This window comes from Streptomyces sp. NPDC058326 (assembly GCF_042879855.1).
In the GTDB taxonomy this organism is placed as follows: domain Bacteria; phylum Actinomycetota; class Actinomycetes; order Streptomycetales; family Streptomycetaceae; genus Streptomyces.
The window spans coordinates 276,882-387,248 of record NZ_JBHVZO010000003.1 but is presented as its reverse complement, the minus strand read 5'-3'; the positions used below and the strand labels follow the sequence as shown (position 1 = coordinate 387,248).

Below are 110,367 nucleotides of genomic sequence, written 5' to 3'. Positions count from 1 at the left end.
TGGGCACCGCTGATCAGCGTCGCCGACCTCGCAGGCGGATCCTGGCCCGTCCTGGCCCGCACCGCGTGCACGGCCATGACCGACTACGAGGCCGGGCGCGACGAGGACGGCGGGCTGAAGATCCGCATCCTCGCCGACATCCGCCGCGCCTTCGCCTCCGAGGGCGACCAGCCGGCGATCCGCACCGGCCGCCTCCTGGAGATCCTCAACGCCGACTCCGAGGCGCCCTGGGCCGAGCACAGCCCCAACGGCCTCACCCCGCGCGGCCTGCAGATCCTGCTCCAGGACTACGGCATCAAGTCGGCTAACCGCCGCTTCCCCGGCGGCTACCAGGCCAAGGGCTTCACCCGCGCCCAGTTCACCGACGCCTGGACCCGCTACTGCCCGCCCGAGGCAGCCGCCGCCCTCCCGTTCGAGCCCGGGGCCTGACCCTCCCCGACTCGTCCCACTCGTCCCCGCGCAGGTCAGCGCGGGGACGAGTCAGCAACCCGCAACGAGTCGACTCGACATCACCGTCCCACCCGTACCTGCCCTGACCAGCGACGGGACGAGTGGGACGAGTCCCAGCACCCATGGCCACCCACGCCCCGGCGGCCGTACCCATCCCCTGGAGCACACCGCTTGACCCCGCCCACCCCCGCCGTCTCCGTGTCGGCACCGCTGGCTCTCGCCATCCGCACCGGCGTAGCCCTCCTGGCCCTGGCAGCCTTCGCGCTCTCCTACGACGCCCTGCGCCAGATGGCCGCCGCCAGCCACATCCACTGGCTGCTCACCTACGCCTTCCCGCTCGTGATCGACGGCTTCATCGCCATCGGCATCGGCGCCCTCCTCGTCCTGCGCAGCGCGCCGCTGCAACCCCGCCTGTACGTCTCGGCCCTGGTCGGCATCGCCACCGTCACCAGCATCTGGGCCAATGTCCTGCACGCCATCCGCCTCAACCAGCAGACCCGCCCGGGCGGACTCGCCCTCGACGACATCACCGTCGGCGCCATCTCCGCCATCGCCCCACTCGCCCTCGCCGGCGCCGTCCACCTCTACCTCCTCGTCCAACGTCGCCCCGGCCACGCAGAGCCTTGCGACGAGGGCCGCCACATCAAGGCGGCCACCGATCCAGAAGGTGGCGCCGCATCAACCACCAAGGAGCCGCCGTCAGACAGCAACGTGGCCGAGGAGCCCAAGGAGGCGCCCGAGCAAGTGGCCCAGCCCGAGAAGCCGGCCGCCAAACGTGGCGATCAGCGACCGATGGCCACGTGGGACCAGTTGGTCGAGATAGGCCGTGCCGCTCCGCTAGGACGTGACGGCCGCGTCTCCCGCCGCCACATGGAAACGGCCATACGCGAGCAGGGCCTGAGGCCCGGCCGCCGTGAACGCCTGGAGAAGGCCAAGTCGCTGCTCCAGGCCGAGCGCGGCCAGTCCTCCACCGAGGCCGCCGCGTAGGCCAGAGCCCCTTGACGCACTGGACGCTCGTCCCGGAATTCCTCCGGGACGAGACCACTTCCGCAGTCACCGTCCCCACGATCAGAGAGTCCGCGCATGCACGAACAGCCCCTCCCCAGCCCCCCGTACGCCGCCCAACAGCCGACCACCCCCTCAGCCCCGGGCGGAGCAAGGTATGGCGTTGGACCGTCCAAAGGCCGGTCCAACGCAGAAGCCTCCGCCCCGGGGGTGGCGGAGGCGGACCCCCGGCGCGAGGGCGCACCGGGGGCAGGGGGTGTGCGTGCCGCCGACGAGGCCGCGCTGCACCGTGTCGCCCGCCGCCGCGCCCGCCAGGACGTGCAGCGCAAGGAGCGGGTCGACGTCCGCTACAGCACCGACGAGAAGACCGAGATCCTTGCCGAAGCCCGCCGACTCGGTCTGGCCGGCGCGCACCTCGTCGGCGCCATCGTCATGGCCCACCTGAACGGCAACCTCGCCCTGCCTGAGCAGCGCACCCCCGTCGATGACCTGATCGACGAGTACGCCGCCCTGCGCAAGCAGGTCTCCAGGGTCGGCACGAACGCGAACCAGATCGCCAAACGCCTCAACGAAGGCGGGACGACACACCCCATGGACGCCGCCGTGCTTGCCGAGGCCAGGCGGCTGGCGGCCTTGGTCCAGGAGGCGGTCACGGCTGTCGACGCCGCCGCCATCGTGGCCGCCACAAACCGCCGGGCGGCCTGATTGATCGCGAACATCGTCAAGCCCGGCCACAAAACCAGGGGCGTCCTCAACTACCTCTACGGGCCCGGCCGCGCCAACGAACACACCGACCCCCACCTCGTCGCCGCCTGGGACGAGTTCGTGCCCGACCCCGGCCGCAACCCCACCGCCACACTCGCCCAGCTCGCCGACGTCCTCGACCTGCGGGTCAAGCAGGCCGGCCACAAGGCGCCGAAGAACCACGTCTGGCACTGCTCGATCCGCGCCGCACCCGAAGACCGCCACCTGACCGACGACGAGTGGGCCACCATCGCCCGCCGCGTCCTCGACGCCACCGGCATCGCCCCCGCCGACGACCCCGACGCCTGCCGCTGGATCGCCGTCCGCCACGCCGACGACCACATCCACATCGTCGCCACCAAGGTCCGAGGCGACCTCCATCCGCCCCGCAACTGGAACGACTTCCTGCGCGCCGACAAGGAACTCGTCACCATCGAAAAGGAGTACGGGCTCCGCCAGGTCCCACGCGGCGACCGAACCGCCGCCAAGCGCCCCACCCGCGCCGAACAGGAGAAGACCCAGCGGACCGGCCGAGCCACCACCGCCCGCGAACGCCTGCGCACCACCGCCCGCACCCTCCTCGCAGCAGCCACCACACCAGAGGAGTACTTCCGCCTCCTCGAAGGCTCCGGGGCACTCGTGGAGATCCAACGATTCCCCTCCGGAGACATCCGCGGCTACAAGGTCGCCCTCGCCGGCGACACCAACGCCCAGGGCGAGCCCGTCTGGTTCTCCGGCTCCACCCTCGCCCCCGACCTCTCCTACCCCAAGATCAACGAGCGCCTCGCCGCCCCCGACACCAGTCCAGCGGCACCGCCGGAGTCCCGTGCCTGGCGTCGCCTCGCCCAGGCCACCGACCGGGTACCCGAGCTCCTCGACCACAGCGAGGACGAGGCCGGGCAGGCGCACATCACCGTCCTCGCCGAAACCCTCGACATCCTGCCCCTCGCCGCCCCTCCGGCGTTGCGGCCCGGGCTCCTCCAGGCAGCCACCGCTTTCGAGCGGGCCAGCCGCTCCCGCATCCGCGCCCAGCACCAGCAGGCGCTGGCCACACGCCGGGCGGTCAAGGCGATCCTGCGTGAGCCCGCTCCGAAGGACGGAGCCCTCCTCGCAGCCGTCATCGACGCCGTTCTGCTGGCGGTCGTTGCCGCGCAGCACTGGCACCGCACCCGCGGCCACAACCAGCAGGTGGAGGCCGCACGGCAGGCAGCCGAGCACCTCCGGACCACGTACCAGGCCGCGGCAGCCGAGCCGCTGGCCTTGATCCACAAGCGAGGAACCCAGCTGCCCGAGTGGCTTCGTCGCCAGCAGGCGGCCACCGTGCGCCGAGCGCTCCCGGAACAGGCCGAACAGATCCTCGCCGAACCCGGCTGGCCCGCCCTCGCAGCCACCCTCGCCCAAGCCGGCACCGCCGGCCACAACCCCGCCACCCTCCTCACCGAAGCCACCGCCACGCGAGAACTCGACACCGCCACCAGCATCAGCGAAGTCCTCACCTGGCGGCTGCACCGCCTCGCCGACCTGACGCAACGCACCACCAGCCGTGCCCCGGCTCCCCAGTCGGCTCCCCACCGTCCCGTCCACACCGACCAGCAGCGCCGCACGCGCTGAACCCCATCCCGTCATCCGACAAGGAGCACACCCTGAAGATCCACCCCATCGCCGACATCTTCCCGATGCTCAGCGAGGACGAGCTGCTCGACCTCGCCCGTTCCATCAAGGCCGAGGGCCAGCACGAGGACATCGTCCTCGATGCCGACGGCGTCCTCCTCGACGGCCGCAACCGTCTCGCCGCCTGCAAGCTCGCCGGTGTCGAGCCCCGTTTCACCACCTACACGGGCAACGACCCCATCCGTGTGATCTACAGCGGCAACGTGTATCGCCGGCACATCAGCAAAGGCCAGCAGGCGATGATCACCGCGATGGCTATGCGTTCCGTTTCGGGACACTCCCTGCGGGCCCATGCCAAGCTCCACGGGCTCAGTCGCACCCGTCTCTCCGCTGCCAACGTCGTCCTCACGCATGCCCCGGCCCTCGCCGAGAAGGTCCGCACCGGCACCCTCGGCCTCGACTCCGCTTACCAGACCGCCTGCGAGCTGAAGGCCAACGCCGAGGTTCTCCAGGAGCGTTATGACCGACTCCGCCGGCACGACCCCGACCTCGCCGAACAAGTGACTGCAGGCGTTCTCGCCCTCGACGACGCCATCGCCACAGTCGACCGCTGGGAGGAGGCCGTACACCACGCGCAGCAGAGCATCGAACAGATCACGGCGAACTGGCCCGCCGTCCAGGAGCTCGCCGCCCGACGTGACACCCGCTACGCCCAGGAGGTCATCGACGGCCTCACAGCCGAGGCAGGCGCCCTCATCGGCGAGCTGCTGAGCCGAGGCTGACGTTCCCGCGCTCTGGGGGCCGACGCGTACACGTCGGCTCCCAGGACTCCTGCCTTCTCGGTCGTGATGTCAGCCGGCGTCGTGGCGGAGAACGCCCGAGCGGGAATCCTCCACAAGGCTCTCGCGGTCCGCGTCCGTCTGGGTACCGTGCTAGGGACAAATTCTGCACGGACGCCCTGGTGATCAGCCGGGCCGCCCGGCAGCCTGGGAGGTGTCCTGATGCTGGAGGAAGCCGAGGAGATCGGCCGGCGCGTCCGCAGGGCGAGGCTGCGCCTCGGGATGCCGCAGGCGGATCTCGCAACAGCCCTGGGGAAGTCGCAGGGGTGGGTCTCGAAGATGGAGCGGGGCCTGATCGAGCTGGACCGGGTCGGACTGCTCAACCAGATCGCCGCCGAGCTGCACGTCCACCCGAACGACCTGATCGGGCGCCCGTACAGCAGCTCCCCGGAGGACAACCAGTGGCAGGTGGCCGCCTCGTCGATCCTGCGGGAGCTGCGCCGTTACGACCTCTCCCCGGTCTTCGACGGGACGCCGAGGCCGGCCTCGCAGCTGTGGCGTGAGGTGACCCGCCTGCACCGGCTTCGGGACACCGCTTCCAACGTGGCGATCCTCCGCGTCCTCCCGGATCTGTTCCGCGAGGCGCGGGCCCTGGCCGAGGTGTCGGAGGGGCACGAGCGGGAGGAGGCGTACGCGATCTACGCCGTGTGCTGCAAGTTCGCGCACACCGCCGCCCACTCCCTCGGCCACCCCGAGCTCGTGGCGATGGCATGCGAGCGGGCCGCGTGGTCGGCCCGCCTGTCCGGTGACCCGGTGCTGCCGGCGGTCGCGGATTGGATGCGGGTGTGGGACATGTGGGCGACGGCCGACTGGGCGGACGCGCTGGCGCTCTCGGACAAGGCGATCGGTTCGGTGCAGCAGGCGTACGAGCACGGCGAGCCACTGGCCGTACGGGCCTGGGGCACGCTCCAGCTCCGGGCGGCGGTCTCGGCCGCCCGCGCCGGCCGCGCCTCGGAGGCGAAGGACCGGATCGGGTACGCGAAGGACGCCGCCGAGCGGATGGACGCGTACGCCGGGGCGCCGGTGTACGACCGGCACTCGCTGACATTCTCCGCCGGGAACGTGCAGATCCACGCGATCAGCGTGGCCCTGGAGATGGGAGAGCAGGGCAGGGCCCTGGAGATCAACCGCCGCACCAGCCCTGAGCTGGTCGGCGCCCTGCCCAACTCCCGTCAGGGGCACCACCACATGGACATCGCCCGGGCCTGGCTGTGGGACGGCAACCGGGACAAGGCCCTCGGCGAGCTGGAGACAGCAGAGCGGATCGCCCCCCAACTCGTACGGAACCACCCCATCGCCCGCTCCACGCTCCGCAGCATCGTCTACGCCGAACGAGCAGCCACGCGAGAGAAGTTGCGGCGCATGTCCGACCGCTTCCACCTGGACGGATAGGAGTCGTATTCCTCCAGCTCATATTCGGGGTCGTGGCCGTCCCTAACTTCGGGGCATGACCGGACGACGCTCTGCCCATCTCCCCTCCCAGGGATCCGAGTTAGGAACAGCGGCTCCCTTCTTCCCCCAGCTCGGCGACCTCGCCGCCGACACCGCCCGCGAGGGCAGGGTCGGCGTCGTGGTGACCCTCCCCGGCGAGGACTCCGCCACCACCTACCACCTGCGCCCGCCCGGCGGCGGCCCCGCCTGGTCCGCGCCGGCGGACGGCACGACGCTCCGCCCGGTGCCGGTGCAGGCCACCCACGCCACACTGCTGCCCGGCCGGGACGCGGTCTACGACCGGCGCGCCCGCCAGGGCTCCGTGCCTGTGGAGTTCCACTTCGAGGACGGCTCGACCCACGAGGGAGCCCTCGTCCTCACGTCCGCCGAGCTGGAACGGCTGTACGCGCAGACCAGCCGCCTCCTCGACGAGCACGAGAACGCCCTCGGCGAGACCTCGTGACCAGGGCTCGTCACCGTTTCCCCCGCCCCACGCCCCGCGTGCGGGCGGACCGCAGCGGCCGGATAGCCCTGACGTTCCTCGCCTTCGCCGGCCTGGCCGGGCCCGCCTGGACACTGCGTACCCACGCCGGCCAGCTCCTCGATGGCACGGTCCACCGAGCAACCGCGGCCGCGCCGGACACCGTTTCGGACCCCCTCTCCACCAGCCCCTGACCGGCGAAGCGCGCGGATACCGGCCTCGCCGGCCGTACCGCCCTTGAAGTCACACCACCCCGCCCGCCTGCGACCAGGAGGTTCTGATGGGCCTTGCCCCCGCCTGCACGAGAGACATCGATGCCGTCACCGTCCGCCCCGGCCGCCCGCTCGCCGGGACGGTCCAGGTGGACGGCTCGAAGAACGCGGCGCTGCCGCTGCTGGCCGCCGCCGCGTCCCTGGGCCGCGGTGTACGCCTGTCCGGCGTCCCGGCCAGCGCCGACGTCCAGAGGATGCTCTGCCTACTGGAACAGACCGGCTACCGCGTCGCCCGCCCGGTCGCCGAGCCGGGAACCGTGATCGTGGCGCCCAAGGAGCATCCCGCCACCGCGCCCGACCTGACAGACGCCGCCCGAATCCGGGCCTCCTACTACCTGGTGGCACCACTCCTTGCCGCCTACGGGCAGGCGGCCCTTCCCTGGCCCGGCGGCTGCCAGATCGGTGACCGCGGGATGGAGCTCCACTTCACCGTCTACGAGGCGTTCGGCGACACCGTCCTTGTCGACGATTCCGGGTACCGCGTCCTGGCCGCCGATCAGGCCCGCGACATGGTCGTCCTGACGCTGCCGTTCCGCTCGCGGGGAGCGAGCATCGCCGCAATCTGCCGGACGGTCGTGGCCGGCAGCCGCCTGCAACTGGGCAACCCCAACCTGTCCCCGGAGACCACCGGCGTACTCGCCGCCTTACGGTCCGCCGGATGGACGACCCACGCCGACAGCGAGAAGATCACGCTGGCCCCGCCACCGGGCGTCCCGGCCGGAACCGTCGCCTGGACGGTCCCCGGCGACAAGATCGAAGCGGGCACACTGGCCTGCGCGATCGCTGCCACCGGCGGTGAAGGCCGTATCGAAGGCGTCACCGGATCGGACCTCAAGGTGCTGGCCGGCCTGCTGGACTGGGCCGGCATTCCCGTCACCCTCGCCCCCGACGCGATCACCGTCCACCGGGCCCGCAGCGTGAGTGGACGGCCCCTGCGGGCGATCGCATCCCTGACCCCGGACGGCCTGGACGCCGACTTCGAACCCGCGCTGATGGCCATGGCTCTCACCCTGCCCGGCACCCACCTCTTCGCCGACGACATCAACCCCGGCCGCCACGGCAACCTCCTCCCCCAGCTCGCGGGGCTCGGAGCGGTGATCGAGGAGCTCTCGCCCACCCGGTGCCGCCTGACCGGCCCTCAGCGCCTGACCGGCACCACCGTGAAGGCCACCGACATCCGCACCGGCTCCGCCCTCCTGATCGCCGGCCTCAGCGCCCGGGGCGCCACCACCGTCAGCGGCCTCGACCAGCTGCGCCGCGGCCACGCCGACCTGCCCGCCAAGCTCCGCACCCTCGGCGCCGACCTCACCGACGTACCGCGATGAGCAGGATGTACGGCCAGATCGTGGCCACCACCGACCTGCACTCCGCACTCGACCAGGCCAACAGGCTCCTGCCGCACCTGCACGACCTCAAGGCGACCTCGCTCATCGTCGACTGCGGCGACTTCTTCGAGGGCACCGGCTACTACCGGCTGGGCAGGGGAGCCATCGAGCGTGAGATCCTCACGACGCTGTACGACGTGCTGGCGCCCGGCAACCACGGTTGGCCCCACTACTTCGAACCCGGCCTGCGCGAGATGACGGTCTGCGCCAACGCCGTCGACGCCGCCACCGGGCAGCCGTTGTTCGACCGCCTCCGCGTCGTCGATGTGCACGGCCGCCGGGTCGCCGTCACCGCGGTCATCGGCGTGAGCGCGTTTCACACCATCCCGGCCAGCCAGCGATCCGGGCACCGCGTCACCGACCCCGTGACCGCGCTGCGCGAGCTGATGCTGGAGCACCACCACCATGTGGACTCCTGGATCGTGCTGTCGCACTCCGGCTTCGACGAGGACCTCAAGCTCGCCGGGGCCTGCCCGTTCGTGGACGTCGTCTTCGCCGGCCACTGCCACAGCGACACCTATGGGCCGGTGCACGTCGGCGACACCCTCGTGGTCAAGGGCCGCGAGCTGGCCGCCGGATACGCCGTCGCCGAACCCGTCGGCTCCGGCTGGGCCGCCCGCACCGCCACCTTCCCCACCTCTACGACGCTCCCGGACGACCTCTCCGCCCTGGACGAGAAGATCGCCTCCACCTGCCGGATGCTCGCCACCCGCCTCGGCACCATCAACGAGCCCTACCGCGACACCGTCCTCGACCGCCACCAGCTCCTGAAGGACATCGCCTCCCGGCTCCACACCGGCCTCGGCGCCGACGCCGTCATCCTCAACGACACCGCCCTGCGCCCCACCCACCTCGGCGACACCCTGACGCTCGGAGATCTGCTGGTCATCGAGCCGTTCGGCAACCAGCTCGTCCACGCGTTCCTCCCCGATAAGTACGCAGAGGCCCCGAACAGCCTGCTCGCGCACCTGACCGAGCAGGCCGGCGCGCTGGTCACCTCCTCCTTGCCGCTGCCGCAAGGCATCCGGTCCGTCCTGACCACCGACTACCTCGCCGACACCTACCTCGGCGGGCGCACCCACCAGGCCGGCCTCCGGCTCGGCGAGGCCGTCCGCCGCATCATCGCCGCCCCTCTGCCCGAGAAGGAGGACGGTGCCCGATGATCCTCACCGGCCCCGAGATCACCGCCGCCGCCCACGACGGCCGCCTGACGATCAACCCGTTCGAACCCGGGCAGGTCAACCCCAACAGCTACAACGTCCGCCTCGGTCGCACCCTCCTGACCTACACGAACCCGGTCATCGACGCCCACCGGGCGAACCCGACCACCACGGTCGAGATCAGCGAGGACGGATACGTCCTCCAGCCCGGCGAGCTCTACCTCGGCCACACCCTCGAACAGGTCGGCTCCGACACCTTCGTCCCGCTCCTGTTCGGCCGCTCCTCCGTCGGCAGACTCGGCCTCTTCGTCGAGATCACCGCCCCCATCGGCGACATCGGCTTCCACGGCCAGTGGACCCTGATGCTCTCTCCCATCCGCCCCCTACGCGTGTACGCCGGCATGAAGATCGGGCAGATCATGTTCTTCGTCTCCACCGGCGACATCGACCTCTACGCGGGCAAGTACCAAGCCGCCGACGGCCCCCAGCCCTCCCGCTACTGGCGAGACGCCGCCCGTCTCGGGGCGGTCGCCTCGTGATCCTCACCGGCCCCGCGATCAGTGCCGCCGTCCGCTCCGGCGAGATCACCATCGACCCGTACGACCCCGCCCGCGTCTCCCCGAACGCCTACGACTGGCGCCTCGGCAACACCCTCCGGGTCTGCGACGGCGACCTCGACGCCGCCGTCCCCACCACCTACACCGAGCAGACGATCCCCACCACCGGCCTGGTCCTCCAGCCCGGCCTGCTCTACCTCGGCGTCACTCACGAGCGCACCGGCTCGGAGGCGTACGCGCAGATGCTCAACGGCGACCGCACGATCGGCGCCCTCGGCGTCTGGGTCCACGTCTCCGCCCCGCTCGGGCACCAGGGTCATGCCATCCGCTGGACCCTGGAGATCCGCGCCGCCCGTCCCGTCCGCGTCTACGCCGGCATGACGTTCGGCAAGCTGGTCTTCCTCACCGCGCAAGGCACACCGGCCAGCTATCAGCAGCAGCTCGCGAAGTACGCGGCCACCGACGGGATCGATATTTCCCGCCTCTACGAGGAGATCGACGGAGGCCGCCGGTGAGCGCCCTCGACAGCACCACCCCAGGACCGATGCCCGCCACGTTCCTGGACCTGCCCGCCGACAGCCCCGGCGGCAGCGTCGAGCTCTTCCTCGACCTCTACACCGGCGAGAAACCCCTCCTCCCCGCGAGGGCCTTCATGCTCGCCCCCACCGGACCCCGCCCGCGGACGCCGGCCGGCCTCGACCTGCTCAGCGCGAGCGGCAAGTGCCTGGAGGGCCCTGCCTTCCACCGGTACGTCTCCAACCTGAGCCGAGCCCTGACAGCCACGATCTACCCCTCCCAGGTCGACGTCCTGCACCTGCACCACCTCGCCTTCGGCGCCACCCCCGCCCTCATCCGGGCCCTGCCCGCACACCCCCGCATCGCCCTGGTCCACGGCACCGACCTGCTCTTCGCCGAAGCCCACCGCGACCAGCTCCAGGTCCTACGGGCGACCGCCCGGGCCGCCGACGCCATCGTCGTCCCCACCGGCGCCATGGCCGACCACCTCCTCAAGCTCGCCCCGCAGACCGACCGCCGCAAAATCACCCACATCCCTTGGGGCATCCCCGACCGCCTCCTCACCGACCCGCCCGCCCGAACCACCCACACATCCAAGAACCACCTCCGCCTGCTGTACGCGGGCCGACTGACCGCCGAGAAGGGCGTCGAGGCCCTGATCCGGAGCGTGGCCCCGCTCCAAGGCGTCGAACTGTCGATCGCCGCCCCCAGCGCCCAGTTCCGCGCGCTGGCCCCACGGCTCCAACGGGCCGGGGTGAGGGCCCGTTATCTCGGCTGGCTCCGCCGTCCCCAGCTGTGGAAAACGTTCGCCGAGCACGATGCCCTCGTCATGCCCTCCACCACCCTGGAGGCGATGGGTCTGGTCGCCCTGGAAGCCCAAGCCTGCGGCCTGCCCGTCCTCTACCAGCCCGTGCCCGGCCTCAGCGAAGCCCTCGCCCGCTCCGGTGTCGCCACCGACTTCACGCACCCCACCGCCCTCGCCCGGGACGTGGGCCGCCTCCAATCCGAGCCCGGCTTCCTGCCCGCCCTGCGGCAGGCCGGATACGCCAACGCCGCCCGCTACCCGCTCTCGGAGACCGCCCAACAACTGGCGGACCTCGGCCGACAGCTCACCTGACGACCGGCTGGCCGGTACCACCCCCACGGCCACCGGCACGCCAATGCCCGGCCCGCCCGGTCCACGTCACTACGCTGGCCGGCGGGATGCCCACACGAAGAGGGAGACCATGTCGTACCGCACCGACCACATCGAGAACCTGCTGAGCGAAGGCGTCCGCGACAAGGTCTACCCCGGTGCGGTCTGGGCCGTCGGCGATGCCTCCGGCATCCGCGCCCAGGGCGTAACCGGGGTCCTCGACCCGAACGAGCCGGACGTACCGATGCGGCTCGACACAGTCTTCGACGCCGCCAGCCTCACCAAGATCCTCGCCGTGTGGTCCTCCATCGGCGCCCTGTGGGAGGACGGCGTCCTGAACCTGGATGCCCAGCTCGGGAGCTTCTGGCCCGAGGTCCACCACCGCCCGCTCGGTGCCGTCACCGCCCGACAACTGCTGACCCATACGGCCGGCGTCCCGCCCCGTGCCCAGCTGAAGAACCTCTACGGCATCCACGAGAGCGACGTCCGGCGAGGTGTCCTGCACGAAGAGCTCCACCGGTCCCCCAGCGAAGCCGTCGAGTACACCGACCGGGCCGCCCTCATCCTTGGCTACCTTGCCGAACACCTCTCCGGCCAACCCCTGGACCAGTTGGCGACAGCCCGCACCTGGCGCCCGCTGGGCATGACCTCCACCCGCTTCGGTCCCCTGCCCGCCGAGATCGCCGCACGCTGCGCTCCCACCGAGCTCGACCAGGACACCGACACCCACCTCAAGGGTGTCGCGCACGACTTCTCCGCCCGTCTCCTCGGCGGCGTCTGCGGCATCGCCGGTGCCTTCACCACCGCCGACGACCTCGCCGCATTCCTCCGCTACATGCTGGACACCACGACGGCTCCCGCCAAGGCGGGCTTCGCCACCGCGTGGACCACCCATTCCCTCACCACCCAGACCGGCGGCCTCCAGCCCGAGCGCGGCCTGTTCTGGCACCCCTCCCCCGGCACCACAGACGAGCAGGACGTCTGGGTCCACTACGGGTTCACCGGCACCGGCATGTGGATCTCACCCATCCAGGGCCGATGGGCGGCGCTCCTGACCAACAAGGTCTACTACACCCGCGACCGCCAGCCCCTGACCGACGTCCGCAACACCTTCCGCGCGCTCGCGTTCGGCTGAGCCGACGGCCCAGCCCTACCCGGAAGCGTCCTCGGGTTCAGGGCGGGAAGGGGGAGAACGGGACCCCTCGCTTCCCGAGGGCGTCGTCCGCCAACACCGCGGAAACAGAAGCGGGCGGATGCGTGTCGTCTCAGTACGATGAACCGCCTCACATGGGCGGATCGAGTCGACGGGAGGGCGGCGGAATGACGAAGGCCAAGCGGGAGGGCCACGACACGTCTCCCCGGCGGCGGGGCCAGGGCGAGCTCGAAGCGCAGGTGGTGGCCGCTTTGCGCCAGGCGCCGGGCGCACGCACCGCGGGATGGGTGCAGGAGCAGCTCGGCGGCGATCTCGCCTACACGACCGTCATCACGATCCTGACGCGCCTCCACACCAAGGGTGCGGTGAGCAGGGAGCGGGTGGGCCGGTCGTTCGAGTGGACGGCGGTCGCGGACGAGGCCGGGCTCGCGGCGCTGCGGATGCGGAAGGTCCTGGACGGCGAGGCGGACCGGGAGACGGTGCTGGCCAGGTTCGTGACGGGCCTCTCGCCTCATGACGAGCGTCTGCTGCGCGATCTGCTGGCACAGGAGCCCACGGAGGGGGAAGGCTGACGGCATGGGGGTCTTCGTCTTCCTGCCGCTGGTCCTGCCCTTGACGGCATGGCCGGTCGCGCGCCTGGCCGAACACCACTTGCACCCGCGGATGGCCACCTGGCTGCTGACCGGCATCTCCGGCGTTCTCGCCGTGTGCAGCACGCTGTCCCTGGCGCTGCTGATGGTGGTCGGCACCGCGCAGTTGCCCGGCAATCCCCTCCCGGACGGCTGGTCCGACCCCGAGGTCCGCGAGGCAGTCCCCTACGACGAAATCGCGGGGAAGGTCGCCATCCCCACGCTGATCCTCGTTCTCGCCTCCTGCGCCAGGGCCGCGTGGCGACACCATCGCGTACGCCGTCGTGCCGACCGTGCCCTGGAGGGCCTACCCGCGACGTCGGTCGTGGTGCTGCCCGACGCGAACCCGTACGCCTACGCCCTCCCGGGCCGGAAGGACCGCGTCGTGGTCACGACCGCGATGCTTGCCACGCTGGCCGGGCCAGAGCGCCGCGCACTGTTCGCCCATGAGCGTGCCCACCTGGCCGCCCGCCACCACAGGTTCCTGCTGACCGTGCAGCTCGCCGCGCGTGCCAACCCGTTCCTGCGGCCCCTACGCACAGCCGTCATGTACACCACCGAGCGGTGGGCGGACGAGGAGGCGGCCACCCGGATCGGCAGCCGCCGGATCGTGGCCCGGGCGGTCGGCAAGGCCGCGCTGATCTCCCAAGGCACGCCTTCGGTGACGCTCGCGGGATTCGCCTCGGCTGGTCCCGTACCCCGCCGTGTGGCCGCTCTGCTGGGCCCCGCTCCGGCCGCACGCCTGTGGCCGTCCCTGTTCACCAGCGCGGGCCTGGCCGCATGGGCGGCGGCAGCCGGCACCACGATCTCCGCACTGTCCTCGGCGAACTCGGCCGTCACGCTGTTCCTGATCCTGAAGGCAGCGACCCCGCTCTAGTGCTACTCGAACGACCTGATCGACCGCGGACGCCTCCGCGGTCTGCGGTGGTTGAATCCGCGGGTGGACTTCGATGACGAACTACTGGGCCAGGTCAGTCTCGCCAAGGGCGGCCAGGCCCGGATATCCCTCGACAAGAAAGACCGTGGTCTGACGGTCACCGCATCCCTGCAGTGGAACGGCGGCAGCGCGGAGCGCCGTGCGCGGGGCGCGGATCTTGATCTCTACGCGCTGTTCGTGCCGGCTGACGCGGCCGTGCGCAGCGCCGACCATGCACCTGGTCACGTGTTCCCGCAGATTCAGCGCGGTCTGTTCCGCAACAAGAACAGGGAGGAGGCCAAGGCCCTGCAAGCCGAGCTTGCCACCCGTGCCGATGCGGGCCGGGCCCTCTACTACAACAACCTCGGCAGCCTGTGGGAGCCGCCGTACATGCAGCTGAGCGGCGATGCGAAAGCGCCGGGTGAGGAGACGATCAGCATCGTCCGCCCGGACCAGCAGGGGTACGCGTTGATCTGCGCGTACAGCGCGGTGAGCAACGGCGCGGGGAGCTTCCGCAGTTACGGCGCTCAGGTCGTCGTGACGGACGGGCGCGGCTCGGTGGTGACGGTGCCTCTCTACGAGGACACGAGCACGTCGTACTGGGTGGCCATTGCCTTCGTCGACTTCACGGACCCGAGAGGGGTGTCCATCAACCATGTCGAGCGTTACAGCCGACGGTTCACGGAGAAGCGGCCGGTTCTGCACACCGACGGCACGGTACTGATGGATGCCGGGCCGACGGAGTTCAAGCGCCGTTGATCCCTAGCTCCCTACCAGGACCGTCGCCGGCGCAGTCATGGGGCCGCAGCCGTTGTCTCAGGTGTGCGCAGAGGAGCTGACGGACCGGGCCGAGGGAATGCAGGGGCCCGCGACGACGGTACGGGCCCCTCCCTCGGCGAGGGGACTACAGGTCGAACTCGTGCGGGGAGAGGTCGAGGGCGTAGCACGCCTCCCGTACGACCGCCTGCTCGTCCTTGTCGAAATCGCCGTCGGCGCCGCCGATGATGATGCCGATCTGGATGACGGCACGGGCCTCGGCAGGCTTCTTCTTCGCCTTGGCGACCTCCTGCAGGACGCTGACCTTGCCGAAGCTGAAGTCGGCGGTGAGCTTGTCGCAGTTGGCGTCGAAGCGGCGCTGGAGGTCGTCCCCCGGGAAGTTCCGCAGTACGTCGTTGCTCATGATGAGCTGGGCGACCTTCTGGCGCTCGGACGGGTCGATGCTGCCGTCGGCCGCGGCAACGAGCGCGCACATCGCCATGCTGGCGTCACGGAACGCACCGCTCTTCAGGTCGTTCTTCTTCGCCATGAGCTGGGTCTGCATCGTCGATGCCGACTCTTTGAAGCGGTCCCACAGGGCCATCTTCGGGCCTCCGTTACGTGTCGGAGGTGGTCCGGGCCGGATGGGGACGGTCCGAACCACCCACATCTTCTACATTGACGTAGAAGCTATCAGGTGCTGGTGTGGCCGGTGCCGCTCCAGTCAACGCATCCCGGGTCCGCCCATGAGGGAGGTGACTTCCTTGGTGAGCCGCCCATCGAGGTCCGCCCCCCGAACGGCGACCTCGCCGGCCGCATCGAACAGAACGTACGAACCGGGCTTGTCGATCCCGAACCGCTTCCAGATGCTCCTGCCGGGGTCCGTCAGGTGACGCAGGTGCCGCGCGCCCGTGGCGGTGACGAACTCGTCCAGGGAGGCAGGATCTCCCGCTCCCGCGACGCCGATGACGCCGAGATCCCCCTCGAACATGTCCGCTGTCATCATGACCTCGGAGCCCTGGGCGCGGCACTTGGTGCACGACGGCTCCCAGAACCACAGGACCGTGGGCCTGCCCGCGAGTTGTGCGCCGTCGTAGGGACTGCCGTCCAGCGCCGTGCCGGTGAAGCGCAGGATGTCCGGAACGGTCCCGGCGCGCGCCCCGCCTGCCGCGGGTCCGGCCGATGGGCTGTCCGTCAGCGCTGCGCGGTCGGGTCCGCAGGTCGAAGCGGTCAGCAGGGTGACGGCGATCAGCGTGAGGGCAAGAGGGCGAAGGCGGGCTCGCATGGCGGGCTCCTGTGGGAGAGATGGTGTCCCTGGCCCCCCGCTTCCAGAATCTACAGTCACGTAGAGAAAACGCCCGGTGGGCTTTCCCTAGGCGCGCACGTAATGGCCCGTGTGGACGTATGGACGGGCTTCCGGCCGGATGGGTGGAAGAAGGCCCGGCGATCGGGGTGCGGTCGCGGGGCAAGCCGATGACGGCCGGGGTGAGCGCCCGAAGCAGCGGAGCGCCAGGGCAGGTTTGAGGAGAAAGAGCCCGGAAACAGTCTCCGTTCGGCCCTGGACGCCATGGCCAGAGGCTTGATCGTGCAGGCCGGTCGCGCCCTGGAGGCGACTCCGTGCGGCGCAATCTGTGAGTGGGGGAACGGTGGACACCGAATCTGGTTCCTTTACAGTGGGTGTAGAAGTACGGGGAGGGGCGTGACTCTCCCCACGTCGTTCACGAGAAGGAGCCACGGGCCCGCGATGGAGCCTCCGAGTACCGGCCGTGCCGGATCCTGCCTGCTGACTTTCGGTGAGCGAGTGGGGGTGGCACGGTGACCGAAGTCCTCCTGTTGCTGCTCGCCCTCGGACTCACTCTGGCCTGCGCCGTCTTCGTCGCTGCCGAGTTCTCCCTGACGACTGTCGAGCGCGGTGAGCTGGAGCGGGCCGTCGAGGCGAAGGAGCGCGGCGCCGAGGGCGCGCTGCGTGCCGTTCGCCGGCTGACCGTGCAGCTCTCCGGCGCCCAGCTCGGCATCACCGTCACCTCGCTGGTGATCGGCATGCTCGCGGAGCCGTCCCTCGCGGCGCTGCTGCGCGGCCCGCTGGAGGCGATGGGTCTGGGCGGTGCCGCGCCCTCCGTCGCCACCGTTCTCGGTGTGGCGATCTCCACCGTCGTACTCATGGTCGTCGGCGAGCTCGTGCCGAAGAACTGGGCGATCTCGCGCCCGCTGGCCGTCGCCAAGGTCGTGGCCGGCCCCCAGCGGGGCTTCACCGCCGCCTTCGGTCCGTTCATCCGGCACCTCAACGACACCGCCAACCGGTTCGTACGCCGCTTCGGCCTGGAACCGGCCGAGGAGCTGCACTCCGTGCGCACCCCGGACGAGCTGGCCTCCCTGGCCCGGCACTCGGCCGCCGAGGGCGCCATCGAGGCGGACTCCGTCGAGTTGTTCGTCCGTACGCTCCACTTGGGCGAGCTGACAGCGGAGAACGTGATGACCCCGCGCGTCGACGTCCGCGCCCTGGAGGCCCAGGCCACGGCCGCCGACGCCGCGAACCTGACGTACGCCACCGGCCTGTCCCGTTTCCCGGTCTACCGGAACGCGCTCGACGACGTGATCGGCACCGTCCACATCCGTGACGTCCTCGCCCTGGAACCCGCCGCCCGCGCGGCCACCCCGATCACCAAGCTGGTGACCGAGCCCCTCCTCGTGCCCGAGACGCTGCCCGCCGACCGGCTCCTGGAGCGGCTGCGGGCGAGCCGCACCATGGCCGTCGTGATCGACGAGTACGGCGGCATGGCCGGCGTGGCGACGGTGGAGGACATCGTCGAGGAGGTCGTCGGCGAGGTCCGTGACGAGCACGATCCCGTCGAGGTCCCCGACCTGCTGCCCGCGCCGCCCACCGAGGACGGCCGGGCCACCTGGGAGGCCGACGGAGGCGTACGGATCGACGAGCTGGCCCGCATAGGGCTGCGCGCGCCGGAAGGCCCGTACGAGACGGTGGCCGGTCTGATCGCCACCCGCCTCGGCCGCATCCCCGCCCAGGGCGACGCGATCCTGCTCGACGGCTGGCGGCTCGACGTCCTCGACATCGAGCACCACCGGGCGGACCGCATCCACCTCACCGAGCCCGCTCGCCAGGCGGAGCACCAGCATGCCGGAGTGGTCCGATGACCGCCGTCCAGCTCACCATCGGCTTCCTCACCCTGCTGACGAACGCCTTCTTCGTCGGCGGCGAGTTCTCCCTGATCTCCGTCCGACGCAGCCAGATCGAGCCACTGGCCCGGGAAGGCGACCGGCGGGCCCGGATGACCCTGTGGGGCCTGGAGCACATCTCCGCGCTGATGGCCACCGCCCAGCTCGGCATCACCGTCTCCTCACTGGTCCTTGGCGCGGTCGCCGAACCGGCCATAGCCCACCTCCTTGAGCCCGCCTTCGAGGCGGCCCACGTGCCGCACGGCTTCGTACACCCGATCGCGTTCGTCATCGCGCTCACCCTGGCGACGTACGCCCACATGCTGATCGGCGAGATGGTCCCGAAGAACATCGCGCTCGCCGCCCCGGTGAAGACCGCGCTGCTCCTCGGCCCGCCCCTGGTCGCCCTCACCCACGCCCTCAAGCCGGTCATCTTCGGCATCAACGCCTTCGCCAACGCGCTCCTGCGGCTGCTGCGCGTCGAGCCGAAGGACGAGGTCGCGTCCGTCTTCACCGACGACGAACTCGCCCGGATGGTCCACGACACCAGCCAGGCCGGACTGCTCTCCCCCGCCGACGGGGAGCGGCTGCGCGACGCCCTGGAACTGGGCACCCGCCCCGTCGGCGAGATCCTCGTCCCCGCCGCCCGCATGGTGACCGTCGACCACCGCATCACCCCCGCCACACTGGAGCGGACCGCCGCCGAGGCCGGCTACTCGCGCTTCCCGGTCACCGGACCGGCGGGAGCCGTGCTCGGCTACCTGCACATCAAGGACACCCTCGGCGTCACCGACCGCGACCGGCCCTTCCCGCGAACCGCGCTGCACGCGGTGACCCGGGTCCGCGTCGACACCCCGCTCGACGACACGCTCACCGCGCTGCGGGCTGCCGACAGCCACCTGGCCGCCGTCACCGGCGCCGGCGGGGCCGTCCTCGGCTACGTGACCATGGAAGACGTCCTCGACGAGCTGGTAGGACCGGCCGCCACCGTGTGACCGGGTCTTCCGCCTGCGGTCCGGCGGCTCCCTCACCCCCGATACTCCCTTCCAACGCTCTGTCCCTTCTGCAAGGAGCCACTTCTTGTCCGCGTCCGCCAGACCGACGTCCACCCGCACCGCGATGTGGTGCGGTCGATGAACGCCGCTCTCGGCCTGCTGGCCGTCCTCGTCCTGACCGCCGGCACGGGGTACTTCGTCGCCCAGGAGTTCGCCTACGTCGCCGCCGACCGGCTCGCGCTCGCCCGTGAGGCCGAGGCGGGCGACAAGCGGGCCGCCCGCGCGCTGACGGTCCTCGAACGGCTCTCGTTCATGCTCTCCGGCGCCCAGCTCGGCATCACCGTCACCGGTCTGGTCGTCGGCTTCCTCGCCGAGCCGTCCGTCTCAGCGCTGCTCAAGCCAGCGCTGGAAGGGACGGGCCTGTCCGCCGGCGCCGTCTCGGCGATCTCCGTGGTCCTCGCGTTCGTGGTGGCGACGGTCCTGCAGATGGTCCTCGGTGAGCTCGCACCGAAGAACCTGGCCCTCGCCGTCCCCGAACGGCTCGCCAAGTCTCTCGCCTCCTCCACCCTCGTCTATCTCAAGATCGTCGGGCCGGTCGTCCGCGTCTTCGACGGTACGGCCAACAAGTTGCTGCGCAAGGTCGGCATCGAGCCGGTCGAGGAACTGCACCACGGCGCCACCCTCGAAGAGCTCAGCCACCTCATCGGGGAGTCCCACGAACAGGGCGAGCTGCCGCCCGCCACCGCCGAGCTGCTCGACCACGCCATGGAGTTCTCCGAGCGGACCATGGACGAGGTGATGGTGCCGCGCGCGGACGCCGTCTTCGTACGGAAGGACGCCACCCTCACCGAGGCCGTGGAGCTGATCGCCACATACGGCCACTCGAACTACCCGGTCCTGGGCGACCACCCCGACGACGTCGCCGGAGTCCTGGGCGTGAACGAGCTGATGCGCCTGCCCGCGACCGCCTTCGACACCACCACCGCGGGTGAGGCCGCGCGCCGTCCGCTGCTGCTGCCCGACACCCTGCCGCTGCCGCGGGCCGTGGCGCGGATGCGGGAGCGGGACGACGAGTTCGCCGTCGTCCTCGACGAGCACGGCGGCGTCGCCGGCATCGTCACCTACGAGGACATCGCCGAGGAACTCGTCGGCGACATCGCCGACGAGAGCGACACCGTCGTCACCCTCGCCGCCCCGGACGGCGACGGCTGGAAGGTCGACGCCGGCCGCCGCCTCGACGAGATCGAGGACGCCACCGGCATCACGCTGCCCGAGGACGACGACTACGACACCGTCGCCGGCCTGATCATCGACCGCCTCGGCCGCTTCCCCACGATCGGGGACCGCCTCACCGTCGACGACGTCCGCATCGAGGTCCTCAGCCTCGACCGCCACGTCCCCGACCGCGTCCGCCTCGCACGCGTCCGCGACGAACACGTCCCGTCTGACGCCGAGGAGGCCCAGGCATGAGCTTCCCCCTCGCGCTCTTCATCACCGTCCTGCTGCTGATCGGCAGCGGCTTCTTCGTAGCCGCCGAGTTCGCGCTCGTCGCCGCCAAGCGCCACCGCATCGAGAAGGCCGTCGCCGACGGGCAGCGCGGCGCCAAGGCCGCGCTCGCCGGCATGCGCGAGCTGTCGCTGATGCTCGCCGGCGCCCAGCTCGGTATCACCCTGTGCACCCTCGGTCTCGGCGCGATCTCCAAGCCGGCGATCTCGCACGAGCTAGACCCCCTGCTCGTGAAGCTGGGCCTGCCCACGGCCCTCAGTTACGGCATCGCGTTCGCCGTCGCCATGACCGTCGTTGTCTTCCTCCACATGGTTCTCGGCGAGATGGCCCCCAAGTCCTGGGCCATCGCCCACCCCGAACGCTCCGCGATGCTCCTCACCCCGCCCTTCCGCGCCGTGGTCAAGACCGTCCGGCCGCTGATCTGGGTCCTCAACAAGGTCAGCAACGCGCTCGTACGGCTCTGCCGCGTCCAGCCCCGCGACGAACTGGCCGCCGTCCACAACCGCGAGCAGCTCACCCACCTCGTCGAGGAGTCCGAGCGCCTCGGCCTGATCAACAAGACCGACTCCCAGCTCATCACCCGCTCCCTGACCGAGCCCCAGACCCCGGTGGCGCAGTTCCAGACCCCGGCCGCGGACATCGTCACCATCCCAGCCGACGCCAACCTGGACACTCTCCTGGCACGGGCCTCCGAGGCGAACCGCTCCCGCCTCCTGGTCCGCGACGGCGACCACGTCCTCGGCTCCGTCCACGCCCGCGACGCCCTGGTCGCCCGAACCCGCGGCCGGTCCCTCACCGCCCGCGACCTCGCCCGTCCCGTACCCGAACTGGCCATCAGCACCACGGTCTCCGAGGCCGTCGAGCAACTGCGCCGGCGTCGCTCCTCCCTCGCCGTCGTACGAGACGCCGACGGCGCGCTCACCGGCCTGGTCAGCCTCGACGACCTCCTCGTCCGGCTCATGGGGCCGCAGACGGTCTGACATCCGCGTCGTCGGGTTGGCCGAGCCAGACAGGCCGCCCACTCCAGCCTCTGGTCACTCGGGGCGAGGAACGCCCCGGGGAGGCCGAGCGCCGCCTCTGCCGACGTACGCGGTGGCAAGCCGCAGGGCAACGATGGCGGTCCCGGCGGCGGTCGCCGTGCAGAGGGCAATGAAGACGTCGGGCGTCCAGGTCCACAGTGCTCCGGGCCCGATGAGGGTGAGGGCGGCCGCCATGGCGATGCACGGCAGGGCGCCGGTCAGACACCACAGGATGGTGGGGGCGCGGCGGCGGGGCACGGGCCGTCGGCGGAGCAGGCGGGCGGACTGGAAGGTGCCCGCGAGGAGAGCGAGGGCCAGGGTGGTGAGGCCCCAGACGGTGGCGTGGTACGTCGCGGCGGAGGGTGCGTCGGCGGGGGCGGTGCCTCCGGCAAGCATGCGGACGGCGCCGAAGCCGACCTCCATGACGGCACCGTCGTGGAGGAGTCCGTGGAGGTTCTGCTGGAGGACGAGGGCGAGGTTCTGCTCCGGCAGGAGGAAGAGCATCGCGGAGTAGCCAGGGGTGGCACCGGTGTGCCAGATCGCGCTGTCGAGGGGAGCCTCAAGGCCCCCGACGCGCCAGCCGAGTCCGTATCCGGTCGCGGCGCCGGACGGGTGGAGTCGGCCGGAATCTCGCATCAGGCGGACGGACTCGGGCGTCAGGACCGTCGTACCGTTGCCGGTCCTCCCCGACCGGAGCTGAAGGGAGGCGAACGCGGCGAGGTCGTTCAGGTCGCCGCCCGTGTAGCCATAGGCGGCGCCGTTGTCGTCCACGCCGTCGGCGATCGCGGATGGTATGCCCCACAGGAGCTGGTGTCCGGGCGGAAGGTTTCGCTCGCGGGCGGACGCCCGGTCGCCGATCGCCCCGTCCATGCCGACCGGGCGCAGGACGCTGTCCCGCAGGTGCTCGGCGAAGGACCGGCCCGTCACGGACTCGACCACGGCTGCAAGGACGAGATAGTTGGCGCTGCTGTAAGCGTACGTGGTGCCGGGCGGACCGAGCGGGCGTACGCCGTCCAGCGCGGCGACCCGCCCGGTCGCGTCCGGACAGTCGGCGTCGACGCAGTCCGTGACCTCGAAGGTCGCCGACTCCGGGACGCCCGCCGTCTGCTGGAGCAGATGGCGGACCGTGACCCGGGCGGCGTGGCCGGTGCCGCCGAACCGGAAGGTCGGCAGGTGGTCGACAACCCGGTCGTCGAGGTGGAGCCGTCCGTCCTGCACGAGCGTCATGACGGCGCTCGCGGCGATCGGCTTGGCGACCGAGCCCCAGAGAAACGGCGTGTCGTCGGTGACCCGTTCGCCGTGGCCGTCGGTGCCCCAGGCACGTGAGTGGACCGGCCCATCGGGGCCGACCACGGCGTAGGCGAGCCCGGGAGTGCGGGTGGCTTCCATGCGCTCGCGCACGTAGGTGTCCATCGCCGCGAAGCGGTCCGCCGGGTCGGGTGAATGCGCCGCAGCAGGCGCCTCGCCTAAGGGAAGCAGGCCGAGCAGGAGGGCGGCCGCCGTTGCGGCGGCGCGTCGGAGCGGGCTGGACATGAGGGCCTCGTCCTTCCGTGGGGCACGGGCGGATAACCGTATGGAGATACGGTTATAACCGTACGCTGGTACGGTTATCAAGTGCCGCGAACCGCCGACCACGAAGAACGCCGCCGTCAGATCGCCGACACCGTCAGCCGGTTGATCTCCGAGCACGGACTCGACGCCGTGACGGTGGCGCGCACGGCCGCCACCGCGGGCATGTCCGTGGGCCTGGTGCAGCACTACTTCCGCACCAAGGACGAGATGCTGCTCCACACCTTCCGCGAGGTCTCCGCCCGGATCCGCGCACGCGCCGACGAGCGCATCAAGGACGGCGTCCAGCACAAGCGGCCCATCGCACGGGTCATGGCGGAGGTGATGACCGAGTACATCCCCCTGGACGAGGCCCGCCGCGCCGAGTACCGCGTGGCCCGCGCGTTCGCCGGCCGCGCCCTCGACGTCCCCGCCCTCGCCGAGGTGGACACCGAGACCGCCCGGAAGCTGCGCGAGGACATCGCCCGCGCCGTCCACAACGGCAAGGAGTGCGGCGAGGTCGACGAGGACGTGGATCCGTCGGCGGCGGCCGTCCGTCTCACCGCCGTGATGGAGGGCCTCGCACTCCAGGTCTACCGCGAGCCCGAGGGGGGCGCGAGAGTGCTCGTGGCCCGGTTCGTAGCCCCTCTGCTCGACGCCGAACTCTCCACCGTCTTCACCGGCGAATGCCGCCAGTACACGGGCTAGACAGCACATCGACAGGCTCGTTCTGGGGAAGCGCCTCCTGCACACCGGCAACGATGCATCTGCAGTGGTCCGGCGGTGGGAGGCAGCGGAAGCACCGGCAGCCTCCTGGGGAGAAGCCCGGAGACGATCTCCCCCAGCCCCCCTTCCCGGACCAGCGCAGTCCCCTGCGCAGTCGCCAAAACGGCCAGGCCGCGAGCCCTGCCGGGCATCATTCTGGACGAAGAGGAAAGGTTGCCGGGGGTGCGTGGGCCAGAGTCCTCGGAGCCGACGCAACGATTACGTTCGGGAAGGCGGCGCGGGGGCCGCACCAGTATCCGCCCTGTGCCGTCCATCCACACGCACGGGCTTCGCCTCTGCACCCGAGCTGTGGCGCCGTGCCCCAGCCGTGCCCTTCAGAGCGGTGAACAGCGGTCAACGCCGGTACTTCGCGGCCTCCGACAGGCGCCGCATCAGAGGGTGTTTCCGCAGGTCAGATGGCCTGTCCTCTGTCCGAGCGCCGGTGATTCCCAAGCTTATAGCGCGGGTTCGATTCCCGTCATCCGCTCGTGAACGAAGCCCCAGGTCGGTGACCTGGGGCTTCGTCGTCGGTGGCACCGTCACACTGCGCGAACGCAAGACCTGTCGAGAACAGGTACGTCAGAGTCCTGTTACGAAGTCGTGCGAAGGAAACCGCCTTCTCGGAGTCCGGAGGCGGAAGCCGCGGAACGACCTGCGCGTCCCGGAGGAAGACCCGGCCGCCTGCACCTGTCTGGTCGGCGAGGGCCTGATCACCGTCGACCGGGAACCGGGCAGCACACCCGCGACGGCCTCCCTCACCCACCAGGGAATCCGCCGTATGGAGGCCGAAGAAGGACGCGGCTGAACCGGACCGCCCGAAGGCCCGCTTTCCCTCCCGAACTGTCCGGCCCGCAGTCGTACAATGGGACATGGATCGAGCACGCTCACGTGTGACGATCCGGAAGGGCGGCCTCGGCGGAGTGAATGCGCTGAGGCCGTTGTGACGACCGCCGCCATGAGGCCCGCGTCGCCCTACGTCATGTCGCCGCCCGGTGCTGGTGATCCACCTCGCGCGCGAGGTCCAGTCCGAGGACGCGGTCGAGGAAGGCGAACGTCTCGAACTTGGCACCGGACGGGACGTCGGCGCGCGTCACCACGGTGCCAAGTGTGTCCAGGACGGCGGGGACGCCGAGATCATCGCCCAGCACGTCACGGGCGTGCCGCAGCACATCGGCGGGGATCGGCCTGGACGGCGCCTGTGCCCAGTCGGCCACCAGCTGCCGCCAGTGCCCCAGGCGTCCGCCGGGCCTCTTCGAGCGCGGCACCGGTGACCGTGACCGGTGTGCGGTAGGCGTGGCCGAGCATCAGCATCCTCACAGCCAGCGGATCGGTCCCCTCCGGGACGACGGCGTCCAGGGGCCCCGAGGCCAAGAAGTGGGCACGGTCCGGGACGCCCCGTTCCGGGATGCCGGGCCGACCTGGCCCACGTCGACACGGACCCCGCCCACCGCGTCCTGCGCGGCGGTCCCGTGCGCGTGGACGTGTACGTCGGCAGCAGCGCGGAGTGTTCCGTTCGGATAGTGAACACCGCCGATGGCCGGCGGGTGGACGCCAAGAGCGGACATGGCGCGTTCAAGCACCTGGACTTGCTCATGAGGCAGGTCCGGCGTGGTGAGGAACGTGCGGGACTGCAGGCCGTGCAGCTCCGCCGTACGCGCCAGTACGTCACCGACCAGGAGCGCCCGCAGGTCCGTCATACCGATCCCGGCGTCGCTGACCGGCAGGTGGACGCAGACGCTCAGCAGATGGCGGCGTACGGAGGGAACCTCCACGGGGCGGCCGATACGGGTGTCGACGATACGCAGCATGATGCGGAGACCGTCCCCGAGGTCACCGGAGCGGGCGGTGGCGGGCGGAGCGGCGGGTGCGCAGGGCCATGTAGAGGAGGTCTGCCACGAGTACCGCGATGCCGATGAAGAGCAGGAAGAGGAGCCCGTCGGCGACGGCGCCGATGAGGCCCAGGATGATCGCGACGATGATCAGGGCGAGGAAGAGTGTCATGGGGCCGCCTCCCCGGCGGTCGGGGGCTCAGCGTCGGGCGAGTTGCCGTTCGCCGTTCGCACCGGCTTCGTAGGCGAGGCCGTAGTGGCGGAAGACGGCTTCCTCCTCCTCGACGGGCAGGACGTCGTCCGTGCCGATGGAGGGGCTCCGTTTCACCAGTTTCCTGTCGTGGGCGACCCGCACGTACCCCGGCCCCACCGTCGCCCCTTCCAGGGGGACGAACACCAGGTGGTGCCGGGTGGGCAGGCCGACGCGGACCGTGGCCATGGCCGGTTCGTCGGTGCTGGTGTCGACGTAGACGGATTCCAGTTCGCCGATCTTGTGGCCGCCGGGGTCCATCACGGCCTGGTTGCGCCACTCGCGGATGTCCGCCGTCTGGATCATGTCTCTCCTCCCTGTTCGGTCGCCGGTGGGGGAAGCGGGGCGACGAGGAGCTCGGTGGCCTGCGTGATGTTGTCGGCGCGGACCGCGCGGGCCATGGCCGTGCGGGCGGCATCGGGCTCCGTGCCCGGCGGCACCAACATCAGCGCGAAGTGGTCCGTGTCGCCACGGGTGATCAGGACGGTGTCGTCGCCGACGGGGAAGGAGTCGAGATGGACGACCCGGTCGTCGACGACCAGCCGGGTCGGGATCGCGTCCCACGCGGTGGCGTCCAGGCCGACCCGGGTGATGGGTCCGAGGTGTTCCGTCAGGGCTGCCACCAGCGCGGGAACCTCTTGCTCCACGTCGCGTGTGCGCGGCCACCACGCCCCGTCGAGGACGCCCTGCCGGGAGTGCGTCGTCTCCAGCCGGAGCAGAGCCGCACCGGGGCGCACCGCCTGGTGGATCTCGTCCGGCAGGAGCAACGGGGGCGGGGGCGGGATGTCGGAGTCGGCCATGATGGATCCGCTCGTCTACGAGTGAGGTGCCGCAGCCCGCCACGGCCGCGCCCGAGGGGCGACAGGCCGCCGGCGGGGCGACTGTGCCGTCATCTCACAGTAACTCCGGCTCCCGCAGGTCCGCCCGCCGCACACTCGCTCGTACGAACCGGAAGTCCCTCCCCGTATCGGGCCGTAAACGGACTGTTCGGACGTACGCTGGAAGTACCGGAAGTACTTCGAGCACCAGCTTCCACGCAGGTGTCATTTCCGGGGAAAACGAATAACCGGGCTGCCGACGGGCAGCCCGGGGGCAGGTCCGCCATGACCACCAGCCTCGACAGGACAGCGAACCGCGCCCTCACCCCGGGACTTCCGGCCCGCTCGTCGCTCACCCCGAAGACCACCCTCGCCGGTCGGCTCGACGGCGCCTGGTGGCCCCGTTCACGCGACCTGGCAGCCGAGCTGCCGGCGCTGGCCGACGCCCTCGAAGGACACTGGGGCCGCATCACCCGCGTCCTGGTGAATCCCGGCCACTGGCCCGTCGTCCCGCACAAGGTCGCCGTCACCGGCCACGTCCTGCACGTGGGCTGGTTCACCGAGCAGGACCCGGACAAGGTCATCCTGCTGTCCTACACGACCGGGCGTTGCGACCTGCTCGTCATTCCGCCCGAGACCGAACCGGCCTCCGCGGCCCGGCTGATGACCGCCGCCGCCGTCCCCGGCAGCGGCCGCACCGCGGGCGCGCTGATGTCCGGTGAGGCCGCGACCGGCCGCCGTATGCGTGAGGCTCGGAGCAGCGAAGACGCCTGGGAGAGCGAGGGCGGGGCCGCCCCGGCGCACCGGCCGCACCCAGCGGCGCATCCCGTCGTCGGCGCGCGGATGATCGCCCTGCCGGGACGCACGGGGAGGTGAGGACATGGAGACCGTGATCACGCTCTTGGCAGCCGCGCTTCTGATCGCGCTCGGCGCACGCCTGATCCACCGGCTCAACGCCCAGCACGACGCCCGCATAGCGGCCCACCGCTTCGGCGACCCCTACCCCTCCCTCAGCCGTCCCCCCGGCCACGGCAACCCCAGGCCGCCCGAACGAATCGACGATCGTCGGCCTACGGGCACCTGGCCCTGACCTGCCTGACCTCAGACCACTCCTCCAGCCGAAGGCCGCGGGTGGGGCACCCGACACCAGGGACAACCCACCCGCCGGCCTCTCGCTTCTGTCCCGAACGGAGCACGCCGTCTTGGACCTCACCGAGAACGAACCACTACCGCAGGCCGAACACGCCGAGATCCGTATCGTCTCCGCCACCCCCGAGGCCGCCCGCGCGGTCGCCGAAGTGATCCGCCGATGCTTCGCCGGGGCAGAACAGCGCAGCTACCCCGTGCCAGGTGGCGGCACACTGCTCCACCTCACCGTCGACACCGAGACCGCCGCCGGACCCGCCCGCACCTGGCTCGCCACCAGCAGACAGCCCACCGGCCCCGGCGCCCACACCGAGGAACCCTGACCGGCCACGAACGACCACCGCACGACGACAGGACCACGCGGCCATGGCGACACTCCACGAGCGGCAGCGGTACCGCCGACAGATCCTCCAGGCGCTCTACGCGGCCGCCGAAGGAAACCGCCTGCTCGGCATCACCGGAGCCGCGCTCAACCACGACCTGCGCATCCCGGAGCAGGACCTCGCCGCCGCCTGCTCCTACCTCGCGGGTGAGGGACTGGTCACCGTCGACTGGGAACCGGGAAACACACCCGCGATGGTCTCGCTCACCCACCAGGGCATCCGCCTCATGGAAGCGGAGGAGGAAGAGGGCGGCTGAGCCCGGCGGGCTCGGAAGACCCAGGGAGGGCGTCGCCAGCCGCCTGCGGCCAGTGCCCCCGCACGGTGGCCGGGTGGCGTGACCTGCCGCCGAGAAGCATCCTGGAGGCCACATCTCTGGTGCGGGCCGCTCCGCTGCCCGGTCGCCGCGCGGTCGCGGCACCCGGCCCGTACGGCAGGACCGAACGAGGTCATCGCCGCTCGGTTGGAGGCAACGGGATGACCGTCGGACGGCTCGGGGAACCCGATCGCTCGGAGAGCTTCGGGGAGGGACTCCTGGGAACGATCCTGGACCGGGCGCACGAGCTGCCGCCCGACCGGGTCGGGCTGCTCGTCGCTGAGACGGTGGGCCGGTTGGGCGGCAGGAGCCCGCAGATCCTGCTCCAGGACTACGGGCAACAGAGGCTCGTTCCCCTGCTCGCCGAAGGGCTGACGGGCGGCGAGCCGCTGTCCATCGACGGCTCCGACGCCGGCAGGTGTTTCCTCACGTCGCTCCCGGTCGAGCTGGCGATGGCCGACGGAGTACGCGTCCACGTACCGCTGCTCGACGGCGGCGACCAGGCCGGCGTCCTGGCCGTCACCCTGGACGCGGTCGACGACGACGACCGCCGACTCCTGCGCAGGGTCGCGGGCCTGGTCGGCGACCTGCTGCAGACCAAGAACGGCCACACCGACCTCTTCTTCCGCACTCGCCGCGGCGAGCCGATGAGCGTCGCCGCGGAGATCCAGTGGTCGCTCCTACCGCCGCTGACCATGACCATGCCGCGCGTCGCCGTCGCCGGGGTCCTGGAACCCGCCTACGACGTCGCCGGCGACAGCTTCGACTACGCCCTGAACGGCGACACCTTCCACCTCGCCGTGATCGACGCCATGGGCCACGCCCTGAACGCGGCCACCCTGGCCACCGTCGCCATCGGCGCCTACCGGCACGCCCGCCGCATCAGTATCGAGCTGTCCGAGATCTACCTCTTCATGGACCGGGCGGTGGCCGAGCAGTTCGCCCCCGACCACTTCGTCACCGCGCAGATGCTGCGACTGGATACGACCACCGGCCGTCTCCAGTGGGTCAACGCGGGACACCCCGCCCCCGTCCTGATCCGCGAGCACCGTGTCCTGGGTCGCCTGGACAGCCCCACCACCCTCCCCGTCGGATTCGGTGGAGCACAGCCACAGGTCAGCGAGGTGTCCCTGCGGCCCGGGGACCGGGTCCTCTGCTTCACCGACGGCCTGATCGAGGAACACGAGAGCGGACAGGAGCAGTTCGGCGAGGACCAGCTCATCGACTGGGTGAACCAGCTGGAGAAGACGGACCGAGGCGTCCGCGCGGTGGCACGGGACCTCTCCCAGACGCTCAGGCGAGCACGCGGCGAGGCCACCTCCGACGACGCCACTCTCGTCCTGGTCGAGTGGCGCGGCTGATCTGCCGCCGTGCCACGACGTGCCAGTAGGGGCGGTAAACAGCGGATAACAAGGGAGCCGAGGAGACGGCGAAGAAGCGGCGCCAGGCTGACGTTTCCGCAGGTCAGAAGCGCTTCGCGGGCTCAAGTACCGGGTGATTCCCAAGCTTATAGCGCGGGTTCGATTCCCGTCATCCGCTCTAGAACGAAGCCCCAGGTCAGAGACCTGGGGCTTCGTCGTTGTCCAGACCTCCCGGGGCTTTGCATCCGGGGCGTATCGGGTGACGCTCGGGGGCGTATCGATCCCGGAAGGACGAGCCGCAGGCACGGTGGGCTGTCCGCTGTCCGTCGTATCGTTCCGATGGTGGCGTGGTCGCCCGCACGTCGGGAACGTGAATCCGGGCCACCCGCACGTCGCCTTCCGAACAGGAGCCGTCCTCTTGTCCTCGCCCGACTCCCCCGCGTCCACCGCGCGCGTGCTCCTCGTCGAGGACGACGACCTGATGCGACGGGCGTTCGCCGTCGCCCTGGAGCGCTACGGCTACGACGTGCGGGCCGTCACCAACGGCCTCGCCGGGCTCGAAGCCTTCCGTGAGCACGACTTCGACCTGCTGATCCTCGACGTGATGCTGCCCGGCCTCGACGGGATCGGGCTGTGCCGCCGGGTCCGGGAGACCAGCCTGGTGCCGGTCCTGATGATGTCCGCCCGCGGCGACGGGCTGGACGTGGTCGCCGGGCTTGAGGCTGGGGCGGACGACTACGTCGTCAAACCGGTGGAGACGTACGTCCTGGTGGCCCGCATGCGCTCGCTGCTGCGGCGTGCCACGTACGCGCCCGTACCCGCCGAGCGAGGGGCTCAGGCCGGGAGCCCGCCGACCGCTGGGGACGTGCTGGAGTTCGGGGACCTGCGGATCGACACCGCCGGCATGGAGGTCTTGCTCTCCGGCGAGCCGGTGGCGCTGACCCCGACGGAGCTCAAGCTCCTGCTGGAGTTCGCCGCCCACCCCGGCATCGTGCTGGAGCGGCACACGCTCCTGCGGAACGTGTGGGAGTACGGCTGGGACGGGGACAGCCGCGTCGTCGACCTGTGCGTACAGCGGCTACGCCGGAAGGTGGGCCGCGACCGGATCGAGACGGTCCGGGGCTTCGGATACAAGTTCCGGCGGTGACCGTGCGTCCCCTCCGCGGGCCGTGGGCGGGCCGCACCCCACTGCGCCGGAAGATCGCCGCTCTCGCCGCGGCCACGGCCCTCCTCGTCGTGGCGGCGGTCGGTGTCCTGGTGCACCTGTGGACCGCCCAGGACATCCGCAGCCGGGGCGAGGCGCGGGCGATGAACACCCTGTACGCCGCCATGGACGTCTACCGCCGCACCGGCGTCCTCACCGACGGCGCCGCGCTACACCCCGCCGGCCTGCCCGCCGCGCTGCGGGACCCGGCCGACGGCACACGGCACCACGTGTACGACGGGCGCGTCGAGGGCAACGTCGGGCCGAGTGTCTGGGCGGCCCAGCGGACCGGCGGCCCCGGCAGCCCGGTTCTCGCCGTCCAGATCAACCTGGGCCCCGACCGTGCCAACCTGTCCCGCCTCGACGCGGCCATGGCGGTCGCCTCCGTGGTCGCGCTCGCGGGCGCCGCACCCCTGGCCGTCTACGGCGCGGGGCTCCTGTCCCGGAGACTGAGCCGGGTCGCCGAGACCGCCGCACGGATCTCCGCCGGAGACCTGGACGCCCGCACGGGGCCCACGAAGGGCCGTGACGAGGTCGCGGACATCGCCGCGACCGTCGACCGGATGGCCGACAGCCTCGCGCTGCGGCTGCGCACCGAGCGCCGGTTCACCGCGGACGTGGCCCACGAGCTGCGCACCCCCGTCGGAGGACTGCTCGCCGCCGTCGACCTCCTGCCGCCCGGCGAGACCGAGGACCTGCTGCGGGCGAGGGTGCGCGACCTGCGCGACCTCGTCGAGGACCTTCTTGAGATCTCCCGCCTGGACGCGGGCGCCGAGGAGGCGGTCCGTGTCCGGGTGCCGCTCGGCGCCGTGGTCGCCGAGGCCGTCTCCCGTACCGGCCTCGACGCGGAGATCACCGACGACGGCAGCGCGCGGACGGTGGAGACCGACCCGCGCCGCCTGGAGCGGATCGTCGCCAACCTCGTCGTCAACGCCCACCGCCACGGAGCAGGCCCGGTCCGGGTCACCGTCGACGGACCGACGGTCGTCGTCCGTGACCACGGCCCCGGCTTCCCGGACGACCTGCTGCTCCACGGCCCGCGCCGCTTCCACACCGGTGCCCGGGAACGCGGCTCGGGCCACGGCCTGGGGCTCACCATCGCCCTCGGCCAGGCCCGGGTCCTCGGCGCCGAACTGCTGCTGGCCAACGCCCCGGACGGCGGGGCCGTCGCCACCCTGAGGCTGCCCGCGTGACGGAACGGCCGTTGGTGGTCGGTACGTGGTGGAGCGGCCACTGATACACGGCGGCCCACGGGCCGATACGTTGCTCCGTCACCCTTCGAAGGACACCACGTCCCGTACCGAATCCAGCTCGGGACCCGCTTCGAGGAGGCCACCGTGAACCCGTCCTGCCGCACCACCGCCCTGTCCCGCGGCGTCCTGGCCGCCGACGCCCTCACCGCCGTCCTGTCCCTGCTGCTCGTCATCGGAGGGCTCACCGCGAACACCGCGGCGGGCGAGACGGGACAGCCGGCCGGAGTGCTCGGCGTGATCGGGCTGTTCCTCGGCGGGACGCTCCTGGCCGTCGGCGCGCTCGCCCGCAGGGTCGTCACGCTGGGCGAGCGCCGGTAGAGGCGCGCCCCTTCAGGGCCTCCCCGCCGCCCGCGCCCCCCGACGCGCGGACACCGCGGGGAGGCCCTTTCCCGTACCCGGCCCGCTACACGGTTGCCGCATGCCCGAGCGGACACCGATACACGGCGGCCCAGGCCCCGATACGTTCCCCGGACACCCTTCACGTGCGCTTTCCGTACGAGAAGAGGAGCCCCATGACCGCCGACCTCCTGCCGCCGCACCCGACGACCGGCATCGCGGCCGCCACCACCGACCTGTCGAAGGTCTACGGCAGCGGCGACACCCGCGTGGTCGCCCTGGACCGGGTCAGCATCGCCTTCCGGGAGGGCGAGTTCACCGCGATCATGGGCCCGTCGGGTTGCGGCAAGTCCACCCTGATGCACTGCGCCGCCGGGCTCGACTCGCCCACGTCCGGGTCGGTACGCGTCGGCACCACCGAACTCGCCCGGCTCGGGGACCGGCAGCTCACGCAACTGCGCCGGGACCGGATCGGGTTCGTCTTCCAGGCGTTCAACCTGCTGCCGACGCTGACCGCTCTGGAGAACATCACCCTGCCGATGGACATCGCCGGCCGCCGCCCCGACCGCGCGTGGCTGGACCGGGTCGTCTCCATGGTCGGCCTCTCCGACCGCCTGGGACACCGGCCCGCCGAGCTGTCCGGCGGCCAGCAGCAGCGCGTCGCCGTCGCCCGCGCCCTGGCCTCCCGGCCCGCGATCGTCTTCGGCGACGAGCCCACCGGCAACCTCGACTCCCGCTCCGGGGCCGAAGTCCTCGGCTTCCTGCGGGACTCGGTGCGCGAGCTGGGACAGACCGTGGTCATGGTCACCCACGATCCCGTGGCCGCCGGTTACGCCGACCGCGTCGTGTTCCTCTCCGACGGGCGCCTCGTCGAGGAGATGGCCCGGCCCACCCCGGACCGCGTCCTCGACCTGATGAAGAGCCTGGGCTCCCGCTCCCACGACGGCTGAGCCGCGCCCCCGCCGCCCGCCCCGTACCGCCCGGGGAAGCCCCGGCTCCCCCGCCCTCCCTCGGAAAGTCCCCACGCCCCATGCTGAGAACCACCCTGCGCAACCTCCTGGCCCACAAGGCCCGGCTGGCCATGACCGTCCTCGCCGTCTGCCTGGGCGTCGCGTTCGTCAGCGGCACCCTCGTCTTCGCGGACTCCACCGCCGCCGCCCACCGCGCCGCCGCGTCGAAGACCTTCGCCGGTATCGACGTCACCGTGACCGAGAAGGCCCCCGAACCCGGTACGGACTCCGGACCGCGGACCGGTGTGCTCGACGACGCGCTCGTCGCCCAGCTGGCCCAGGTGCCCGGCGTCGCCGCCGTACGACCGTCGGCCGACGGCTCGGCCACCCTGAACGCGGCGGACGGCAGCCCCCTGCGGGCCGGCCGCGCCTGGTCGAACCTGGCCGGCGCCTACGCACCGGACAAGGGCGGCGAGGACAGCCGCCACCCGCTGGCCGAGGGCCGCGCCCCCGCGCACAGCGGCGAGATCGCCGTGGACGGCGGCACCGCCGCCGCGGGCGGTCTCCGGCTCGGCGACACGGTCACCCTGGCCACGGACGGTCCGGTCATGACCGCGCGGCTTGTCGGCATCGTCACCACGGACGACACCCGGGTCACCGCCGGCGGCACCCTCGTCCTCTTCGACAAGGCGACCACGCAGAAGCTGTTCGCCACCCCCGGCCACTACACCGGCATCGACCTGACCGCCACGCCCGGCACCACCGCGTACGAACTCGCGGACCGGGTCACGGCCGTGCTGCCCGCGGACCGTGCCGAGGCCACCACGGGCCAGGCCCAGGCTGCCCAGCAGGCCATCCTCGTCGACACCCTGACCCGCGGCTACGAGAAGGTCCCGATGGTCTTCGCCGGGGTCTCCCTCTTCATCGGCTCGTTCCTCATCGTCAACACCTTCACCATGCTCGTGAAGCGGCGCACCCGCGAGACCGCGCTGCTCCGGGCGATCGGCGCCTCGCGCCGCCAGGTCTCGCGCTCCGTCCTCCTGGAGGCCCTGGTGGTCGGCCTGGCCGCCTCGGTGGCCGGCTTCCTGCTCGGGCTCGCCATCGCGGCCGTTCTGCCCCACGCCCTCGGCGGTGACAGCGCCCTGCCCGGCGGCCCCCTGGTGATCGGCCCGCGCTCGGTCGTGGCGGCGCTCGGCGTGGGCGTCGGCGTCACCGTGCTCGCCGCGTGGCTGCCCTCCCGCGTCGCCGCCAGGACCTCGCCCATGGAGGCGCTGCGCACGGCCGAACAGCCACCTCCGGCACGGCGGTTCCGACTGCGCGGCGCGGTGGGCCTCGTTCTCCTCGCACTCGGCGCCGGCTGGCTGATCTCCCTCGGCGGCGCGAAGGACGCCTCGGAGGAGAACCTGCGCGCCGCGATGGCGGGCTGCGGCCTGTTCGCCGCCGGCCTGATCGTGCTCGCGCCGGTGATCGCCGCCCCGGTGATCCGGCTGACGGGGCGGCTGACCGGGCGCTTCGGCGTCACCGGCCGCCTCGCCCGGGAGAACGCCCTGCGCGATCCGCGCCGCACGGCGGCCACCGCCGCCACCCTGCTGATCAGCACCGGCCTCGTCACCGGCCTCGCCGTCATCGGACACTCCACCGGCCAGGCCCTCGATCGCCAGGCCACGGCCGGGCTCGGCGCCGACTACGTCGTCAGCACCCGCTCCACCATGACGGGCATCGACCCGGCCGCCGTACGACGGCTGGCCGAAACCCCCGGCGTGCGCGCCGCGCACCCGATCACCGACTCCACCCTGTTCACCGGCACCGGCGTCCGGCAGATCTCCGGCGTCGACCCCGCCACCGTCCGCGACACCATGAAGCTCGACTTCGTCTCCGGCTCCGCCGACGACCTGGCACCGGGCCGGATCGCCGTCTCCGCCACCCTCGCCCGGGAGAGCGGAGTGACCACTGGCGGCCTGTTGAACGTCGAGATGGGCCGCGCGGGGAAGCCCACCTCGTACCAGGTCGTGGGCGTCTACAAGGACAACCCCATCGCCCACGACGCACTCGGCAACCGCGGCGAGGTCGCGGCCGACAGCTTCCTGCCCGGCTCCGTCCAGCGCGTACTCCTGCGCACCGACGGCCCGGCGACGGCCGCACTGGAGAACCGGCTGCGCGCCGCCGTCGGCAACAACCCCCTCCTCACCGTGCAGGACCGCGACCAGCTGGTCAGCGAGGCCGCTGGCACCATGGGCGACCTGCTGAACGTGATGTACGGCATGCTCGGCATCGGCGTCGTCATCAGCGCGCTCGGCATCGTGAACACGCTGGCCATGTCGGTCGCCGAACGCACCCGCGAGATCGGCGCCCTGCGCGCGCTCGGCATGGACCGCGCCGGCATCCGCCGCATGATCCGCCTGGAGGCCCTGACGGTCGCCGGTTTCGGCACCCTCCTGGGTCTGGCGGGCGGCCTGTTCGGCGCCTGGGCCGTCGGCTCCCTCGCCAACGGCGCCATCGACCAGTACACCTTGGCCCTGCCCTGGGGCACCCTGCTCCTGGTGTGCCTGCTCTCGCTCGCGGTCGGCGTCCTCGCGGCCGCCGTCCCGGCCCGCCGTGCAGCCGCCCTGAGCCCTCTGGAGGCGGCCGCCCACACCTGACGTCCGGCACGGGCTCGCGGCAGCCGGTGCCAGGGGCGGACCGGATCGCGCCGGCCCCGGCGTGCCCCAGCCGTGCCCTCCGGAGCGGTGAACTACGGTCACCAGCGGTGTCGAGCAGGCCGCCGCACACCCGCATCAGCGAGAGAAATACCAGCTCAGAGGCGGTTTGGTGGTCCGAGCGTCGGTGATTCCCAAGCTTATGGCTCGGGTTCGATTCCCGTCATCCGCTCCACGACACAGCCCCAGGTCAGCGACCTGGGGCTTGTTTGTTGTCCAGACCTCTTCGGGCCGGCGCCCTGTCACCCGGCCGGCGCAACACGATCGTCGCCGACGTCGGCGGAGTGCGGGCGGCGGAGAGCACGTACGCTGCCTATAGGGACTCGTCGTCGACGGGAGCCCGCATGGGCATCATTGATCCACGTACGCAGGGCCGCGAGGCGTACGAGCGACTGGCATGGCGGGACGCGTACGAGCAGCTCTCGGCCGCCGACCGGCAGGCGCCGCTCGGGGCCGATGATCTCGACCGGTTGGCGCGAGCGGCGTACCTGGTCGGATCCGCCGACGCGGCGACCGAGGCCTGGGAGCGGGCCCATCACACGTTTCTCGAACGAGGGGACGCGCCGTCGGCCGTACGGTGTGCGTTCTGGCTCGGGCTCACGCTCCTCTACCGCGGCGAGCACGCCCGCGGCGGCGGATGGCTGGCACGGGCGCAGCACATCCTCGACGACGCGGCGCTGGACTGCGCGGAGCAGGGGTACCTGCGTATCCCCATGGCGCTGCGGGCCGTGGACGGTGGCGACCCCGAGGCGGCGCGCCGCTCGTTCGTCGAGATCACCGAGATCGCCGACCGGTTCGACGACGCCGACCTGCGCGCCCTCGGGCGGCTGGGGCAGGGCCAGGCGCTGGTCGCGCAGGGCCGAGTGACTCAGGGCGTGGCGATACTGGACGAGACGATGGTGGCGGTGACCACGGGAGAGGTGTCGCCGGTCACCGCCGGAATCGTCTACTGCGCCGTGATCCTCGTCTGCCGCGGTGTCTTCGACCTCCGTCGCGTACAGGAGTGGACGGCGGCGCTGAGCCGTTGGTGCGCCGAGCAGCCGGATCTCAAGCCGTTCCGGGGCGAGTGCCTCGTGCACCGTTCGGAAGTCATGCAGCTGCGCGGCGAGTGGGCCGACGCCATGGACGAGGCGCTGCAGGCGTGCGAGCACCAGTCCGACCTGCCCGGTGACCCGGTGATGGGCATGGCGCTGTACCAGCGTGCCGAGCTGTTCCGGCTGCGCGGCGAGTTCTCCCGGGCCGAGAGCTGCTACCGCGAGGCCATCGGCTGCGGGCACTCGGCGCAGCCGGGCCTGGCGCTTTTCCGGCTGGCGCAGGGCCGCCTCGATGACGCCGCCGCCGCGATCCGCCGGACGGTCGGCGAGACCGAGAGGGCGAAGGAGCGGCCCAGCGTGCTGGCCGGCTGTGTGGAGATCGAGCTCGCCGCCGGAGCCGTCGAGGACGCCCAGGTCGCGGTGGACGAGCTCGACAAGATCGCCGCCGGTTTCGACTCGTCGTACCTGCGGGCGGTGGTCGCGTACGCGCACGGGTCCGTGCTCCTCGCCGTCGGTGAACCGGAGTCCGCGTGCGTCGCCCTGCGCCGGGCGTGGGTCGCCTGGCACGAGAGCGGGGCTCCCTACGAGACGGCGCGGGTGCGACTGCAGCTGGCGCGGGCGTACCGCCAGGTCGGCGATCACGACACGGCCGAGATGGAGCTGGAAGCCGCCCGCCGGGTCTTCGAGCAGCTGGGCGCGGTGCCGGCGCTGGAGCAGGTACGTGAGCTCATGGGCCGCGCAGGTCGGGCCGCGAGTGCGAATCCCGGGGGCCTGACCCCTCGCGAAGTCGAGGTGCTCCGCCTGGTCGCGACCGGTGCGTCGAACCGGGAGATCGCGGACAGTCTGGTGATCAGCGACAAGACGGTCGCCCGGCATGTGAGCAACATGTTCACGAAGCTGGGTGTCTCCTCGCGGGCCGCCGCCACCGCGTACGCCTACGAGCACGACCTCGTGTAGGACCCGGACCCGGCTGCCTGCATAGAAATACCCACACGGCGTGCACCGGCGAGTTGGTTGACGCGACCGATGCGGACGCCGCTGCCGGAGGCGGACCCTCGTCTCGTAGGCACTGAGGAAGGAGGCCGTGATGAGCACCAAGGAGAGGGCGACGGAGCGGTCCGCCGGGCAGCAGGCGCGCGACCAGCTGCTGGCCGCGATGCCGCTGACCGAGCGGCGGATTCAGTCGGCGACGGTGTCCACCGCCGTCCTGGAGGGCGGTGACGGCCCACCCGTCGTGCTGCTGCACGGCCAGGGCGAGTTCGCCGCCGTCTGGATCAACGTGATCCCCGACCTGGTCAGGACCCACAGGGTGATCGTTCCCGACCTGCCCGGCCACGGCGCCTCGGAGGTGCGCGAGGGCGGCCGGCTCGACGCCGACACGGTTCTGACCTGGCTGGACGAGCTGATCGACCAGACCTGCCGGGCGAGGCCGCCCGTGCTCGTCGGCCACCTGCTGGGTGGCGCGATCGCCGCGCGGTACGCGGTGCAGCACGGCGACCGCCTGGCCCGCCTGGTCCTGGTCGACACGATGGGGATGGGCTGGTTCCGGCCGGCACCGCGCTTCGCGCTGCCCATGATGGGCTTCGTCGCCCGACCGACTCCGAAGAGCCGGGACCGCTTGTTCAACCAGTGCTTCCTCGACATGGACCGGGTGGGCGAGCAGGCGGGCGAGCAGTGGGAACCGCTGCTGGACTACGCCCTGGACCGGGCCCGCACACCGAGCGTGCAGGCGGCGCTGCGCAGCCTCATCCCACAGGTCGGCATGAAGCCGATCCCGTCCGACGATCTCACGCGTATCGGCGTTCCCACGGACCTGATCCACGGTCGGCACGACCTCCAGGTACGGCTGCGGACGGCGGAGGCGGCGAGCGTTCGGTACGGCTGGCCGTTGCACGTGATCGAGGACTGCCGCGACGACCCCGCCGCGGAACAACCGGAAGCATTCCTCCACGCGCTGCGCACCGCGATCGGGCCATCGGGAGAGACCAAGGCATCGGGAGAGGTGGAGCCATCATGAGTACGCGAATGTTCGAGGTCGCCGGACTCGGAGACGAGCGCGTCGGCCTGACCTCCGCTCGGATCGAGCAGCTCAGCACCCGGCTCGAGGGGACGCTGCTCGCGGCCGGGGACGAGGGCTGGGACGAGGCCGTCATGGTCTGGAACGCCATGGTCACCGCGACGCCGACACTGGTCGTCCAGCCGGTCTCGGCCCAGGACGTGGCCACGGTCGTCCGGTTCGCCGCTGACCACGGCCTGCTGCTGAGCATCAAGGGCGGGGGCCACAACATCGCCGGCACGGCACTCGCCGACGGCGGGCTGACCCTCGACATGTCCCGCATGCGCGAGGTCACCGTTGACCCGTCCGCCCGCCTCGCGCATGCCGGTCCGGGGTGCCTGCTGCAGGACGTCGACCGGGCGACCCAGCAGCACGGGCTGGCGACGGTGCTCGGCTTCGTGTCCGAGACGGGAGTCGCCGGCCTGACCCTCGGCGGCGGATTCGGCTACCTGACGCGCCGGTTCGGCTGGGCGGCCGACAACCTGGAGGAGGTCGAGATCGTCACGGCGGACGGAAGGATCAGGACCGCGAGCCGGGCGGAGAACCCGGACCTGTTCTGGGCTCTCCGAGGCGGTGGCGGCAACTTCGGCGTCGTCACCCGCTTCACGTTCCGGCTGCACGACGTCGGCCCCGTCATCACCGGTGGTCTCGCTGCCTGGAGCGCGGACCAGGCGGACGAGGTGCTCGCGACGTACCGGGAGCTCACCGCGTCCGCTCCCCGCGAGCTGACGGCGGTGGCGATCGTCCGGCTCGCGCCGCCGGCGCCGTTCGTCCCGGAGGAGTGGCATCTCAAGCCCGTCGTCGGGCTGCTCGTGTGCCACAGCGGCACCACCGCCGAAGCCGATCTCGCCCCGCTGCGCGCTCTCGGAGAGCCGATCTTCAACCTCATCGGCGCGAAGCCCTACGTGGCCCAGCAGTCGATGCTCGACGCGATGGAACCCAAGGGGCTGAACCAGTACTGGAAGGCGGAGTTCCTCCCCCGCCTGCCGGGCGAATACCTTCCCACCTTCCGGGACGCCGCGCTCGACGTCGCGTCCCCCTTGTCGTTCTCCGTCATCTTCCACCTCGCCGGCGCGCTGAACGAGTCGGACGACGGCGGTGCGGTCGGTAACCGAGACGCCCGGTTCATCAGCGGCTTCTCCGGAGTGTGGCCGCCGCGGGCCGACGGAGACCGCATCGTGGGCGCGGTCCGCGAGGGATGGGAGAAGATCCGGCCGTTCTCGACCGGCGGCAACTACGTCAACTTCCAACTGGCCGAGGACGACACCGACAGAACCGCCGACGCATACCGGGGCACCTACGAGCGCCTCCAGCGGATCAAGGCGCAGTACGACCCCGACAACCTTCTCCGCGTCAACCGCAACATCCGTCCGATGGGGCGGTCCGCTCCTGCGGAACACCGTGCCGGCTGACGTATTCGCAGGTCAGGCGCGACTTCAGCGCTCAAAGCGGCAAACCGCTCGTGAGAGAAGGCCCAGGTCAGCGACCTGGGCCTTTCTCGTCGTCCAAGCCGCCCTGGTGGCTGCGTGGGCTCACGGACCTGCACCGCCAGCTGCTCGCGGACATCCAATCGGAGCTGAGCAGCGCGGATTAGACTTTTTCACGTGGTGATGCGGTCGCCTCTGATCGGCCGGGCAGCCGAGTACGCGGGGCTGCTCGACGCGCTCGCGCGATGCCGGTCGGGCGAGGGGGGCCTGGTCCTGGTGCGCGGGGATTCGGGTGTCGGCAAGAGCCGGCTCGTCTCGGAAGCGCTCGATGGCTGGGACGGGCGCGTACTGCGCGGATCCGCCACCCCCGGGGCGGGCGGGTACGCCCCCGTCGAGGAGATTCTTCGGTCCGTGTCCGACGAGGTCGGCCACGTGCTGCCGTACCGCGAAGATGATCAGTCGGCCCTCGTCGAGGTCATCCGGCGCGTCCTTCGGGACATCGGCCGCCGCCGGCCGACGGTGGTCGTCCTGGAGGACCTGCACTGGGCCGGTGCCGCGGCCGTCGATCTGTTGCCCGCACTCGCGGTGTCGATGGCGCGTGAGCCGGTGCTGCTGCTCGGCACGTACCGCGGTGAAGAGCTCGCGCGTACGCATCCCATCCGGTCCATGCGAACCGCGCTGCGTCGCAGCGGCGGCTTCGTCGAGTTCGCGCTCCGGCCGCTGACCGCTGAGCAGACGGGCGAACTGCTCGCCGGTCTGCTCGACGCGCCCCCCTCGCCGGGGCTCGCCTCGGCGGTACACAAGAGGGCGGAGGGGATCCCGTTCTACGTCGAGGAGCTCACCACCGCCCTCCTCGAAACCGGCGCCCTGCGCGAAGCGGGCGGCGGCTTCGACCTCGTCGAGGACGCGGAGCTGCCCGTGCCCGAGAGTGTGCTGGACGCGGTGCTGGTCCGCACCGCGGAGCCACGACAGTGGCATCGGACCGCGGTGGAACTCGCCGCCGTACTCGGCGTACGGGTCGATCTCCCCGCTCTCGCCGCTCTCGTGGAACCGCCGGCCGTCGACCAGCTGCTCGACAGCGGGCTGCTCACCGAGCGGGAACAGGACCCCGGGTCGGCGGAGTTCCGCCACGCGCTCGTACGAGACGCGCTGTACCGAACCATCCCCTGGGCCCGACGCAGGAGTCACCACAAGCTGATCGCCGAACACCTCACTGTTCGTGGCGCGCCACCCGAGATCGTTGCCGAGCACTGGCTGGCCGCACACGAACACGAGCGCGCGAGGCCGCTGTTGCTCGCCGCGGCGGAGCGGCACCGGACGGTGCACGCGTACCGGGACGCCGCCGCGCTGGTGCGACGGGCGCTCGCCGTCTGGCCGGAGGAGGCCGACACGGAAGGCCGGCTCACCGCGCTGGAGCGCTTGGCGGACTGTGCCGAGCTGTGCGGGGAGCTCGAGTCGGCCGTGGCGGTCTGGTCCGACGTCGCACGGCTTCGGCACGCGCGGGGCGAGATCGCGCTCGCCGGGTCGGCGCATCGGAGACTGGCCAACACCGCCGGGCTGCTGGGCGGCTGGACGCGCGCGGTCACCGCGCGCGAGAGCGCGGCCGACGCGTTCGCGGCGGCGGGCAGGCACGGTGAGGCGGCGGCGGAACGGCTCGCTCTGGCTGATCAGCTGAAGTCCGCGGCACGGCTCTCGGAGGGGCTCGACCAGGCCACCGCCGCGGCCGAGGACGCCGAGGCGGCGGGCCGTACGGATCTGAAGGCCCGGGCGCTCGCGATGCGAGGCTCGCTCTGCTCCGCGCTGGGCGACGGACGGCGAGGAGTCGAACTCGCGCGTTCCGGGCTTGAGCTCGCCCTCACCGTACAGCTGCCCGAAGCGACCGGCGAGGCGTACTACGAACTCCGCAGTGCCCTTCCGACCCTCCGCATCCCCACCCAGGCACAGGCCAACGAGCGCGCTACGGCCTCATCACCTCAGGGTTGTCTCGTACATGGTCTTCGACTCAGGCGGTACGCGGGCGGGGAAACGTGGCGTCATGGCGATGGCGGTTCAGCGCCGATGTCGTCGCTCACGGTGGAGGCCGGGGTGTGCAGGATGCCGTCGAACGCGTCCAGGACGGGGGTGTGCAGGAAGGTGCTCTGCAGCCGGATGCGGTCGGGGGCGGAGGCGGGTTCCGCGGTCCCCGGGCGCGCCTGGTGGAGGCCGGTGACGCTGAGCCCGAGGCCGGCCGCGGCGAAGGCGGCTTCGATGCTGCCCTGTTCGGGCGGCCGCAGCGCGGTGGGCTCGATGGTGAAGCCGAAGCGCGCCCGCTCGTCGCGGACCATCTCCGCGGTTTGTCCGCCGGAGCTGGTCAGGCCGAGGGCGAAGTAGTCGTCGCCGAGGATGTCGCTCAGGTGCTGTCCCATCGGGAAGCCGGTGAGGTGGCCGTCGAAGGAGACCGGCGTTTTCTGGATGTGGGCGTTGTGGGCCGCCAGCACGATGCGGGTTCCGGGCTCGGTGCGCTCCAGGTGCCACAGGACGGACTCGGCCATGTAGGCGTCCCGGGCCGAGGTGTCGGCGGTCAGCCCGTTCCCGGCGAACAGGCCGGCCATGGCACGGAATCCGTGGTCGGCCCGGCAGGCGCCTTCGAGGCGGTGCAGGGCGATGCCATAGCTGTGCCGGTCGCCGCGGGAGACGTACAGCGGTGCGACGGCGCGGAACCGGATGAGCAGGCGTGCGAGGGTCGCGGTGAGGGCGTCCTGGTCGGCTGTGGGCAGGCGGGCCCATGCGGGCGCGGCGGCGGCCGCGGAGGCGCCGGCGAACGATGCGGCGATCCGCATCGCCTCCTGGACGAGCGGGAGAGTGTCGGGGTCGACCTGGCGCAGATAGTCGGCAACGGGGGCCAGGGCGGGCCGCAGGGATCCACCGGCGGCGGGAATGTCGATGCCGGCGAAGCGCACCGGCGCCGGGGCTGTGTGGTTGTGCCGGCGGATCCAGCGCAGCGGTTCGTCGACGCCCACGGGGATCGCCTCGGCGAGGTGAGCCCTCAGTTCGTCTTCCGTTCCCTCACCCTGACCCCAGGCGTCGAGGAGAAAGCCTTCGCTGAAGCCGTACTCGAAGGCCAGGACGGTGAAGCCGCAGCGCTCGACCAGGAACCGCACGAGGCGCCGGCGCAGCCGGATGAACTCGTCGACGAAGTGGGAGTGTTCGCCGATCGCGACGACACGCGCACGGCCGATGAGGTCGCGCAGCGGTTCGAGGTCGTCGAGCGGCGCCTCGGGATCGAGGTGGGTGAGCGGGATCGCGTGGTCGCCGAGCCAGTCGGCGAACGAGTCGGAGCGGGGCTCGGCCGGCATGCTGATGACTCGATTCTCGTATCGGGGAAACGGATCGATGGACGGGGTCCGGAGTGAGGAGCGCCTGGGGGGTGTCTTGTCGATCAGGCCGAATCGGGGGCCGCCTTCTCCAGGTCGTCGACGCTTCCGGACATGAGGGTGCGGATGTGGCCGGTGATGTGCTCGGCGGGCCAGTCCCACCAGGCCACCGCCAGCAGCCGGGCGATGTCCTGCTCGTCGTAGCGGCTGCGGAGGAGACGGGCCGGGTTGCCGCCGACGATCGCGTAGTCGGGCACGTCCGAGGTGACCACGGCGCCCGCGGCGATGATCGCGCCGTGGCCGATGCGTACGCCGGGCATCACCGTGGTCCCGTGGCCGAACCAGACGTCGTTGCCGACGACGGTGTCGCCCCGGCCGGGCAGGCCGGTCAGCAGGTCGAAGTGATCGGCCCACGAACCGCCCATGGTGGGGAAGGGGAAGGTCGAAGGGCCGTCCATGCGGTGGTTGGCGCCGTTCATGAGGAACCTCACCCCCGTGCCCAGCGCGCAGAACTTCCCGATGACCAGCTTCTCCGGCCCGTAGTGGTAGAGCACGTTGCGCGTCTCGAACGCGGTCGCGTCGTCCGGGTCGTCGTAGTACGAGTACTCCCCCACCTCGATCAGCGGCGAGGTGACCAGCGGCTTCAGCTGGACCACCCGCGGCTGGCCGGGCATGGGATGCAGCGCGGTCGGGTCGGCGGGTACGAGTGCCTTCACTGAGGTTTCCTCCTCGAACGTACTGCTGGATGGGCCGCGAGCGCGTCCCGTCTCCCCCGGGCCTGGTACCCGAAGTCCGGTGGGCGCCACGGCCGGACGGAGCCCTTCCCGGCGTGCCCAGCCTGGACGCGGACGGGCACCGGCGACAACGGCGGGTCCGGTAAGGTTCGTTAACCTCTCGCTTAACGACGAAGAGAGCCGGCGTGGAACTGCGCGACATCGAGATCTTCCTGACCTTGGCCGAGGAACTGCACTTCGGCCGGACCGCAGAGCGGTTGCACGTGACGCCCGCCCGCGTCAGTCAGGCGATCAAGAAGCAGGAACGCCGCATCGGCGCCGCCCTGTTCGAGCGCAACAGCCGGGCCGTGGCGATGACGCCGATCGGCCGGCAGCTCTTCACCGACCTGCTGCCGATGTACCGCGGCCTGCACGAAGCCGTGGAGCGCGCCATCCGCTCGGCCGGAGAAAAGACCGAAGTGCTGCGCCTGGGCATGCTCTCCAGCAACGTCCAGGATTTCCGGCCGCTGCTCGACGCCTTCGCCGCCCGGCACCCCGCGTGTGACGTCCGGATCCGCTACGTCGGATTCGGCGACCCGTTCGGGCCGCTGCGCGCCGGCGAGGTCGATGTCCAGATCGCCTGGCTGCCGGTGGAGGAGGCCGACCTCACCGTCGGGCCGGTCGTCAGGATCGAGCCCGTCGTCCTCGCCGTCGGCGCCGGGCACCGGCTGGCCCGGCGGGAGACGGTGTCGTACGAGGACCTGGTCGACGAAGTCGTCATCGGCGGAGCCAAACCCGACTACTGGGGCGAGGCCCTCACACCCAGCCGCACCCCCAGCGGGCGTCCGCTCCGGGTGGGGCCGACCGTCGCCACCGAGACCGCGATGATTCCCATCCTGTCCAATGGCGAAGCCGTCGCGTTCGTGCACTCGCACGCCAGCCGGTACTACGCCCGAGCCGACCTCGTGTACGTCCCCGTCCACGACGCTCCTCCGGCCCACTGGGCGCTGCTGTGGCGTACCGCCACCGAGACCGACCTGATCCGCTCCTTCGCGCACGCCGGGCGCCTGGTCGAACCGAGTGGTTCCTGACGGACCCCGTACGGACGGACCGGCGCACCCCCGCACGGACGGACCGGCGCACCCCGTACGGACGGACCGACGGGCCCCGCACGGACGGACCGACGGGCCCCGCACGGACGGCGGCGCACCCCGTACGGACGGACCGGCGGGCCCCGCACGGACCGACCGGCGCCACCCCGTACGGACGGACCGACGGGCCCCGCACGGACCGACCGGCGCCACCCCGTACGGACACCCGGGGCACCCCGCACGGGCGCCCTGCGGCTGCCGAAGAAGCACGGGACGACTCCTCGGCCAGACACCGGACACCACAAGTCCCCCAGCAGTGAACCGAGTTGAGCTCGGCTCGATACTCACTGCGACAGGTCAGCGCGCGATCTTCGCCAGGGCCCGGATGCCGTCGAGCACCTCAGCAGCCGTGGGGGCGCTGCCGGGGTCGCTGAGGCACTGCAGCATCACACCCGACACGAGCGCGAGCTGCACGGTGCCGAGGGTGCGGACGGAGGGCTCCGCTACTTGCTCTTCGGGGACGCCGTCCAGAATGGCCGCCATGCCGCGCCGCCCCTGAGTGATGCCTCCAGCCAGAGCGGGGCGCAGCTCCGGCCGGCGCTGTGCCTGCATGAACAGTTCGACCGAGGCGAGCCACAGGTCGGGGTGCGCGCCGAACTGCTCGATCAAGCTCTCCCAGACGCGCTCGTAGTGCGCCCGGGCGGAGCCGTCGGCGTCGGGGACCAGCGCCCGGCCCATCGCGTCGCCCCACTCGTCGAGGATCTCGAACAGGGCCTGATTGAGCAGCGCTTCCCGCGAGCCGTAGTGATAGCCGACTGCGGCTGTGCTCACGCCCGCGGCTGTGGCGATGTCACGTACAGAAGTGCGGTCGTAGCCATGTTCCCGCAGGCAGGCCTTGGCGCCGACGAGCAGGGCTTCACGGTTTCCCATATCCGGAGCCTAACGGGCGTGTGGCACGAACGTCTCACACGACCGAGTTAGACAAACGTATTGCACGATCGTGCAAATCTCCGTAGCGTTCGGGCCATGAGACGCACCAGGAACGTTTCCAAGGGGTTCGCCGCCGCTCTGACGCTGGCCACGCTGGGCATCGCTCTGGGCACCGGACCCGCCGGCCCCGCGCGAGCGGCGGCGGGCGGCAGCCCGGTCGTCGGCACCACCGGCGGCGCCGTGCGCGGCACCACCGGCCCCAACGGCCTCCGCAGCTTCCAGGGCATCCCGTACGCCGCCGCACCCACGGGCGACCTGCGCTGGGCCTCGCCGCAGCCCGCCGCGGCCTGGGCCGGGGTGCGGGACGCGACCGCACCGGGATCCGCCTGCGCACAGCCGGCCGGGCTCCCCGTCGGAGTCCCGAGCGAGGCCGAGGACTGCCTCTACCTGAACGTCACCACCCCCGCGAAGCAGAGCGGCAAGCGGCCGGTGATCGTGTGGATCCACGGCGGCAGCCTGATGTTCGGCAGCGGCGACCTCTACGGTCCCGAGCGGCTGGCCGCCGAAGGCGCCGTCGTCGTGTCGGTCAACTACCGGCTCGGCGTCATGGGCTTCCTGGCCCACCCGGCACTGGGGACCTCCGGCGGCCTCGGCCTTGAGGACCAGCAGGCCGCGCTGCGCTGGGTCCGTGCCAACGCGGGTGCCTTCGGCGGCGACCCCGGCAACGTGACGGTCATGGGCGAATCCGGAGGCGGTTACAGCGTCTGCGGCCACCTCGCCTCACCGAAGTCCGCCGGACTGTTCCACCGTGCCGTCGTGCAGAGCGCGCCCTGCGCCACGGGCGGCTCCCGCACCCAGGAGGAAGCCGAGGCCGAGGCCGAGGCGACCGTCAGGAACCTCCGGGAGCTGAAGGCTTGCGGCGACCACCAGGACGCGGAGGCCTGCCTGCGCCACGCGGACGCGGCCACGCTCATGAAGGCGTACGGCACGTGGAACGAGCCCCGCCCGGTCGCCGGTACGGACCTGATGCCGCTGGCTCCCGCCGAAGCCCTGCGCACCGGGAAGTTCAACCGCGTCCCGGTGCTCATCGGGGTCAACCACGACGAGGAGCGCGGCAGGATCCTCGGCCAGGAGCTGGGGGGCGGACCCATGCGGCCCGAGGCGTACGAGCCCGCGATCCGCGCGGAGTTCCGCGAACAGGCCGATGAGGTGCTGGCACGCTATCCGCTGAGCCGCTTCGGCTCGGCCGGTGAGGCCCTGGCGACGGCCCTGACCGACCGCACCTGGTCGGTACCGACGCTGGACACCGCCCGACTGCTGACGCGGTGGACGCCGACCCGGATGTACGAGTTCAGCGAGCGCGAGACGCCCGCGTGGTCAGGCGACCCGAAGCTCAGCTTCGAGCTCCGCGCCTCGCACATGACGGAGCTGTGCTACCTCTTCGACCTCAAGCTGCCCCTGTTCGAGAAGCTCACGGAGAAGCAGCTGCGCCTCGGCGAGCGGATGGCGGACACCTGGGTGGGCTTCGCCGCATCCGGGAGGACGGACTGGCCGGGCTTCCGCAGCGGCGGCTACGTGCAGTCGCTGACCTCAGGGCCGTGGAAGCGCACGGAGTTCGCCGAGGACCATGACTACGCGTTCTGGAAGAACCTCCGCTGACGCCAAGCCCGGAACAGCTCGTGCGACCGGTTTCCTCGGACGCGATGTGGCTGAAGCCGAGCGGTCGGGGCACGGCGCCCTTCCCCGCCGACGGCGCGATGCGCTATGCCTGCCTGACCGCCTAAGGAGGCCCTGGTGACCACGGCTCGGAACTCTCACGCATCGGGTACACCCGCGCAGATGACCCGCTTCGACGACATCTACAGCCGACCGGACCCGCGCTCGTACTTCGCGACCCTGGGGCCATTGGACTACCAGGCACCCCACCACGCCCAGCGTCTCTTCCGCCGCCTCCTGCCTTTCGCCGGCTTTCCCGAGGACCACGCTCGCCCGGTCGGCCAGGACGGCGTGCCGCGGGCCACGGTGCTGGACATCTGTTGCTCGTACGGCATCAACGCGGCCTTGCTCAACCACCACGTGACGCTTCAGGAGCTGTACGACCACTACACCTCGCCGCGGGTCGTCACGCTGACGACCGCCGAACTGATCAAGGAGGACCGCAGGTACTACGCGGCACGTCGCCGCACCGACGCCGTGCCCGTCATCGGCCTCGACATCTCCGCGTCGGCCATCGCCTACGCCCGCGCGGTCGGCCTGCTCGACGACGGATTCGCCGAGAACCTGGAGACCGCCCCGCCCAGCCCGGCGCTGCGCCAGGCCACTCGCGACACCCGCCTGATCACTGTGACCGGCGGGGCGACCTTCCTGTCCGCCCGCACCTTCCGGGCGCTCCTGCAGGGCAGGCAGCGGCCACCGTGGGTGGCCGCCCTCGTCCTGCGGACCGTTCCCTACAAGGACACCTCCGAAGGCCTGGCCGAGTTCGGCCTGACCACGCAGAAGGACACGTCCCGCACGTACCCGCAGAGGCGCTTCACCGACGCCGACGAACAGCGCTACGCCATCGCCGCGGTGTCCGCGGCCGGCGACGACCCCCGCGGCAAGGAGACCGACGGCCACTTCCACACGGCCCTGCACCTGTCACGTCCCCTCGCGCACGCAGCCGCTCATCCGCTGCCCACCCTGCTGCAGGACCCCTGAGCCTCCACCGCTCACTTCGGGTTGGCGGTGCAGGGCCCCTGAGTGGTCGGGCGCGCGCTCCGGCCCGCGCGAACCGTCACGACACACGACAGGGGCGGGGGCCCGGCATCAGGCCGGACCCGGTCGATACCGCGCGTGGCTGCCTCTCGGTCTCGTACGGGCACGAGAGTGAACGGGCGTATCGCCGATTCACGCAGGTCGTTCTCAGGCCATGAAGAAGATCCTTTCTGCCGCTGCGCTGGCCCTCGCCGGCGTGGCCGTCGCAGCACCCGCCCACGCAGACAACGACTCCAACTTCGGCAGCGGCGTCAACGCGGCCGACAACTGGAACTTCTCCGCCGCTGACGTGTGTGTCCAGGAGCTGGCCGTTGTGCCCGCCCTCAGCGACTGGACGGGGAACCACGAGAACAACTGCTCCAACGGCAACGTCATCGACCACTCCGGGAGGTAGCAGGCTCCCTCAGCGCCCTTCCTCGGCGCGGCCTGAACGACGCCCCAGTTCAGCGAACTGGGGCGTCGTCGTTGTTCAGAGCCGCCTGTGCCGTCCGGTCCGGCCGCCGGCCACGCCGGCCGGCGACCCGGCCGGGAGCCGGTCAGAACTCCAGCACCTCGCGGTCGAGGGGATACCGCGCACGGTGCGGGCCCTCGTTCGGCGAGGGCGTGATCGGCAGGACGCCGGTCGGCTGCAGGCCCACGTTGTCGTCCCAGATCCGGGGTTCGACCTGTCCGACGACGCGGAACCTCCGGAAGGTGAACGGCGGGCTGTCGGTCGGAAAGAACTCGGGTGTGGTCATCACCTGGAAGTGCAGGTGCGGCGTGGTCGAGTTGCCGCTGTTGCCGATCAGCCCGAGGACCTGGCCGGATTCGACCTGGTCACCTTCCCGGACCTTGAGCGATCCGGGCTTCAGGTGGGCGTAGAGCAGGTAGCGGCCCGGCGCGACCTCCAGGGTGACGTGGTTGCCGACGGTCTCCTCGATCGGCGGGACCGGCGGCGTGACGGGCGGCGCGTTGTCCGGGATCCCGTCCTGGACCTCCACCACCCTGCCGCCGGCCGCGGCAACGGCCGGCTGCCGGTAGCTCAGGTAGCTGGCGAGCCGAGCGGGGTCGCCTTCCCAGGTCTGTCCCTGCTCGCCGACCTTGTACCAGTCGATCGCGAAGCGCTGCGGTACGTAGAAGCGACCGTTGATCGGGCCGAGGCCGCGCCGGTGGTGGGTGTTGCCGCAGCACGACTCGCTGGAGTACCAGGTGCCGGGGCGGACCGGGGCGTTCAGGTTCATCGGCTCGGTGCGGTCGGTCGGGGTGACCTGGACCGTCTCCTCGAACGCGGAGGAGCCGGAGGCGGTCAGGACGGCGCCCGAGAGATGGTGTTCGAGGACCTTGGGCGCCCGCTGGCCGCGGTCGAGGATCAGGTCGAGCCAGATGATCCACTGCTGGGAGCCCTGGATGACGGTCGGCGTCGGCCCCGGGGGCGCCGGGGTGTACCCGTCCGCGCCCGGCAGGGGGTCGCCCACCGGATTGGCGGCGTCAGCCAGCGCCTGCCCGCTCAGCGAACCGACGACCCGGTGCGTGCGGGCGTCTCGGACGTCGACACGGTCGAGCCGCACCCGCGCGCTGCTGGGCAGTGAGCTCGTGGTGAGCAGTTCGTACGAGAGGTGCGTCTTGCCGTCCGTGGCGCTGAACGGCGCCGGTTCGGTCATCACCGCCGCCGTCAGCGGCGTGAACTGCGGCCCGGGCGTCGGCGTGGCCGCGCCGGTCCCGTATCCGGGTGCCGTTGAAGCCGTCAGCATGCCGGCGGCGAGCACGGCGGCGGCCAGTCCGCGACGTAGCGGGCCGCGGCCGGTGCGGTTGCGAGGGTGGCGCTCAGCCATGGTGCTCTTCCAGTCGTCGGGTCCAGGGCCGTGAAGGGCACCGGCACGCCCCGCGCCGAGGCGCAGGCCCATGTAACCGGCGACGCGCCGCTCCGGGCGGACGGCGCCGGAGTCGCGTGCCGAACTACACCCGTCCAGCCGCATCGACCCCCGAGCCCCGCCTCGCGGCGGCTTCGGGCCGCTGTCGAGCGCCGAGTTCGTCGCGGACCCGGTTCGCCACCCGGGCGGGGAGGCTCTTCGAGGCAGTGGGGAGCTCCACCGGACACACCCGCGCTCGCGTACTGGTCGGTGCCCGGTTTCGCGGGTTCACGGGCAGGCGTGGAAGTCAGCCCAGGGCGAGCCAACGGAGGCCGAGTCGCTCGATCTGCGCGGCCTCCGCTTCGTCCAGCGGCTCCCGGCCGGTGGCCTTGCGCAGGAAGTGGGGGCGGTTCCACTCCAGCTTGTCCGCCGCCGTGGTCTGTTCCGCGCCGAGAAGCAGTTCCGTCACCGCGTCACCGGCCGCCGGGGTGAGCCAGGCTTCGTGTCCGAGTGCGTCGGCCAGGTCGATGCCGTGGACGGCGACTTCCACGACGCGGGTGAGGAGGAACTCCGACAGGAGCATGGCGTCGCCGTGGCGTGTCCGTACGGTCCGGCCGGCCGGCTGGGCCCGGCACAGCCGGTCGACCCGCCGCCACGTCGTGGCGAAGTCCTCGGCGAGGGCGGCGTCGTCGGCCGGTCCCGCCGCACGGTCCTGGGCCAAGGCGATCCGCTTGCCGTTGGTCCGGGGTGAGAAGCGGTCGTCCGGGCGGTAGTACTCCACCGCGGTGATCTCCGCCGCGCCTGGCGCCGGTGCGTCCAGCATGGCCGGGAGCCAGTCGATCACCACGCAAACGTGCCCGAGCAGCTCGCGTACGGTCCAGGGAGCGCAGCGTGTCGGGAGGTTCCACTCGGCCTCGGAGAGTCCGGTCACGGCGTCGCCGAGGGCCCCGCACTCCAGCCGGAACGCTTCGAGCACCCGGTCGTGGTCCGCGCCGCGCCGCCCCCGGTCCGTTCGCCGTTCTCCGCTCACTGCGCCGTCCCGCACTGTGCCGTCCCGCCGGTCCGCTCCGCGGTCCGGCCCGCCGAACTCCCTCGTGATCTCATCCGACATGGAACAGCTCCAGCGTCTTCTCGGCCGGACGGTTCGAACCCTCGTGACGGCCCTACGGACAACGACTTCCCGCTTCACGCATCCCGCTTCGCGCATCCCGCTTTCGCGCATCCCGCTTCGCGCTTCTCGGATCACCTGAGACGGGTGCCGAAGCGGTCCCGGTTGCGGACCGCTGGAAAAGATCGCCAGGCAGGAGCCGAGCTTCTCCGCCGATCGTTCTCACAGGGCGTGCGATAGGTTCCCCGCCATGATCGAACCCGGAACCTCCGCCTGGCCGCCCGCCCCGATATCGACCGAACGGCTCGTGCTCCGCGCGTCCGAGGCCCGGGACCGCGCGGCGTTCGTCGAGCTGTTCGCCTCGCCGGAGGTGGGCATCTACATCGGCGGCGCCCGGCCTCGCGACGAACTCGAACGCACCGTGCCCGAAGTGCCGGGCCGCCGTCCCGGCTGCTTCGTGGTCGAACTCGACGGAACGATGATCGGCATGATCACGCTCGACCCTCGCGACGCCGAGCGCCGGGGGCGTGTCCGCCCCGAGGCCGGGGAGACCGAGCTCGGTTACCTGTTCCTGCCGGGGGCGTGGGGACGCGGTTACGCCTTCGAGGCATGCACGGCGGCACTCGGCTGGTTCTCCGGCGCGCGTCCCGGCGCGCCCGTGGTGCTCTCCACCCAGAGCGCCAACGACCGCGCGATGCGCCTCGCGGCGAAGCTTGGCTTCACCGAGGTCGAGCGGTTCGAGGAGTACGGCGCCGACCACTGGTTCGGCGTACGCCATCCGGCCACGCCGGGCCGGATGAAGGACGGCACCATGAGCGGGATCGTGCTGATGTCGGATCCGAAGGTCGCCGCCGTGCCGGTGATCGAGTCCGGGGAACGGCTCGTGGACGTCCGCCTCGGCGGCCGGCTGCTCGTCGACACCCGCAAGCAGGACCCGGCGGGCGCCTTCGCTCACCTGCGGGAAGGCGTGCTGGAGCGGCTGCTCACGGCACAGACGACGCTCCCGGCGGGCTTGCGGCTGCTGTTCGTCGAGGGGTACCGGCCCCCTTCCCTTCAGCGGGAGTACTTCGAGGAGTACGCCGGTGAGCTACGAGCCGCCCATCCCGAATGGTCCGCCGAGCAGATCCACTCGGCGGCGAGCAGGTACGTGTCACCCCCCGACATCGCGCCGCACAGCGCCGGCGCGGCCGTCGACCTCACCCTCGCCGATGCCGACGGGCACGAACTGGACCTGGGCACACGCATGAACGCGGACCCGGAGGAGAGCGCGGGCGCCTGCTACACCCACGCCGCGAACATCACCGCGGAGGCCCGTGCCAACCGGAAGCTGCTGAGCACCGCGCTCACGGCCGCAGGGATGGTGAACTACCCCACGGAGTGGTGGCACTGGTCCTTCGGCGACCGCTACTGGGCCCTGACCGCAGGAGAGACCGCGGCCCTCTACGGCCCGAAGGAGCTCGACTCGCGCGGCTGACCGGCCAGCCCTTCCCTTCTGGTCCGAGCAGCGCAGGGTGCTCGGTCCGGTCGTGGGTGAGTGGCACGTCGCGGCGGGCGAGTGCGCCCGCGCGGGGTTCAGTTCGACAGCGGCGGTGGTCCGGCCGGGGGGCGCGCGGTGCCGCGTACGGGCTGGGTGCGGGCCAGTTCGCGCACCGTGGCCATGTCGCTGAAGGGGAGCAGTTTCTCGCCGACGATCTGGTGTGGTTCGCTGCCCTTGCCGGCGATCAGGACCGTGTCGTCGGGGCCCGCCGCGGACAGGGCGAAGGCGATGGCCCGGCGGCGGTCGGCGTAGCGCCGGAAGGGGGTACCGGTCGCCGTGAGGCCGGCGGCGACCTGGTCCAGGATGGCCTCGGGGTCCTCGTTGCGGGGGTTGTCCGAGGTCAGGACAGCGAGGTCGGAACGGGTTCCGGCGATCTGGCCCATCTCGGCTCGTTTGGTGGTGTCGCGGTCTCCGCCGCAGCCGAAGACCGTGATCACCCGGCCGGGGGCGAAGCCCCGGATGGTGGCCAGGACCTTGTCCAGGGAGTCCGGCGAGTGGGCGTAGTCCACGATCACCGATGTGCCCAGCGGGGTCCGGAAGCGTTCCATCCGGCCCGGGACGGGCGGCATCCGGTCGAGCGCGTCGACCAGCGGGCGCAGCTCGTGCCCCAGCACGTGGCAGGCCGCCACCGCGGCCAGCGCGTTGGCCACCGAGAACCGGCCGGGGACGGGGATCGAGGCCGGGTAGGCGTGTCCGTCGTGGTGGAGGACGAACCGCGTGCCCGAGGCACTCACCACGAGGTCGGTGGCCCGGTAGTCAGCCGGGCGGTCCAGGGCGTACGTGCTCACGTCACCCGGCATCATCGACACGATGGACGCGCCCACCGGGTCGTCGGCGTTGACCACCGCGCGCCGGCACAGGCCCTGGAAGAGCCGCAGTTTGGCGTCCCGGTAGTCCGCCATCGTCCCGTGGTCGTCCAGATGGTCCTGCGTCAGGTTGGTGAAGACCCCGACGTCGATGAACGTACGGTTCACCCGGTGTGTCAGCAGCGCCATCGACGTGGCCTCCAGCACCACACCGGCCGCCCCGCGGTCGCGCATGCACCCCAGGAGGTACTGCAGGTCGGGGGATTCCGGCGTGGTCAGCACCGAGGGCGGCATGGGGATCGGCTCGTCGCCGATCCTGCTTCCGGCGGTGCCGATCACCCCCACCCGGGAGCCCTCGGCGATCCGCAGGACGGACTCGACCATGTACGAGACGGAGGTCTTCCCGTTGGTGCCGGTGACCGCCACCATCTCCATCTGCCGTCCGGGCTCCCCGAAGTAGCGGGAGGTGACCACCGCGGCGGCCGTCCGCACGTCGGGTACCCGGACGACGCAGGTGCCCGCGGGCCATACCCCGGGCGGCAGGGCGGGTTCGCCGCTGTCGACGAGTACGGCGGCGGCGCCCCGGGCCAGGGCGGGCGAGACGGAGCCGGGGCCGCCCTCCCGGTGTCCGGGGACGGCGATGAAGAGCGAGCCCGGCGTCACCCGGTCGGCGTCGAAGGTGGTTCCCGCGGTGATCGACGTCGTGTCCGGATCACCCTGGAGGACGTGGTGCTCCTGCCCGGCCAGCAATGCGCTCAGCTTCACAATGATCCCTTCGAGGGGGCTCTGGCCCGGGCGTGCGGCCGTAGCCAGGCGGCAGTGCCGGCGGCATGCCGGGAAGCTGCTGTGGTGATGTGGAGCGGAGGAGCCGGAGGCGCGATGCGCTAGCCGTGGCCGTGCAGGGCGGCGGTACGGCGCGTCGTGGGCACTGCGGCGAGGGCCGCGCAGGTCGGGTCGACGGCGGTCGGAACCCCGGAGGCCGGGCGCATCTCGGAGGCGGCCTGCCGCAGGCAGTGCCTCGAGGAACGTGTGCGACCCATGGGCCGAGTGTACGGCTCGCCCGGCGGCCCGAGGACCGCCTCTGCCGACGCGTCAGGGCCACCGGTCCTTCACGGCGGCGGCCCCCCGGAATCCTCCCCGGCCGCGTGTCGCGGAAGGGGGTGTCCGGGCGGGGCCGGCTCCGGTGCCGGTCTGCGGAGCGGGACAGCCCTGGCTCATCGGCAGGGGGTCCGGGCCAGGGGATCCGTCCGGCCGTCGCCGGTCGGGCGCCCAGCAGCCCTCGCCCCTCCGGGCGTCGCGGCCTTCCTTGACCGCGATGGCGGCAAAGGCCTGCCGGGAGCACTTGCGATCGGTACCCGGGTACAGGTCTACCGTCGGAGATGTCACCCATCACCGGGGACGCGATGACGGGAGTGAGCGCGATGAGCGATCTCGCGTGGGTGCCGCGGTCCTGCACCCTGCCCACCGAGGAGCGGCCCCTGCGGGTCGCCGAGTGGGATGCTCTGTTCGCCGAACGGCTGACCTCGCTGTCGAGGCCGCGGCCGCTCCGCCTGCGCCTCGACCTGGTGGGCGGCGAGGACGTGGAGGACCGGATCCGCGACCTGGTGGAGCGCGAGAGCGGGTGCTGCTCGTTCTTCACCTTCACCACCACCCCCGGCCAGGGACTGATCCGGCTGGACATCTCGGTGGACCAGGCCCACGGAGCGGTCCTGGACGCGCTGGCCGCGCGGACGGCGGCTGCTCGGGAGGAGCGGTGAGCACGGGTCTGCGCAGCGGGCAGGTCGCCGAGGCGGCAGGGGTGAACATCCAGACGCTGCGCTACTACGAGCGGCGCGGCCTGCTGGCCGAACCCGAGCGCAGCAACGGCGGGCACCGAATGTACGGGGAGGAGGCGGTGACCGTGCTGCGGGTGATCAAGGCCGCCCAGCGGCTCGGGTTCACCCTGGAGGAGGTCGCCGAGCTGCTGGAGGCCGGACGCCACCGGCACGGCCGCCGTGTAGCGGGGCTCCAGGACCGCGCCGCCGCCAAGCTCGCCGAGATCGACGCGAAGATCGCCGACCTCGCCACCGTCCGCACCGCTCTGGCCGCCGCCGTCGAGGCGGGCTGCGACGACCTGACGGCCTGTGCTTCCAGCGCCTGCTGCCCCGTCCCCTTCACCGGCTCGCGGAGCACCGCGGATGAGGAGGGGTGCGGCTGCGAGAGGCAGGCCGAGCCGCTGAAGATCGGCGGCGTGGGCCGCCGGTAGGGTCCACCCGTATGACCGTCGCTCGCTCCGTCGCCCTGTTCGTCGTCGCCGCCCTGTTCGAGATCGGCGGCGCCTGGCTGGTCTGGCAGGGCATCCGCGAGCACAAGGGCTGGATCTGGGTCGGCGCCGGCGTCATCGCCCTCGGTCTGTACGGCCTGGTGGCGACCTGGCAGCACGATGACAACTTCGGGCGCGTCCTCGCCGCGTACGGTGGGATCTTCGTCGCCGGATCGATCGCCTGGGGCATGGTCGCCGACGGCTACCGGCCCGACCGCTTCGACGTCATCGGCGCCCTGGTCTGCCTCGCCGGGATGGCCGTGATCATGTACGCCCCGCGCAGCCACTGAGCAGCCGCGACACGGCACCTCTATCCTGCTCCCGGACACGAGCGGGAGGCCGATGACCGTGGCGGACGAGCAGGAGCTGGCCGAGATCCAGCGGCGGCACTGGCAGGACACCTACACCGCCCATCCCGGCATGTACGGCGAGCGTCCCTCCGCACCGGCCGCGTGGGCGGCCGAGGTGTTCCGTGCGGCCGGGGCCCGGAACGTGCTGGAGCTCGGCGCCGGGCACGGCAGAGACGCCCTGTACTTCGCCCGCGAGGGGTTCACCGTCCGGGCCACCGACTTCTCCGCCATCGGCCTCGAGCAGTTGCGGGAAGCCGCCCGCGCCCAGGATGTCGGCGACCGGGTCGGCACCGCGGTGCACGACGTACGTGATCCGCTCCCTGTGGCGGACGCCTCCGTGGACGGGGTCTTCGCTCACATGCTGCTGTGCATGGCCCTTTCCACGGAGGAGATCCACGCGGCGGTCGGCGAGATCCGCCGCGTCCTGCAGCCGGGCGGCGTGCTCGTCTACACCGTTCGGCATACCGGCGACGCGCACTACGGCGCCGGCACCGTCCACGGCGACGACATCTATGAGCACGGCGGCTTCGCGGTGCACTTCTTCGACCGCGCCCTGGTCGACGACCTCGCCGACGGCTGGGCCCTGGACGACGTCCACGCCTTCGAGGAGGGCGACCTGCCGCGTCGGCTGTGGCGCGTCACGCAGAGCCTGCCCCGCTGAGCCAGGCACCCCTGACCGCGCGCGGGCTCGTGCGGCGGCGCGTCAGCTCTGTGCGCTGTCGTCGCCCGTCTGCTCGGCGCCCTCGGCCGCGCCCGCCTTCTCGCGCATCTTGCGCACCAGCTCCGCCTTCTGGTCGGCGGCGCCCTTGCGGTCGAGGTTGCGGTGCGGACCGTTGTTCTGCCGCTCTGCGCGGGACAGCCTCTTGCGCTGGCCGCCGCCCTGGCCCACGGGGTTGTTGATGTTCTTGCTCTTGGTCATGGGTTCTCCCGGTGACGAGGTGAAGTGATCTGCGGATTCATGGGTGGGGATCGGGTGCGGCGACGTCGATGGACGTCACCGGGAGCCCCTCACGCTCTCACTCGTGAATCGGCGTCTGGAAGAACATGACAAAGACGTTACCCGGTCCCGCCGGCCCCGCACACCAGGCCTCCGCGCGGCGGCGTCACCGCGAGGCCCACCAGGTCGAGGGCGCCGCGACGGTGTACCCCAGCGACTCGTACAGGGGCCTGCCCAGCTTCGAAGCGGTGAGCGTGACCGGCAGGTCCGCCAGGTGGGCGAGGGAGCCGAGCATGACGGCCCGCCCCACGCCACGCGACCGGAAAGCCGGTGACGTGCCGATCCAGTAATGGCTGCCGACGCCGTCGTCCACGACGCTGACGCCGGCTCCCGCGGCCACGCCGTCGTGCAGGGCGACGAACACGTCCACGCCCGGCTGCTCGATCAGCGCCGCCGGGAACAGTTCGCCGGGGCGGTAGGGCTCGAATCCGGCCAGCTCGAAGCCCTCGATCACGATCCGCTCGGCCGCCTGAAGGTCCTCGGTCCGCCGTACCCGGATCACGTCGAGCGCCGGTTCGCCGACGGGCCCGGGCGGCCGCAGCATGACCGGCATCTGCCAGCTGCGCAGGCCCAGGTGGCTCAGGTCGGTCGAGCTGAAAGGATCCTCGGCGTTCACCGGACCTGCGGCCCGGCGTACCAGCTCGCTCACCTCGGCCAGTTCGCCCGGGTCGAGGACCGGCTCCTGGATCAGGATCCGCAGGCCGGCGCGCGCATCGCCGTCGACCGCGACGAATCCGTGGCGCCGGATGACCTCATGCCCCCGGGAGCGGCCGGTCGCGGTCCACAGGGCGGCGGAGTTACGGGCCTGACGCATCGGCGCCTCGGCCGAGGTCACGGACACGGCCTGGTCGGCCGACGTAGATCGTGTTGTCATTCGGCTTACGCTACCGGGCAATTGGCCTCTCACGGGGGCCACTTCCGCGCGAACCGACTGGGCCACCTGACGGGCCCGGGCGGCTCCATGTGCGGGGCCGAGCCGGACGTGCGTCACCCGGCGGGAATCGCCGGGCGGGCCCGGCCTGCGGGACCGCCGCCTGGCGGACGGCTGACCGGCGACTGGCCGGCCGACCCGCCCCCCGGGGTCAGTGACCGCCCGTCTCCAGGAGGGTCATCAGGGCGCGGGCCGCGGGGCTCGTGACGTCCGGGGGTGGGAGCAGGGCCACCGTCTCGTACGCCGCCTCCGCCGTGCCCTTCAGCGGCGTGGCGATCAGGGACGCGCGCTTGTGGCGGAAGTGCTGGGGAACGGCGGCGACGCCGAGGTTCTCGTCCACCAGGTCGAGCAGGCTGTGGACGTCGTTCACCTCCAGGGCGACCGTGCGGCGTACCCCCGCCGCGGCGAACGCCGTGTCCGTGGCCTGGCGCGGGCCCCAGTCGGGGTGGAAGTCGACGAAGACCTCCCCGGCCACATCGGCGGGCGAGAGGGCGGGCCCGGCCGTGGCGAGCGGGTGGTCGGGGTGGCACAGCAGGGTCATCGGCTCGGCCGCGAGCGAGACCGAGCGCAGCTGGTCGGTGTCCGCCCGCGTGCGGTACGCGAACGCCAGGTCGAGGCGGCCTGCCGCGACCTCCTCGGCCAGGTCGGGCGAGCCGGACTGCCGCAGCCGGATCTCCACGTCCGGGTGCCGCCGCCGGAACGCGGCGAGCAGTCCCGGCGTCCGCACCCCCGCGATGCACTGCTCGGTCCCGAGCGCGAGCGTCCCGCGCAGCACGCCCTGCACGGCGGCGACCGCCTCGTGCGCCGCCCGCACGTGCGCCAGGATCCGTTCCGCCTCGACCAGCAGCGCGCGCCCGGCCTCCGTCAGCGTCACCCGGCGGGTGGTCCGTACGAACAGCGGCGCCCGCAGCTCCCGCTCCAGGGCCCGGATCGACGCCGACAGGCCCGACTGGGAGACCAGCAGCCGTTCGGCGGCCCGGGTGAAGTGCCGGTCCTCGGCGACGGCGACGAAATGCTGGAGATGGCGGAGTTCCATGAGGGAGGAGCCTAGCCACCGATTGAGAAGCCCGAGCGCTGAATCCCATCGGATTCTCCTGTTGGACGCATGGCGGCGGGCCGGATTGAGATGGGACACCGCCCCCTCACTCCTGGAGTCGCGTTGTACACCGCACACCCCGGCCGCTACGCCGACATGCCCTACCGCCGCACCGGACGCAGCGGTCTGAAGCTCCCGGCGCTCTCCCTGGGCCTGTGGCACAACTTCGGCCCCGACCGCCCGGCCGAGACCCAGCGCGCCATCCTGCGCCGCGCCTTCGACCTCGGCATCACCCACTTCGACCTGGCGAACAACTACGGCCCGCCGCCCGGCGCCGCCGAGTCCGCCCTCGGCGACGTCCTGCGGACCGACCTCGCACCCCACCGCGACGAGCTGATCGTCTCCACCAAGGCCGGTTACCTGATGTGGCCCGGCCCGTACGGCGAATGGGGCTCGCGCAAGTACCTGCTGGCCTCGCTCGACCAGAGCCTCAAGCGGCTCGGGCTCGACCACGTCGACGTCTTCTACTCGCACCGCTTCGACCCCGACACCCCGCTGGAGGAGACGATGGGTGCCCTGCACTCCGCCGTCCAGCAGGGCAAGGCCCTCTACGTCGGCGTCTCCAACTACTCGGCCGGGCAGACCCGCGAGGCCGCCCGCATCCTCGACGAGCTCGGCACCCCGCTGCTCATCCACCAGCCGCGCTACTCGATGCTCGACCGCCGCCCGGAGGACGAGGGCCTCCTCGACGCGCTCGACGAGCTCCAGGTCGGTTCCATCGCGTACTCCCCGCTGGAGCAGGGCCTGCTCACCGGGCGCTATCTGGACGGCATCCCCGAGGACTCGCGGGCCGCGAGCGACAGCCCCTTCCTGAACCGGGACGCCGTCACCGGGGACCTGGTGGCCCGGCTGCGGGCCCTGGACGACATCGCCAAGGCACGCGGCCAGAACCTTGCCCAGCTCGCCCTCGCCTGGGTGCTGCGCGGCGGCCGGGTGACCTCCGCCCTCGTCGGCGCGAGCAGCGTGCGTCAGCTGGAGGACAGCGTGGCCGCCATCGGCAACCTCGGCTTCGACGCCGAGGAGCTGGCCCGTATCGACGCGGTGGTCGGGCGGTAGGCGGGGGGCCTCGCTGTTCCCCTCCCGTACGCCTGCCGGGAGCTCTCGCACGGACGCCAGGCCTCCCGTACGGACGCCAGGACCTCCCGTACGGACGCCAGGGCCTCCCGTACGCATGTTGGGAGGGGAACAGGGCACCCGCACCACGCACCTCGGGTTTCCTGACCGATTCCAGGAGGCGGCAGTGCCAGCACCACGGATACAGACCCCCGACGCGCCGGCATCGGCGCCCTCCGTCACGACGGCCGGCGGGCCGGAGCCCCTCGGCTCCCCGGTCTCCTCGCACAACGAGTGGGATCCCCTGGAGGAGATCATCGTCGGGCGCCTCGAAGGCGCGACGATCCCCTCCGCCCATCCGGTCGTGTCCTGCAACGTCCCTCCGTGGGCGGCACGCTGGCAGGGCCTCTCCGCCGGCTTCCGCTATCCGCGCATGCTGGTCGAGCGGGCGCAGCAGGAGCTCGACGGCTTCATCGCCCTCCTGCGGTCGCTCGGCGTCACCGTCAGGCGACCCGACGCGGTCGACCACAAGCAGCGCTTCGCCACCCCCCACTGGTCCTCCCGCGGCTTCTGCAACGCCTGCCCGCGCGACGTCCTGCTCGTGATCGGCGACGAGATCATCGAGACCCCGGGGGCCTGGCCGTGCCGGTACTTCGAGACCGGCACGTACCGTGCGCTGATCAAGGACTACTTCCGGCGCGGCGCGCGCTGGACGGCGGCGCCGAAACCGCAGCTCACCGACGAACTGTTCGACGCGGACTTCCGTACCCCCCGGGACGGGGAGCCCATGCGCTACATCCTCACCGAGTTCGAGCCGGTCTTCGACGCGGCGGACTTCGTCCGCGCGGGCCGCGACCTCTTCGTGACGCGGAGCAACGTCACCAACCGCATGGGCATCGACTGGCTGCGCCGCCACCTCGGCCCCGGCTACCGCATCCACGAGATCGAGAGCCGCTGCCGCACGCCGATGCACATCGACACGACGTTCCTCCCGCTCGCGCCCGGCAAGGTGCTCGTCAACCCCGAGTACGTCGACGTCGACCGTCTGCCCGACGTCCTGAGCTCGTGGGACGTCCTGATCGCCCCCGAGCCCGATCCGATCGACGAGCGGCTGCTGAGGCTCACCTCGATGTGCGGGAGGTGGCTCAGCATGAACATCCTCATGGTCGACGAGAAGCGGGTGATCGCGGAACGGAACCACACCAACACCCTGCGCGCCCTCGAACGGTGGGGGTTCGAGCCGATCCCCTGCGACCTCCAGCACTACGCCCCGTTCGGCGGCTCCTTCCACTGCGCGACGCTCGACGTGCGGCGCCGGGGCACGCTGGAGACCTACGTCGACCGGCCGGCCGGCCGGCACGCGGGCCCATGGGAAAATGGTTCATGATCTACCACGTCGTGACCTCCGGCGAGTGGAACGCCCGCCCCGACGCCCCGTACGCGCCCGCGTCCCTCGCGGAGGACGGTTTCGTCCACTGCTCCCCCGACGTGAGAACGACCCTCGCGGTCGTCAACGCCTTCTACCGGAGCGCACCGAGACCGCTCCTCGCGCTGCTGCTCGACGAGGACCGGCTGACGTCCCGGCTGGAGTTCGAGGCGGCGGCTCCCGCTCCGCCGCCCGGGGCCGACGCGGACGTCCTGTTCCCCCATCTCTTCGGCCCGGTCGACCGCGACGCCGTCGCACGGGTCCTGGAGGTCGAGTGGGACGAGAGCGGCCGGGCCACGGGCCTGAAGGACCTGGGCTGAGGGGGAGCCACAGGCCTGAAGGACCTGGGCTGAGGGGGACCCGGGCCGAACCGGAGCCCCTCAGCGGGCCCGGTCTCCGCCGCCGGGCGGCGGGGGCCCGCTCGCCGGGCGTCTGACCGCGATGCACTCGACGTCGATCTGATCGGCCAGGTCGCTCAGCCGGCGGACCAGGGCGAGGACCGTTTCGGGATCGAGGTCCGTCTCGCCCGCCTCGGTCGACCGCAGCCACCCGGCGCCGATCCGCCGGAGCAGACCGGTCACCTTCGTGGCGGGGATCATCAGCTCACCGCGCGAGGCGTAGATCAGGGGTATCGACGTGTTCATGGCGTACCGACCTCCGCCGCGGGAGTGGAAGTGAACGGGGCGGACGGCCGCGGCCCGACCCTCGGGGTGCGGCTGCCCGGGACCGCGGGTGCTACACGTCCGGTCAGGCGTCTCGTCAGGAATCGAGAAGCGGGGCAGGTCCGGCCCAACTAGCTTGTGGGCATGGACCTCACCATTCACACCACCGTTCTCCCGCACGACGACCCGGACGCCTCCGTCGCCTTCTACCGCGACGCCCTCGGCTTCGAGGTGCGCACCGACGTCGGGCAGGGCAGGACCCGCTGGATCACCGTCGGACCTCCCGGGCAGCCCGGTACGTCCATCCTGCTCGCGCCGCCCGGTGCCGACCCGGGGATCACCGAGGCCGAACGGCGCACGATCGCCGAGATGATGGCCAAGGGCACGTACGGCTGGATCCTGCTCGCCACCCACGACCTCGACGGCACCTTCGAGAAGGTGCAGGCGGCGGACGTCGAGGTCGTCCAGGAGCCGACCGAGCAGCCGTACGGCGTCCGCGACTGCGCCTTCCGCGACCCCGCGGGCAACCTCGTCCGTATCCAGGAGCTCCGCTGACCGGAGCTGCGCATCCAGGAGCTCCGTCTCCCGGAGCTCCGCTGAAAGGATTCTCCTCATGTGTCATCCTGCGTGGATGAGCGCACTGAACGAGGCGCAGCGCCTGAGTGACCTCGCCCGGTTACGCCGTGTCCGCGACCGGATGGACCGGGAGTACGCGCAGCCGCTGGACGTCGAGGCGCTCGCCCGCGGCGTGAACATGTCGGCGGGGCACCTCAGCCGGCAGTTCCGGCAGGCCTACGGCGAGTCGCCGTACTCGTACCTCATGACGCGGCGCATCGAGCGCGCGATGGCCCTGCTGCACCGTGACGACCTCAGCGTCACGGACGTCTGCTTCATGGTCGGCTCCTCCTCGCTCGGCACCTTCAGCACCCGGTTCACCGAGCTCGTCGGCGTACCGCCCAGCGTCTACCGGCGCCAGGTCGCGGACGCCGAGGGCGGGCTGCCGTCCTGCGTGGCGAAGCAGGTCACGCGACCCGTCAGGAATCGAGAAGCACCGGCGGGCACCCCCCGCCTAGCGTGATTCCCATGAACGCCATCGCCTCCGTCACCCTCGAGGTGGCCGATCTCCCGGCCGCCGACCGCTTCTACACCGCCTCCGGTCTGGGGGCCCATGTGCGACTGCGGGCCTCGGACGCGCCGGCCACCGGCTTCCGCGGCTTCACCCTTTCGCTCACGGTGTCCCAGCCGGCCGACGTACGGCTCCTCGTCGACGCCGCCCTGGCCGCCGGCGCCACCGAACTCAAGCCCGTGGCGAAGTCCTTCTGGGGCGTCGGCGGCGTCTTCCGGGCCCCGGACGGGACCCTCTGGAAGGTCGCGACCTCGGCGAAGAAGGACACCGGCCCCGCCACCGGCCGGATCGACCGGTTCGTCCTCCTGCTCGGTGCCGCGGACGTGGCCGAGAGCCGGAAGTTCTACGTCGAGCACGGCTTCACCGTCGGGAAGAGCTTCGGCCGCAAGTACGTCGAGTTCACCGCCGGTGACAGCCCCATCAAGCTCGCCCTGTACGGGCGCCGCGCCCTCGCCAAGGACGCCGGTGTCCCGGTCGACGGCGAGGGATCCCACCGGATCGTGCTCGGTGGCGAGGGCACCGGCGCCCCCTTCACCGACCCGGACGGGTTCGCGTGGGAGGCCGCCGCCGTGGCCTCCACCGCCCACTGACCCCACCGAGTCACCGCCCGACGGCATCTCCCCACCCCAGCCTTGTCAGAGAGGAACCGCGCCATGAGCACCCGGACGTCCACCGAGAGCGGCAGCGCCGGCACAAGCGGCGAGACGTACGACGGTTTCACCGAGGAGGAGCGCGACGCGATGAAGGAGCGCGCCAAGGAGCTGAAGGCGTCCGCGCGCCGCGGTGCGCGGACGGCCAAGGCCAGGGCCGACGGGGAGGCCGAGGTGCGCGCGAAGATCGCCGAGATGCCGGACGCCGACCGGGTCCTCGCCGAGCGGCTCCACGAGATCGTCGCGGCGAGCGCGCCGGACCTGACGCCGAAGCTCTGGTACGGGATGCCCGCGTACGCCAGGGACGGCAAGGTCGTCTGCTTCTTCCAGAGCGCGCAGAAGTTCAAGACGCGGTACGCGACGCTGGGCTTCAGCGACCTGGCGCGGCTCGACGACGGCGCCCTGTGGGCGACCAGCTACGCCCTGACGGAGTTCGGCGCCGCCGAGGAGGCGCGGATCGCGGCGCTCATCGAGAAGGCCGTCGCCTGAGGACCCTCCGGCGGCCCCCGCCCCGACGTCCCTGCCCGGCTTCGGGCAGGGAAATCGCGGAGACGTCACTGTGTGAATTCGAAGCGACGCGGGGCGAAAATTTGTCATGTAAACACACGGGATGGCGCGTGTCGAAATTCTTCACCCGGCACACATCGCGCCATCGTGCTACTGTCGATATCAGTTGCAGTTGTGGGTCCCGAACGACGAGTGCCCCTTCCGGTTCTACCGGCGCTGGGCACCCTTTTTCATTTCCGGGCTTTTTCCGGGCGGGGCGATCATCGCAGCGACGCGGAGCACACAGGGTGTGGGCTCCGAGCACTGCCCCGAAGGAGAAATGACATGGCTACTGGCACCGTGAAGTGGTTCAACTCGGAAAAGGGCTTCGGCTTCATCGAGCAGGACGGTGGCGGCCCCGACGTCTTCGCCCACTACTCGAACATCGCCGCCCAGGGCTTCCGTGAGCTGCAGGAAGGCCAGAAGGTGAGCTTCGACATCGCGCAGGGCCAGAAGGGCCCGACCGCCGAGAACATCGTCCCCGCCTGACGCCAGGCGCTGACGCGTAGCACGAGCTGACGAGCTGAGGCCCGCACCTTTGGGGTGCGGGCCTCAGCTCTTTGCACCTCATCGCCGGCTGCGGGAATTTCTGGCCGGCCCTCTTCTGGAACAACCTCTGGACCGCTTCTCCGCAGGAGTCATCATGCGCTGTGTCATCGCCCGCTTCCCGTTCGAGCTGACCAAAGCCGGCGTGCTCGAATCGATGAAGGGCGTCAAGCCCGAGCCGGCCGTCGGTGACGTCGTCGTCATCGGGCGCCGCCAGTTCCCCGTGAAGCAGGTGGGCGAGGTCGTCACCCGCCAGGACCGCCGTGATTTCAGTGCCGGCGAGGTCGTACGGGCGATGACGAAGCTCGGGTTCACCTGCCTCACCGTCCCCGCCGAGCAGCCCGCGGAGCAGCCCTCCGAACAGCGTTTCGACACGTTCTGAGCCCTGCGTCCGCGTGCGGGGGCCGAGCGGGCGGCGGTGACCGTCCGAGTACGGCTGCCCAGCCGCCGCCCGTCGTCGTACGCGGCTCGCTCAGTGGTCGGAGTAGCGGAAGTCGCCCACCGTCCAGGCGCTGACGTCCGAGAGGGCGACCCGGTACATCCCGCCGGTCTCCGGGATACCGACGGTGCCCTGGAGGATCCGGGCGAGGTGGAAGTGCAGGTGGGTGGGTGGCCCTTCCTTCCGTTCGGAGGGGCTGAAGATCCCGGAGAACTCGGCGAGGCGGGTGGAGTCCGTCAGGACCTCGGACACGCGCTGTCTCCACAGGGCTTCCGGGGCCAGCCGACCGGTGAGGACCACACCCCCCACGACCACCGTCAGGGACATCTGATTGCTCTGCCCGGACTCCACCGTGGCGGCAATGTCAACGAGCAGCTCGTCAGGCTTCGACATGAAAGCCGATTCTAGGGGGTGTCCTGCCCATCGGACCGGTCTCGCGACGTCCGGCCTGATCGGCAGGACACCGGCGCCACCCCCAAGGACACCGGGCGCCGCCCCCACCCTCAGCGGAACGCCCGCGCCCGGACTCCCCTACAGCGGTGCCGTGCCGTCCGCCGGGAAGGCCGGGCCGTGGCCCGGGACGATCACGTCGGCCGTGGCGAGGACGCGGAGGCGTGAGTCCTTCAGGACGGTGTGGTCCGGGGCCACCGGGTCCTCCACCGGGCCGTTCGGGCGCCACCAGAGGTCGCCCACGAAGGCGACGACACCCTCGTCCGTGCCGGCGAGGAGCGTGATGTCCTCGGGGCTGTGGCCGGGCGTGCGGATCAGCCGCAGGGACGGGGCGAGCTCATGGCCCTCGGCGTCGCGGTCGGTCCACTGGTCGTTCTCGTAGATCGCCTTGTGGTCGTGGACGCGGGCCCGGCCGAAGAGGCCGACGTTCATGGTGTTGTCCGGGTGGTGGTGGCTGAGCACCACATCGGTGATGTCGTCGGGGCCGAGACCGAGTTCGGCGAGCGGGCCGAGGATCCGGTCGCGGCTCGCCACCATGCCGGGATCGACGATCACATGCCGGTCGCCGTCGCGTACGTACGAGACGGTGGCGGCGACCCCGGGGCCGGTGGAGAGCGTGTAGCCGGTGGTCAGGATCCTGTAGGCGGCGGTGCGGCCGCGGGGTGCGTCGTCGTGGTGTGTCATGCCCCCAGTCTTCTGCGGCGCCGGGCCCGCCACGAGTGGCCGTACTGCCATCGATCGCGGGAATCGTGCCACGCGGGCCGCGTGGAAGACTCGCCCCCATGCCGCCGCCCTTCGTGACCGTCGCCGCCTACGCCCCGCACCGGGTGGGCATGCTCGGCGCAGGGATCGTCTCCGAGGTGTTCGACGCCCGCGGCGGAGACCTGCCCCGCTTCGACTTCGCGCTCTGCACCGACCGGCCGGGGACCGTCCGCACCGACGTCGGGCTGCCGCTGGTGGTCGAGCACGGCCTCGACCGGCTCGCCGCCGCCGACCTGGTGATCGCGCTGCCCTGGGCGGAGTTCCGCACACCGCCGGGGCCCGCCGTGCTCGACGCGCTGACCGCCGCCCACGCGCGCGGGGCGCTGGTCGCGGCCCACTGCGTCGGCGCGTTCGCGCTCGCCGCGGCCGGGCTGCTCGACGGGCGGCGGGCCACCACCCACTGGCGGTTCGCCGGGCTCCTGGCCGAACGTCACCCGGACATCACCGTCGAACCCGACGCCCTCTACGTCGACCAGGGCCCGATCGTCACGGGCGCGGGCGCCGCCGCGGGCTTCGACCTGTGTCTGCACCTGCTGCGCCGGGAGTACGGGGCCGCCACGGCCAACGCCATCGCCCGGGACCTGGTGCTCCCGTCCCACCGGGACGGCGGCCAGGCCCAGTACCTGGCCACGCCCGTCCCCGAGGACAGCCGGGACGAGCGGCTCACCGACGTCCTCGCCTGGGCCAGGGAGAACCTCCACGAGCCGCTGCCCGTCGCCGAGCTGGCCCGCCGGGCCCTGATGAGCCGCCGTTCCTTCGCTCGCCGTTTCGCCGCGTCCACGGGGACCACCCCGCACGCCTGGCTGCTCTCCCTGCGGCTCGGCCGCGCCGAGGAGCTCCTGGAGACCACGGACCTCCCGGTCGAGGAGGTCGCCCGCGCGGTCGGCTTCGGCAGCGCGGCGGTGCTGCGCGCCCAGTTCGTACGCCGCCGCGGCGTCCCGCCCCGCTCCTACCGCCGCTCCTTCAGCCGTACGCCCTGACCGCGGGCCGTGAACTCGTGGGCCCCGGACGCCCCTTGTCGGTCAGGCGGGGCCCGCGGGGGCAGGGCGCGGTGAGCCTGTGCCCTGGGCACGGCCGGGGAGCCTGCGCGATCATGCCGTCATGAATCTGCGCTGTGCCGTACTCGACGACTACCAGGGCGTCGCCCTCACCCACGCCGACTGGAGCCCGCTCGCCGACCGCGTCGACGTACGCGTCCTGCGCGAGCACCTCACCGACCGGGACGCGCTCGTCGCCGCCGTCGAGGACTGCGAGATCCTCGTCGTGATGCGGGAGCGCACCCCCGTCGACGCCGCGCTCCTCGCCCGGCTGCCCCGGCTCCGGCTCCTGGTCACCTCCGGCATGCGCAACGCCTCCGTCGACGTCGCCGCCGCACGCGCGCGCGGGGTCACCGTCTGCGGGACCGCCAGCAGTCCCGCACCGCCCACCGAGCTCACCTGGGCGCTCCTTCTCGGCCTCGCCCGGCACGTCCCGGCCGAGGCACGGGCGCTGCGGGAGGGCGGGCCCTGGCAGTCCACCGTCGGGGCCGACCTGGCCGGCCGGACCCTCGGGCTCGTCGGCCTCGGCAAGATCGGCGCCAGGATGGCCGCGATCGGCCTCGCCTTCGGCATGGACGTGCGCGCGTGGAGCCCGAACCTGACGGAGGAGCGGGCGGACGAGCACGGCGTGCGGCTCGCGAAGGACAAGCGGGAGCTGTTCGCGGACAGCGACTTCGTCTCGCTCCACATGGTGCTCTCCGAGCGCACCCGGGGCCTGGTCGGAGAGCCCGAACTTCGGGCGATGCGCCCGCACGCGTACCTCGTCAACACCTCACGGGCCGGTCTCGTCGACGGCGGCGCGCTGCTGCGGGCGCTGCGCGAGCGGTGGATCGCGGGGGCGGGCCTCGACGTCTTCGAGACCGAACCGCTGCCCGTGGACGACCCCCTGCGGTCCCTGCCGAACGTCCTCGCGCTGCCCCACCTGGGGTATGTGACGGAGGGGAACTACGGGCGGTACTTCGGCCAGGCGGTCGAGGACATCCAGGCCTACCTGGACGGCGCGCCCGTACGCGAACTCGCCTGACCCCGTACGCCGACCGTCCACGCGCGCGCGTACGCGAGCCGGCCCGGCCCGGCGTGCCCGTACGCGGGCAGGCCCGGCCGGAGCGTCCGCCGACCCGGGCTCAGCCCAGGCTCGTACGGGCCAGGTCGAGGAACTCCTCGTCCGTGAGGCCGAGTCCGCGTGCCTCGGACGCCGCCTCGCGGAGCCGGGAGACCAGGCGGGCGCGGTCGGGCGCGGTGGCGCCGGGGACGATGACGGCGCCCCGGCCGCGGCGGAGTTCGATCAGGCCCTCCTCGCGGAGCCGCTGGTAGCCGCGGAGGACGGTGTGGACGTTGACGCCGAGGGAGTCGGCGAGTTCCCGGGCGGCCGGGAGGCGCTCACCGGGCGCGGCGGAGCCGTTGGCGAGGGCGCCGCGGACACAGGCGGCGATCTGGTCGCCGAGGGGCGCGGTGGAGGCCGGGTCGACACGGAAGAGCACGGTCAGACCTTCCCATGGCGCTCGGCGAGCGTGTTGAGGAGGGCGGCGGCGGTCCGCGCGTCGGGCACGGTGACCACGAACTCGCGCCCGCTGCCCCGCCGTACGACGAGGGCCTCGCCGGTGTGGAGGACGACGCCGGTCCTGTGGGCCCGGACCCGGTAGCCCCAGCCGCCGAAGTCGGTGATCACGGCGGCGGTGTCGAGCTCCCTGACGTCCGCGCCCACGACGTCGTCGAGCGGCACCCGGACCCGGGGCCGGGGCACGAGCGAGGGCCCGACGGTGACGCCGCGCCGGTCGACGGCGACCCTGACGCGGGCGAGGGCGAGGCCCGGCACCCCGATGACGAGGCCGAGCAGGGCGAGCAGGGCGGCGGGCCAGGGCGCGAGGAGCAGACCGGCCGGGACGGCGGCGAGGGCGAGCACCGCGAGAACGGTCAGCGGGCGGGAGACGGTGGCGCGGGACCAGCCGGCGACCTCGCTCGCACCGAGCGTGAGCCGGGGGCCGTCGGCCGCGCCGGTGTGGGCGGGGGGCGCGTCCGCGGGGAGGAGCGAGGCCAGCGCCCATCCGGCGAGGCCGAGGACCGCGGCGGCGGCCGCTCCGACGGCCAGGTCGGTGAGGGGGGCGACGACCTGGGCCGGATCGGTGGCGTCCAGGTTGGCCCGTACGAGAAGGACGAGCAGCGCTCCGAGGAAGCCGGCCGTCGCCCACGCGCCCCAGAGGGCGGTTCGGCGGACGAGGAGCGTCCAGCCGGTGCCGAGTCCGAGGAACAGGACGGCGGTGATGACGGCGAACGCGGTGTGGCCGGTGAAGCCGTCGGCGCGGCCGCCGTCGCCCACGGTGAAGTGGGTGGCGAGGGGGTCGGGGAGCCGGTCCTGCCAGAGGTCGAGCAGCAGCAGGGACGCGGCGGGGGCGAGGGCGAAGGGGAGCGCGGCGAGGGCGCGGAGCAGGGGCGTGGCACGGTGCATGGAATCCTCCGTTGTTCGCACCAGGATAGAACAAGTTGTTCGTACTCCGCTAGAACAACTCGCTTCTCTTCGGGATGCGGACGCCGGCCACCGACGCTTGACCGGCGCGACCGATGCGTGGTCGGCGGTGGAGCATCGGAAACGCCGACGCGGCGGCGGCCTGCAGGCCGCCGCCGCGTCACCGAAGGAGCAGCCGTCAGCTCCGGCTCTCCTCCAGGACGGCACGCAGTGCCTCCGCGAACTCCGCGGGGGCGCCGTGCTGCCCGAACTCCCCGCCCAGGAAGCCGCCGTGGTGGCTCGGGAAGACGGCGAGCGGGGTGCCGAGCCCGTCGGCGACGGCCGCCGCCGCGCGGGCGGCGAACTCGCCTTCGGACTCCTTCCCCGCGGCGACGACGATCCGGGTCGGCGCGGCGCGCAGGGCGGTGAAGTCGGGGCGGTACGAGGTGCAGCCGCGCATGTTCTGGCCCAGCAGCGGATCGTCGCGCCTGCCGTCGTCCTCGGTCGGCAGGCCGAACGCGGCCGGGGAGGGCGCGGGCTCCTCGGCCCAGTTCGCCGGGATCGGGCCCTTACGGCTCGTCAGGGCGAGGAACTTGGCCATCCCGGGCCCCCAGCCCTCCCGCAGATAGGTCGCGTGGACGTCCGCGCAGACCCCGAGGGCCGCCTCCCGGTCCGGGACGACCTGGGCGGTCGGCGGCTCGTGCGCGACGAGGGTGTGCACCAGGTCGCCGCGCCGGGCCACCAGGGCGAGGGCGTTGACGGCGCCGCCGCTGCTCGCGAAGACGTCCACGGGGCCGGTGCCGAGCGCCTCGATCAGCCGGGCCAGGTCGTCGGCGTGCTCCTCGGGGAGCGTCTCCGCCGCGCCGTCGGTGCGCTCGCTGCGGCCCACTCCGCGCGGGTCGTACGTGACGACGGTCCGGTCGGCGAAGTGGGAGGCGAGGGTGGTGAAGCCGGTCGCGTCCATGGGGGAGCCGATGAGCAGCAGGGGGCGGTCGGCGGTGCCGGTGCCGGGCCGCACGTCGTAGCGCACGGCCGCGCCGGTGGTGTCCAGGGTCCGGGTGTCGGTCTCGGCCATCGGTCTCTCCTCGGTGGTGGGACGGTCAAGGGGTAGACCCCGGTCACCACCGGAACTCATCGGCCGTACGGCCGGTGAGCGGACTTCTCCCCGGGATCCCGCCGGTCGGGCGGGCACCGGGCGGAGCCTCTACCCGGCGCCGCAGTCGTGGTCGACGGCGTCCACCACGACCCGGTCGAGCAGCCCGCGCAGCACCGTCCGCTCCGCCTCGGTGAGATCGCCGAAGAGCTCGCTCTCGGCCGCGGTCACCGCCGCGTCGACCCGTTCGAGGGCCGCCGTGCCCGCCTCCGTGATCTCCACGATGTGACGGCGCCGGTCGGCCGGGTCACGCCGGCGCTCCGCGAGCCCCGCCGCCTCCAACTCGTTGAGGACGGCCACGAGTTGGCTGGGATCGATCTCCATCGCGGCGGCCAGGTCGCGCTGACCCATGGCCCCGGACGCGGGCACGGTGAGCGTCCCGGACGGAGCCGGACCGCCGCGTCAGGAGACGGCCCCACCCACCGACCCCCGTACGGTGGGCGAGGCCTTCGGAACGGACCGCACGGACGAACTGCTCGCCCTCGGTCTCTCCTCCGCCGGGGACCTGACGACCCCGGTCCGGCAGCTGTCGACACGACAGCGCCGGAAACGGACAGGGCTTCCGGGGCCGTCGTCTCGAACCGGCCCCGGAACGCCCGGCCCCGCGCTGAAGTGCGCCCTACTCGTCGTCCCCTTCGAGGTCGCCCTCGGTCTCCAGGAACACCTGGCGCAGGGCGGCCAGGGTCTCCGGGTCCGGCTTCTCCCACATGCCGCGCGACTCGGCTTCGAGGAGCCGCTCCGCGATGCCGTGCAGGGCCCAGGGGTTGGCCTCCTTCAGGAAGGCCTGGTTCTCCGGGTCGAGGACGTACTCCTGCGTCAGCTTGTCGTACATCCAGTCGGCGACCACGCCCGTCGTGGCGTCGTACCCGAAGAGGTAGTCGACCGTCGCCGCCAGCTCGAACGCGCCCTTGTAGCCGTGGCGGCGCATCGCCTCGATCCAGCGCGGGTTGACCACGCGGGCGCGGAAGACCCGGGAGGTCTCCTCGACGAGCGTGCGCGTCCGGACGGTCTCGGGGCGGGTGGAGTCGCCGATGTACGCCTCGGGGGCGGTGCCCTTGAGCGCGCGGACGGTCGCCACCATGCCGCCGTGGTACTGGAAGTAGTCGTCGGAGTCGGCGATGTCGTGCTCGCGGGTGTCCGTGTTCTTCGCCGCGACCGCGATCCGCTTGTACGCCGTCTCCATCTCGGCGCGCGCCGGGCGGCCTTCGAGCCCGCGCCCGTACGCGTACCCGCCCCACACCGTGTACACCTCGGCGAGGTCCGCGTCCGTCCGCCAGTCCCGCGAGTCGATCAGCTGGAGGATGCCCGCGCCGTACGTGCCGGGCCGGGAACCGAAGATCCGGGTGGTGGCGCGCCGCTCGTCGCCGTGCTCGGCGAGGTCGGCCTGCGCGTGCGCCCGTACGTAGTTGTCCTCGGCGGACTCGCCCTCAAGGCCCGCGACAAGCCGGACGGCGTCGTCGAGCAGCCCGATGACGTGCGGGAAGGCATCGCGGAAGAAGCCCGAGATGCGCAGCGTGACATCGACGCGCGGGCGGCCGAGCTCCGCCAGGGGGATCGGCTCCATGCCGTTGACCCGGCGCGAGGCCTCGTCCCACAGCGGGCGGACGCCGAGCAGCGCGAGCGCCTCGGCCACGTCGTCGCCGGCGGTGCGCATCGCGCTCGTGCCCCACAGGGAGAGCCCGACGGACGTCGGCCACTCCCCGTTGTCGGTGCGGTAGCGCTCCAGGAGCGAGTCGGCGAGCGCCTGCCCGGTCTCCCAGGCCAGCCGGGACGGCACGGCCTTCGGGTCGACGGAGTAGAAGTTCCGGCCGGTCGGCAGGACGTTGACCAGGCCGCGCAGGGGCGAACCCGACGGTCCCGCCGGAACGAAGCCGCCGTTCAGGGCGTGCACGGCGTGCGTCAGCTCGTCGGTGGTGCCGGCGAGACGCGGCACGACCTGCTCGCAGGCGAAGCGGAGCACGTCCCGCACCTCGGAGCCGTACGCGGCGGCCACGGTCTCGACCGCGGTCACCTCCCAGCCGGCGGCCTCCATCGCCTCGACCAGCTCGCGCGCCTTCGCCTCCGCCTCGTCGGCGGTCGTCCGGGTCGCCGCCGACTCGTCGAGGCCGAGCGCCTCGCGCAGGCCCGGCAGCGCCTGCGTACCGCCCCAGATCTGGCGGGCGCGCAGGATGGAGAGGACCAGGTTGACGCGGGCCTCGCCCTCCGGGGCGCCGCCGAGGACGTGCAGACCGTCGCGGATCTGGGCGTCCTTGACCTCGCACAGCCAGCCGTCGACGTGCAGCAGGAAGTCGTCGAAGCCGTCGTCCTCCGGGCGCTCCTGGAGACCCAGGTCGTGGTCGAGCTTGGCGGCCTGGATCAGCGTCCAGATCTGGGCGCGGATCGCGGGCAGCTTCGCCGGGTCCATGGACGAGATCTGCGCGTACTCGTCGAGCAGCTGCTCCAGGCGGGCGATGTCGCCGTACGAGTCGGCGCGGGCCATCGGCGGCACCAGGTGGTCGACGAGGGTCGCGTGGACGCGCCGCTTGGCCTGCGTGCCCTCGCCCGGGTCGTTGACGAGGAAGGGGTAGACCAGCGGGATGTCGCCGAGTGCCGCGTCGGGGCCGCAGGCGGCGGACAGGCCGGCGTTCTTGCCGGGCAGCCACTCCAGGTTGCCGTGCTTGCCCAGGTGGACCATGGCGTCGGCGCCGAAGCCGCCGTCCTCGGCGCGGGCGGCGATCCAGCGGTAGGCCGCCAGGTAGTGGTGGGACGGCGGGAGATCGGGGTCGTGGTAGATCGCGATCGGGTTCTCACCGAAGCCGCGCGGCGGCTGGATGAGGATCAGCAGGTTCCCGCGCCGCAGGGCCGCGAGGACGATGTCGCCCTCCGGGTTGCGGGAGCGGTCGAGGAACATCTCGCCGGGCGCCGGGCCCCAGTGCTCCTCGACGTGGGTCCGCAGCTCCTCGGGGAGCGTCGCGTACCAGCGCTTGTAGTCGGCGGCCGGGATGCGGACCGGGTTCCGGGCGAGCTGTTCCTCCGTCAGCCAGTCCTGGTCGTGGCCGCCGGCCTCGATGAGGGCGTAGATCAGCTCGTCGCCGTCGCCGGAGACCAGGCCGGGAAGCTCCTCGGCCGGCCCGAAGTCGTAGCCCTCGGCGATCAGCCGGCGCAGGAGGGAGACGGCGGAGGCGGGGGTGTCGAGGCCGACGGCGTTGCCGATGCGGGAGTGCTTCGTCGGGTACGCGGAGAGGACGAGCGCCAGCTTCTTCTCGGCGTTCGGGATGTGCCGCAGGCGCGCGTGGCGGACCGCGATCCCGGCGACGCGGGCGGCGCGCTCGGCGTCGGCCACGTACGCGGGCAGACCGTCCTCGTCGATCTCCTTGAAGGAGAACGGGACGGTGATGAGCCGGCCGTCGAACTCGGGGACGGCCACCTGGCTCGCGGCGTCCAGCGGGGAGAGGCCCTCGTCGTTCTCCTCCCAGGCGGACCGCGAGCCGGTCAGGCACAGGGCCTGGAGGATCGGCACGTCGAGCGCGGCGAGCGCCCCCGCGTCCCAGGCCTCCTCGTCGCCGCCGGCCTGCGCCTCGGCGGGCTTGGTGCCGCCGGCGGCGAGGACGGTGGTGACGATGGCGTCGGCTGCCCGCAGCTCCGCGAGGAGTTCGGCCTCGGGGGCGCGCAGGGACGCCACGTACAGCGGGAGCGGCCGCGCGCCGGCGTCCTCGATCGCGTCGCAGAGGGTGCCGACGAAGGCGGTGTTCCCGCTCATGTGGTGGGCGCGGTAGTAGAGCACGGCGACCGTCGGGCCCTCGGTGCTCCTCGGGGTGCGCTCCAGGGGTCCCCAGGTGGGGGCGGCGGCCGGGGCCTCGAAGCCGTGGCCGGTGAGCAGGACGGTGTCGGAGAGGAAGCGGGCCAGCTGCTCCAGGTTCGCGGGGCCGCCGTGCGCGAGGTAGGCGTGCGCCTCGGTGGCGACGCCGACGGGGACGGTGGACGTCTCCATCAGCTGGGCGTCGGGTGCCTGTTCGCCGCTGAGGACGACCACCGGCTTCCCGGCGGCGCGGACCGCGTCCAGGCCGTCCTCCCAGGAGCGGAGACCGCCGAGCAGCCGTACGACGACGAGGTCGGCGCCGTCCAGGAGACCGGGCAGCTCGGCGAGGGGGAGACGGGAGGGGTTGGCGAAGCGGTACTCCACGGGGCCGCCGGCCGCGCGGGCGCTGAGCAGGTCGGTATCGGAGTGCGACAGCAGCAGAAGCATGGCGAGCGCAGGCCTTCCTCGGGGTTGTCCGCGCCCCGGGTGGTCGTGTGGGTTGGGGCCTCCCCTGCTCGGGCGAAGCCGAGAGCCTGGGGAAGGGAGTTCCTGACTCACCCGTTCCGTTTCCGGGACGGGCTCACAGTGGCGGGACCGCGCCGGAGTCTCACCGGGCTTCCTCCCCGGGGTCCTGGGACCCCATGCCGATCTGCATCCTAGATCGTGGTGCCGAGGGGCGGGGCGGGCCGCCGAGTCGGCCTGATCACACCCGGTGGGCGCCCGGTGGCCCGTGGGTATGCTCGCCGCCATGCCGCCCACCCCACCCACGACGCCCGAACCGGGCGAAGCTCGCATACGGGACCGTGGCGACGCCTGCCCCGGGGCGCTGCGTCTGCACCCCGCCGAGGACGGCCGCCTCGCCCGACTCCGCCTGCCCGCAGGGCGCCTGACACTCCATCAGGCCGAGGCGCTCGCGACCGCGGCGGAGACCCTCGGCGACGGGCGGATCAGCATCACCTCGCGCGGCAACGCGGAGCTGCGGGGCCTCGCGGACAACTGCGGCGGCGAGCTCGCGGCGCTCCTCTCGGCGGCGGGCCTGCTGCCCTCCGCCACCCACGAACGCGTCCGCAACATCGTCGCCTCGCCGACCGCGGGCCTCGACGGACTCGGATGCGCGGACGTGCAGTTGTGGGCACGCGAGCTGGACACCGCCCTGTGCGCCGAGCCCCGGGCGGCTGCTCTTTCCGGCCGTTTCCTCTTCGTCCTGGACGACGGGCGAGGGGACGTGGCCACGCTCGGCGGAGATGTGAAGTTGATCGCAGGCGCCGACGGATCCGCCGCCCTGTGGCTCGGCCCTCAGGTCTTCCGGCTCGCCGCGGCCGACGCCGTACGGGCCGCCCTCGTCGCCTCCCTCACGTTCCTCGACGCCGCCGACGCGGCCGGGAACGGGGCCTGGCGGCCCCGGGAACTGCCCGACAGCCATGTGCCGGACTGGGCCGGGGCCCTGGCACGTGCGGGGATCGCGGCCGAGCCCGTACCCGTACCGCCGCTGCCCGCGGCCACGCCACCCGCGCCCGGCGTCCTGCCCGGCGGCGCCCTGCACGTCCTCGCACCGCTCGGCCGGCTGACCTCGGCTCAGCTGCGGGCCCTGCTGCCCGCCCATGAGATCCGGCTGACACCGTGGCGGGGAGCGGTCGTCGTCTCCGGAGCGGCCGTCGCCGAAACGGCCGCCGGGACCGAAGCCGCCACCGCCCGGCTCGCTGCCCTGGAGGCGTACGGGCTGATCACCCGGCCCGACGCCCCCGGAGCCGGAGTCACCGCCTGCACCGGGCGGCCCGGGTGCGCCAAGTCCCTCGCCGACGTCCGGGCGGACGCCCTCACCGCGCCCGCCGGGCCGCTGCCCGTGCACTTCTCCGGGTGCGCACGCGGCTGCGGACACCCGTACGGCCGCTGGATCGAGGTCCTCGCCACCGGCGACGACACCTATCTGGTGGACGGCGTCCCCACCCCCCGCACCTCCCTGTCCGCAGCGGTCGCGGCGGCTCGCGGCCCGTCGACCCACACGACCCCACCGCCCCACACGAGATGAGCGAGAGCGACACCATGTTCGACTACGAGAAGGACGGGACGGAGATCTACCGTCAGTCCTTTGCCACGATCCGCGCCGAAGCGGATCTCGCGGGCCTGCCCGCCGACGTCGCCCAGGTGGCGGTCCGGATGATCCACGCCTGCGGCATGACCGACCTCGTCCAGGACCTCGCGTACTCCCCCGGGGTCGTCGCGAGCGCCCGCGCCGCCCTCCGCGCCGGTGCGCCGGTCCTCTGCGACGCACAGATGGTCGCGAGCGGCGTCACCCGCCGACGGCTGCCCGCCGACAACGAGGTGCTCTGCGCGCTCTCCGACCCGTCCGTGCCCGGGCTCGCCGCAGAACTCGGCACGACCCGCTCCGCCGCCGCCCTCGAACTGTGGCGGGACCGCCTCGAAGGCTCCGTCGTCGCCATCGGCAACGCGCCCACCGCCCTCTTCCATCTCCTGGAGATGGTCGCGAAGGGGGCCGGGAAGCCCGCCGCCGTCCTCGGCATACCGGTCGGCTTCATCGGCGCCGCCGAGTCCAAGGACGCCCTCGCCGCCCAGGAGCTGGGCCTCGAGTACCTCGTCGTACGGGGCCGTCGCGGCGGCAGCGCGATGACGGCCGCCGCGATCAACGCGATCGCTCACGAAGCGGAGATCCAGGCATGAGCACCGTGACCGGCACCGCGAACGACACCACGACCGGGTCCGGGCCCGGCAAGCTGTACGGGGTCGGCCTCGGCCCCGGCGACCCGGACCTGATGACGGTGGCGGCCGTGAAGGCCATCGCCGGCGCCGACGTGATCGCGTACCACTCGGCCCGCCACGGCCGCTCCATCGCCCGCTCGATCGCCGCCGAGCACCTCCGCGAGGACCACATCGAGGAGCGGCTGATGTACCCGCTCACGGTGGAGACCACGGACCACCCCGGCGGCTACCGGGGCGCCCTCGACGACTTCTACGAGGAGGCCTCGGCCCGCCTCGCCGCGCACCTCGACGCGGGCCGCACGGTCGCCGTCCTCGCCGAGGGCGACCCGCTGTTCTACGGCTCGTACCAGCACATGCACAAGCGGCTCGCGCACCGCTACGACACGACCGTCATCCCCGGTGTCACCTCGGTCAGCGCCGCCGCCGCCCGCCTCGGCGAGCCGCTCTGCGAGGCGGAGGAGGTCCTCACGATCATCCCCGGCACCCTGCCGGAGGACGAGCTGACGGCCCGGCTCGCGGGCACCGACTCGGCGGTCGTCATGAAGCTCGGCCGCACGTTCCCCACCGTGCGGCGGGCCCTGGAACGGTCCGGCCGGCTCGACGACGCCCGGTACGTGGAGCGGGCGTTCATGGCGGGCGAGCGGACGGAGAGGCTGGCGGAGGTCGACCCGGCGTCCGTCCCGTACTTCTCGGTCGCCGTGCTCCCCTCCCGTATCGACCAGGAGACTCCCGTACGGGACCGGGGCGAGGTCGTCGTCGTCGGCACCGGTCCGGCCGGCGCCCCCTGGCTGACCCCCGAGTCGCGCGGCGCGCTCGTCAACGCCGACATCCTCGTCGGCTACACCACCTACCTGGACCGGGTGCCGGTCCTGCGCCCCGGGCAGATCCGGCACGGCTCCGACAACAAGGTCGAGTCGGAGCGCGCCGAGTTCGCGCTCGACCTGGCCCGGCGCGGGCACCGGGTGGCGGTCGTCTCCGGCGGCGACCCGGGTGTCTTCGCCATGGCGACGGCCGTCCTGGAGGTCGCCTGTGAACCGGAGTACGCGGACGTTCCCGTACGGGTACTCCCGGGGGTGACCGCCGCCAACGCGGCCGCCGCCGCCGCGGGCGCCCCCCTGGGCCACGACTACGCGACGATCTCGCTCTCCGACCGGCTCAAGCCCTGGGAGGTCATCGAGACCCGGCTGCGCGCCGCCGCCTCGGCCGACCTGGTCCTCGCCCTCTACAACCCCGGCTCGAAGTCCCGCACGCACCAGGTGGCCGCCGCCCGGGACCTCCTCCTCACCCTCCGCTCCCCCGACACCCCGGTGGTCGTCGCCCGTGACGTGGGCGGCCCCGAGCAGTCGGTCCGGGTCCTGACGCTGAAGACCCTGGAGCCGTCGGAGGTCGACATGCGGACCCTGCTCCTCATCGGCTCGTCGCAGACCCGCGCGGCCGAACGCGCCGACGGCCGCACGATCACCTGGACGCCGCGCCGGTACGGGTGACCGAGGAGCCCGAGGGGACCGGGCCCCCGCACGGAGCGGCGCCCGGCACCAGCGCCGTGAGCCCCGCCGTGGCAGGCCATCGGACGGTACCCATCACTCCGTTGAACGCCGGTGGGCCCCTCCCTCACACCTGGGGCGCCCGGCGCACCCGCAGCGCCCAGGCGGCGGCCTCCTCCGGGGTCGCCGCCACCGGGACACCCTCCGGGACCGGGGGGCGGCGGACCACCACGACCGGGACGCCGGCCTCGCGGGCCGCGGTCAGTTTCGGGGCGGTCGCCGTGCCGCCGCTGTCCTTCGTGACCAGGACGTCGATGCGGTGGCGGTCGAGGAGCTCCCGCTCGCCGTCCAGGGTGAAGGGCCCCCGGTCCAGGAGGATCTCCGTGCGGGGCGGCATCGGGGGCTCCGGGGCGTCCACCGAGCGGACCAGGAACCACTGCGGGCGGTCCGCGAAGGCCGCGAGGCCCATGCGGCCGGTCGTCAGGAACACCCGGTCGCCGAGGCCGTCCAGGGCCCTGGCCGCCTCCTCCAGGGACGCCACGGAACGCCAGTCGTCGCCCTGCTGCGGGACCCAGCCGGGGCGGCGGAGTGCCAGCAGGGGAACATGGGCGGTGGCGGCCGCCCGGGCCGCGTTGAAGCTGATCCGCTCGGCGAAGGGATGCGTGGCGTCGATGACCGCGTCCACGGCGTGTCCACCGATCCACTCCACCAGGCCGGCGACGCCGCCGAAGCCGCCGATCCGGACCTCCCCGGACGGCAGCCTGGGGCTCGCCACCCGTCCCGCGAGGGAGCTGGTGACCCGTACCCCGCCGTGCAGCAGGCCCGCGAGGGCGCGGGCCTCGGTGGTCCCCCCGAGAATGAGTATGTGCACCACAGGAGCCCTTTCGTGACGTCAGGCGGCGGGCGTGAGGCCCAACTCAAGCACACCGGTCTCCGCCCGGGCTGGACGACCGGTGCCTGCGCGACGGCGGCGACGACGGCCGCGTACACGGCCCTCCTGACCGGCGATTTCCCGGACCCGGTGACGATCACGCTGCCGAAGGGGCAGACGCCGTCGTTCGCGCTCACCGCGGAATCCCTGTCCGGCGGGTCCGCCATGGCCGCCGTGGTCAAGGACGCGGGTGACGACCCGGACGTCACCCACGGCGCGGTGATCCGCTCGACGGTACGGCTCCTGCCGCCGGGCTCGGGCGTGGTCTTCCGGGCGGGCGAGGGCGTCGGCACCGTCACCCTGCCGGGTCTGCCCCTTGAGGTCGGCGAGCCGGCGATCAACCCGGTGCCCCGGCAGCTGATGCGTGAGCACGTCGCCGAGGTCGCGGCCCGGCACGGCGCGCCCGGCGACGTCGAGATCACCGTCTCCGTCGACCACGGCGCCGAGATCGCCCGCTCCACCTGGAACCCCCGGATCGGCATCCTCGGGGGCCTGTCGATCCTCGGCACGACCGGGGTCGTCGTCCCGTACTCCTGCTCGGCCTGGATCGACTCCATCCGGCGGGGCGTGGACGTGGCCCGCGCGGGCGGTCTGACGCATGTGGCGGGCTGCACGGGCTCGACGTCGGAGCGGACCGTCTCCACCCTCTACGACCTGCCGGAGATCGCGCTTCTCGACATGGGCGACTTCGCGGGTGCGGTCCTCAAGTACATCCGTCGCCACCCGGTCGACCGTCTCACGCTCTGCGGCGGCTTCGCGAAGCTGTCGAAGCTGGCGGCGGGCCATCTGGACCTCCACTCGGCCCGCTCCCAGGTCGACAAGGCCTTCCTCGCGGACCTGGCCCGCGCGGGAGGCGCCTCGGAGTCCCTGGCGGCGGAGATCACCGGGGCGAACACGGGCCTCGCGGCCCTCCGCCTCTGCGAGGCCGCCGCCGTCCCGCTGGGCGACCTGGTGGCCGCCCGGGCCCGTGACGAGGCCCTGGCGGTCCTGCGGGGCGCCCCGGTGGCGGTGGACGTGGTGTGCGTCGACCGGGCGGGGACGGTGGTGGGACGGTCGGAGGCGGCGGGACCGGGGGCGTGAACCGGAGGACGGAACCGGGCGCGTGGACCGGCGTGGACCGGAAGGCTGGACTGGGCGCGTAGACCGGCGTGAACCGGAGGGCGGAACCGGGCGCGTGGACCGGCGTGAACCGGAAGGCGGGGCCCGGGACCTAATCCGGGCGACAGCCGCCACGGACTCCCACAGAATGCCCGGATGCCCGACTTCCTGCACAAGCCCACCCTCACCGGCGACCTGGTCGTCCTCCGTCCCGTCACGGAGGAGGACGTGCCCGCGCTGCTCCCGCTGTTCGAGGACGCGGAGACGAACCGGCTGACCGGCAACCACACCCGCTTCGAGGAGGCGGCGCTGCGCACGTGGTACGGCTCCCGGGGCGCCCAGGACGACCGTCTCGACCTGGCCGTCGTGGAGCGGGCGACGGGCCGGGTCGTCGGCGAGGCCGTCCTCAACCTGTGGGACGAACCGAACGAGAGCTGCTCCTTCCGCATCGGGCTCGTCCCCGACGCCGCCGGCCGCGGCCTGGGCACGGAGGCGACCCGCCTGATCGTCGGGTACGGCTTCGCGTCACTGGGCCTGTACCGGATCTCCCTGGAGGTCTACGCCTTCAACCCGCGCGCCCACCGCGCCTACGAGAAGGCGGGCTTCCGCACGGAGGGCGTGCTGCGGGGGGCGCTGCTGTGGGAGGGCGAGCGGGTGGACGCGACGGTGATGTCGGTGCTCGCGCCGGAGTGGGAGGCGGGCGGGGCGGCGACCGTCGGACCTTGACGACGACGGGCCCGGATGCGACCCCCTCCCCCCGAACCTAAGCTTGCGAAGGCACACCCCCGAGCGAGAGGGAGTCCCATGGCGAAGCGTGGCAACAAGCGGCGGGCCCGCAAGAAGAAGAAGGCCAATCACGGCAAGCGGCCGAACGCCTGACCGGTCGGCGTGAACGCGGCGGGGCCCCGGGGATCAGACGTCCCGGGGCCCCGCCGCGTGCCGGTGCGCGGTTCAGCAGACGTGGCGGTCGCGTGCCGGGTCGTACAGGTGGCTGTCGCGGAACTCCGAGGCCGCGAGGGTGCGGCCGACGAGGATGACGGCCGTCTTCGTGATCCCGGCCGTCCTGGTCTGCGCGGCGATGTCGTCGAGGGTGCCCCGCAGGACCAGCTCGTCCGGGCGGCTGGCCATCGCCACCACCGCGGCCGGGCAGTCCGCGCCGTAGTGGGGGACGAGTTCGGCGACGACCCGGTCGACGTAGCGGGCGGCGAGGTGGAGGACGAGCAGGGCGCCGCTGCGGCCCAGGGTGGCGAGGTCCTCGCCCTCCGGCATGGGCGTGGCCTGCTGGGAGACGCGGGTGAGGATGACGGTCTGGCCGACCGTGGGGACGGTCAGTTCCCGCTTGAGCGCGGCCGCCGCCGCCGCGAACGCGGGGACGCCGGGGACGACCTCGTACGGGATGCCCAGCGCGTCGAGCCGCCGCATCTGCTCAGCCATCGCGCTGAAGACGGACGGGTCGCCGGAGTGGAGGCGGGCCACGTCCTCGCCGGCCTCGTGGGCGGCGGCGATCTCGGCGACGATCCGGTCGAGGTCGAGGTCGGCCGTGTCGACCAGGCGGGTGCCGGGCCCGCATTCGGCGAGCAGCTCGGTGGGGACGAGCGAGCCCGCGTACAGGCAGACCCCGCAGGACGCGAGGGTCCGCGCGCCACGCAGGGTGATCAGGTCGGCCGCGCCCGGGCCCGCGCCGATGAAGTAGACGGTCATGCTCGTTCTCCTGGTGTGGTGACGGACCACTGCGTGACCGGCATCGCCTGGCGCCAGCCGGTGAAGCCGCCGACGGGGACGGCGGTGGCGACGGCGAGCCGGATCAGTTCGCCGCCGTGACGGCGGTGGCGTTCGGCGAGGAGCGCCTCGGACTCCAGCGTCACGGTGTTCGCGACGAGCCGGCCGCCGGCGGGGAGCGCGTCCCAGCAGGCGTCGAGGAGGCCGGGGGCGGTGAGGCCGCCGCCGATGAAGATGGCGTGGGGGGCGGGAAGGCCGGTGAGGGCCGCGGGCGCGGGGCCCGTCACGACCCGCAGGCCGGGGACGCCGAGGGCGTCGGCGTTCCGCTCGATCCGCGCCGCCCGCTCCGGCGACTTCTCGACCGTGATCGCCCGGCAGGAGCGGTGGGTCCGCATCCATTCGACGCCGATGGAGCCGGAGCCGCCGCCGATGTCCCAGAGGAGTTCGCCGGGGGCGGGGGCGAGGGCGGCGAGCGTGGCGGCGCGCACGTACCGCTTGGTGAGCTGCCCGTCGTGCTCGTACGCCTCGTCGGGCAGGCCGGGTACGGCGCCGAGCCGGAGGGTGTCCGGGTCGCGCACGCAGTCGAGGGCGAGGACATGGAGGGCGTCGGTCCGCTCGTGGGGCCAGTCGGCGGCGGTCGCGTCGAGGAGCCGCTCGCGGTCTCCGCCGAGCTGTTCGAGGACCCGGATCCGGGTGCCGCCCCAGCCGGTGTCGCGGAGGAGCGCCGCGACGCGGGCGGGGGTCTCGGGGCCTTCGCCGAGGACGAGGAGCCGGCGGCCGGGGTGGAGCGCGGCGGAGAGCGCGGCGAGGGGCCGGGCGACGAGGGAGACGGTCTCGGTGTCCTCCAGGGGCCAGCCGAGCCGGGCGCAGGCGTACGAGACGGAGGACGGGTGGGGGTGGATGCGGAGGCGGTCGGCGCCGACGGTCTCGGCGAGGGTGCGGCCGATGCCGTAGAAGGACGGGTCGCCGCTGGCGAGGACGGCGATCGTCCGGCCCTGGTGGGCGGCGAGCAGTCCGGGGACGGCGGGGCGGAGCGGCGTCGGCCAGGTGATCCGCTCGCCGGGGCAGGTGTCGCCGGGGAGCAGGCCGAGCTGGCGGGGGGCGCCGATGAGGACCTCGGCGGCGCCGAGGACGCGGCGGGAGGTCTCGGGGAGTCCGTCCCAGCCGTCCGCGCCGATTCCGACGACCGCTATCGCATCGTTCACGTCGGCGACTCTACGTGACGGCCGTTTTCCGGCGGTACGTGGCGGGCCCCACTCGGGCGGCGCTCACTTCTGGGCGTTCTGTCCGACGTAGAAGAGGATCCAGACGAAGCCGGCGAAGGCGTGCGTCGCGAAGACGTACACGAAGACGCGGAGCATCACCCCGCGTTCTTTCCAGCGTTCCGTGTCGGTCTCGGGTGCGGCCATGTCGTCCAGCGTAAGGGCCGGCCTGCCTCGGGCCGGCCCTTACTCACCCGGCGGCGGGCACCACGTCCGCCACCACACACGCCACGTTGTCCGGGCCGCCCAGGTCCCGCGCCAGCGCGACCAGCGCCCCGGCGGCGTCGTCGGGGGCGCTTCCCCGGGCCAGTGCCCGCCTGATCTCCTCGGCCGGCGCGACCGCCGAGAGCCCGTCCGTGCACAGCAGATACCGGTCCCCCGGCCGCGCCTCGTGCACCCCGAGCTCCGGCTCGGGCGGCACGTCCCCGCCGTCCAGGGCCTTGAGGAGCAGCGCCCGGTCGGGCCGGTCCGCCGCCTCGGCCGGGTCGAGTTCGCCCGCGTCGACCAGCGCCTGGACGACGGTGTGGTCGCGGCTGAGCCGGACGAGCACGCCGTCCCGCAGCAGATACGCCCGCGAGTCACCCAGGTGGGCGAGCACGAGACGGCTCCCGGTCCACAGGGCGGCGGTCAGCGTCGTACCCGAATCGGCCAGGCCGGTCACCGCGCCGTCGGCGCCGCGCACCGCGTCCTCCAGGGCGTTGAGCACGTCGCCGGTGCGCGCCGTCGGCTCCGGGGCCGGTACGGAGGCCAGCGCGCCGACCGCCGCGCGCGCGGCCCGCTCCCCCTCGGGCCCGTACCCGTCGGCGACGGCCAGCAGGTGCGGGCCCGCGTGGGCCGCGTCCTGCTGGGAGGGGCGGACCAGGCCGGGGTCGAGACGCACGGCGGTGCGCAACGTCCAGGGCGGTGAGGCGGGCGAGGCGCGTGGCACGTCCGGGTTCTTCTCGGGGTTCGTCGCCGCTGCCGGTACGGAGGTCATCTCGGTGGTTCCCTTCAGCCGTTCCACCAGGGAGGCCGCCAGGCCCCTGCGCGCAGCCGTCTCCGCCTCGATCCGCGCCCAGTGACCGCGGATCGCGCGGGCCGCGCCCGCCGGGTCCTTCCCGTGCAGCGCGCAGACCCGTCCGACCTCGGCGAGCGGCATGTCGATCCGCCGCAGCCAGGCGATCAGGCGGGCCCGTTCGACCTGCTCCTCGGCGTAGTACCGGTAGCCGGTGAACGGGTCGACGCGGGCGGGCGGCAGCAGGCCGAGCTCGTCGTATCGGCGCAGCGCCTTGGCGGAGAGCCGGGTGGCGCGGGCGAAGTCCCCGATGGTCAGCATGGGTGTGGGCATCGGCATGGGTTCCGCGTCGCGCACGGCTCTCTCCTCCCCGTGCCGGGCTCCCTGCCCGGCACGGCCGATGCTGGACCTTCCCGGCAGGGGAAGGTCAACACGGGGATCCGGCACGTGCGGAGGACCGATCCGGCACTACTTGCGGTTGTAGAGCCTCATGGTGACCGCTCCGAAGACGACGACGAGCACCGCGGACCAGCCGAGCGACCAGGCGATGTCGGCGGCCGGCCAGTTGCCCGCCATCAACTCCCTCACAGAGGTCGCCAGATGGGTCACGGGGCTGTTGTTGACGAAGGCCTGGAGCCAGCCCGGCATCGTCCTCGGGTCGACGAAGACGTTGGACAGGAACGTCAGCGGGAAGATCACCATCATGCTGACGCCCATGACGGACTTCTCGCTGCGGAGCAGCAGTCCGAACATGGTCCAGATCCACGAGAAGGAGAACGAGAACACGAGCAGCAGCGCCACCCCGAGCAGCACGCCCACGACACCGCCGTCCGGCCGGTAGCCGATGATCATGCCGACCGTCAGCATCACGGCCGAGGCGATCAGATACCGCACGACATCGCCGAGGAGGTAGCCGACCATCGGCGCCGGCCGCCAGATCGGCAGCGTACGGAAGCGGTCGAAGACACCCTTCTCGATGTCGGTGTTGACCGAGACCCCCGTGTACATCGTGATCATCACGACGCTCATCACCAGGATGCCCGGCAGCAGGAACTGGACGTACGAGGAGACGGAACCGGCGAGCGCGCCTCCGAAGAGGTACGTGTACATCAGCACCATCATGATCGGGAACGCCGTCACGTCGAACAGCTGCTCCGGCACGTGCTTGATCTTCAGCATGGCCCGCCAGCCGAACGTCAGCGACGCGGACAGCGCGCTGGGCCGCGGTGGACGCTCGTGGCCGACGAGGAGCGCGGCCAGGTCCTCCGCCCTGGGCGCCTCGAAGGCGAGGGCGTCGGTCTGCCGGGGATCCTTGCCGGTGGTGACGGTGGTCATGCCGCCGTTCCCTTCCCGTCGTGGTCCGGGGGCGGGCTGCCGTCCGCGGGCCTGTCCGTCAGTGCCAGGAACACCTCGTCGAGGCTGGGCTGGCCGAGCCCGAAGCTGTCGACCGTGACCCCGGCCCGCGCCAGCTCCGCCAGGGCCCGCGCCGCCTGCTCGGCGGCGCCGAGGTCCGTCCCGTGGCCGTTGACGGTGGCGGTGAGCGCGACCGGGTCGGGTTCGAGCGTGACGGCCGCCTTCAGCGCGGCCCGGAGGACCCGCTCGGCCTCCGGGCGCTGCTCCGGGTCCCTGAGCCGTACGTGCACGGAACCCGAGCCGACGGAGGCCTTCAGCTCGCCCTTCGTGCCCTCCGCGATCACCTTCCCGTGGTCGATGACGGCGATGCGGGAGGCCAGCTGGTCCGCCTCGTCGAGGTACTGGGTGGTGAGCAGCACGGTGGTGCCCTGGGCGACGACGGCGCGGACGATGTCCCAGACCTGGTTGCGGCTGCGCGGGTCGAGGCCGGTGGTCGGTTCGTCGAGGAAGAGCAGGTCGGGGGTGTTGAGGATGGACGCGGCGATGTCGATACGGCGCCGCATACCGCCCGAGTAGTTCTTGATCTGCCGGTCGGCGGCCTCACCGAGCCCGAACGCGGCGAGCAGCTGCGCGGAGCGCTCGCGGGCGGCGGGCCGGGTATGGCCGAGCAGCCGGCCGAGCAGGACCAGGTTCTCCGTGCCGGTCAGGTCCTCGTCGACGGAGGCGTACTGGCCGGTGAGGCTCACGCGGCCGCGCACGGTGTCGGCGTCCTTGACGACGTCCTTCCCGAAGACGCGGGCCCGGCCGCCGTCGGGGCGGAGAAGGGTGGCGAGCATCTTGACGGCGGTGGTCTTGCCCGCGCCGTTGGGGCCGAGGACGCCGTAGACGGTACCGGCGGGGACGCGCAGATCGACGCCGTCGACGGCTCGGTTCGTGCCGAAGACCTTGACCAGGCCCTCGGTCTCGATGGCGAGGTCGGTCATACCGTCGCTCCCCCTCCGGGTCGGGATCGAGCACTCCTGCCAGTCTCCGACACCCTCCGGTGGATCGCCAGGCCGGAGGGCGCCCGCTCGCCCGCCCCGGCGCCCGGACGCGTATCGCCGTCTCGCCGTACCGCTCTCCTCTCTCGCCGTCTCGCCCTCTCGCCGTCTCGGAGGATCCCGGCTCCCCCGGCAGACGGAGGAGGACCGGCCGCCGGGGCGACGTCCGGGCGGGGGAGGCGGCGGGACGCTGAATCCATGATGAGAGTCAAAGCGCTTCCCGATGTGCCCCGCTGGGCCGTTCTCGCCGCTCACGCGGTTCCGCTCGTCACCCTCCCGTCCGGCCTGTGGCGGCTCGCGCTCGTCGCCGGGCTCCCGGTCACGCAGGACGCCGGGCTCGGGCCGCTGGGCGTGGGGGAGTCCGTGTACGTGGTCTCCCTCAGCGTCGTGTCCGAGCTGCTCGCCCTCCTCACCCTGGGGCTCGTCCGCTCCTGGGGCGAGGTCTTCCCCCGCTGGATGCCGTTCCTCGGCGGGCGACGGGTGAACCCGGCCGCCGCGACGGGCGCCGCACTCGCCGGAGTCGCGGGGCTGTGTGCCATCGCCGGATGGGGCGTCTACGCCTCGTACGCGGACCTCGGCCCCGGCATCCCGGCCACTCCGGCCCAGGACGCGCTGCTCATCGCCTGCTACACGCCCCTCGCGGCCTGGCCCGTGCTGCTCGCCGCCGTGGCGGTCGCCTACTACCGGCGGCGCCGCCACGGCGAGGGGCGTCGTCAGTACGGCGCGGGGCGGCCCGCGGCGTCCTCGTGGGTGTAGAAGAGGTAGAAGGCACCGGCCGCGTTCACCCCGGCGAAGGCCAGTCCGAGCCCGGCCGACGACAGGACGCTGGCGCCGGACAGGCTGAACAGGAAGCCGACCGCGATGCCGGCCAGGCTGCCCCAGGCGACGGCCCGCAGCTCTCGGGGGAGGGCGCGGCCGTAGCGCCGGAGCGCGTAGATCGCGCCGGCGAGGACCACGGCCGAGACGAGGCCGAGCCACAGCTGCCCGAGGGTGGCGGCGCCGCCGTGGCGGGCGACGGTCGACGCGTAGAGGCCGTACAGGACGCCGAGGGTGAGGGGCACGCCCCAGCCGTGCGTGCGGCCGTGCGTCCGGCCCTGCGTGCTGGTCCGGCGCCGGACGGGTACCGCTGCGTGTGCGGCCATGGCAGGAGCTCCTTCTTCTCTCGCCCCCCTGCTGCTTCCCGCACCCTCCAGGGCACACCCCCGCCCGGCGCCCCGCAAGTGGATCAGCCGCCGGGTCAGCCGCCGGGCCGTACGGCGACGGCGTCGATCTCGAAGAGCATGCCCGGCAGGGCGAGCGCCGCGACCCCGCTGAGGGTCTGCGCGGGCAGCCGCTCGCCGAAGTGGGCGTGCAGGGCCTTGCCGAGGACCTCCAGCTTGGCGAGGTCGTGATCGACGACGTACGAGCCGAGGCGGACGACGTTCCACAGGCCGAGGCCGACGCCTTCCACGGCGAGCCTCAGGTTCGTCAGGGAGAGCTCGACCTGGGCGGCGAAGTCGCCGGGAACGGGGGCGCCGGTGGCGTCGGAGGCGTACTGGCCCGCGATGAAGACGAGCTCTCCGGGGGCGGAGACGGCGTGGCTGTAACCGAAGGGGGCGGGGTCGTGGAGGGTTCCGGGGTTGGTGATGCGCCGCGGGTCGGCGGATCCCTCGGTGACGGCGGCGGTCGGAGTCGTCCGGGCGGTCATGGCTGATCGTTCCTTCCGTTCAAGTGGATGTGAGATGTCCAGAATTGAGCTCTTCGGAAGCTCCGCCCCCACGCGGGAGGGCGGCCCCCACGGGGGGAGGCAGCCGTGTCAGACGCCGGCGAACCAGCTGCGGAGCCGGTCGGCCGCGGCCGGCGCCTGGCGTTCCGCCCGCTCCCGTACGTCGTCCAGGGTCTGGGCCATGAGCTCTCGCCGCCAGGCCAGCTCGGCCCGTCCCATGGCCCCGGCGATGGCGCACTCGGCGGCGTACGTCCCCGGCGCTCCCGCGCCGGGTCCCTGCTGCCGGATCTCCGTGCAGCGGAAGGCCTCGTCGGGCCCTTCGATGGCGGTGACGACGTCCATCAGGGTGATCCTGTCCAGGTCGCGGGCGAGCCGGAAGCCGCCCTTGGGACCGGAGGCCGAGGTGACGATCCCGGCGCGGGCGAGCGCCTGGAGCTGCTTGTTGAGGTACGCGGGGGGCAGTTCGTGATAGGCCGCGAGGCGTGCGGCGGTGACCGCCCGCCCGGGTCCGATCCAGGCCAGGTTCAGGCAGCTGTGCAGCGCCCACTCCACACCCTCGTTCATTCTCATGATTCTGGATCTTATATATCCAGGATGAGTGGGCCAAGGGGATTTCCGGAACCGCGCTCAGGGCGTGTCCGCCGCGAGTGCCGCCAGGCGGCCGAGGGCGTCGTCGAGGACGGCGTGGGGCGGCGAGGCGAGGCCGACCCTGATCGCGTCCGGGGCCGTACCGGCCCCCACCGCGAAGGCGCTGCCCTGGGTGACCGCCACGCCCGCGCGTGCGGCGGCGGCCGTGAAGGTCTCCGCCCGCCAGGGCGCGGGCAGTTCCCACCAGCAGTAGTAGGCGTACGGGGAGGTCCGCAGGGCGTGTCCCTCGAGCCGCCGCAGGACCAGGGCGTGCCGGGCCTCCGCGTCCGCCCGCTTGGCCGCGACCGCCTCGGTGACCGTGCCGTCCGCTGCCCAGCGGGTGGCGGCGGCGAGCGCCAGTCCGCCCGCCGTCCAGGCGCCGGAGCGCAGGGCCTCGGCCACGGCGGTGCGCAGCCGCCCCGGCACCACCAGATAGCCGACGGTCAGGCCGGGGGCGAGCCGCTTGGAGAGGCTGTCGACGAGGACGACCCGCTCGGGCGCGTGCGCGGCGAGCGGGGCGGGCGCGTCGGGCACGAGGAAGGCCCAGGTGGTGTCCTCGACGGCCGTGAGGTCCAGGCTCCGCAGCAGCTCGGCGAGGGCGGCGCGGCGGTCGTCGCCGGTGGTCGAGGAGAGCGGGTTGTGCAGGGTCGGCTGGAGGTAGACGGCGGCGAGCGGCGCCGCCCGGTGGGCCGCCGCGAGGGCCTCGGGCCGTACCCCGTCGGCATCGAGGGCGAGCGGCACGAGCCGGATGCCGAGCCGCTCGGCCACCGCCTTGACCAGGGGGTACGTGAGTGCCTCGACGCCCAGCCGGCCTCCGGGCGGGACGAGCGCGGAGAGCGCGGCGGCGATGGCCTGCCGTCCGTTCCCGGCGAAGAGCACGCTCGCGGGGTCGGGCGCCCAGCCGGGCCGGCCGAGGACGGCCGCCGCCGCGTCGCGGGCCTCCGGGGTGCCGGTGGCGGCGGCCGGCCGGGAGACGGCCTCGGCCAGGACGTCGGGCCGGCCGAGGGCAGCGAGCGCGCGGGCCATCAGCTCGGACTGGCCGTCGAAGCCGGGGTAGTTGAGCTGGAGGTCGACGGGGGCGGCCCCGGTGGCCTCGGCGAGGGCGGGCCCCGGCAGCGGCGGCGCGGCCCGGACGAAGGTGCCGCGTCCGACCTCGCCGACGACCAGGCCCCGGCGCGCGAGCTCCCCGTACACGCGGATCGCGGTGGAGTTCGCGATCCCGTGGCGCCGGGCGAAGACCCGCTGCGGCGGGAGGCGGTCGCCGGGGCTCAGCCGCCCCTCGCGTACGGCCGCCTCGACCCGGTCGGCGATCCTCCGGTACTCCTCCACGGCCACCCTCCCGTATCGCACCCGCACCGCACCCGCCTCGCTCGGGCGCGGCCCACATTGCACCGAGAGCAAAGATCTTATTGCACCGAGCAGTTGTGGCTGCCTAGCCTGCGGACATGCCCTTCGCCACCACCGCCAAGGCCGGGACCTTCTACGAGGACCAGGGCACCGGCCCCGCCCTCCTCCTCGTCCACGGCCACCCCTTCGACCACACGATGTGGCGGCCGCAGATCGACCGCTTCTCCCGTACACACCGGGTGATCGCCCCGGACCTGCGGGGCTACGGCGCCACACCCCTGGGCGCGAACCCCGGCTCCACCGACCTCGGCGTCTTCGCGGAGGACCTCGTCGCCCTCCTCGACGACCTGGGGATCGGCGCGTGCGTCCTCGCCGGCCTCTCCATGGGCGGCCAGATCGCCATGGAGCTCTACCGCCGCCACCCCGAACGCGTCCGGGGCCTCGTCCTCGCCGACACCTTCCCGGCCGCCGAGACCGAGGACGGCAAGGCCGCGCGGAACGCCATGGCCGACCGTCTCCTGCGCGAGGGCATGCGGGGGTACGCCGACGAGGTCCTCGACCGGATGGTCGCCCCGTACAACACCCATGCCGCACCCCACGTCCACCGCATGATGTGCGCCACCGACCCGGTCGCCGCGGCCGCCGCCCTCCGCGGCCGGGCCGAACGCCCCGACTACCGGAAGACCCTCACCACGGTCCCGTTCCCCGCGCTCGTGATCGTCGGCCGGGACGACACGTACACCCCGGTCACCGACGCCGAGGAGATGCGCGCCCTGCTCCCGCACGCCACGCTCGCCGTGATCGAGCGGGCCGCGCACCTGCCCAACCTGGAGCGGCCCGAGGAGTTCGACGCCGTCCTCGAGACCTATCTCCGCTCACTCGTCCGGCCCAGCTGAAGATTCGGAACCGCGCGCACGCGCCGACGATGGGGCCATGAGCCAGAACACGGCACCACCCCGCAGGCAGCACTCCTCCTCCGGCGCCTGGGCAGCCGGCGGCACGCTCTTCGCGGGCGTCCTCATGCTGGTCACCGGCCTCATGGACGTCTTCCAGGGCATCGCCGGCATCGCCAAGGACGACATCTACACCCGCGTCGGCGACTACGTCTTCAAGTTCAACCTCACCACCTGGGGCTGGATCCACCTGATCCTCGGCGTCATCATCGCCATCGCCGGCTACGGCATCCTCAAGGGAGCGGAATGGGGCCGGGTCGCGGGTATCGCGCTCGTCTCCCTCAACATCCTGTTCCAGTTCCTCTTCCTGCCGTACCACCCGTGGTGGGCGCTCTTCTCCATGGCCATCTCGGTCTTCGTCATCTGGGCCCTGGCCACGGACGACGCGTACGGCCGCGACGAGAGACTCTGAGGAACGGCCACCCATGCCGAGACTGCCGGGACCACCCCTGAAGCAGCCATCCACGCGGCGGCCGTCCATGAGGCGCACGACGGCGGTCCTGTCCCTCACGGCGGCACTCGCCCTCACCGGCTGCGACACCATCGCGGACAAGGCGGGCGAGGTCGTCTCCTCCGCCACCGCGGCCGTCGCCTCGGCCGCCCAGGACAAGATGAACGAGGTCAAGGACGGGGTGAACGCCCGCGGCGACGTGAAAGCCGGGCCGACGAGCACCGACGGCGACCGCACGGTCGCCGAGATCACCGCGACCAACCCCAAGGACAAGGACGCCGACTACACGGTCATGGTGACCTTCCGTGACGGCGAGGGAAACTTCCTCGACTCGGTCGTGGTCACCATCGACGGCGTCGGCCCCGGGGCGTCCAAGTCCGGTACCGCGCGCAGCAATCGGACGCTCTCGGGCGACACCAGGGCGGAGATCGCACAGGCGCTGCGACACTGAGGGCGTGGACCGAGCCCTTGCCGCCGTGCCGGAACCCCCGCCCGTGACGAGCGCCGCTCCGGCGGCCCCCGAACCGCCGCCTCTCCGGCCCAGGCACCGCCTCACCGCCTGGGCCGCGGGGCTGCTCCTCGTGGTGCCCGCCCTCCTCGCCGGCTGCCGTCTCCTCGACACCGACGCGATCACCCCCGTACCGCAGCTGCTCTCGCTCCTGCCCTGGTTCACCGTGCCCGCCGGGCTCGCGGTGCTCCTCGCCGCCGTCGCCCGCCGCCGCGTCCTCACCTTCACGGCCGTCGTCGTCCTCACCGCCACCGGTTGGGCCGCCCTGCCCTACCAGCCGCAGCTCGTCACCGCGTACGGCGCGCCCCTCACCCAGGTCCGGGTGCTCGCCGCCAACGTCGAGTACGGCCAGGCCACCGGGGCGCTGACCGAGACGATCCGGCGCGAGCGGCCCCAGCTGGTGTTCGTCTCCGAATGCGACCAGGTCTGCGGACACGCCCTCACCACCGCCTTCGCGGCCGAACTGCCCCATCACGCCTCGGTCGACGCCGGCGGATCCGTCGGCTCCGTCCTGCTGAGCGCGTACCCGCTGACCGACGAGCGGGTGATCCCGGCGGTCATGGGCATGCCGGGCGCCACGGCGGTGATCGCCGGCGTGCCCGTACGTCTGCAACTCGCCCACCCGCTGCCGCCGATGCCCGGCCAGGTCGACCTGTGGAAGCGGGAGCTCGGCCGCATCGAGAGCACCGCCCGGCAGCACACCGGCCCCCTCCTGGTCGCCGGAGACTTCAACGCCTCCCAGGACCACGCCGCCTTCCGCTCGGTCCTGCGCGCGGGCCGCCTCCAGGACGCCGCCCGCCTCGCGGACGCGAGCCGCACCCCGACCTGGCCCATGGAGGGCCCCCTGCCACCGTTCGTGCAGATCGACCACGTCCTGGTCAGCCGGGACTTCACCGTCCGGGGCATCCGCTTCCCCGACCTCGCGGGCTCCGACCACCGTGCCGTCCTCACCGATCTCGACCTGCGCGGCGGCCGCTGATCGGCCACGCTGGAAGACATGGAGAACGAGGAGATCCTGGACGACATCGGTGCCCTCGTCGAGGAGGAACGCGCCCTGCGGCAACGCACCGGCGGTCTCCTCCCCGAGGAACTCACCCGCCTCGCCGAACTCGAGGTGCGTCTCGACCAGTGCTGGGACCTGCTGCGGCAGCGGCGGGCCAAGGCGGAGTTCGGTGAGGACCCGGACACGGCGACGATCCGCCCGGCCACCGAGGTCGAGTCCTACCGCAACTGAGCCGCGGTCCGGAGGACGGGCCGCCCGGCGCGGCCTGGGGCGTGTCGGGCTCGCCCTAGGGCCAAAGGACCAGGGCGATGACCACACGGGGGCCGATGACCGCCCCCGCCCCCGCTGCGTAGGGTCGGAGCGTGACGATCAACGACGAAACGCTTCAGGAGCCCACTCCCCGCACGGACGACGAGTCCGCCCCCCGCCTGGACCTCGACGCCTACCTCGCCCGCGTCGGCTGGACCGGGGAGCGGCGCGCGGACGCCGCGACACTGCGGTCGCTGCACCGTGCGCACATGCACGGCATCCCGTTCGAGAACCTCGAGCCGCTCGGCGGCTCCGCCCCCTCCCTCGCCCTGCCCGACCTGGAGGCGAAGCTGGTCAGCGGGGGCAGGGGCGGGTACTGCTACGAGCACAACACCCTGCTGGCCGCCGTCCTCGACGCCTTCGGCTTCGGCGTCACACGCCTGTGCGCCCGTGTCGTCCTCGGCGCCCGCGGCGCGATCCGGCCGCGCACCCACATGCTGCTCCTCGTCGACGTACCGGGCGAGCCGGTCCCGTACGTGGCCGACGTCGGCTTCGGTGCCGGCGGAGCGCTGCTCGAAGCGATCCCGCTGACCGCGGACACCGAGTTCCGGGACGCGCCCCGCCGGCACCGCCTGGTCCACGAGCCGCACCGCGGACCGCTGGAACTGTGGGTGCTCCAGGCGTACGAGGACGACGCGTGGACCGATCAGTACGCCTTCACCGTCGAACCGTACGAGGCCCCGGACTTCGAGGTCATCAACTGGCACATCGCCACCAACCCCCGCTCCCCCTTCTCCCACCTGCTCTACGTCCAGCGCACCACGCCCGAGGCCCATCTCGCGCTCAGCGGCCGCCGGCTCGTCGAGACCCGCGCGGACGGCACCCGTAAGGAACGGGACCTGTCGGGGCACGACGAGATCAGGCGCGTACTGACCACCGACTTCGGCATCGCGGTGCCGGACGGCCTGCCACTGGACCGCCAGGAGCCGTAGGCGACGGCGCGACGACCGCCCGTCCGCGGCCGTCCCCGCACGCCGGGCAGCCCCCGTAAGTTGGTCGTATGGCTCGTCCCGCACGGCCCGCACGGGTCGCTCCGCCCGTCTGGCTCACCGCCGGGCTCAAGCCCGCCCCCGCGCCGGTCCCCTGGGCCGCCGTCCTCCGCGCCGCCGTCGCCCTCGCCGCACCGCTCGCCGTGGGGCTTGCCGCCGGGCAGCCGGCGTACGGGGCGCTCGTGTCGATGGGCGCCCTGTCCGGTGTCATCGGCGACACGGCCGACGCCTACCGGATGCGGGTCTTCAACATCGCCGTGCCGCAGCTCTTCGGGGCCGTCGGCGTCACTCTCGGCACCCTCGTCTTCGGTCACGGCTGGCTCGCGGTCGCCGCGCTGACCCTCGTCGCGCTCGTCTCCGGGATGATCTCCTCGATCGGGGCCGTCGCCTCCGTGTCCGGGCTGCTCCTGCTCCTCAACGCCGTCGTCGGCGCCGGCCTGCCCATGCCCGACCCGTGGTGGAAGGCGCCCGTCCTCCTCGGCCTCGGCGGCCTCTTCGTCCTCGCGCTCACCCTGCTCGGCTGGCCGCTGCGCCGGGCCGTGCCCGAACGTTCCGCCGTCGCCGCCACCTACCGCGCCGTCGCCGACCTCTACGAGGCCACCGGCACATCGGCGTACGACGAGAAGCGGCAGGCGGTCACCGCCTCGCTCAACCAGGCGTACGACCTGATCCTGGCGCACCGGGCCCGGCAGCACGGCCGCGCGCCCTCCCTGGTCCGGCTGCTCGCCCAGCTGAACGTCGTCATCCCGCTCGCCGAGGCCGCGCCCGCCGCGCATCTGCGCGCCCGGCTCCACGGCCCGCTGCCCGCCGAGATCCCGGCGGCGGTACGGGAGCTCGCCGACGCCGTCGAGGAGGGCCGCACCGGGACCCCCGTACTCGATCTGCCGCCCCCGGAACGCCCCTCGGAGAAGGCCGTCGACCACGCCCTGCGGTACGCGGCGACCGTCGTCCACAAGGCGGACCCCGACCCGTACAACGTGGACGACCGGCTCGGCCGGCCCGCGGCGCTCCGGGTCCGCGTCCGCCGGACCACCCGCGCCGTGCTGTTCTCCGGGGCGTCCTGGCGGTACGGGCTGCGGCTCGCGCTCTGCATCGGGCTCGCGCAGGCCCTGGTCTCGCTGATCGCCGTGCCCCGCTCGTACTGGGTCGCCCTGACCGTCACCTTCGTCCTGAAGCCGGACTTCGGCTCGGTCTTCTCCCGGGCGGTGCTCCGCGCCTTCGGCACCGCCCTCGGCCTCCTCCTCGCCGCCCTCGTGCTCGCCGAGGTCCCCCGCGGCTGGTGGGACGTCCCCGTGATGTGCGTGCTCGCGGCCCTCATCCCGGCCTTCTCCGCGAAGGGGTACGCCTTCCAGACGGCGGCCATCACCCCGGTGATCCTGCTGCTCTCCGACACCCTCAACCAGCAGGGCTTCGGCCTGGTCATGCCCCGCCTGTACGACTCGCTCATCGGCTGCGGCATCGCCCTGATCGCCGGCTACCTGCTGTGGCCCGAGTCCTGGCACACCCGGATCGGGGACCGGCTCGCCGACGCCGTCGCCGACACCGCCGCGTACGTGTCCCTCGCCTTCACCGGGGACGCCTTCTCTGGGGACGGCGCGGACCAGGGCGCGCGGCTGCGGGCCCGGCGGAAGCTCTACCGGGACCTGTCGACGGTCCGTTCCGAGTTCCAGCGCGCCCTGACGGAACCGCCTCCCACCGGGACCCGGGCCGCCGCCTGGTGGCCGCTCGTCGTCGCCGCCGAGCGGATCGTGGACGCGACGACGGCCGCCCGCATCAGGACCGACCACGGCGCCCCCGCCCCCGACCCGGACGAGGTCGCCGCCGTCGAGCGGGAGCTGCGCGAACTCGCCCACGGACTGCGCGAGTCCGAGACCCTCGTGGAGGTCCGCGCGGAACTCCCCGGCGACGAGAACGGAGTCCTCGCGCCGCTCCGCCAGGAGGTCCGCGCGGCCCGCGCCATCGCCGGTCCCGACCTGCGGTAAACCTCCCCGCGGGGGCGTACGGGAGGACTTACCGGCGGTCACCGAACGGAACCCTCCCCACCGCCGTTACCGGAATCCACCCGGGCGACTACGATGCGCTCGATTCACCGTGATCCGCGCCCGCCGCCGTCGGCAACCGGCACGGCGGACGGGCCACTTCGCCCTGCCCCCGCCCCGCCACCGCCCCGCCACCCACCTCGCCACCGCCCCCCTCACCCCCCGCGCCCCGAGGACCCCGCCATGCGCACCACCACGAGCAGAGGGCTCCAGCCCAATGTCCTCGGCACCTTCGACACGATCGTGATGGCCGTCGCCGGCAGCGCCCCCGCCTATTCGCTGGCCGCGACCACCGCCGTGCTCTTCGGCGCCGTCGGCTTCGCGGGTCCCGCGGCCCTGCTGTACTGCGCGATACCGATGTTCGGCATCGTCCTCGCGTACGCCCGACTCGGCCGCATCGACGTCAACGCGGGAGCCGGCTACTCCTGGGTGGGCCGCACCCTCCACCCCTTCCTCGGTTTCCTCTCCGGCTGGGCCCTGGTCTTCGCCGCCACCGTCTTCATGGTGGCGGGCTCCCTGCCCGCCGGCGCCCTCACGCTCTCCCTGATCGACCCGGACCTCGCCGACAGCACCCCGCTCGCCGCCGCCGTCGGCGCCGGCTGGTTCCTGATCATGCTGCTCGTCGTCCTGGGCGGCGCCCGGCTCACCGTACGGGCCCAACTGATCATGTCGGGCGTCGAAATGCTGATCCTGGTCGGATTCGTCCTCGCCGCCGTCGCCCACCGGGGGCGGGCCGCCGCCTTCGACTGGTCCTGGTTCGGCCTCGGCCAGTTCGAGGGCCCGCAGGGCTTCGCCGCGGGCGCCCTGATCGCCGCCTTCTACTACTGGGGCTGGGACGTCACCAGCAACCTCAGCGAGGAGACCCGGAACAGCCGCCGCACCGCCGGGCTCGCCGCGCTCGTCGGCGTCGGATTCGTCTTCGTCCTCTTCGAGGCCTTCACCGTCGCCGTGAACGTGCTGCTGACCGCCGAGGAGATCCGCACCGCAGGACCCAACGTCCTCGCCGTCCTCGGCCAGGAGATCTGGCCGGGCGTCGGCGGCAAACTCCTCGTCGTGGCCGTCGTCCTGTCGACCGTCGCCACCCTGGAGACCACCCTCCTCCAGGTCACCCGCTCGCTCTTCGCGATGGGCCGCGACCGGACCCTGCCCGCCGCGCTCGGCACCGTCCACCACCGCTGGAACACGCCGTGGGTCGCCATCGCCGCCGTCGGAGGCGCGGCGCTCCTGATGTTCTGCGCCGCCGCGGCCGCCGGCTCCGTCCAGCGGATCCTCAGCGACGCCGTCGCCGCGATCGGACTCCAGATCGCGTTCTACTACGGCCTCGCGGGCATCGCCGCGATCGTCGCGTACAAGTCGGTCCTGTTCCGCTCCGTGAAGAACCTCGTCCTCGGCGGCCTGTGGCCCCTCCTCGGCTCCGCGTTCATGCTCTGGGCCTTCGTCGAATCGCTCGGCGAACTCTCCACGACCGCCCTCACCATCGGCCTCGGCGGCCTGCTCGTCGGCCTGCTCCCCCTGGTCGTGTACTGGCGGAAGGGCAGCGACTACTACCGCCCGGCCCGCCTGGACGCCGTCCGCGCGATGGCCGCGACCGAGGGCTCGGGCCCGGCCACGCGCACGCGTACCGGCACCGCGGACAAGAGCTACGCGACGGACTTCTGACCGGCGCGAAGCCCCGCACACCCGGACGACGAGCCCTCCACGACTTCTGACGGCTGCCGCATCGAAGGAGGCCCCCATGGCCGTACGCCGACGCCCCGCGCGTCCTGAGCGCTTCGTGCCCGACTTCGACCCGGACTTCGGGGACCGCGCGCTGACCGAGGCACGCCACGACATCGTCATCGGCCGCTGGCAGGGCGTACGGGACCTGCTCGCCGCCACCGGGGACAACTGGGCCCGCCGCACCCACCGGCTGCGGCTCCTCTCGCACGCCGCCGCCGGAAGCTCCACCGTGGAGACCTGGCGGGCCGCCGAACCGGGCAACCCCGACGCGGCCGTGCTGCGGGCGGCGACCGAGGTGGTACGGGTCTTCGACGCCGCCATCGCGGCGGGCCGGGGCGCCGCCGTCGAACGCGGCCGGGTCGACGCCGCCGTCGACGCCTGCCGGGGCGCGGCCGAGGCGGCACCCGCCGACCCGATGCCGTGGGTGTCACTGCTCTCGGTGGCGAGGCTGTACGAGGGCGGGGTGCCGCGCCGCGAACTGCGCCACTGGTTCGACGAGCTGCGGCGCCGCGACCCGTACAACACGGAGGGCCACATCCAGGTGCTGCGCTACTGGTCGGCCCGGTGGCACGGGACGCACGGCAGCATGTACGACTTCGCCCGCGACGCGGCGGGCGTGGCACCGCCCGGCTCGCCGCTGCCGGTCCTGGTGCAGGTGGCGCGGGTCGAGGAGTACCGGTACATCGTGGACGGGGCGCTCGGGCGCGGCCCGGTGCGCGGCTTCGACCAGCACTGGAAGCACGAACTCGCGGTCACGGAGCTGCGCCGTACGCACGCGCGGTGGATCGGCGGCCGCGACCGGGGCGCGCCGGTGGCTCCGGAGGAGGCCGGGGACCTCAACTTCCTGGCGCACGCCGCCTGCTACGCGGGCCAGGTGGAGATCGCGCGGGAGCTGCTCGGGATGCTGGGCAGACGGGCGGCGTGGGTGCCGTGGTCGTACACGGGGGACCCGGCGGAGCAGTTCACGCGGTTCAGGGAGGGCCTGGGGGCGGAGTAGGAACCCCGCCCCCGGCCCGTCCTGACTCAGACGCCGATGTCGCGGCCGTCCGTACGCCACACGGCGACGACCGACGGGCGGACGATCCTGCCGGGTCCGTCGGGCCAGGCCGAGGCGGGCCTCTCGACGGAGGCGCCGTCGACCTCGCCCGGGTGCTGCACGGCCACCAGGACACGGCGGTCCTGGATGATCGGGCCGCAGGTCTCGGCACCCTTCGGCACGGTCAGGAACTGCTTGAGCTCACCGCGCCGCTCGCCGCGGGTGGCGACGCCGAACAGGCCGTCGTGCGAGCCGAGCTGGTTGCCGTCGGTGGAGATCCACAGGTTGCCGTGCGGGTCGAAGGCCAGGTTGTCGGGGCAGGAGATCGGGGAGACCTTCTCCTTGGGGTAGCCGGCGAAGTAGGTGGCCGGGTCGTCCGGGTCGCCGGCGACGAGGAAGAGCCGCCAGGCGAAGCCGTCGGAGGACGGGTCGTCCCAGTGCTCGGCCAGTTCGAGGACCTGACCGTGCTTGTTGAGGTTGCGCGGGTTGGCCTCGTCGGCGCCCGGGTTGGTGCCCTTGCCGCGGTTGGAGTTGTTGGTGAGGGCGACGTAGACCCGGCCGGAGCGCGGGGACGGCTCGACGTCCTCGGGGCGGTCCATCTTCGTCGCGCCGACCTTGTCGCCGGCGAGGCGGGTGAAGACGTACACCTCTTCGGCGGTCATGCCGGGCACGTGCGAGACGTCGCCGGTGGCGAGCGGGATCCACACACCGGAGCCGTCGAACTCGCCGTCGTTCGGCAGCTTGCCGGTGCCGTCGATCTCGGCGGCCGGGGAGTCGCCGGTCAGCTTGGCGACGTACAGGGTGCCCTCGTCGAGCAGGGTGAGGTTGTGCTCACGGGCGGCCCGCGAGTTCCCCTTCTTCATCCGCTTGCTGGACACGAACTTGTAGAAGTAGTCGAACCGCTCGTCGTCACCCATGTAGACGACCGGGCGGCCGTCCTCGGTGAGGCGGGGCTGCGCGGCCTCGTGCTTGAAGCGGCCGAGCGCGGTGCGCTTGCGGGGCGTGGAGTCGGGGTCGTACGGGTCGAGCTCGACGACCCAGCCCTGGCGGTGCACCTCGTTGGGCTCCTGGCGCAGGTCGAAGCGCTTGTCGAACCGCTCCCACTTGCGCTCGGACGCACCGGTGCCGACGCCGTACCGCTTGTCGGTCGGCGTCGAGCCGTACGCGAAGTACTGGTTGAAGTTCTCCTCGCCGTGGAGGGTGGTGCCCCACGGGGTGGTGCCGCCGGCGCAGTTGTTGAGCGTGCCGAGGACGGTACGCCCCTCGGGGTCGGCGGACGTCCTGAGCAGGGCGCCACCGGCGGCGGGCCCGGTCAGCTCGAACTCGCTCGTCGTGTGCAGCCGCCGGTTGAGGTGGTGGCGGGTGACCGGCGTCAGCTTGCCGGAGCGGTGCTCCTCCTGGACGACGACGACCGAGAGGCCGTGCGCGGCCCAGGCGATCTCGACCTGCTCGCGGGTCGGGTTCTCGGAGTCGTACCCCCGGAACATCAGGACTTCGTCGGTGTACTCGTGGTTGGCGACGAGGACCTGACGGTGGTGCTCCCCGCGCAGCGGCAGCAGGGAGAGGAAGTCGTTGTTGTAACCGAACTGGCCGGCCTGGGCCTTCGCCGACTGCTTCTCGGAGTCGAAGGCGGGGGCACCGCGGAGGATGGGCTCGCCCCAGCGGATGACGATGTTCTGCGCGTGACCGGCGGGAACGGTCACCTGGTCGGCGGTGTTGGGCGCGACGGGCGTGAAGCGGAGACCGCGGGCGCCGTCGGTCCTGCCGCCGCCCGGCTTCGCTGGGTGCGCGACCGCCTCGGGGGCGCTGCCGAGGACGACGGCGCCGCCGGCGGCGGAGGCGACGGTCACGACGGCGGCGGCGCGGAGGGCGGAACGGCGCGAGAGCGCACCGGCTATGACATCACCGACGTACTCGTTGTCGCTGGTGTTGGGCACCTCGTGGAAGCAGGCGTCACCGCACCGGAAACGGCAGGTGAGAGCGGAACGGCCGCCTCCGTGGGGGTTCATGCTCAGCAGCGGCAGCAGTTTGCGCACTTCGTCCTCCTACGGCGCACCACTGCGCCGACATGGTGTCGGGTTTCCTTCGGCGGCGACGCTATGTGCGTAGATCTGCACAGGAACGGCGACGGAGTGAACGCCGAATGAATGCACGGCAACCGGGGGCGACCGGGTCACGGAGGAGGGAGGGGGTGGCCGCTAACCTTACGTGTCCGCCCTGGCCAGGGATGAACGTCCCGAAACACCCAGTACGGACATTCCCACTGCACCCCACTCATGCGAAAGGGTTCGCCCATGGGTATTCGGAGCATGCTGCGCAAGGTATTCGGCCGGGACCGCGAGGAGTCCACGGCAACCTCCGTCCCGCCCCAGACGCGTGAGACCACGTCGACGTCCGCGTCGACGTCCACGTCCTCGGACACCCCGGAGGCCGCGGCCCGCCGCGCGGCGGACGACCTGGTGGCGGCGTCGTTCGACAATCCGCAGATCCCCCGCGCGCGAGCGAATTCGCAGGCACCTGCGGCGGAGACGGAGGCGGAGGCGGAGGCTGCGGGGGCGGTGACCGAGGCGGCGGACGCTGGGGCCGGGGCGGTGGCTGAGGCGGATGCCGTGGCCGATTCGACGGCTGAGGCTGAGGCGGACGCTGGGGCCGGGGCGGCGGCTGAGGCTACGGAGCCGGAGGCGGCGTCTACGGAGTCTGCGGCTTCGGAGGCGGAGGCGGCGTCTTCGGAGCCGGAGGCGTCTGCTGTCGAGGCGGACGCGGAGGCGTCGGAGGCGTCGGAGACCGAGGGATCAGATTCGGCCACGGTGACAGCTGACGCGGCGACGGCGACGGCGACGGCGACGGACGAGGCTGCCGAGCTGGATAAGGCTGCCGAGCTGGATAAGGCTGCCGAGCCGGCAACAGCAGCAGACGAAGCTGTGGAGCCGGTCGCGGAGAAGGCCGACGCGCCGGAAGCCGAGAAGCCGGCTGACGCCGACGCGGTGGCGACGACAGAGGCCGCGACGGACGCGCCCGCGGAGGCGGCCGAGACCGCCCCGGCGGAGGCGACCGCCGACACGGCGGAGCCTGCTGCGGAGCAGCAGGAGGCGGCGGAGGCCACCGCCCCCGCACCGGCCGACGAGCCCGAGGCGGAGCCCGAGGCCGAGGCGCAGGCCGAGGCCGCCGGCCCGGCCGCCGGCGAGCCGCGGGCTCAGACCGCTGCCCCTGCGGAGCCCGAGGCGGCCCCCGAAGCCGAGCCGCAGGCCGAGGCGGCCGTTCCGGCCGAGGCCGAAGCGGAAGCGAAAGCGGAAGCGTCCGAACCCGCTGAGGAACCGCAGGTGACGGCCGCGACCGTCACCGAGGCGGAGCCGGTCGTGGAGCCGGTGGCGGCCAAGGCCACGACCACGGCGGAGCCGGAGGCCGAGGCCGCCGAGCCGGAGGCAGACGTCCGGACCGCCGAGCCGGAGGTCACCGCCCCCCAGGGCCCCGCGCTCCCCCTCTCCAAGGTCAAGGCCGCCGCCCCGCACCTCGCCGACGCCTACAGCGCCGCCGGCGCGCAGCTCAAGAAGCAGGGGCTCGCCGGGGCCCGGGCCGCCGTGTATCTCGTGGTGGACCGGTCCGGTTCGATGCGCGGGTACTTCAAGGACGGCTCCGTGCAGCGGCTCGCCGAGCAGGTCACCGCGCTCGCGGCGCACCTGGACGGGAACGCCACCGTCACGACCGTGTTCTTCTCGACGGACATCGACGGCACCGTCGACCTGACGCCCGCCGATCTCACCCCCGCCCGCGTGGAGGAGATCAACGGCACCCTGGGCCGCCTGGGCCGTACGAACTACCACCGCGCCGTGGAGGAGGTCCTGGCCCACCACGAGAAGGCGGACCCGACGCGTCCCGCTCTGGTCGTGTTCCAGACGGACGGCGCCCCGGAGTCGAAGACGGCCGCCACGCAGGCGCTGGCCGAGGCGGCAGACCGTCCGCTGCACTGGCGGTTCGTGGCCTGGGGCGAGGAGGACAACAAGGCCTTCGACTTCCTCCGGAAGCTCGACGGCACGCCCCGTACCGCCGCGTACTTCCCCGGCGCCACCCCGGTCGAGACCGCGCACGCCGCCTTCTACCGCGGGCTGCTCGCAGGCCTGGAGCTCTAGGCAGAAGGGCTGGTGGCGGTGACCGGCAGGGTCACCGCCACCACGAGCCCGCCGCCCTCGGCGGCACTCCGCGCGACCGCCGTCGCGGACCCGCCGTGCGCAACGGCGATGGACCGCACGATGGACAGTCCGAGCCCGGCGCCGGGCCCCGTCCGGTCCCGCCCCTCGCCGCGCCGGAAGGGTTCGAAGAGGCCGGGGACCTCGTCGGCGGGGACGACGGGCCCGGTGTTGACCACGGTCAGGACACCGCCCTCGACCCGCACGTCCACCATGCCGCCCTCCGGCAGGTTGTACGCGAAGGCGTTCGCGACGAGGTTCCGTACGAGCTGTCCGAGCAGCACCCGGCTGCCCCGTACGACACCTCCGTCGGCCACGACGTACGCGCCCGCGTGTTCGGCCTCGACGACCTCGCCGAGCGGCACGTCCTCCCGTTCGGCGAGCCCGCGCTCGCTGCGGGCGAGGAGCAGCAGACCGTCGATGAGGCGCTCGCTGCGCCGGTTGGCGTCGAGCAGCACCTGCCGGACGTCGCAGTCGTCGTCGAGCCCGACCTGGATGGCGGCGCGCTGGGTGGCGAGCGGGGTGCGGAGTTCGTGGGAGGCGTTGGCGATGAACCGGCGCTGGCTGTCGAAGGCGGTCTCCAGGCGTCCGAGCAGCGCGTCGATCGTGTCGCCGAGTTCCTTGAGCTCGTCGTCGGGACCGCTGACCGCGATCCGGTCGTGCAGGTTGCGTTCGGAGAGGCGCCGCGCGCGGGCGGTCATCTCGTGCACGGGCCGCAGGACGCGCCCGGCGGTCCACCATCCGACGGCCACGGCGCAGCAGGCGATCACGAGCAGGGCCATGCCCGACCACATCAGCATCTGCTCGCCCGCCGCGCGGCTGATGTCGTCGCCGAGCTGGTACGCCTCGACGACGGCGATGTCGTCGGCGCGCGCCACGATCGCCTCGGCTTCACCGTCCGTACCGGCTCTGACCAGCAGGTTCACGATGAGCAGCAGGGCGGCGCCGAGAACCAGGAAGACACCGCCGTAGACGAGGGCGATCCGGGCCCGGATGGTGGACCCGGCACCGAGGTAGGCGTCGCCGGGCGGGCTCACAGCATGTACCCCACGCCCTGCACGGTCCGGATGAGTCCGGGTTCCCCCACCTTCGCGCGCAGCTTGCTCATGCAGACGCGTACGGCTCCGGTGAAGGGGTCGGCGTGGGCGTCCCAGGCGCGTTCGAGGAGCTCTTCGGCGGAGACGGCGGCGCCGTCGGCCTCCAGGAGGATCTGGAGCACGGAGAACTCCTTGGGCGAGAGGTCGAGGTCCCGCCCGTCGCGGGTGGCGGTACGCCGGACGGTGTCCACGCGGAGCCCGTACCGCTCAAGGAGAGGCGGGAGGGCGGGCCGGGCGGATCGCCGCCGCAGCGCCCGGACGCGGGAGACGAGCTCGGGGAACTCGAAGGGCTTGCCGAGGTAGTCGTCGGCGCCGAGGTCGAGGCCCTGGACGCGGTCGTCGATGGCGGTGGCGGCGGTCAGCATGAGGATCCGGGTGGGCGAGCCGGCAGCGACGAGCCGCCGGGCCACGTCGTCGCCGTGGACACGGGGCAGGTCGCGATCGAGAACGAGAACGTCGTACGGGCTGAGTCCGGGCGGCCCGGCGGGCACGGAGGGCCAGGGGAGCCCGGGAAGCCCGGCGGGCGCGGAGGGCCAGGGGAGCCCGGGAAGCCCGGCGGGCACGGAGGGCCCGGGAAGCCCAGCGGGCCCGGCGGGCGCGGAGGGCCCAGGAACCCCGGAGGGCACGGAGACGCCCCCGTACAGCCCGAGCAGCTCCAGGGCCCCGCCCCCGTCGTGCACGGTGTCGACGGCGAATCCGGCCCGTCGCAGACCGGTGGCGACGAGCGCGGCGAGGTCCCGCTCGTCCTCGGCTACGAGTACACGCATGGGTGCCATCCTCCCCACCCCGCCGACGGCACCGGCCCCGGGGGTTTATCGATGTGAGTGGATCTTCGTCCGACGGTTAGGATTTCGACCATGGCGGCCACTGGATCCGAGAAGCAGGGGGCGAAGGCGTTTTACGTCACGACCCCCATTTACTACGTCAACGACGCTCCTCACCTGGGCCACGCCTACACGACCGTCGCAGGCGACGTGCTCACGCGCTGGCACCGTCAGCGCGGCGAGAAGGTGTGGTACCTCACCGGCACGGACGAGCACGGTCAGAAGATCATGCGCACGGCCGAGGCGAACGACGTCACGCCCCAGGCCTGGTGCGACAAGCTCGTGGAGGAGGCGTGGAAGCCCCTCTGGGAGCACCTGAACATCGCGAACGACGACTTCATCCGCACCACGCAGAAGCGTCACACCGACCGCGTGCAGGAGTTCGTGCAGGACCTGTACGACAAGGGCGAGATCTACAAGGGCGGGTACGAAGGCCCGTACTGCGTGGGCTGTGAGGAGTACAAGCTCCCCGGTGATCTCATCGAGGCTGAGGACGGCACGAAGCTGTGCGCCGTCCACAAGAAGCCGGTGGAGATCCTCAAGGAGGAGAACTACTTCTTCAAGCTGAGCGAGTACGGCCCGAAGCTCCTGGAGTTCTACGAGTCGAACCCGGGCTTCATCCAGCCGGAGTCGGCCCGCAACGAGGTCCTGAACTTCGTCAAGCAGGGCCTGGAGGACCTCTCCATCTCGCGGTCGACGTTCGACTGGGGCATCCCGGTCCCGTGGGACGAGAAGCACGTCATCTACGTGTGGGTCGACGCGCTCCTGAACTACGCGACGGCCGTCGGCTACGGCGCCGACCAGGCGAAGTTCGACGAGACCTTCCCGGCGAACGTGCACCTCATCGGCAAGGACATCCTCCGCTTCCACGCGATCATCTGGCCGGCGATGCTGATGGCGCAGGGCCTGCCGGTGCCGGGCCGCGTGGCCGCGAACGGCTGGCTGATGGTCGGCGGCGAGAAGATGTCGAAGTCGAACCTGACGGGCATCAAGCCGCAGGACCTGACCTCGCACTTCGGCGTGGACGCGTACCGCTGGTACTTCCTGCGGGCGATCGCGTTCGGCCAGGACGGCTCGTTCTCGTGGGAGGACTTCACCGCCCGCTACACGTCCGAGCTGGCGAACGACTACGGCAACCTGGCGTCCCGCGTCGCGGCGATGGTCGGCAAGTACTTCGACGGCGCGCTGCCGGCCTCGGCGGCCGACGGCGACGCGGAGAAGGCGATCCAGGACGGCCTGGCCAAGGCCGTCGCGACCGCCGACGCCAAGATCGGCGAGGAGCTGGACTTCCAGTCCGGCATCCTGGCGATCTTCGACTTCGTGAAGCAGGTCAACGGCTACATCACGGAGCAGGAGCCGTGGAAGGTCGCCAAGGACGACTCTCCGGAGGGCCAGGCCCGCCTGGCGACGATCCTCTACACGGCCGCCGAGTCACTCCGCGCGGTCGCGGTCCTGCTGAACCCGATCATGCCGGAGACCTCGCAGGCCCTGTGGGAGTCCCTGGGCGCGGAGGCGTCCCTGGGCGCCCTGGCGGACCAGCCGGTGCAGACCTCCGCCACGTGGGGCCGGCTCCCGGCGGGCGCGACGGTGACGAAGGGCGCGGTGCTGTTCCCGCGCCTGGAGGAGCCGAAGAAGGACTGACGGCTCTGCCGTACGACGAAGGCCGCCGCCCTGTGGACAGGGACGGCGGCCTTCGCCATGGTCAGACGAGCGCGAGAACGGCGACGGCGGGGGCCATGTAGACGAGCGGGAAGGCGACGTGCCCGTAGGAGCGGGCCCGGAGGACGGTGATCACGGCCCCGGTGAAGTACAGGACGAGCCCGACGGCGGCGAGGGTCCCGATCACGGGCACGAAGAACCCGACGAGAAGCCCGAGGGCCCCGGCGACCTTGGCGGCCCCGAGCCGGTTCCACCACGTCCGGGGCACCCCGTACTGGGCAAGCGGCTCGACGACGAACGCGGCCCTGACGAAGATCGCGCCCCCGGAGAACCCGGCCATGAACGCG

The 110,367-nt window shown here is 72.5% G+C and carries 113 protein-coding genes, 4 pseudogenes and 1 riboswitch (2 of these 118 running past the window's edge); of the genes and pseudogenes, 75 read left to right on the top strand and 42 right to left on the bottom strand.

What is annotated here, in order from left to right:
- The 17 genes from ACFVYX_RS07415 to ACFVYX_RS07335 all read left to right on the top strand — a co-directional run.
- On the top strand, positions 1-429 hold the end of the coding sequence (locus ACFVYX_RS07415) for a DUF3631 domain-containing protein (protein WP_389680602.1). It extends 774 nt beyond the left edge of the window; 429 of the gene's 1,203 nt are visible here — the last part of the coding sequence; its start codon lies beyond the left edge, outside the window; the stop codon is at positions 427-429.
- A gap of 192 nt (positions 430-621) precedes the next feature.
- On the top strand, positions 622-1,437 hold the full coding sequence (locus ACFVYX_RS07410) for a DUF2637 domain-containing protein (protein ID WP_389680377.1): 816 nt from the start codon (positions 622-624) through the stop codon (positions 1,435-1,437).
- 276 nt (positions 1,438-1,713) lie between these two features.
- Positions 1,714-2,160 (top strand): plasmid mobilization relaxosome protein MobC, encoded by a 447-nt coding sequence (gene mobC / locus ACFVYX_RS07405; RefSeq protein WP_389680376.1) that lies wholly within the window; start codon positions 1,714-1,716, stop codon positions 2,158-2,160.
- Positions 2,161-3,810: a relaxase/mobilization nuclease domain-containing protein gene (locus ACFVYX_RS07400; protein ID WP_389680375.1), complete on the top strand. Its 1,650-nt coding sequence runs from the start codon at positions 2,161-2,163 to the stop codon at positions 3,808-3,810. It abuts the gene before it with no gap.
- A 65-nt stretch (positions 3,811-3,875) separates the two neighbouring features.
- A complete protein-coding gene (locus ACFVYX_RS07395; RefSeq protein WP_389680374.1) occupies positions 3,876-4,592 on the top strand; it encodes a ParB N-terminal domain-containing protein in 717 nt (238 codons plus the stop codon).
- A gap of 219 nt (positions 4,593-4,811) precedes the next feature.
- On the top strand, positions 4,812-6,041 hold the full coding sequence (locus ACFVYX_RS07390) for a helix-turn-helix domain-containing protein (RefSeq protein WP_389680373.1): 1,230 nt from the start codon (positions 4,812-4,814) through the stop codon (positions 6,039-6,041).
- Positions 6,042-6,096: 55 nt separating this feature from the next.
- Positions 6,097-6,543 carry a hypothetical protein gene (locus tag ACFVYX_RS07385; protein ID WP_389680372.1) on the top strand — a complete coding sequence of 149 codons (447 nt, stop codon included), beginning with the start codon at positions 6,097-6,099 and terminating at the stop codon, positions 6,541-6,543.
- The gene (locus ACFVYX_RS07380) at positions 6,540-6,755 is read left to right on the top strand and encodes a hypothetical protein (protein ID WP_389680371.1); all 216 of its coding nucleotides are present in this window, start codon (positions 6,540-6,542) and stop codon (positions 6,753-6,755) included. Before ACFVYX_RS07385 ends, ACFVYX_RS07380 begins: the two co-directional genes overlap by 4 nt.
- Before the next feature lie 86 nt (positions 6,756-6,841).
- Positions 6,842-8,158: a UDP-N-acetylglucosamine 1-carboxyvinyltransferase gene (locus ACFVYX_RS07375; protein ID WP_389680370.1), complete on the top strand. Its 1,317-nt coding sequence runs from the start codon at positions 6,842-6,844 to the stop codon at positions 8,156-8,158.
- Positions 8,155-9,381, top strand: coding sequence for a metallophosphoesterase (locus tag ACFVYX_RS07370; protein ID WP_389680369.1), 1,227 nt, complete (start codon positions 8,155-8,157; stop codon positions 9,379-9,381). The genes ACFVYX_RS07375 and ACFVYX_RS07370 overlap by 4 nt, the downstream gene beginning before the upstream one ends.
- Complete coding sequence (gene dcd / locus ACFVYX_RS07365; protein WP_389680368.1) at positions 9,378-9,917, top strand: dCTP deaminase; 540 nt, start codon at positions 9,378-9,380, stop codon at positions 9,915-9,917. The genes ACFVYX_RS07370 and dcd overlap by 4 nt, the downstream gene beginning before the upstream one ends.
- Positions 9,914-10,450 (top strand): deoxycytidine triphosphate deaminase, encoded by a 537-nt coding sequence (locus ACFVYX_RS07360; RefSeq protein WP_389680367.1) that lies wholly within the window; start codon positions 9,914-9,916, stop codon positions 10,448-10,450. The genes dcd and ACFVYX_RS07360 overlap by 4 nt, the downstream gene beginning before the upstream one ends.
- Before the next feature lie 29 nt (positions 10,451-10,479).
- Positions 10,480-11,568: a glycosyltransferase family 4 protein gene (locus ACFVYX_RS07355; RefSeq protein WP_389680601.1), complete on the top strand. Its 1,089-nt coding sequence runs from the start codon at positions 10,480-10,482 to the stop codon at positions 11,566-11,568.
- A 109-nt stretch (positions 11,569-11,677) separates the two neighbouring features.
- Positions 11,678-12,721: a serine hydrolase domain-containing protein gene (locus ACFVYX_RS07350; RefSeq protein ID WP_389680366.1), complete on the top strand. Its 1,044-nt coding sequence runs from the start codon at positions 11,678-11,680 to the stop codon at positions 12,719-12,721.
- A 185-nt stretch (positions 12,722-12,906) separates the two neighbouring features.
- The gene (locus ACFVYX_RS07345; protein ID WP_389680365.1) at positions 12,907-13,311 is read left to right on the top strand and encodes a BlaI/MecI/CopY family transcriptional regulator; all 405 of its coding nucleotides are present in this window, start codon (positions 12,907-12,909) and stop codon (positions 13,309-13,311) included.
- Positions 13,312-13,315: 4 nt separating this feature from the next.
- Positions 13,316-14,245 (top strand): M56 family metallopeptidase, encoded by a 930-nt coding sequence (locus tag ACFVYX_RS07340; RefSeq protein ID WP_389680364.1) that lies wholly within the window; start codon positions 13,316-13,318, stop codon positions 14,243-14,245.
- Positions 14,246-14,308: 63 nt separating this feature from the next.
- The gene (locus ACFVYX_RS07335) at positions 14,309-15,043 is read left to right on the top strand and encodes a hypothetical protein (protein ID WP_389680363.1); all 735 of its coding nucleotides are present in this window, start codon (positions 14,309-14,311) and stop codon (positions 15,041-15,043) included.
- 145 nt (positions 15,044-15,188) lie between these two features.
- Here the strand turns inward: ACFVYX_RS07335 and ACFVYX_RS07330 are convergent, their stop codons facing one another.
- Positions 15,189-15,644 carry a tellurite resistance TerB family protein gene (locus tag ACFVYX_RS07330; protein WP_389680362.1) on the bottom strand — a complete coding sequence of 152 codons (456 nt, stop codon included), beginning with the start codon at positions 15,642-15,644 and terminating at the stop codon, positions 15,189-15,191.
- Between the two features lie 120 nt (positions 15,645-15,764).
- Positions 15,765-16,325, bottom strand: coding sequence for a redoxin family protein (locus tag ACFVYX_RS07325; RefSeq protein ID WP_389680361.1), 561 nt, complete (start codon positions 16,323-16,325; stop codon positions 15,765-15,767).
- A gap of 530 nt (positions 16,326-16,855) precedes the next feature.
- Between ACFVYX_RS07325 and ACFVYX_RS07320 the strand changes: the two genes are divergently transcribed.
- The 4 genes from ACFVYX_RS07320 (at position 16,856) to ACFVYX_RS07305 (ending at position 21,695) form a co-directional block, all read left to right on the top strand.
- Positions 16,856-18,193 carry a hemolysin family protein gene (locus ACFVYX_RS07320; RefSeq protein WP_389680360.1) on the top strand — a complete coding sequence of 446 codons (1,338 nt, stop codon included), beginning with the start codon at positions 16,856-16,858 and terminating at the stop codon, positions 18,191-18,193.
- Positions 18,190-19,209: a hemolysin family protein gene (locus ACFVYX_RS07315; RefSeq protein ID WP_389680359.1), complete on the top strand. Its 1,020-nt coding sequence runs from the start codon at positions 18,190-18,192 to the stop codon at positions 19,207-19,209. Before ACFVYX_RS07320 ends, ACFVYX_RS07315 begins: the two co-directional genes overlap by 4 nt.
- A 138-nt stretch (positions 19,210-19,347) precedes the next feature.
- Positions 19,348-20,679 carry a hemolysin family protein gene (locus tag ACFVYX_RS07310; protein ID WP_389680358.1) on the top strand — a complete coding sequence of 444 codons (1,332 nt, stop codon included), beginning with the start codon at positions 19,348-19,350 and terminating at the stop codon, positions 20,677-20,679.
- Positions 20,676-21,695 (top strand): hemolysin family protein, encoded by a 1,020-nt coding sequence (locus ACFVYX_RS07305; RefSeq protein WP_389680357.1) that lies wholly within the window; start codon positions 20,676-20,678, stop codon positions 21,693-21,695. Before ACFVYX_RS07310 ends, ACFVYX_RS07305 begins: the two co-directional genes overlap by 4 nt.
- A gap of 54 nt (positions 21,696-21,749) precedes the next feature.
- Here ACFVYX_RS07305 and ACFVYX_RS07300 read toward each other — a convergent pair whose 3' ends face one another.
- Entirely contained in the window at positions 21,750-23,267 is a 1,518-nt protein-coding gene (locus ACFVYX_RS07300) for a serine hydrolase domain-containing protein (protein ID WP_389680356.1), read from the bottom strand.
- Positions 23,268-23,348: 81 nt separating this feature from the next.
- Between ACFVYX_RS07300 and ACFVYX_RS07295 the strand changes: the two genes are divergently transcribed.
- The gene (locus tag ACFVYX_RS07295; protein WP_389680355.1) at positions 23,349-23,990 is read left to right on the top strand and encodes a TetR/AcrR family transcriptional regulator; all 642 of its coding nucleotides are present in this window, start codon (positions 23,349-23,351) and stop codon (positions 23,988-23,990) included.
- Between the two features lie 1,034 nt (positions 23,991-25,024).
- On the opposite strand, the gene ACFVYX_RS07290 is transcribed toward ACFVYX_RS07295, so the two are convergent.
- Genes ACFVYX_RS07290 through ACFVYX_RS07270 form a run of 5 tightly spaced genes read right to left on the bottom strand, consistent with a single transcriptional unit; the run spans position 25,025 to position 26,926 of the window.
- Positions 25,025-25,312, bottom strand: a complete 288-nt coding sequence (locus ACFVYX_RS07290; protein ID WP_389680354.1) for a hypothetical protein — start codon at positions 25,310-25,312, stop codon at positions 25,025-25,027.
- A gap of 48 nt (positions 25,313-25,360) precedes the next feature.
- Positions 25,361-25,855 (bottom strand): hypothetical protein, encoded by a 495-nt coding sequence (locus tag ACFVYX_RS07285; RefSeq protein ID WP_389680353.1) that lies wholly within the window; start codon positions 25,853-25,855, stop codon positions 25,361-25,363.
- 22 nt (positions 25,856-25,877) lie between these two features.
- The gene (locus tag ACFVYX_RS07280) at positions 25,878-26,048 is read right to left on the bottom strand and encodes a hypothetical protein (protein WP_181924584.1); all 171 of its coding nucleotides are present in this window, start codon (positions 26,046-26,048) and stop codon (positions 25,878-25,880) included.
- A gap of 27 nt (positions 26,049-26,075) precedes the next feature.
- A complete protein-coding gene (locus ACFVYX_RS07275; RefSeq protein WP_389680351.1) occupies positions 26,076-26,432 on the bottom strand; it encodes a PRC-barrel domain-containing protein in 357 nt (118 codons plus the stop codon).
- A complete protein-coding gene (locus ACFVYX_RS07270; RefSeq protein ID WP_389680350.1) occupies positions 26,429-26,926 on the bottom strand; it encodes a DUF5994 family protein in 498 nt (165 codons plus the stop codon). Before ACFVYX_RS07270 ends, ACFVYX_RS07275 begins: the two co-directional genes overlap by 4 nt.
- Positions 26,927-27,229: 303 nt before the next feature.
- On the opposite strand from ACFVYX_RS07270, the gene ACFVYX_RS07265 reads away from it, so the two are divergent.
- The 14 genes and pseudogenes from ACFVYX_RS07265 to ACFVYX_RS07200 all read left to right on the top strand — a co-directional run.
- A complete protein-coding gene (locus tag ACFVYX_RS07265; RefSeq protein ID WP_389680349.1) occupies positions 27,230-27,820 on the top strand; it encodes a DUF5994 family protein in 591 nt (196 codons plus the stop codon).
- A 4-nt stretch (positions 27,821-27,824) separates the two neighbouring features.
- Positions 27,825-28,034 carry a hypothetical protein gene (locus ACFVYX_RS07260; RefSeq protein WP_389680348.1) on the top strand — a complete coding sequence of 70 codons (210 nt, stop codon included), beginning with the start codon at positions 27,825-27,827 and terminating at the stop codon, positions 28,032-28,034.
- Between the two features lie 112 nt (positions 28,035-28,146).
- Positions 28,147-28,413 carry a hypothetical protein gene (locus ACFVYX_RS07255; protein WP_389680347.1) on the top strand — a complete coding sequence of 89 codons (267 nt, stop codon included), beginning with the start codon at positions 28,147-28,149 and terminating at the stop codon, positions 28,411-28,413.
- 43 nt (positions 28,414-28,456) lie between these two features.
- Positions 28,457-28,729, top strand: a complete 273-nt coding sequence (locus ACFVYX_RS07250) for a hypothetical protein (protein ID WP_338495316.1) — start codon at positions 28,457-28,459, stop codon at positions 28,727-28,729.
- A 218-nt stretch (positions 28,730-28,947) separates the two neighbouring features.
- Complete coding sequence (locus ACFVYX_RS07245) at positions 28,948-30,147, top strand: PP2C family protein-serine/threonine phosphatase (protein WP_389680346.1); 1,200 nt, start codon at positions 28,948-28,950, stop codon at positions 30,145-30,147.
- Between the two features lie 481 nt (positions 30,148-30,628).
- Positions 30,629-31,294, top strand: a complete 666-nt coding sequence (locus tag ACFVYX_RS07240) for a response regulator transcription factor (protein ID WP_389680600.1) — start codon at positions 30,629-30,631, stop codon at positions 31,292-31,294.
- On the top strand, positions 31,291-32,544 hold the full coding sequence (locus ACFVYX_RS07235; RefSeq protein ID WP_389680345.1) for a sensor histidine kinase: 1,254 nt from the start codon (positions 31,291-31,293) through the stop codon (positions 32,542-32,544). Before ACFVYX_RS07240 ends, ACFVYX_RS07235 begins: the two co-directional genes overlap by 4 nt.
- Positions 32,545-32,688: 144 nt before the next feature.
- Positions 32,689-32,922, top strand: coding sequence for a hypothetical protein (locus tag ACFVYX_RS07230; protein ID WP_389680344.1), 234 nt, complete (start codon positions 32,689-32,691; stop codon positions 32,920-32,922).
- A 194-nt stretch (positions 32,923-33,116) separates the two neighbouring features.
- A complete protein-coding gene (locus ACFVYX_RS07225; RefSeq protein WP_389680343.1) occupies positions 33,117-33,890 on the top strand; it encodes an ABC transporter ATP-binding protein in 774 nt (257 codons plus the stop codon).
- Positions 33,891-33,970: 80 nt separating this feature from the next.
- Entirely contained in the window at positions 33,971-36,529 is a 2,559-nt protein-coding gene (locus ACFVYX_RS07220) for an ABC transporter permease (RefSeq protein WP_389680342.1), read from the top strand.
- Between the two features lie 401 nt (positions 36,530-36,930).
- A complete protein-coding gene (locus ACFVYX_RS07215) occupies positions 36,931-38,577 on the top strand; it encodes a LuxR C-terminal-related transcriptional regulator (RefSeq protein WP_389680341.1) in 1,647 nt (548 codons plus the stop codon).
- Between the two features lie 130 nt (positions 38,578-38,707).
- Complete coding sequence (locus tag ACFVYX_RS07210; protein ID WP_389680340.1) at positions 38,708-39,637, top strand: alpha/beta fold hydrolase; 930 nt, start codon at positions 38,708-38,710, stop codon at positions 39,635-39,637.
- Entirely contained in the window at positions 39,634-41,088 is a 1,455-nt protein-coding gene (locus ACFVYX_RS07205; protein WP_389680339.1) for an FAD-binding oxidoreductase, read from the top strand. The genes ACFVYX_RS07210 and ACFVYX_RS07205 overlap by 4 nt, the downstream gene beginning before the upstream one ends.
- Positions 41,089-41,286: 198 nt before the next feature.
- Positions 41,287-41,706: pseudogene (locus tag ACFVYX_RS07200) on the top strand (ATP-binding protein); the annotation flags it as partial.
- 1,430 nt (positions 41,707-43,136) lie between these two features.
- On the opposite strand, the gene ACFVYX_RS07195 reads toward ACFVYX_RS07200, so the two are convergent.
- Both ACFVYX_RS07195 and ACFVYX_RS07190 read right to left on the bottom strand, forming a co-directional pair.
- Positions 43,137-44,438 (bottom strand): erythromycin esterase family protein, encoded by a 1,302-nt coding sequence (locus ACFVYX_RS07195; protein WP_389680338.1) that lies wholly within the window; start codon positions 44,436-44,438, stop codon positions 43,137-43,139.
- A gap of 83 nt (positions 44,439-44,521) precedes the next feature.
- Positions 44,522-45,130, bottom strand: coding sequence for a CatB-related O-acetyltransferase (locus tag ACFVYX_RS07190; protein WP_389680599.1), 609 nt, complete (start codon positions 45,128-45,130; stop codon positions 44,522-44,524).
- A 245-nt stretch (positions 45,131-45,375) separates the two neighbouring features.
- Here ACFVYX_RS07190 and ACFVYX_RS07185 point away from each other — a divergent pair, with 245 nt between their 5' ends.
- Complete coding sequence (locus tag ACFVYX_RS07185) at positions 45,376-46,260, top strand: LysR family transcriptional regulator (RefSeq protein ID WP_389680337.1); 885 nt, start codon at positions 45,376-45,378, stop codon at positions 46,258-46,260.
- Between the two features lie 357 nt (positions 46,261-46,617).
- Here the strand turns inward: ACFVYX_RS07185 and ACFVYX_RS07180 are convergent, their stop codons facing one another.
- On the bottom strand, positions 46,618-47,190 hold the full coding sequence (locus ACFVYX_RS07180) for a TetR/AcrR family transcriptional regulator (protein ID WP_389680336.1): 573 nt from the start codon (positions 47,188-47,190) through the stop codon (positions 46,618-46,620).
- Positions 47,191-47,286: 96 nt separating this feature from the next.
- Here ACFVYX_RS07180 and ACFVYX_RS07175 point away from each other — a divergent pair, with 96 nt between their 5' ends.
- The 3 genes from ACFVYX_RS07175 to ACFVYX_RS07165 all read left to right on the top strand — a co-directional run bounded on the left by ACFVYX_RS07175 (position 47,287) and on the right by ACFVYX_RS07165 (position 50,338).
- Positions 47,287-48,849 carry a carboxylesterase/lipase family protein gene (locus tag ACFVYX_RS07175; RefSeq protein ID WP_389680335.1) on the top strand — a complete coding sequence of 521 codons (1,563 nt, stop codon included), beginning with the start codon at positions 47,287-47,289 and terminating at the stop codon, positions 48,847-48,849.
- A 180-nt stretch (positions 48,850-49,029) separates the two neighbouring features.
- Complete coding sequence (locus tag ACFVYX_RS07170; protein WP_389680334.1) at positions 49,030-49,887, top strand: hypothetical protein; 858 nt, start codon at positions 49,030-49,032, stop codon at positions 49,885-49,887.
- A gap of 211 nt (positions 49,888-50,098) precedes the next feature.
- Positions 50,099-50,338: a hypothetical protein gene (locus ACFVYX_RS07165; RefSeq protein ID WP_389680333.1), complete on the top strand. Its 240-nt coding sequence runs from the start codon at positions 50,099-50,101 to the stop codon at positions 50,336-50,338.
- Between the two features lie 142 nt (positions 50,339-50,480).
- On the opposite strand, the gene ACFVYX_RS07160 is transcribed toward ACFVYX_RS07165, so the two are convergent.
- Complete coding sequence (locus ACFVYX_RS07160; protein WP_389680332.1) at positions 50,481-51,755, bottom strand: M23 family metallopeptidase; 1,275 nt, start codon at positions 51,753-51,755, stop codon at positions 50,481-50,483.
- Between the two features lie 325 nt (positions 51,756-52,080).
- Positions 52,081-52,884 (bottom strand): maleylpyruvate isomerase N-terminal domain-containing protein, encoded by an 804-nt coding sequence (locus ACFVYX_RS07155; protein WP_389680331.1) that lies wholly within the window; start codon positions 52,882-52,884, stop codon positions 52,081-52,083.
- Positions 52,885-53,131: 247 nt separating this feature from the next.
- Between ACFVYX_RS07155 and ACFVYX_RS07150 the strand changes: the two are divergent.
- Positions 53,132-53,668: pseudogene (locus ACFVYX_RS07150) on the top strand (GNAT family N-acetyltransferase); the annotation flags it as partial.
- Between the two features lie 24 nt (positions 53,669-53,692).
- Positions 53,693-54,355 (top strand): M15 family metallopeptidase, encoded by a 663-nt coding sequence (locus tag ACFVYX_RS07145; RefSeq protein ID WP_389680598.1) that lies wholly within the window; start codon positions 53,693-53,695, stop codon positions 54,353-54,355.
- Between the two features lie 98 nt (positions 54,356-54,453).
- Here ACFVYX_RS07145 and ACFVYX_RS07140 read toward each other — a convergent pair whose 3' ends face one another.
- Positions 54,454-55,989, bottom strand: coding sequence for a UDP-N-acetylmuramoyl-L-alanyl-D-glutamate--2,6-diaminopimelate ligase (locus ACFVYX_RS07140; RefSeq protein WP_389680330.1), 1,536 nt, complete (start codon positions 55,987-55,989; stop codon positions 54,454-54,456).
- A gap of 119 nt (positions 55,990-56,108) precedes the next feature.
- Positions 56,109-56,264 (bottom strand): hypothetical protein, encoded by a 156-nt coding sequence (locus ACFVYX_RS07135; protein WP_389680329.1) that lies wholly within the window; start codon positions 56,262-56,264, stop codon positions 56,109-56,111.
- A 339-nt stretch (positions 56,265-56,603) separates the two neighbouring features.
- Here ACFVYX_RS07135 and ACFVYX_RS07130 point away from each other — a divergent pair, with 339 nt between their 5' ends.
- The 4 genes from ACFVYX_RS07130 to ACFVYX_RS07115 are packed head-to-tail and all read left to right on the top strand — an operon-like array spanning position 56,604 to position 58,537.
- Positions 56,604-56,981 carry a hypothetical protein gene (locus ACFVYX_RS07130; RefSeq protein WP_389680328.1) on the top strand — a complete coding sequence of 126 codons (378 nt, stop codon included), beginning with the start codon at positions 56,604-56,606 and terminating at the stop codon, positions 56,979-56,981.
- The gene (locus ACFVYX_RS07125; RefSeq protein ID WP_389680327.1) at positions 56,978-57,469 is read left to right on the top strand and encodes a MerR family transcriptional regulator; all 492 of its coding nucleotides are present in this window, start codon (positions 56,978-56,980) and stop codon (positions 57,467-57,469) included. The genes ACFVYX_RS07130 and ACFVYX_RS07125 overlap by 4 nt, the downstream gene beginning before the upstream one ends.
- An 11-nt stretch (positions 57,470-57,480) precedes the next feature.
- Positions 57,481-57,816 carry a YnfA family protein gene (locus ACFVYX_RS07120; protein ID WP_389680326.1) on the top strand — a complete coding sequence of 112 codons (336 nt, stop codon included), beginning with the start codon at positions 57,481-57,483 and terminating at the stop codon, positions 57,814-57,816.
- Positions 57,817-57,868: 52 nt separating this feature from the next.
- Entirely contained in the window at positions 57,869-58,537 is a 669-nt protein-coding gene (locus tag ACFVYX_RS07115) for a class I SAM-dependent methyltransferase (RefSeq protein ID WP_389680325.1), read from the top strand.
- A gap of 42 nt (positions 58,538-58,579) precedes the next feature.
- Here the strand turns inward: ACFVYX_RS07115 and ACFVYX_RS07110 are convergent, their stop codons facing one another.
- The 3 genes from ACFVYX_RS07110 to ACFVYX_RS07100 all read right to left on the bottom strand — a co-directional run bounded on the left by ACFVYX_RS07110 (position 58,580) and on the right by ACFVYX_RS07100 (position 60,840).
- Complete coding sequence (locus ACFVYX_RS07110; RefSeq protein WP_389680324.1) at positions 58,580-58,795, bottom strand: DUF6243 family protein; 216 nt, start codon at positions 58,793-58,795, stop codon at positions 58,580-58,582.
- 184 nt (positions 58,796-58,979) lie between these two features.
- The gene (locus ACFVYX_RS07105; protein ID WP_389680323.1) at positions 58,980-59,747 is read right to left on the bottom strand and encodes a GNAT family N-acetyltransferase; all 768 of its coding nucleotides are present in this window, start codon (positions 59,745-59,747) and stop codon (positions 58,980-58,982) included.
- 208 nt (positions 59,748-59,955) lie between these two features.
- On the bottom strand, positions 59,956-60,840 hold the full coding sequence (locus tag ACFVYX_RS07100; RefSeq protein WP_389680322.1) for a LysR substrate-binding domain-containing protein: 885 nt from the start codon (positions 60,838-60,840) through the stop codon (positions 59,956-59,958).
- A gap of 123 nt (positions 60,841-60,963) precedes the next feature.
- On the opposite strand from ACFVYX_RS07100, the gene mgrA reads away from it, so the two are divergent.
- From mgrA to ACFVYX_RS07085, 3 genes are all read left to right on the top strand, one after another.
- Positions 60,964-61,956: an L-glyceraldehyde 3-phosphate reductase gene (gene mgrA, locus ACFVYX_RS07095; RefSeq protein WP_389680321.1), complete on the top strand. Its 993-nt coding sequence runs from the start codon at positions 60,964-60,966 to the stop codon at positions 61,954-61,956.
- Between the two features lie 199 nt (positions 61,957-62,155).
- Positions 62,156-63,340, top strand: coding sequence for an amidinotransferase (locus ACFVYX_RS07090; protein ID WP_389680597.1), 1,185 nt, complete (start codon positions 62,156-62,158; stop codon positions 63,338-63,340).
- Positions 63,337-63,699: a DUF952 domain-containing protein gene (locus ACFVYX_RS07085; protein ID WP_389680320.1), complete on the top strand. Its 363-nt coding sequence runs from the start codon at positions 63,337-63,339 to the stop codon at positions 63,697-63,699. Before ACFVYX_RS07090 ends, ACFVYX_RS07085 begins: the two co-directional genes overlap by 4 nt.
- Before the next feature lie 60 nt (positions 63,700-63,759).
- Here ACFVYX_RS07085 and ACFVYX_RS07080 read toward each other — a convergent pair whose 3' ends face one another.
- Positions 63,760-64,023, bottom strand: a complete 264-nt coding sequence (locus tag ACFVYX_RS07080) for a DUF6213 family protein (protein ID WP_389680319.1) — start codon at positions 64,021-64,023, stop codon at positions 63,760-63,762.
- Between the two features lie 162 nt (positions 64,024-64,185).
- Here ACFVYX_RS07080 and ACFVYX_RS07075 point away from each other — a divergent pair, with 162 nt between their 5' ends.
- From ACFVYX_RS07075 to ACFVYX_RS07050, 6 genes are all read left to right on the top strand, one after another.
- Entirely contained in the window at positions 64,186-64,596 is a 411-nt protein-coding gene (locus tag ACFVYX_RS07075; protein ID WP_389680318.1) for a VOC family protein, read from the top strand.
- 76 nt (positions 64,597-64,672) lie between these two features.
- A complete protein-coding gene (locus ACFVYX_RS07070) occupies positions 64,673-65,119 on the top strand; it encodes a helix-turn-helix transcriptional regulator (RefSeq protein WP_389680317.1) in 447 nt (148 codons plus the stop codon).
- 5 nt (positions 65,120-65,124) lie between these two features.
- Positions 65,125-65,757 (top strand): glyoxalase, encoded by a 633-nt coding sequence (locus ACFVYX_RS07065; protein WP_389680316.1) that lies wholly within the window; start codon positions 65,125-65,127, stop codon positions 65,755-65,757.
- 63 nt (positions 65,758-65,820) lie between these two features.
- Positions 65,821-66,306 carry an iron chaperone gene (locus ACFVYX_RS07060; protein WP_389680315.1) on the top strand — a complete coding sequence of 162 codons (486 nt, stop codon included), beginning with the start codon at positions 65,821-65,823 and terminating at the stop codon, positions 66,304-66,306.
- A gap of 342 nt (positions 66,307-66,648) precedes the next feature.
- A complete protein-coding gene (locus tag ACFVYX_RS07055; protein WP_030210008.1) occupies positions 66,649-66,852 on the top strand; it encodes a cold-shock protein in 204 nt (67 codons plus the stop codon).
- Between the two features lie 154 nt (positions 66,853-67,006).
- Positions 67,007-67,291 (top strand): SCO5918 family protein, encoded by a 285-nt coding sequence (locus ACFVYX_RS07050; protein WP_389680314.1) that lies wholly within the window; start codon positions 67,007-67,009, stop codon positions 67,289-67,291.
- Positions 67,292-67,381: 90 nt separating this feature from the next.
- On the opposite strand, the gene ACFVYX_RS07045 is transcribed toward ACFVYX_RS07050, so the two are convergent.
- On the bottom strand, positions 67,382-67,741 hold the full coding sequence (locus ACFVYX_RS07045; protein ID WP_389680313.1) for a hypothetical protein: 360 nt from the start codon (positions 67,739-67,741) through the stop codon (positions 67,382-67,384).
- A gap of 138 nt (positions 67,742-67,879) precedes the next feature.
- Positions 67,880-68,482, bottom strand: coding sequence for an MBL fold metallo-hydrolase (locus tag ACFVYX_RS07040; protein ID WP_389680312.1), 603 nt, complete (start codon positions 68,480-68,482; stop codon positions 67,880-67,882).
- 98 nt (positions 68,483-68,580) lie between these two features.
- On the opposite strand from ACFVYX_RS07040, the gene ACFVYX_RS07035 reads away from it, so the two are divergent.
- Positions 68,581-69,540 (top strand): GlxA family transcriptional regulator, encoded by a 960-nt coding sequence (locus ACFVYX_RS07035; RefSeq protein WP_389680311.1) that lies wholly within the window; start codon positions 68,581-68,583, stop codon positions 69,538-69,540.
- Between the two features lie 121 nt (positions 69,541-69,661).
- Positions 69,662-70,621, top strand: coding sequence for a D-2-hydroxyacid dehydrogenase family protein (locus ACFVYX_RS07030; RefSeq protein ID WP_389680310.1), 960 nt, complete (start codon positions 69,662-69,664; stop codon positions 70,619-70,621).
- 100 nt (positions 70,622-70,721) lie between these two features.
- Here the strand turns inward: ACFVYX_RS07030 and ACFVYX_RS07025 are convergent, their stop codons facing one another.
- From ACFVYX_RS07025 to cobN, 5 genes are all read right to left on the bottom strand, one after another.
- On the bottom strand, positions 70,722-71,078 hold the full coding sequence (locus ACFVYX_RS07025) for a GntR family transcriptional regulator (protein WP_389680309.1): 357 nt from the start codon (positions 71,076-71,078) through the stop codon (positions 70,722-70,724).
- A gap of 2 nt (positions 71,079-71,080) precedes the next feature.
- Positions 71,081-72,043 (bottom strand): hypothetical protein, encoded by a 963-nt coding sequence (locus tag ACFVYX_RS07020; protein ID WP_389680308.1) that lies wholly within the window; start codon positions 72,041-72,043, stop codon positions 71,081-71,083.
- A gap of 196 nt (positions 72,044-72,239) precedes the next feature.
- Positions 72,240-73,115, bottom strand: coding sequence for an alpha/beta fold hydrolase (locus tag ACFVYX_RS07015; protein ID WP_389680307.1), 876 nt, complete (start codon positions 73,113-73,115; stop codon positions 72,240-72,242).
- A 129-nt stretch (positions 73,116-73,244) separates the two neighbouring features.
- Positions 73,245-73,562, bottom strand: coding sequence for a MarR family winged helix-turn-helix transcriptional regulator (locus ACFVYX_RS07010; RefSeq protein WP_389680306.1), 318 nt, complete (start codon positions 73,560-73,562; stop codon positions 73,245-73,247).
- Between the two features lie 250 nt (positions 73,563-73,812).
- A complete protein-coding gene (gene cobN, locus ACFVYX_RS07005; RefSeq protein ID WP_389680305.1) occupies positions 73,813-77,418 on the bottom strand; it encodes a cobaltochelatase subunit CobN in 3,606 nt (1,201 codons plus the stop codon).
- Positions 77,419-77,495: 77 nt separating this feature from the next.
- A riboswitch (cobalamin riboswitch) is annotated at positions 77,496-77,629 on the bottom strand.
- 78 nt (positions 77,630-77,707) lie between these two features.
- Here cobN and ACFVYX_RS07000 point away from each other — a divergent pair.
- From ACFVYX_RS07000 to ACFVYX_RS06990, 3 genes are read left to right on the top strand one after another with little or no spacing between them, the layout of a single operon-like run.
- A complete protein-coding gene (locus ACFVYX_RS07000; protein WP_389680596.1) occupies positions 77,708-79,000 on the top strand; it encodes a cobalamin biosynthesis protein CobG in 1,293 nt (430 codons plus the stop codon).
- On the top strand, positions 78,997-79,650 hold the full coding sequence (locus ACFVYX_RS06995) for a precorrin-8X methylmutase (protein ID WP_389680304.1): 654 nt from the start codon (positions 78,997-78,999) through the stop codon (positions 79,648-79,650). The genes ACFVYX_RS07000 and ACFVYX_RS06995 overlap by 4 nt, the downstream gene beginning before the upstream one ends.
- Positions 79,647-81,176: a precorrin-2 C(20)-methyltransferase gene (locus ACFVYX_RS06990; protein WP_389680303.1), complete on the top strand. Its 1,530-nt coding sequence runs from the start codon at positions 79,647-79,649 to the stop codon at positions 81,174-81,176. Before ACFVYX_RS06995 ends, ACFVYX_RS06990 begins: the two co-directional genes overlap by 4 nt.
- A gap of 124 nt (positions 81,177-81,300) precedes the next feature.
- Here the strand turns inward: ACFVYX_RS06990 and ACFVYX_RS06985 are convergent, their stop codons facing one another.
- Positions 81,301-82,044 (bottom strand): cobalt-precorrin-6A reductase, encoded by a 744-nt coding sequence (locus ACFVYX_RS06985; RefSeq protein WP_389680302.1) that lies wholly within the window; start codon positions 82,042-82,044, stop codon positions 81,301-81,303.
- Between the two features lie 15 nt (positions 82,045-82,059).
- Between ACFVYX_RS06985 and ACFVYX_RS06980 the strand changes: the two genes are divergently transcribed.
- From ACFVYX_RS06980 to ACFVYX_RS06970, 3 genes are all read left to right on the top strand, one after another.
- Positions 82,060-83,184 carry a cobalt-precorrin-5B (C(1))-methyltransferase gene (locus ACFVYX_RS06980; RefSeq protein ID WP_389680301.1) on the top strand — a complete coding sequence of 375 codons (1,125 nt, stop codon included), beginning with the start codon at positions 82,060-82,062 and terminating at the stop codon, positions 83,182-83,184.
- A 174-nt stretch (positions 83,185-83,358) separates the two neighbouring features.
- Positions 83,359-83,928 carry a GNAT family N-acetyltransferase gene (locus ACFVYX_RS06975; RefSeq protein ID WP_389680300.1) on the top strand — a complete coding sequence of 190 codons (570 nt, stop codon included), beginning with the start codon at positions 83,359-83,361 and terminating at the stop codon, positions 83,926-83,928.
- Between the two features lie 78 nt (positions 83,929-84,006).
- Entirely contained in the window at positions 84,007-84,081 is a 75-nt protein-coding gene (locus tag ACFVYX_RS06970; protein WP_100661309.1) for a 50S ribosomal protein bL37, read from the top strand.
- A 72-nt stretch (positions 84,082-84,153) separates the two neighbouring features.
- Here the strand turns inward: ACFVYX_RS06970 and cobM are convergent, their stop codons facing one another.
- The 6 genes from cobM to ACFVYX_RS06940 form a co-directional block, all read right to left on the bottom strand.
- On the bottom strand, positions 84,154-84,903 hold the full coding sequence (cobM, locus tag ACFVYX_RS06965) for a precorrin-4 C(11)-methyltransferase (RefSeq protein ID WP_389680299.1): 750 nt from the start codon (positions 84,901-84,903) through the stop codon (positions 84,154-84,156).
- A complete protein-coding gene (cbiE, locus tag ACFVYX_RS06960; protein WP_389680298.1) occupies positions 84,900-86,126 on the bottom strand; it encodes a precorrin-6y C5,15-methyltransferase (decarboxylating) subunit CbiE in 1,227 nt (408 codons plus the stop codon). Before cbiE ends, cobM begins: the two co-directional genes overlap by 4 nt.
- 63 nt (positions 86,127-86,189) lie before the next feature.
- Positions 86,190-86,330 (bottom strand): DUF6126 family protein, encoded by a 141-nt coding sequence (locus tag ACFVYX_RS06955; protein WP_389680297.1) that lies wholly within the window; start codon positions 86,328-86,330, stop codon positions 86,190-86,192.
- 43 nt (positions 86,331-86,373) lie between these two features.
- The gene (locus ACFVYX_RS06950) at positions 86,374-87,510 is read right to left on the bottom strand and encodes a MerR family transcriptional regulator (RefSeq protein ID WP_389680595.1); all 1,137 of its coding nucleotides are present in this window, start codon (positions 87,508-87,510) and stop codon (positions 86,374-86,376) included.
- Positions 87,511-87,645: 135 nt separating this feature from the next.
- Positions 87,646-88,512, bottom strand: coding sequence for an ABC transporter permease (locus ACFVYX_RS06945; protein WP_389680296.1), 867 nt, complete (start codon positions 88,510-88,512; stop codon positions 87,646-87,648).
- Positions 88,509-89,513 carry an ATP-binding cassette domain-containing protein gene (locus ACFVYX_RS06940; protein ID WP_389680295.1) on the bottom strand — a complete coding sequence of 335 codons (1,005 nt, stop codon included), beginning with the start codon at positions 89,511-89,513 and terminating at the stop codon, positions 88,509-88,511. Before ACFVYX_RS06940 ends, ACFVYX_RS06945 begins: the two co-directional genes overlap by 4 nt.
- A gap of 255 nt (positions 89,514-89,768) precedes the next feature.
- On the opposite strand from ACFVYX_RS06940, the gene ACFVYX_RS06935 reads away from it, so the two are divergent.
- Positions 89,769-90,326, top strand: coding sequence for a hypothetical protein (locus tag ACFVYX_RS06935; RefSeq protein WP_389680294.1), 558 nt, complete (start codon positions 89,769-89,771; stop codon positions 90,324-90,326).
- On the opposite strand, the gene ACFVYX_RS06930 is transcribed toward ACFVYX_RS06935, so the two are convergent.
- The 4 genes from ACFVYX_RS06930 to ACFVYX_RS06915 all read right to left on the bottom strand — a co-directional run bounded on the left by ACFVYX_RS06930 (position 90,284) and on the right by ACFVYX_RS06915 (position 93,231).
- On the bottom strand, positions 90,284-90,712 hold the full coding sequence (locus tag ACFVYX_RS06930; protein ID WP_389680293.1) for a hypothetical protein: 429 nt from the start codon (positions 90,710-90,712) through the stop codon (positions 90,284-90,286). The genes ACFVYX_RS06935 and ACFVYX_RS06930 overlap by 43 nt on opposite strands.
- 95 nt (positions 90,713-90,807) lie before the next feature.
- The gene (locus tag ACFVYX_RS06925) at positions 90,808-91,257 is read right to left on the bottom strand and encodes a RidA family protein (protein ID WP_389680292.1); all 450 of its coding nucleotides are present in this window, start codon (positions 91,255-91,257) and stop codon (positions 90,808-90,810) included.
- A 108-nt stretch (positions 91,258-91,365) separates the two neighbouring features.
- Positions 91,366-91,839 (bottom strand): RrF2 family transcriptional regulator, encoded by a 474-nt coding sequence (locus ACFVYX_RS06920; RefSeq protein ID WP_389680594.1) that lies wholly within the window; start codon positions 91,837-91,839, stop codon positions 91,366-91,368.
- A 63-nt stretch (positions 91,840-91,902) separates the two neighbouring features.
- Positions 91,903-93,231: a PLP-dependent aminotransferase family protein gene (locus ACFVYX_RS06915; RefSeq protein ID WP_389680291.1), complete on the bottom strand. Its 1,329-nt coding sequence runs from the start codon at positions 93,229-93,231 to the stop codon at positions 91,903-91,905.
- A gap of 116 nt (positions 93,232-93,347) precedes the next feature.
- On the opposite strand from ACFVYX_RS06915, the gene ACFVYX_RS06910 reads away from it, so the two are divergent.
- From ACFVYX_RS06910 to ACFVYX_RS06870, 9 genes are all read left to right on the top strand, one after another.
- Complete coding sequence (locus ACFVYX_RS06910) at positions 93,348-94,145, top strand: alpha/beta fold hydrolase (RefSeq protein ID WP_389680290.1); 798 nt, start codon at positions 93,348-93,350, stop codon at positions 94,143-94,145.
- 37 nt (positions 94,146-94,182) lie between these two features.
- Entirely contained in the window at positions 94,183-94,614 is a 432-nt protein-coding gene (locus ACFVYX_RS06905; RefSeq protein WP_389680289.1) for a hypothetical protein, read from the top strand.
- A gap of 67 nt (positions 94,615-94,681) precedes the next feature.
- Positions 94,682-95,104: a hypothetical protein gene (locus ACFVYX_RS06900; RefSeq protein ID WP_389680288.1), complete on the top strand. Its 423-nt coding sequence runs from the start codon at positions 94,682-94,684 to the stop codon at positions 95,102-95,104.
- A 4-nt stretch (positions 95,105-95,108) separates the two neighbouring features.
- On the top strand, positions 95,109-96,140 hold the full coding sequence (locus ACFVYX_RS06895) for an endonuclease/exonuclease/phosphatase family protein (protein ID WP_389680287.1): 1,032 nt from the start codon (positions 95,109-95,111) through the stop codon (positions 96,138-96,140).
- Between the two features lie 18 nt (positions 96,141-96,158).
- A complete protein-coding gene (locus tag ACFVYX_RS06890) occupies positions 96,159-96,395 on the top strand; it encodes a DUF2630 family protein (protein ID WP_389680286.1) in 237 nt (78 codons plus the stop codon).
- Between the two features lie 137 nt (positions 96,396-96,532).
- Positions 96,533-97,405 carry an arylamine N-acetyltransferase gene (locus tag ACFVYX_RS06885; protein WP_389680593.1) on the top strand — a complete coding sequence of 291 codons (873 nt, stop codon included), beginning with the start codon at positions 96,533-96,535 and terminating at the stop codon, positions 97,403-97,405.
- A gap of 68 nt (positions 97,406-97,473) precedes the next feature.
- The gene (locus ACFVYX_RS06880) at positions 97,474-99,444 is read left to right on the top strand and encodes an FUSC family protein (RefSeq protein ID WP_389680285.1); all 1,971 of its coding nucleotides are present in this window, start codon (positions 97,474-97,476) and stop codon (positions 99,442-99,444) included.
- Between the two features lie 240 nt (positions 99,445-99,684).
- Positions 99,685-101,160 carry an APC family permease gene (locus tag ACFVYX_RS06875; protein WP_389680284.1) on the top strand — a complete coding sequence of 492 codons (1,476 nt, stop codon included), beginning with the start codon at positions 99,685-99,687 and terminating at the stop codon, positions 101,158-101,160.
- A gap of 76 nt (positions 101,161-101,236) precedes the next feature.
- Positions 101,237-102,217, top strand: a complete 981-nt coding sequence (locus ACFVYX_RS06870) for a hypothetical protein (RefSeq protein WP_389680283.1) — start codon at positions 101,237-101,239, stop codon at positions 102,215-102,217.
- Between the two features lie 26 nt (positions 102,218-102,243).
- Here the strand turns inward: ACFVYX_RS06870 and ACFVYX_RS06865 are convergent, their stop codons facing one another.
- A complete protein-coding gene (locus ACFVYX_RS06865; protein WP_389680282.1) occupies positions 102,244-104,292 on the bottom strand; it encodes a PhoX family protein in 2,049 nt (682 codons plus the stop codon).
- Between the two features lie 771 nt (positions 104,293-105,063).
- Here ACFVYX_RS06865 and ACFVYX_RS06860 point away from each other — a divergent pair.
- Positions 105,064-106,383: a VWA domain-containing protein gene (locus ACFVYX_RS06860; RefSeq protein WP_389680281.1), complete on the top strand. Its 1,320-nt coding sequence runs from the start codon at positions 105,064-105,066 to the stop codon at positions 106,381-106,383.
- Here ACFVYX_RS06860 and ACFVYX_RS06855 read toward each other — a convergent pair.
- The 3 genes and pseudogenes from ACFVYX_RS06855 to ACFVYX_RS06845 form a co-directional block, all read right to left on the bottom strand.
- On the bottom strand, positions 106,380-107,477 hold the full coding sequence (locus ACFVYX_RS06855; protein WP_389680280.1) for a sensor histidine kinase: 1,098 nt from the start codon (positions 107,475-107,477) through the stop codon (positions 106,380-106,382). The genes ACFVYX_RS06860 and ACFVYX_RS06855 overlap by 4 nt on opposite strands.
- Positions 107,474-108,010: pseudogene (locus tag ACFVYX_RS06850) on the bottom strand (response regulator transcription factor); the annotation flags it as partial. The gene ACFVYX_RS06855 and the pseudogene ACFVYX_RS06850, both read right to left, overlap by 4 nt.
- A gap of 174 nt (positions 108,011-108,184) precedes the next feature.
- Positions 108,185-108,304: pseudogene (locus ACFVYX_RS06845) on the bottom strand (response regulator transcription factor); the annotation flags it as partial.
- A 90-nt stretch (positions 108,305-108,394) separates the two neighbouring features.
- Here ACFVYX_RS06845 and metG point away from each other — a divergent pair.
- Positions 108,395-110,002, top strand: a complete 1,608-nt coding sequence (gene metG, locus ACFVYX_RS06840) for a methionine--tRNA ligase (protein WP_389680279.1) — start codon at positions 108,395-108,397, stop codon at positions 110,000-110,002.
- Between the two features lie 61 nt (positions 110,003-110,063).
- Here the strand turns inward: metG and ACFVYX_RS06835 are convergent, their stop codons facing one another.
- Positions 110,064-110,367, bottom strand: the 3' portion of a protein-coding gene (locus ACFVYX_RS06835; RefSeq protein WP_389680278.1) for a DoxX family protein. Its footprint extends 47 nt past the window's final position; only the last 304 of its 351 coding nucleotides appear in the window; its start codon lies off the right edge, out of view; the stop codon is at positions 110,064-110,066.

Excerpts from the sequence above, each read along its gene's own strand:
- ACFVYX_RS07280 (WP_181924584.1), bottom strand. The coding sequence starts at position 26,048 with ATGACACTCTTCCTCGCCCTGATCATCGTCGCGATCATCCTGGGCCTC.
- ACFVYX_RS07260 (WP_389680348.1), top strand. The coding sequence starts at position 27,825 with ATGGAGACCGTGATCACGCTCTTGGCAGCCGCGCTTCTGATCGCGCTC.
- ACFVYX_RS07220 (WP_389680342.1), top strand. The coding sequence starts at position 33,971 with ATGCTGAGAACCACCCTGCGCAACCTCCTGGCCCACAAGGCCCGGCTG.
- ACFVYX_RS07300 (WP_389680356.1), bottom strand. The coding sequence starts at position 23,267 with ATGTCCAGCCCGCTCCGACGCGCCGCCGCAACGGCGGCCGCCCTCCTG.
- ACFVYX_RS07050 (WP_389680314.1), top strand. The coding sequence starts at position 67,007 with ATGCGCTGTGTCATCGCCCGCTTCCCGTTCGAGCTGACCAAAGCCGGC.
- ACFVYX_RS06950 (WP_389680595.1), bottom strand. The coding sequence starts at position 87,510 with ATGCCCACACCCATGCTGACCATCGGGGACTTCGCCCGCGCCACCCGG.
- ACFVYX_RS06940 (WP_389680295.1), bottom strand. The coding sequence starts at position 89,513 with ATGACCGACCTCGCCATCGAGACCGAGGGCCTGGTCAAGGTCTTCGGC.
- ACFVYX_RS07175 (WP_389680335.1), top strand. The coding sequence starts at position 47,287 with ATGAGACGCACCAGGAACGTTTCCAAGGGGTTCGCCGCCGCTCTGACG.
- ACFVYX_RS07250 (WP_338495316.1), top strand. The coding sequence starts at position 28,457 with ATGGCGACACTCCACGAGCGGCAGCGGTACCGCCGACAGATCCTCCAG.
- ACFVYX_RS07370 (WP_389680369.1), top strand. The coding sequence starts at position 8,155 with ATGAGCAGGATGTACGGCCAGATCGTGGCCACCACCGACCTGCACTCC.
- ACFVYX_RS06920 (WP_389680594.1), bottom strand. The coding sequence starts at position 91,839 with ATGAACGAGGGTGTGGAGTGGGCGCTGCACAGCTGCCTGAACCTGGCC.
- ACFVYX_RS06900 (WP_389680288.1), top strand. The coding sequence starts at position 94,682 with ATGAGGCGCACGACGGCGGTCCTGTCCCTCACGGCGGCACTCGCCCTC.
- ACFVYX_RS07285 (WP_389680353.1), bottom strand. The coding sequence starts at position 25,855 with ATGCTGCGTATCGTCGACACCCGTATCGGCCGCCCCGTGGAGGTTCCC.
- ACFVYX_RS07330 (WP_389680362.1), bottom strand. The coding sequence starts at position 15,644 with ATGGCCCTGTGGGACCGCTTCAAAGAGTCGGCATCGACGATGCAGACC.
- ACFVYX_RS06870 (WP_389680283.1), top strand. The coding sequence starts at position 101,237 with ATGGCCGTACGCCGACGCCCCGCGCGTCCTGAGCGCTTCGTGCCCGAC.
- ACFVYX_RS07060 (WP_389680315.1), top strand. The coding sequence starts at position 65,821 with ATGAGCACCCGGACGTCCACCGAGAGCGGCAGCGCCGGCACAAGCGGC.
- ACFVYX_RS07265 (WP_389680349.1), top strand. The coding sequence starts at position 27,230 with ATGACCACCAGCCTCGACAGGACAGCGAACCGCGCCCTCACCCCGGGA.
- ACFVYX_RS06935 (WP_389680294.1), top strand. The coding sequence starts at position 89,769 with ATGATGAGAGTCAAAGCGCTTCCCGATGTGCCCCGCTGGGCCGTTCTC.
- ACFVYX_RS06990 (WP_389680303.1), top strand. The coding sequence starts at position 79,647 with ATGAGCACCGTGACCGGCACCGCGAACGACACCACGACCGGGTCCGGG.
- ACFVYX_RS07145 (WP_389680598.1), top strand. The coding sequence starts at position 53,693 with ATGAGCGGGATCGTGCTGATGTCGGATCCGAAGGTCGCCGCCGTGCCG.
- ACFVYX_RS07015 (WP_389680307.1), bottom strand. The coding sequence starts at position 73,115 with ATGGCCGAGACCGACACCCGGACCCTGGACACCACCGGCGCGGCCGTG.
- ACFVYX_RS06905 (WP_389680289.1), top strand. The coding sequence starts at position 94,183 with ATGAGCCAGAACACGGCACCACCCCGCAGGCAGCACTCCTCCTCCGGC.
- ACFVYX_RS07100 (WP_389680322.1), bottom strand. The coding sequence starts at position 60,840 with ATGGAACTCCGCCATCTCCAGCATTTCGTCGCCGTCGCCGAGGACCGG.
- ACFVYX_RS07075 (WP_389680318.1), top strand. The coding sequence starts at position 64,186 with ATGGACCTCACCATTCACACCACCGTTCTCCCGCACGACGACCCGGAC.
- ACFVYX_RS07115 (WP_389680325.1), top strand. The coding sequence starts at position 57,869 with ATGACCGTGGCGGACGAGCAGGAGCTGGCCGAGATCCAGCGGCGGCAC.
- ACFVYX_RS06880 (WP_389680285.1), top strand. The coding sequence starts at position 97,474 with ATGGCTCGTCCCGCACGGCCCGCACGGGTCGCTCCGCCCGTCTGGCTC.
- ACFVYX_RS07160 (WP_389680332.1), bottom strand. The coding sequence starts at position 51,755 with ATGGCTGAGCGCCACCCTCGCAACCGCACCGGCCGCGGCCCGCTACGT.
- ACFVYX_RS06975 (WP_389680300.1), top strand. The coding sequence starts at position 83,359 with ATGCCCGACTTCCTGCACAAGCCCACCCTCACCGGCGACCTGGTCGTC.
- ACFVYX_RS07045 (WP_389680313.1), bottom strand. The coding sequence starts at position 67,741 with ATGTCGAAGCCTGACGAGCTGCTCGTTGACATTGCCGCCACGGTGGAG.
- cobN (WP_389680305.1), bottom strand. The coding sequence starts at position 77,418 with ATGCTTCTGCTGCTGTCGCACTCCGATACCGACCTGCTCAGCGCCCGC.
- ACFVYX_RS07310 (WP_389680358.1), top strand. The coding sequence starts at position 19,348 with ATGAACGCCGCTCTCGGCCTGCTGGCCGTCCTCGTCCTGACCGCCGGC.
- ACFVYX_RS07340 (WP_389680364.1), top strand. The coding sequence starts at position 13,316 with ATGGGGGTCTTCGTCTTCCTGCCGCTGGTCCTGCCCTTGACGGCATGG.
- ACFVYX_RS07350 (WP_389680366.1), top strand. The coding sequence starts at position 11,678 with ATGTCGTACCGCACCGACCACATCGAGAACCTGCTGAGCGAAGGCGTC.
- ACFVYX_RS07130 (WP_389680328.1), top strand. The coding sequence starts at position 56,604 with ATGTCACCCATCACCGGGGACGCGATGACGGGAGTGAGCGCGATGAGC.
- ACFVYX_RS07020 (WP_389680308.1), bottom strand. The coding sequence starts at position 72,043 with ATGCACCGTGCCACGCCCCTGCTCCGCGCCCTCGCCGCGCTCCCCTTC.
- ACFVYX_RS07180 (WP_389680336.1), bottom strand. The coding sequence starts at position 47,190 with ATGGGAAACCGTGAAGCCCTGCTCGTCGGCGCCAAGGCCTGCCTGCGG.
- ACFVYX_RS07055 (WP_030210008.1), top strand. The coding sequence starts at position 66,649 with ATGGCTACTGGCACCGTGAAGTGGTTCAACTCGGAAAAGGGCTTCGGC.
- ACFVYX_RS07205 (WP_389680339.1), top strand. The coding sequence starts at position 39,634 with ATGAGTACGCGAATGTTCGAGGTCGCCGGACTCGGAGACGAGCGCGTC.
- ACFVYX_RS07120 (WP_389680326.1), top strand. The coding sequence starts at position 57,481 with ATGACCGTCGCTCGCTCCGTCGCCCTGTTCGTCGTCGCCGCCCTGTTC.
- ACFVYX_RS07325 (WP_389680361.1), bottom strand. The coding sequence starts at position 16,325 with ATGCGAGCCCGCCTTCGCCCTCTTGCCCTCACGCTGATCGCCGTCACC.
- ACFVYX_RS07190 (WP_389680599.1), bottom strand. The coding sequence starts at position 45,130 with ATGCCCGGCCAGCCGCGGGTGGTCCAGCTGAAGCCGCTGGTCACCTCG.
- ACFVYX_RS07165 (WP_389680333.1), top strand. The coding sequence starts at position 50,099 with ATGAAGAAGATCCTTTCTGCCGCTGCGCTGGCCCTCGCCGGCGTGGCC.
- ACFVYX_RS07110 (WP_389680324.1), bottom strand. The coding sequence starts at position 58,795 with ATGACCAAGAGCAAGAACATCAACAACCCCGTGGGCCAGGGCGGCGGC.
- metG (WP_389680279.1), top strand. The coding sequence starts at position 108,395 with ATGGCGGCCACTGGATCCGAGAAGCAGGGGGCGAAGGCGTTTTACGTC.
- ACFVYX_RS06955 (WP_389680297.1), bottom strand. The coding sequence starts at position 86,330 with ATGGCCGCACCCGAGACCGACACGGAACGCTGGAAAGAACGCGGGGTG.
- ACFVYX_RS06930 (WP_389680293.1), bottom strand. The coding sequence starts at position 90,712 with ATGGCCGCACACGCAGCGGTACCCGTCCGGCGCCGGACCAGCACGCAG.
- ACFVYX_RS07305 (WP_389680357.1), top strand. The coding sequence starts at position 20,676 with ATGAGCTTCCCCCTCGCGCTCTTCATCACCGTCCTGCTGCTGATCGGC.
- ACFVYX_RS07245 (WP_389680346.1), top strand. The coding sequence starts at position 28,948 with ATGACCGTCGGACGGCTCGGGGAACCCGATCGCTCGGAGAGCTTCGGG.
- ACFVYX_RS07085 (WP_389680320.1), top strand. The coding sequence starts at position 63,337 with ATGATCTACCACGTCGTGACCTCCGGCGAGTGGAACGCCCGCCCCGAC.
- ACFVYX_RS07355 (WP_389680601.1), top strand. The coding sequence starts at position 10,480 with ATGCCCGCCACGTTCCTGGACCTGCCCGCCGACAGCCCCGGCGGCAGC.
- ACFVYX_RS07040 (WP_389680312.1), bottom strand. The coding sequence starts at position 68,482 with ATGACACACCACGACGACGCACCCCGCGGCCGCACCGCCGCCTACAGG.
- ACFVYX_RS07315 (WP_389680359.1), top strand. The coding sequence starts at position 18,190 with ATGACCGCCGTCCAGCTCACCATCGGCTTCCTCACCCTGCTGACGAAC.
- ACFVYX_RS06910 (WP_389680290.1), top strand. The coding sequence starts at position 93,348 with ATGCCCTTCGCCACCACCGCCAAGGCCGGGACCTTCTACGAGGACCAG.
- ACFVYX_RS07385 (WP_389680372.1), top strand. The coding sequence starts at position 6,097 with ATGACCGGACGACGCTCTGCCCATCTCCCCTCCCAGGGATCCGAGTTA.
- ACFVYX_RS07270 (WP_389680350.1), bottom strand. The coding sequence starts at position 26,926 with ATGGCCGACTCCGACATCCCGCCCCCGCCCCCGTTGCTCCTGCCGGAC.
- ACFVYX_RS07105 (WP_389680323.1), bottom strand. The coding sequence starts at position 59,747 with ATGACAACACGATCTACGTCGGCCGACCAGGCCGTGTCCGTGACCTCG.
- dcd (WP_389680368.1), top strand. The coding sequence starts at position 9,378 with ATGATCCTCACCGGCCCCGAGATCACCGCCGCCGCCCACGACGGCCGC.
- ACFVYX_RS07035 (WP_389680311.1), top strand. The coding sequence starts at position 68,581 with ATGCCGCCGCCCTTCGTGACCGTCGCCGCCTACGCCCCGCACCGGGTG.
- ACFVYX_RS07065 (WP_389680316.1), top strand. The coding sequence starts at position 65,125 with ATGAACGCCATCGCCTCCGTCACCCTCGAGGTGGCCGATCTCCCGGCC.
- ACFVYX_RS07210 (WP_389680340.1), top strand. The coding sequence starts at position 38,708 with ATGAGCACCAAGGAGAGGGCGACGGAGCGGTCCGCCGGGCAGCAGGCG.
- ACFVYX_RS06875 (WP_389680284.1), top strand. The coding sequence starts at position 99,685 with ATGCGCACCACCACGAGCAGAGGGCTCCAGCCCAATGTCCTCGGCACC.
- ACFVYX_RS07000 (WP_389680596.1), top strand. The coding sequence starts at position 77,708 with ATGCTCGCCGCCATGCCGCCCACCCCACCCACGACGCCCGAACCGGGC.
- ACFVYX_RS06890 (WP_389680286.1), top strand. The coding sequence starts at position 96,159 with ATGGAGAACGAGGAGATCCTGGACGACATCGGTGCCCTCGTCGAGGAG.
- ACFVYX_RS07240 (WP_389680600.1), top strand. The coding sequence starts at position 30,629 with ATGCGACGGGCGTTCGCCGTCGCCCTGGAGCGCTACGGCTACGACGTG.
- ACFVYX_RS07170 (WP_389680334.1), top strand. The coding sequence starts at position 49,030 with ATGACCCGCTTCGACGACATCTACAGCCGACCGGACCCGCGCTCGTAC.
- ACFVYX_RS06925 (WP_389680292.1), bottom strand. The coding sequence starts at position 91,257 with ATGACCGCCCGGACGACTCCGACCGCCGCCGTCACCGAGGGATCCGCC.
- ACFVYX_RS07080 (WP_389680319.1), bottom strand. The coding sequence starts at position 64,023 with ATGAACACGTCGATACCCCTGATCTACGCCTCGCGCGGTGAGCTGATG.
- ACFVYX_RS07390 (WP_389680373.1), top strand. The coding sequence starts at position 4,812 with ATGCTGGAGGAAGCCGAGGAGATCGGCCGGCGCGTCCGCAGGGCGAGG.
- ACFVYX_RS07195 (WP_389680338.1), bottom strand. The coding sequence starts at position 44,438 with ATGCCGGCCGAGCCCCGCTCCGACTCGTTCGCCGACTGGCTCGGCGAC.
- ACFVYX_RS07215 (WP_389680341.1), top strand. The coding sequence starts at position 36,931 with ATGGGCATCATTGATCCACGTACGCAGGGCCGCGAGGCGTACGAGCGA.
- ACFVYX_RS07395 (WP_389680374.1), top strand. The coding sequence starts at position 3,876 with ATGCTCAGCGAGGACGAGCTGCTCGACCTCGCCCGTTCCATCAAGGCC.
- ACFVYX_RS07070 (WP_389680317.1), top strand. The coding sequence starts at position 64,673 with ATGAGCGCACTGAACGAGGCGCAGCGCCTGAGTGACCTCGCCCGGTTA.
- ACFVYX_RS07030 (WP_389680310.1), top strand. The coding sequence starts at position 69,662 with ATGAATCTGCGCTGTGCCGTACTCGACGACTACCAGGGCGTCGCCCTC.
- ACFVYX_RS07225 (WP_389680343.1), top strand. The coding sequence starts at position 33,117 with ATGACCGCCGACCTCCTGCCGCCGCACCCGACGACCGGCATCGCGGCC.
- ACFVYX_RS07135 (WP_389680329.1), bottom strand. The coding sequence starts at position 56,264 with ATGGGTCGCACACGTTCCTCGAGGCACTGCCTGCGGCAGGCCGCCTCC.
- ACFVYX_RS06995 (WP_389680304.1), top strand. The coding sequence starts at position 78,997 with ATGAGCGAGAGCGACACCATGTTCGACTACGAGAAGGACGGGACGGAG.
- ACFVYX_RS07155 (WP_389680331.1), bottom strand. The coding sequence starts at position 52,884 with ATGTCGGATGAGATCACGAGGGAGTTCGGCGGGCCGGACCGCGGAGCG.
- ACFVYX_RS07375 (WP_389680370.1), top strand. The coding sequence starts at position 6,842 with ATGGGCCTTGCCCCCGCCTGCACGAGAGACATCGATGCCGTCACCGTC.
- ACFVYX_RS07345 (WP_389680365.1), top strand. The coding sequence starts at position 12,907 with ATGACGAAGGCCAAGCGGGAGGGCCACGACACGTCTCCCCGGCGGCGG.
- cobM (WP_389680299.1), bottom strand. The coding sequence starts at position 84,903 with ATGACCGTCTACTTCATCGGCGCGGGCCCGGGCGCGGCCGACCTGATC.
- ACFVYX_RS06945 (WP_389680296.1), bottom strand. The coding sequence starts at position 88,512 with ATGACCACCGTCACCACCGGCAAGGATCCCCGGCAGACCGACGCCCTC.
- ACFVYX_RS07275 (WP_389680351.1), bottom strand. The coding sequence starts at position 26,432 with ATGATCCAGACGGCGGACATCCGCGAGTGGCGCAACCAGGCCGTGATG.